Genomic DNA, 115,343 nt, shown 5'->3' on the forward strand with positions numbered 1-115,343 from the left:
TTTTGCGAAACCTTTAAAGACAAAAGAGGAAATATTGTTTTTGACAAGATACAACATACATGGAAAAACGGCAGATGTACCTTTTGCGGAGCAAGCCAAAGTGTTTACGACCGTAGCAAAGAGTCAGAAACCTATGCGTATCAATTTATTCACGCCGAAAATCCTAAGGAGATATTTAATATGAAATTTGATGTAATTATTGGGAATCCACCGTATCAGTTGAGTGATGGCGGAGCACAAGCAAGTGCAATGCCTATTTATAATAAATTTGTAGAACAGGCAAGAAAACTAAACCCACGATACTTAACAATGATTATTCCTTCAAGATGGTTTGCAGGTGGAAAAGGGTTAGATAAATTTAGAAAAGGAATGCTTAATGATGACAAAATTAGAATTCTGCATGATTTTCTTATTGGTGCAGATTGTTTTCCAGGAATAAGAATAGCTGGCGGTGTTTGTTATTTCCTTTGGGATAGGGATAATAAAGGTTTATGTAAAGTTGTATCTCATAAGAATGGAGAGATTGTTTCAGAAATGGAAAGACCTTTACTTGAAAAAGGAGCAGTTACTTTTATTAGAATAAATGAAGCAATACATATTTTACGCAAAGTTATAAATAAGAATGAAGAATCCTTTTCTAAAATAGTGTCTGCCAGAAAACCATTTGGACTTACTACAGATTTTCTAAAGAACCCTGCTAAGTATGGCATGCCAAGTGTTTCAGAACGATCAATCAACGAAAAAATTACAATTTTAGGAACAGTTAATCACAAGTCAGTTAAGAGATATGTACCAAAAGATTATCCTATTTCGGTAGGTAATGAATCCATTGATAAATATAAAGTTTTTGTTTCTCAAGTATTAGATAATGGCTTCGATTGGACAAAAGAAAGACTTAAACCTTTTTTGGGCAAACCAAGTGAAATTTGTACAGAAACATTTCTACAAATAGGTTCATCTGAGAATAAAATGATAGCAGAAAATATAATGTCCTATATGAATACTAAATTTTTTCATCTTTTAATGTTTTTAAAAAAAATTAGTCATCATGTTACTTCAAAAGTTTATCAATTCGTCCCACTACAAGACTTTTCTCAAAGCTGGACAGACGAAAAACTTTACAAAAAATACGGTCTTACTCAGGAAGAGATAGATTTTATAGAATCAATGATTAGACCAATGGAATAAGTTATGAAAAACACCCCTTTAATAATCTATCAAACTGAAGACGGCAAAGTTAAAATAGAAACTCATTTTGAGAATGAAACCGTATGGCTATCTACAGAACAAATAGCCGAGCTTTTTCAACGAGATAGAACTGTAATCACAAAACATATTCGCAATATTTTTAAAGAGAGAGAACTGACCGAAGAAGTGGTATGTGCAAAATTTGCACATACCACTAAACACGGTGCAATTGAAGGGAAAAGACAAACAAAAAGTGTAAAATTCTATAATCTTGATGTAGTTATCTCGATTGGTTACCGGGTAGAATCTCATCGTGGGATTCATTTTAGAAAATGGGCAACAGCACTTATCAAAGAGTATCTGATAAAGGGTTTTGCAATGAATGATGAATTGCTAAAACAAGCCGGCGGAGGAAACTATTTTGATGAGCTTTTGGATCGCATCCGTGATATTCGCTCTTCGGAAAAAGTGTTTTGGAGAAAAGTTCTTGATATTTATGCAACGAGTATTGATTATGACCCAGATATAGAACAATCCAAACTTTTCTTTCAAACAATACAAAATAAAATGCACTGGGCAAGTCACGGTGAAACCGCAGCCGAGACTATTTATAGACGAGTAGATTCTTCAAAAGAACATATCGGACTAACAAATTTTGAAGGTAAAATTCCAACAAAACAAGAAGTTGAAATTGCTAAGAATTATCTTGCAGAAGATGAGTTGAATATTTTAAATAGAATGGTAACGGCATTTTTAGAAATTGCAGAAATCCAAGCATTAGACCGTACGCCAATGTATATGGCAGACTGGATTAAGCAGTTAGATGTTTTCCTGAAAATGACAAACAAAGATATTTTGCAGCATTCAGGAACTATCAGCCATCAAAAAGCAATAGAAAAAGCTCATAGCGAATACGATATTTATAAAGAGAAGATTAAAAACCGAATTACCCAGGTTGAAAAAGATTTTATGAAACAACTTGATACTGATATAAAAAGGCTGAAAAATGAGTAAAAAAGATTTTTTTCCACAACGCCCGGAGGTAAATCCCACTATTTATGCCTATAAATTGCCTAACGATAAATCTCGTGAGGGGCAATTAAAAGTTGGTTTTACTACTCGTATGGCCGAAGAGCGAATAAAAGAACAGATTGGAGCTACAAGAGCAGAGTTTGCTACTGTTCTAATCGAATCGGCAATGCGAAATGATGGCAGCTCGTTTACTGACTGCGATATACATAAATATTTAAGAAAAAAAGGGTTAAAAAATCCTGATGGTGAGTGGTTTAGATGCACAGTTAGTGATATAAAGGCATCTATCCTTGCAATTAAAAAATGTGAATTAAACGAAGAAAATCGCTCGCTCGATTTTAAAATGCGTCCTGAACAGGAAGAAGCGGTAAACAAGACTATTCAATACTTCAATAGTTTTAGAAAGGAAAAAGAAAATAAAAATAAAACACCAAAGTTCCTTTGGAATGCAAAAATGAGATTCGGTAAAACCTTTGCAGCATATCAGTTGGCTAAAAAACAAGGTTGGAAAAAGATTCTTATTCTTACTTTTAAGCCCGCTGTTCAAAACGCTTGGGAAGAAGATTTAATGACACACATCGATTTTAAGGAATGGCAATTTATTTCAAAAAACGGACTAAATTACGACGAAGCTGACAAAACCAAACCATTTATTTGTTTCGGTTCATTTCAGGATTATTTAGGAAAAAATACCGCAACAGGAGGCATTAAAACTAAAAACGAATGGGTTCACGCAACAAATTGGGATTGTGTCATTTTCGATGAATATCATTATGGAGCCTGGCGAGAGAATGCAAAAGACCTTTTTGAGGCGGAAGACGCGACAGAAGTAAAAGCAGCAACAGGGGAAAAAGAGGGCTTGGATTATTTTGATGAAGAGATAATGCCGATAACAACTGATGGTTTCCTATATCTTTCAGGTACACCGTTTAGAGCTATTACATCGGGTGAATTTATAGAAGAGCAGATATTTAACTGGACATATTCTGACGAACAGAAAGCCAAAGAAAAATGGAAAGGAGGAAACAATCCTTACGCTTCTTTGCCTCGAATGGTAATGCTCACTTATCAAATGCCCGATTCGATTAGAAAAATCACTTTGGGTGGTGAGTTTAACGAATTTGATTTGAACGTTTTCTTTACTGCAAAGGGAGAAGGGAAAGATGCAGCGTTTACTTTGAAAAGCGACGTTCAGAAGTGGCTTGATTTAATAAGAGGTAGTTTTATAGAAACAACATTAGATAATCTGAAAATGGGGGCCAAAAAACCACCGATGCCATTTTCCGATTCACGTTTACTCAATATTTTAACTCATACATTTTGGTTTTTACCCAGCGTTGCTTCTTGTCATGCTATGAAAAATTTAATGGAACAGAAGCAAAACACATTTTATCACGATCATGAAATTATCGTAGCAGCCGGAGCAAGTGCCGGCATTGGAGTTGAAGCTTTACCGCCTGTATTAAATGCAATGGATAATCCGTTAGAAACAAAAACAATTACGCTTTCTTGCGGCAAATTAACTACCGGCGTTACCGTAAAACCTTGGACAGGCATTTTTATACTTCGTAATTCATCAAGCCCCGAAACATATTTTCAAGCAGCCTTTAGAGTTCAATCACCCTGGGTAATTAATAACCCCGATAGTAAATCGCCAAATAAAACAGAAATTATAAAAGAAGAGTGTTATGTGTTTGATTTTGCCCCAAACAGAGCACTCAGTCAGATCGCAGATTATGCTTGCCGCCTGAATGTGAACGAATCAAGCCCCGAAAAAAATGTTGCCGAATTTATCCATTTTCTACCTGTATTGGCTTACGATGGAAGTTCTATGAAACAGGTTGATGCAGCAGGTGTTTTAGATATTGCCACAAGTGGAACAACTGCCACCCTACTTGCAAAACGTTGGGAAAGTGCGTTGCTTGTTAATGTCGATAATGCAACACTTGAGCGCTTAATGAATAACAAAGAAGCACTTGATGCTTTAATGGGCATTGAAGGTTTTAGAAATCTAAATCAAGATATTGAAACAATCATAAATAAATCGGAATCGGTAAAGAAAGCCAAGAAAGAAGCCAATGATAAAGAACTATCAAAAAAGGAAAAAGAGGAACTTTCTGACAAAGAAAAAGAGTATAAAGGTTTAAGAAAACAGATACAGGAAAAGCTGATAAAGTTTGCAACAAGAATACCTGTCTTTATGTACCTAACTGATTTTAGAGAACAAAAATTGAAAGACGTCATTACTCAATTAGAGCCGGGGCTTTTTAAAAAGGTAACGGGATTAAATGTTAAAGATTTTGAATTATTGGTTAGTCTGGGAGTATTTAACGGTTCTCTTATGAATGATGCTGTATATAAATTTAAAAGATATGAAGATGCAAGTTTGGGATATATTGGAATTAATAAACACGAAGGCGAAGATGTTGGACTGTACGATACGGTATTGAGTTCCAGTGACTATGTTAAAATTATTGAAGATGAATAATACCAACCCGAAAGCCATCGCTTGACCAAAAATTGCGAAAGAGCATGGCTTGCCCTTCTGCAAAAATAAAATATTGTTCCGCCAATTTGGTTTCTGATTGTAATGCGTCTAATTGAGCTACTATTTGTTTTTGTTCTTTGATTGATTTTGGGAAAGGAACTTTTATTTGATTAAGGGCTTTCTGGGGTAATCGCTGCCTTCCCGTTGCTCCTTCCATTTTACTTTCAAGGTATTTTCTAAAGACTCTCCCCCATAATCATTCTGCATGGATATTGTCCAATGCTGCCCTCGGCTTAAACGCTTTATCATGTTCACTTCCTATAGCCCTCCTGTCTGTTGTTTGAGCGGGTTGCTTTACACCTTAATCCTCCTGTAAATCTGTCTTAAGCTTTGAACTCGGTATATTAGAGAAAACTCTTGACATTCCAGTATACTGGATAGTTTACAATTAAATTATAGATTAATTTATCAATAAAATACTATCTATTAAGGGGGTGATTAAAATGAGTGAAAAACGTAAGGTGGAGGTTTTTACCGCCGGTTGTCCGATTTGCGATGAAACGGTTAAACTCGTAAAGGAACTTTCATGTCCGAACTGTGACGTAACGATTTATGATTTGCATAAGAATGGGATTGAAAAGTCCAACGAGTATGGAATAAATTCCGTTCCTACCGTTGTCGTGAATGGAAAAATTCTTGATTGTTGCGAAAGAGGAAAACCGACGGCGGAAGATTTGAAGGTGGCAGGAATAGGAAAGCCCGTATAATGCGATAAAATGCCGCTAAAATTTTTTAATCCTCTCTGTCGTCAAGGCGGAGAGGAGTTATAATTAAGATATTGAAATTATATAAAATATGTTATATTCGATATATAGTGTAAAATGGGTTGATCATGATACCCTTTACGGGGGCGTGGTTTATGAAAAGATATTTTATAGGGGGCTTATCGAAAAAATTTAATATTAACCCCAAGACAATAAGATTTTATGAATCTATAGGAATTTTGCCTGAGCCGGCAAGAGAGGAGAATGGATATAGGATATACGGGGATAAAACCTTCGAAAGAATTAATTTTATTGTAAAAGCTAAAAGTCAGGGTTTTAGACTAAATGAAATTAAAGAGATTATTAATCTTTACGATGAAGGTAAAAAACCTTGTACTTGTACGAAAAAATTAATTAAAAATAAAATAAACGAAATAGAGTTGAAGATAAGCGGTCTTAAGGAATTGAATACAAAGCTTAAAAAATGTTTAAAGGAAAAAGTAGTAGATTCGGGTTCTTCGATTTGCCCTATGATCGAAAAAAATAATAGAGATTAAAAGGCTTAAACAATAATATTCATTTAGTATAATTTTAAAATTATAATGCCGGAATTTATATATTAAAAGCGGCTCCACATAGAAGACTATGGCGATGATGTTTCATAAGATAAATAGAATAAATCGGGTATATTTTTATTTTATTTTATTTTCGATATTATTTACGTCCGTCATGTTTGTGCCGGCATATGCACGGACGACTACTTATTTTTCTCCGAAAACCAACCTTCAAAATATTGATATTCACTGGCTCAATAAATCGTTAAAAGTTAAAAGGCTTTATATCGCAATGTACTCTTTTACCGATTATAAAATTGCAAAAGACCTTCTTTATTTGGCTCATAAGGGCGTTAAAATTTATCTGTATAGAGACGATAAACAGATGAAAGACAGAACCGACAAGACTTATATACTCGAAAACGTACGGAATATCCATATAGAAGTCAAAAGAGACGAGGGTTTCTGGAATATCATGCATAATAAGATGTTTATAATCCCCGGTATTGTATTCAGAGAGGGTTCGGCGAACTGGTCGCCGTCCGCCGAAGGGGCATCTTGCTATCGCGGGAATTGCGGTCCGTCGGAAAATCAGGACAACAATGCAACATATATAACCGATAAAAGAGAAATAAATATCGCCTTGCATGATTTCTATCGTATCTGGGGCAGAAAATCAAATATAGTTATTAATTAAAGATTTGTTGATGTTTTTAGAATCGGACTGGGTTGAAAAAATAAATTTTTATACAAGAAACGGTATTAAATTTATTTTCATTATTGATTACGAGATGGAGCGTCCCATAGTTTTAAGGCTATCCGAGGTATCGGAGACAAATATTTTTTGTATTAAATATTTTATAGACGGGGCAAAAAATTATGATGTAAGCCATGATAATTCTTTAGATAATATTTTCGGAGAAAAAGAACCAAGGATTGAAAAGCATCCTGTTCCCTTTGAAATTTATAAAAAAGCATTTGATAACGTCATTAGAAACCAAAAAGACGGCAACTCATACCTCTTGAATTTGACCTTTAAAAATCCCGTTAAAATAAATTTTAATTTAGAAAAGATATTTTTCAAAAGCCCGTCGCAGTATAAACTTTATTTTAAGGACGAAGAAAGCGAATTTGTGCTCTTTTCTCCGGAGACGTTTATTAATATAACAGAAGATAAAATTTTTACTTATCCAATCAAAGGAACGATAGACGCAGATGTTTCTGATGCGCGGAAAATTCTTTTAAATGATAAGAAAGAGATAGCGGAACACTTGACGGTCGTGGATCTCTTGAGAAATGATTTAAATATCGTATGTTCCGGTGTAAATGTTAAGAGATTTTGTTTTATTGAAAATATAAAGACAAATTTCGGAGGATTGTTACAAATGACTTCCGAAATAGAAGGCAAGGTCAAACCTAATTTAGCGCGGCGTTTTGGTGATATTCTTTTTAGTATGCTTCCTGCAGGTTCTATCTGCGGGGCTCCTAAGAGGAAGACTTTAGATATTATTAAGGAAACCGAATCGGGTAAAAGGGGGTATTATACCGGCGTTTTCGGTATATACGACGGAAAAAATCTTAGAAGTTCCATTATGATAAGGTTTATCGAAAAAAAAGAAGGGGGAGATTGTTTTTATAGAAGCGGCGGCGGCATAACGGTATACAGTAATGTAAAAAAAGAATATGATGAAATGGTTAAAAAGATATATATTCCGATTTAATTTTATTGAATAAAAAACATTGACAATTTAAACGTAAAAATTGTATCATAAATACATGAATTATAATTCATGTATTTATGATTTTTCATAATCTTTTAATTTTTATAAATTTATATGAACAAAAGCGACCTGCGACTTATAACGTTTTTTAAATTGCTCGGCGACGAAAGTAAGTTTAAAATTGTTTCCGCATTAAAAAACGGAGAAAAATGTGTATGTGTTATATATAAAGAGCTTGAGCTTGATCAGACTTTGGTATCGCATCATTTATCCGCATTAAAAAAAATAGGATTAATTAATGGAAGGAAGGCGGGAAGATGGGTTTATTATTCTCTTAATAGGGATGCTTTTAAAGAAATTGAAGATATTTACGGCGACGCACTCGGCGTGAAAAGTATGAAAGAAGTTCAAAGTATTAATTGCGACGATAAAGATTGAGCGTATGTACCGCCCCAACGGATACGTGTGAATTATTTGCCGTTTCTGTGGATAGGGGGCAGAGGAATCTTATAAAAAAGTTGTTTTTTAAGGAGGACGTTAAATATGAAGAAGATTGTTTTTGAAATTTTTGATCCGGCTCTTTGCTGTTCTACCGGGGTTTGCGGTCCTAATTCAGATGAAAATCTTATAAAAATGAGGGATTTGATAGACAAGTTAAAATCTGATTTCGGCGAACGTGTTGAAATTAAGCGGCAATCCATATCTCAGGAACCCAAAAAATTCCTTGAAAACTTTTCCGTGCAGATTCTGATAAAAAATGAAGGTAAAGCGGCATTACCCGTATGCATTTTGGACGGCAAGGTTATAACATACGGAAGATATCCGGAGGCAAAAGAGATTTACGACTATATTTCTAAAGAAATGAAATTGCAATAAGAGGGGTCTAAAAATGCATTATTATTTTTTTCACGGGAAAGGCGGGGTCGGCAAGACAACCATCTCTTCTGCTTTTGCTGTCAAACTTTCGCTTAACGGAGAAAAGACGCTGATTGTTTCTACCGATCCGGCATCTAATATCGGCGATGTTTTTGAGCAAAATATCGGTGGAGTGGAAAAAAAAATAGAAGGATTGAACAATCTTTATGCGGTAGAGATGGATTCGGACACCGAGATTTTAAAATACAAAAAAAGGATTTTGGGGGACAGCGAAGATGTTTTGCCGCAGGAAGTAATAGGCATGATAGAAGAGGAGTTCAGATCCCCGTGCACCTCTGAAATTGCTTTTTTTAATGGTTTTACAGAGTTTTTTTTAAAAAATGATTATGACAATATAATATTCGACACCGCCCCATCCGCCCATACGCTTAGACTGCTGGAGCTTCCTCTCGAATGGACCGTGTACATAGACGAGGTTAAAAAGGGAGCAGGTATGACTTGTATGGGACCGGTCGTGAATTTAGGCGAATATTACGACAGGTATAAGACCGCTTTGAATGTTTTAAAAAATCCCAAATTAACGACATTTATTTTTGTAATGCATCCGCAAGAGTTAGATCTAAGTGAGATTAAATCCTCTGCAAACGAGATTAAAAAACTCGGTATAACTAATATAGAAATCATGGTTAACGCCGTTTTTCCATATACATTATTCGATAATAGTGATTTTAAAGAGCTTATCTTATCGCAGCAAGAAATTTTAAGGCAGGTTAATTTATTGAGATATAAAACATCTAAGATATATTTAAAAGATGGTGAGGTTAAGGGCATGACTTCTTTGATCAATTTTTTCTCCGATAATATCGAGAGAGATAGACCGGACGAAAAATCTTCCCATTTCAATGATAACTTAGAAAATATCAAAGAGGAAAATAATAAACTTATTGAAGATATAACCCCGCTGGAAACGCCGTTTTATTTCTTTTTTACCGGTAAGGGCGGAACGGGAAAAACTACGTCCTCTCTTTTATTCGGAAAATATTTTGCCTCTACAGGTAAAAAAACCTTGATCGTATCCACCGATTCTTCAAATCATATTGCCGAGATAATGGGACTTACCGGTTTAAGCGAGGTTCCCAAAAAATTAGACGGAAACTATGAACTTTATGCTGCAAGAATCTCGCCGGCTCAGGCGATAGATGAATACAAGGTAAAGACGGTCGAATATTTCAAATTACATTCAAGCAATAAAGATTCCTTAAAAGTCTTAGAGGAGGAGCTAAATTCTCCATGTACGGAAGAGGTTGCCGTTTTTAAAAAATTCAGCAGCTATTTTTTCGAATATAAAGACTTTGACGTGATAATATTCGATGCCGCCCCTACCGGTCATGCTTTAAGGCTTTTATATATAAGCATGGAATATGCTAAAGCGGATAAGAAGGATTCAAAATTAGAGAGGTTTATAAATATCCTCAAAAATGAGAAGAAGACAATTTTTTCACTCTGTCTTTATCCTGAATTTAGCCCCATTGAGGAAGCCAAGAGGGCTTACGACGATTTGAAATTAGCCGGAGTAAACGTATCCTTTATAGTCGTCAATTATATACTTAATGATATTTTTAGCGACGGTCTTTTTAAAAATAGGAGAAAATTACAGGAGTCTTATCTTCTTTCCATAAAACGGAAATTTGACGTTCCCGCTTTTTTGATGCCGCAATGTATGGGGGAAATAAATAGCCCTAATGCCTTAGACTTATTGTACTCAACCGTAATTTAAACGGGTTGCGGGTAGTAGTTGTGAGAGGTCGTTCCATTTTAACTCCCCTGAAATCATAGGCATAGCCTTCTGATTGTAATATCCGGAAGGTTTAATGTACTTGTTTTAGTAAAACTAAATCCATTTCATATATGACACCAAAGGAGAGTAGCACGCAAAATTATCATCTTCATCAATGCATAAAATCCCTTAATACACTGCACAGCATCTCTACAGATTCATCCCAAGTTAAGACATCGGAAGATAATTCTCTCTGTTTGCAGTCGGTGCCATTCTCAAGTGTTTTTATGGCATTAAACAAAGAATTTTTATCGTTCGATTTAAAATAAATGGGATAATTTCCACCTACCTCTCTAAATATATCTATATCACTTATTATAACCTGTAATCCTTTATTAATAGCTTCCACTAAAGGCAAACCGAAGCCCTCTCTCTCGGACGCGAAGATCAAAGCATGTGCGTGTTCGTATAAAAAATCAAATTCGCTATCGTTTAAGTCGTTAAACATAAACAGTTTATCGTTCAGATATGATGAATTTTCAATGCGATTAATCAATTTTCTCATTTTACAGCCTATCTTGCCGCAGATCACAAGGCTTTTGTCGAAGTTATTGTTCCACGCATATTGTTCAAATACATCCAGGACAAATCCGAAATTTTTTCTCGGCTCTATCGTTCCTATAGTAAGAAAATATTTTTTGTCCCGGAACTTTTTCAGGCTATCCCTTATCGGCATATCATTGCTGTTATTTATATTTGATCCCAGGTAAAAATACTCTATATTTTTTTTGATATTTAAAGATTTCAAATGATTCTCTATGATTTTTTTCTCACTTTTTGAAACGGTTATAATATGATCTGCATATTTTGCAACATTATCGAAAGATCTATTAAATCTTTTCACGGTTGCCAGTGCACAAAACCTCGCATTATCGATTGGTATTATATCGTATATCAAAGGAATAAAGAACGAATTTTCGGCATGAAGCTGTTTTATAAATGCCCAAAGATAACGGGTAGTACGGACAGACATCCAAGATGCATCTAAAACTAATAGCGCATCGCCGTTTTGATGCCGTATCTTTGTTTGTTCTTTTCTGAAACGGGACAGAAGAAAATCTAAAAAATAATATATCCTGGACGATTCATACCAAAGCAGTTTTATCATACTTTCCAAAACATCGTTTTTAACTTTTGAATCAAGAAATCTCTGAGCTTTTTTCTTTAAACTTTCACCATTGCCGTTGTTGTTTTTTAAAAATTCATCTAAACCGATATAGCCATATTTCGTAAAGATAACAGGAATGACCGGGATGCCCAATATGCCTTCCATTAAATTTCTTCTTTCGACAATATTTCGCACTACTCTCTGGATCCCTGTGCTTAAATCACGGCTGCATGTGTATGTATCCGAGCAATCTATTAAAATTCTCTTATATTTTTGCATTTTATTCTAAGAAATTATCCGACTTAATCTTCGGTTTCTGTTCCGGTCTCTAAAATTATAAAGCTTGTTGAAAAACATCATAATAAAGGTTGACAACCAAGAATACAAATCCATAAGATTTGCCAACGGCATTTCTTTATTGTACTTAGTTCTTTAGCATTCTGCATTGTAATGTTATCGTATTTTACCAAGGTTTTTCATCCTTGGAGGAAATGAAATAGAAAAGTCCGAATCTAACAATGTTAAATTAGGATTGCATTATGATCCCGTTTTATAATGCTTTTCTACTTGTTTAAGGATGCTCACGCTCTTTTCTTGTTTTTGATTAGTAATGATGAAATTTCACAAAAGGGAGTATAAATTATTTATAGCCTTTTGTCAATGCTTTGAGGCATGAGCCTATGCCCTTCAAAGCTGCTGCCAAATTTTCATCCAAGTCGCCGACTTATTCAAAAAGTTATCTGCCGGGTTTTTAATATTATCCAATTACCTTTTTGGATACGTGAGTATAAAACTCCGTTGTTTTTAAACTGTTACCCCCGACAATTTTTAAATATACTTTAAATCAGTCTTTTGTTCAAGTTTCATTATACTTCATTTCCCTCAAGTAAGGACGACCGCTCAAAAGCAGCCGTCCAATCGATATTTGTTTGCTATCCTGAAATATCCCCGCAAGTTCCATTACTATTTTGTTCTCAAGTGCCGGAATGGCTTTTTTAACTCCAAACTTATAACTCTAGCCTGAAGTGGTATGAGCGGGAAAGATACTCTGCAAGACAGAATGCCGGGAATGAAGATGAGGGGCTTCTTGCAGGGTGCAACCGTTTATGGATTTAATCAGAGCCGGAAAAGGAAAACGGGTTTTGTGCTCGGAAAGCGTAAGATAGTGTAGAAATATTATTTCTTATATGTTTATTGACAAACAGTGTATTTTCTGATATGAACAACCTACAGGCTGTTTTTTATAGCAGTATAGCGTATAGACGAATGAATTAACCGGCGAAAGCATTAGACGGTAAATCTTGTCGTATTGCTGAATGCCGTTAGATTCCAATTTGTCGGGTATATGAGGATATAATGTTTGAACATTTAATTTTATTAGTAGGAATGAATCCATTGCTTCATTTTGTAGTTGCTGAATATTTTTGACCTTAAAGATATTTATCTGGTTTATTCTGAAGAAAAGGGCAATCAAAAAGGAATATTAACTGAAGTTAAAAACTTGTAAAATCTTTTATTTAAAAGACACAAATCAGGTAAACTATGTTGATTGCAGGTTTATTGGGTTTAGCTGTGCCGGTAATAACTTAGACGGGAGGGGATGAAATGGACAAAGCGAAACTGAGTGTATCCGAGGGCAAGCATGGAAAGCTTACAGTCAGAGCTATTTTTATAGATACCGAGAAGGGGATGCCTATTCAGAATTTTAACCATAAAGACGCCATGTCATTAGACGGTAAAGAAGTGGATATTGAGAGGGACAAAGGACAGATTATTAAAATATTGCTGGACGGAGAGGTTATATATTCACCCTCAATGGCTGCCACTTATAGAAAACAGGTAGGCCGGCAGACAGGTAAACAACAAGCGTGTACAGCACGGGCACCATACAATTTCATTCCATTAAATGACATTGTAGCAGAAGCAGAAAAACCGAGTAGCTTTGATACATATCGCAAAGACAGGTTGACCGGCAGTATAGAACTGCGTATTGAGGCAAAGACCCCGTTTTATATCAGGGATACCATGGATTATGCGCAATTAAAAGAAGGGAAAGAGGTAAGGGATATTTCCGACTTCTGCTCTACCGCCGGCAGGCCCCGCATCCCCGGCAGTTCTCTCAGGGGTATGACACGGACAATGGTTGAGATTGTGAGCTTTGGAAAGTTTGGTTTTTTCGATGATAAGAGGCTTTATTTCAGGGCAGTCGCGGACAAATCGAAACTTGGTGAATATTACGAAAAAACAATGGTTGATAAAAAAAATCATTATTTTCCAAAAATTAAGGCCGGCATCTTAAAAAAGAGTGGCAGGAAGTACAGAATATATCCATCAAAAACAATTAGTAAAACTCAGATATTTCGTATAAACTTTGATAAACTTACAAAAGTGATTGACGGGACTACTGGCTTTATAGTGCCAAGCTTTGATTTTAGAGATGTATATTACAAACCTGTTGCCCCTGCTGACCACCTGCATACTATAAATAAGAAGACGCATAAACTCCTGTATGCAAAGCTTGCATCAATAAGTACGATTAAGAATGTTGAACACACGTGTAAAGGATTCATCATAGCGTCTGGAGAATTCGGTAATAAAAAACACATGCATTGGGTAATAAATGAACCTGACACTCAGTTCGTAGAAATAGATGAAACAGTTATTGATAAGTATAAGAACGATGTAAACAGGAAGGAAGAAACAGACCTTCTGAATAAGCTAACGAATCACCACGATGGAGTTCCCTGTTTTTATATCACTGATGATAAGGACAAGATAATTTTTTTTGGTCATACCGGCATGTTCCGCCTTGCGTATAAAAAGACCATTGGTGAGCATGTTCCTGAAAAATTAAAAAACGACTCAAAGATTGATCTTGCAGAGGCGATATTTGGTAATGATAAAACGTTTGCAGGAAGGGTATTTTTTGAAGATGCCTTTTGCAATCAAAAAGAGGTGGCTTATGAGGGTGAAAAAAATATCACACTGCTCGGACCAAAGCCCACTGCATTTCAACATTATCTAGAACAGAAGAGAATTGATCTTACTGATCATCCTAAAAATCTCGCTCACTACAACTTAGACAACAATATAAGAGGAAACAAACTATATTGGCATAAATCTGGAAAAAACTCGGCAAATAATGACCATGCAATCTTTAATGAAAAAACTGATAGCAAAATCAACCCTGTAAAGGCAGGTACGACATTCACAGGTAAAATTCGTTTCGAAAACCTCTCAAGGGTTGAGCTTGGAGCCTTCCTCTTTGTCATTGATTTGCCTGAAGGATGCTATCACAAGCTTGGCATGGGAAAACCTCTTGGCTTAGGGTCTGTAAAAATTTCTCCAAAGCTCTTTATCTCAGACAGAACAAATCGCTATAAAAATCTTTTTGCTGAATGGGAGACGCCGATTGCAGAAGCAGATAAATCCGAATACAAGAAGGAGTTTGAATCGTATGTTTTAGAGACACAAAAAGATACACAACAAACTCTCTGGGATAATGTAAGAATGAAAGAATTGAAAGCGATGCTTGATTTTGCGCATAAACCGAATGCCGATAATATTGGATATATGAATTTAAAGCAATTTAGAGAAAGAGATGTTTTGCCGTCTCCGACGGATGTTAAATAAATGTCTAAAATTCTTATTACATCCATAGGCACGGGCAAAAAAGAAGATGGCGGATATAAAACCGCCAAATATAAGATTGACGATAAATTATACGAAGAAAGTATCATTGCTAAAGCCCTTTATAATCATGTTCATTTTGACAAAATTTTTATGCTTGGAACATCCAGATCAATGTGGGATGCGGTTTATTTGGCATTTGGCGGCAAAGACGAGAATGCGTGGCTCGAATTGGAAGGCAAGCAAGACGCGGGTGGGATAACGGAAGGAGATTTATCTCCGATCACTGCACTATGGGAAGAAGATTTTAAGATGGCCGGCTCTAAAACATTTGTTGTGCATTACGGGATAGACGACAGTCAGCTGTGGGATAATTTTGAGACCTATATAAAAATAGCAGAATATATCGAAGATGGTGATAAAGTATATCTGGACATAACCCATTCATTCCGATCTCTTTCGTTAATGTCTTATATTATGCTCGACCTTGTCAAATCTATGAGGCAGAAAGAATTTACCGTTGAGGCAATATTTTATGGAATGTTTGAATATATCTATGAGCCTTCGAATGTTGAAAATATTACGCCCGTGGTAAACCTAAAGATTTTATTTGAGATAAACGAGTGGATAAAGGCAATTTCAGCGTTTAAGAATTATGGCAGAGCCGAGTTGATAGCCGAAAATTTCAATAAACAGTTCGGCAAAAAGGATGAAAAAACAAAATATTTTAGCAGGTTTTCCGAAAATATTTCTATTGCAAATCTTGCCGCAATCAAAGCTTATGTGGATAGAGTAAAAGATAAATTGTCCCTCTTTGACGGAACGGGCTTTCCGATTATAAAACTGGTTTCAAAAGATTTAATCGACTTTACAAAAAGAATGGACAAAAGATGTTTATCTGATTTTCAGCTTGAAGTGGCTACATGGTTTTACGAAAATAAAAATTATGCTATAAGCTATATAGCTTTGACGGAATCGGTTGTTTCCAAAATATGTGAGATGGAAGGTATCGGTATAGAATCGGAATCAGACAGAAAAAAAGCAAAAAATTGCCTTCATAGTAAGGCGGAATACGAATCTCTTGAAAAAAAATATATAACGCCGAATAAAGTGAGAAACAACGTTGCTCATCAGCTGTCCGATAGACGCGACAATATAATAAGTGATATTAATAATTTGAAGAACAGTATAGATGACATTAAGAAAGAGTTTATGATGCTCGATAATAAAAATTAATGTAAACTGTTAATATTAGGTGTTAACTAAGCTGCATAAAGCTTATGATATTCTAATGGTATAAAAGTTGAGATACCTGCGGCAAAGTATGAATAATGTTAACTCTGCTTATAAGAAATTGAAACATTGCAATCATCAGCGAGAACTTTTGCCTCACTAATGGTTGCAATGTTAATGGAACAATATGCATTGGTTAAGCAGAAATGCCTAAAGCACCGGCCACGCCTTTTCCATAATCCGGGTCGGCTTTCATACAGTTGCCGATATGACGCCGCTTGATCTCCTCCGGGGCATCACCCAATGCGCGCGCGGTATTTGCAAAGAGTACTTCCTGCTGTTTCATTGTCATCAGCTTGAAAAGTAAGCCGGGCTGAGTATAATAATCACTGTCATCACGATGGTTCCAATGATCGGCAGTGCCGTTAAGATTGAGAGGCGGTTCCGAGTATTTCTCCTGTTGTTCCCATTCGCTATAGCTGTTAGGTTCATAGGCAATAGTGCTGCCATAGTTGCCGTCGACCCGCATGGCGCCGTCCCGGTGATAACTGTGAGCAGGGCAACGTGGTGCATTGACCGGAATCAGATGGTGGTTTACGCCAAGCCGATAGCGCTGAGCATCACCGTATGAGAACAGACGGCCTTGTAGCATTTTGTCCGGTGAAAAGCCGATACCGGGTACAACGTCGGCAGGGTTGAAAGCAGACTGTTCGACCTCGGCAAAATAATTTTCCGGGTTACGGTTCAGTTCCATAAAACCCACTTCAATCAGTGGATAGTCCTTATGAAGCCATACCTTTGTCAGGTCGAAGGGATTGTACGGACAATCGGCGGCCTCTTTTTCCGGCATTACCTGTATAAACAATTTCCATTGCGGAAAGTCTTTTTTTTCAATGCTTTCATAGAGATCGCGCTGTTGGCTTTCCCTGGACTTTCCGATAACAGCCTCAGCCTCGGCATCCGTAAGATTCCTAATGCCTTGTTGAGTAACAAAATGGAACTTGACCCAAGATCGTTCGTTTTGTGCATTAATCAGGCTAAAGGTATGGCTGCCGAAGCCGTGCATATGACGATATGAGTATGGAATACCCCGGTCGCTCATGGTTATTGTAATTTGATGCAGCGCTTCCGGCAATGATGTCCAGAAATCCCAATTATTGACGGCGCTGCGCATATTTGTTCTGGGATCCCGTTTTACCGCATGATTGAGGTCCGGAAATTTAAGCGGATCACGCAGAAAAAATACTGGAGTGTTATTTCCCACCAGGTCCCAGTTACCCTCTTCGGTGTAAAACTTAACGGCAAATCCTCGAATATCCCGTTCCGCATCTGCCGCACCTCGTTCACCCGCCACATTTGAAAAACGCGTAAAAAGTTCTGTTTTTTTGCCTATCTCGGAAAAAATATTTGCCTTAGTGTAGCGTGTGATGTCATGGGTAACAGTAAAGGTTCCGTATGCTCCGGATCCTTTGGCATGCATGCGCCTTTCCGGAATGACCTCGCGGTCAAAATGAGCGAGTTTTTCCATAAACCATATATCTTGCAACAACTGCGGTCCGCGAGGTCCGGCAGTCAGTACATTTTGATTGTCGGGCACCGGGGCACCGACATTGGTAGTCAGCTTTTTCTTTTCGTCTTTCATGGTCACTCCTTCTTTTAAGGTTTTAATTCATGTGGCTGATTCTAATTTGATTATTATACGCAAAACCCTTGCCTGCTACATACTTAATTATATCATGAAATTTGTGCATCAAATTGACATAGCCCGGGTCGTTAACAGCGAGTGTGCATTTATGTATAAAAACGATAATGCCTGCGTATATGTTGTTTGATATTTGTTACGCGTATGAGTATTTAACCTTTTACCATCGGCTATGCTTGAAAAGAATAAAAAAACGAACAAGTCTCTTAATCTCAAAATAATTTCAAGAATAATAATACTTCTTGCGGCCATGTTTGTTGCCATAGGCATGATTTTTGCTTTTTTAAGTTTCAGGTAAGAATCCATAAATGAGGCTAAAATTCGTTCCAAAACTGTTCAATTTAAAAGGAATATAGACATCGGATGACATGGAAAAGAGGTCATCCAACATGGTATTATGGGTCGATTAATAAAATTTAATCATAATATGTTAAAATGTCACTTAAATGAAAAAGTTTAACAAGATGAATATATTATATGCCTCATTTTATAGATACGATTAAACTATCGGATGGAAATTATAAGCTTATCGATTATCATAACCGCAGGGTTAACGACACGATAAGGCATTTTTTCGGTGCAGGGTTTGAAATAAATATCGAGACCATTATACCGTCACCTGACGAATATAAAATCGGAATTTACAAGTGCAGGTTGGTTTATGCTAAATGCGTAGATAATATTCAAATTATCCCTTATGTGAAAAGGACGATAACGAAATTAAAGATCATAGATTCGGATGACATACATCTTCCTTCGGGATGCAAACCGTTAAATTATGAATTTAAATATAAAGACAGAACCTGCATCAACTATTTTTTGTCTGGATTAGATGATACAACCGATGTGCTTATTACGAGAAATGGCTTGATAACCGATACCTCGTTTTCCAATGTGATTTTATTTGACGGACAAAAATGGATTACACCGGATACTTGCCTTCTGAATGGAATAAAGAGGCGCTATCTTTTAGATAAGGGTGATATAGAAGAAAAGAAAATTTCAACCGTCGACCTGCCATATTTTCAAAAGATATCGCTTATCAATGCCATGCTTGAGCCGAAAGATATTGAGATAAATACTTCCGATATAATTTAGATCACGCGGGCGCGAAACATTTCAGCTGTTGCGGAGATTTAAGCATGAAAGGGCGCCTTGCCTATCCGGCGTCCTTTCATGATATGTCGGGCAAGCCGATTTAAATTTATTTTATACATGTGGATAGGTAAACCTGAAGCCCCATCTGTTCTATTTGTCCCAGATATTCATCTATCTTATCTAAGTGCTCTTCTTCATCTTTTAATATTGATTGTAATAAGGTCTTCGTTCCGTTATCTTTAATTTCAGCGGCAAATTTGATATCGTCATTATAGGATTCAACCGCGCCCTCTTCAGACTTGCTGTCATTTTTATGCATTAGTTCAACCGTAGAACCGATATACATTTTGTTATAATTTGAAACAACGGGTATACCTTCAAGGAACAATATTCTGCCGATTAGTTCTTCGGCATGTTTCATCTCATCTATTGCGCGTTCTTCAATTTCTTTATGGAGATCACCGTAGCCCCAATTATCATACATCTTCGAGTGAACCATATATTGATTAATGGCGGTTAACTCATTCGTATTGTTTATCTTATTGTATAATCATGATATAATTTTTAAAACTAAAGAATAATAAATAAATTTTATTTCCTGATTTATGATGAAAATTTTATTGGGCACACACGTTTCTATTGCAGGAGGGTTGGCGAATGCCTGCCTGCATGCACAAAATACCGCATCTAATGCCATTCAAATATTTACGAAGAATCAGTTGCAGTGGTCTGCCAAGGAACTTGACTTTAATGAGATTGATTCTTTTAAAAGATGCGTATTAAAGGATGGATTAACGGTGGTTGCCCACCTTTCATATTTAGTCAACCTTGGAAGCACGGATGAATTTGTAAGAGAAAAATCTGTGGCAGCCGCTGTAAATGAAATTAAAAGATGCAGGCTACTTGACATAAAATCGTTAATATTTCATCCCGGTTCAAACAAGCATTTAACCGAGGACGAGACAATACGGCAAATAGCTTTAAATTTAAACGAAATTATAAAGCAAACAGAAGAATCTGAGGATGTGAATTTAGTCTTAGAGACGACTGCCGGACAGGGTAATCAAATAGGATATAAATCAGAACATATTGTCAGGATTATCGAACTGCTTGAGGGCAATATGAGGCTTGGCGTTTGCATCGATACGTGCCATATTTTTGCGGCGGGTTACGATATAAGGACATTACAGGCATATAATAAATATATGGATGATTTTGATAATATTATTGGGCTTGATAGGCTGAGAGCGGTTCACATTAATGATTCTCTAAAACCCTTGGGTTCTAATGTAGACAGACATGCTTCGATAGGGAAGGGCTATATCGGTCAGGATGCTTTCGGGTTTATAATGAACGACAAAAGGCTTAAAGGCATTCCGTTAATAGTCGAGACACCCGGAAGCGATAATGAACATAAAATAGATTTGGATATTTTGAAAGGTATGATAAGAGAATAACTTTCTGCCTATAGGTTATTCTATGTCGTTATTCGCAGTATATTTACAATCTTATGCCTTCATGTTTCATGTGAAACATGAAGGCATAAGATTGTAATGTTTTTAACACGGCAATCAGTCTTTATCTCCGTTATTCAGCCGGTCTAAGTATTTTTTAACCCCCTCTTCAACGGAAAGAAAGGGTTTTTCGTATCCTGCATTGCGTAAAGCGGTTATATTTGCTTCGGTAAAACTTTGGTATGCGCCTTTAAGGTTATCGGGAAAGTGAATATACTCGATATTCCCAGAACCATGCCATTTAACGACGGCATTTGCAACGTCGTTAAAGGATCGTCCCTTTCCGGTTCCTATATTAAATATGCCGGATTTTTCGGGATGTTCCAAAAACCACAAATTAACTCTGACACAGTCTTCGACATATACGAAATCGCGTTCTTGCTCTCCGTTTTTATACCCGTCGGTTCCTTCGAAAAGTCTTGCCTTTCCGTTTGTAAGTATCTGATTGTTAAAGTGAAACGCAACACTTGACATGGTTCCCTTATGGGTCTCTCTTTGCCCGTAAACATTAAAATATCTGAAGCCGACAATCTGGCATTTTACCCCACCTTTTTTCATGACGCTTCGGATATACTGATCAAATTGAAACTTAGAATAAGCATACATGTTGATCGGATGCTCGCATGACCTGTTTTCTATGAATCCTTTTTTGCCGGTACCGTATACGGAAGCGGAGGAAGCATATATATATTGTGCTCCCGTTTTCAGACACCACTTTAGCAGTTCTTTAGAATATTCAAAGTTGTTTTTCATTATGAACCGCCCGTCCCATTCCGTAGTGGAAGAACATGCGCCTTCATGAAAAATCGCCTCAATATTTCCAAAGTTGTATCCGGATTTAATATTTGTTATAAAATCATCCTTATCCATATAATCCAAAATATCCAAATCTGTCAGATTATGCATTTTTTTGCCGTCGGTAAGATCGTCTATGACCAAAATATCCGTTTTGCCTTTTTTATTAAGAGCTTCTACGATATTGGAACCTATAAATCCGGCACCGCCGGTAACTATAATCATAAGGATACCCTCCATGAAATCGATTGTTATTAATTTTTGAATGAATTATTATAACATACGCGCTCGTGAAAATATATGTAATGCAGCCCCTTTTTCCGACATGCGGCATGTAATTTGACATAAGGCATTCGATGTTTTACTATTAATAAATAAAACGTTTATGAAGTAATGGATGTAAATTTTAGATATTTAAGAACAATTTAAAAATGGGGGTGTTGTTATGCCGAGAATCGTCAAACACGAAAAGAGATTACCGATCGTGATAGAAGAAAAGGATGCGAAATTTCCGATGTATATTTGCGCATGTGGTCTTTCCCGCAGTCTTCCGTATTGCGACGGCTCGCATGATCGTACTAAAGATGAAGCCGATACGGCCGTTTATCTGTATGATGGGGACAAGAGGGTAAAATTATAAGTTTAATAAGCAGCCGTTCCCATGAATGGGAACGGCTGCTTATTTTGTCGTAAGCCTAAAAATCGCCATTTTTATCGGCGGTATAATCCATTTTATAGAATTAAAATCCTATCCGGAACAAACTTGTTTAGATAGATTCATATTCTTACTTTGAATAGTTATAATAAATTCAGGACCAAAATAAAAATATAAAAAGGCTAAATTATAATGAAAGAAGATTTGATTAATCGGACGCGAGTCAGGTTTGCACCGAGTCCGACAGGTAATCTCCATATAGGCGGAGTAAGAACGGCATTGTTTAATTATCTGTTCTCTCTACAAAATAAAGGGGATTTCATTTTAAGGATAGACGATACGGATAAGCTTAGAAATAAAAAGGAATATGAATATTCTATTATAAGTGATTTGGAATGGTTTGATATCAAATGGGATGAATTTTATAGGCAGTCGGAAAGAACGGCGGTTTATGAAAATTACCTCGATATTTTGAAAACGAAAGGTTTGGTTTACGAGTGTTTTTGTACCGGAGAAGATATTTTAAAGTCTAAAGAACTTGCCATTAAGTCAAAGAAACCGTATGTTTATAATGGAAAGTGCTATAAACTTTCATCCGAAGAAAGAAAAATCTTGCGTTCCGAATTAAAAGAAAACAATTTGTTCCCGTCAATTCGTTTAAGCGTAGCCGATGTTTTAAAACATGGCGGTCAGGAATTTAATTCCGTTGAATTCCATGATTTGGTTCACGGTCGCCTCGTTTTTGATCCGAGACTTATAGGGGACTTTATCCTAAGAACCGAAAGCAGCAGGTTCACTTACAATTTTGTCTCCATTGTCGACGATAGCGATATGAATATTTCTCATGTAATAAGGGGCGAAGACCACATAAGCAATACGCCTAAGCAGATTCTTATACTTAAAGCCCTCGGCAAAGATGTGCCTGTTTTTGCCCATATTTCTTTATTACACGGCAAAGACGGAAAAATAATGTCGAAACGAGATTTAATTTCTAATATCGAATATTATAAGAAAGAAGGTTATCTTCCCGGGTCGCTGCTGAATTATCTTGCCATAACCGGTAATACATTTGCCGGTTCCGGATATAAAGAGATATTTGCCGATGTTTCGGAAATGGCGGCTTTTTTCGATATTACGAGAGCAAAGAGTTCGGGTGCAATTTTTAACGAAGATAAATTGAGATTTATCAATGAGAAATGGCTCAATGCAATATCCGTCGATGCCTTGATCGACATTATAGCTGAAAAATTTGCAGGAAAGTCTTTGACGGCAAGGGTTAAAAACGAGTATCCGCAAGAGGTATTTTTAGAAATAATCAATTTCTTAAAAAATGAATTTAGGACTGTATATGAAATAACGGAGGAATTAAAATTATTTCTTGATGATTATAGAGTTAAATTAAACGATGCCGAATACAATACCGAATTAAAATCAATTTTTGCCGACAGCTTTAAAAATGTCGATGATTTTAGCGAGAATTCAATCAGAAATATGATAAACAATACCGTCTCCATATACAATGTGCCTGCTAAAGAATGCTACGAAACGCTGAGATTATTAATAACCGGGAAGTTAAGCGGTCCTTCTATATTGAAAATAATCAAATTTCTCGGTAGAAAAAGAGTTATAGAAAGGCTGTCCGTTTAGTATCCGAATTATTTAAAGCAATGCAACTATTCTTCATGTAAAAGAACCCGGCGCACATTAGAGCCTATCTATTTTTTGAACTTTTGCCGTGTTTGTCCCGTACCATAAAATCAACAATATTCGTAAGATGATAGACCTCACTATTTTTGTAAGCCTGCCTATATTTCTCATATGCCTATTTTATATCATAATCGAATTAAACCTGCGTCATTGCACTATGCGATATCTCAAACTGTGCAATGTAAATATTGTAACAAAAATTTAACATTAACGTAATAAAAATGCAATACTGTAATGTTAAAATATAATAAATTTTAAATAGTTGATTGAGAAAGAATAAAGATTAATCTAATTTAAGGAGGTATCTTTATGGAAACAGCAGGCAATTTAAGAAATCACCTGCTAGATAAAGTCGACGGGATCGGTCTTGTTCATCATCATTTTAGAACTATGTTTACGGCAGGGATGGGTTTTTTTACCGATGCCTACGACCTTTTTATTATAGGCGTGGTTATAGCGCTTTTGGCGCCGATATGGCATTTAAGCACCTCCGAAATAGCTATCTTAGGCAGTTCGTCTTTACTTGCCGCCGCATTTGGGGCATATCTTTTCGGCAGGATTGCCGATATTTTTGGGAGAAGGGCGATTTATGGAATTGAAGTTCTCATTTTAACCATAGGAGCGATAGGTTCCGCTTTTTCCCAAGACATCACGCAGTTGATAATCTGGAGAATAATTTTAGGTATCGGTATCGGAGGAGACTACCCGATAAGCGCGATTATAATGAGCGAATATGCAAATAGAAAAGATAGGGGCAAACTTGTTTCAATGGTATTTTCTCTTCAAGGATTAGGATTGATAGCCGGACCCATAGCGGCTATTCTTGTTTTGACGGTCGGGATTCCTCATGACGTGGCATGGAGAATACTTTTGGGGCTCGGCGCAATTCCGGCGGCAAGCGTTATATACTTAAGAAGAAAAATTAAAGAAACCCCTTATTATAGCATAAACGTAAGAGGCGACGTCAATCAGACCGTCGCGGCCATTAATGATATCGTAGGAACAAAAATAAAAGTAGACGAGAATAAATATGGCAAGGAGAATGTGGCAAAGTTAAAAACAAGATGGTATGATTTATTTAAATATCCCAATAATTTGAGACTTATCGGAACGGCGGGGAGCTGGTTCTTAATGGATTGGGCTTTTTACGGAAATTCCATAAGTTGGCCTTTAGTGATGAAATCCGTCATGCCCAATGCGAACCTTATACATAGACTTGCGTTGTCTACTATTGTTTTTATAGTGTTTGCAGCGCCGTTTTACTGGATTGCCGCTTTTGCCATGGACAAATTAGGCAGAAAATTCATTCAAATACTGGGCTTTTTTGGAATGGCATTGGCATATCTAATAATTTCTTTGACGAGTTTCGGCGGATACGTACTCGTTCCGGCCATGTTTGTGCTGATATTCGGTATGAGTTACGTTTTTACCGAATTTGGTCCGAATACTACGACTTTCATATATCCGTCAGAGGTCTTTCCAACGCCCATAAGGGGATTAGGCGACGGCATATCTGCCGGCACCGGCAAAATAGGAGCATTTATCGGAACCTTACTTTTTCCTTTTTTGATAGTATCGATTAAGTTGGGTGGAACGTTCATGATCCTTACGATAATATCTTTTGCAGGGGCTATTTTAACGATATTTGCCTTGCCGGAGACTAAAGGACAATCCTTAAGAGTCGTAGGCGAGGAGGAAAAATATACAGAAGAGGGCAATTCAGCCGCCCGACATAATACTTAATTAAATTAAAACAGAGGGCAAAATGTTATATTCAAAAGCTGATACTCATGTTCATACAAGTTATAGTGATGACGGGATAAGTTCACCCGAAGACATTGTCGAGTTTATTGCCGGAAAATTTCAGGTAATAGCTATAACCGATCATGATCGTCTTGACGGGGCATATAAGGCAAAAGAATACGCTTTGAAAAATGATTTCCTTGAAGTCGACGTTATAATCGGTGAGGAAATTTCAACAAAGAACGGACACGTAATAGGCCTATTTTTGGATAAAAGGATTGCTCAAGGGATGACGGCAATAGATACGATTGACGAGATACATGCTCAGGGCGGGTTGGCGATTGCACCGCATCCCTATTATCTTCTTTCTTACGCCAAAAAGGGATATGAGCCGATAAGGAGACATCTTAAAAACTTAGATTTTGATGCGATAGAGGTTATTAATAACTCAAGTACGTTTGCCGTATTTTCTAATGCCGTTACGTCGTTGGTAAATGTTTCAATCGGTTTTCCTCAGGTAGGCGCAAGTGATGCCCATACTAAAGAATTTGTCGGCAAGGGCTATACGCAGTTTCAAGGCAAGTCTGCGATTGATTTAAAAAATCAGATAATAGAGAAGAAGGCGACGGCTCACTTTGGTCATTATTCTTTGTTGGAGTTTAATCTTAACCTGTTGCAAAGCGTAAAATCATTTTATCAATATTTTTCAAACAGGGATAATTAAATTAATGTTCCACGTGAAACATTAATTGGTAAATCATTTAAATTTAAAAGTTATTTTTATAATCTCGTCGCAATTAATGCATTTTTTCACAAATCTTTCATAAATCTTTCCGACATCCGATTCGGTCACTAAAACATTCATGTCATATTCGTTGCATTTGCATTTCAAATTCATTATGGCATTTTTCGAATGCGATGATGAGATCCTGTTCTTTATCAGATTCATATATTTGGATCTGACGGCAATGGCATTTAGGGAAGCTTTTCTAAGGACTTCTTCGAAAAAAGAATTTGATTTTATATCGTTCATTTTAACCTCCGATATGCTATGAGTTAGTAGTATAAACTTATTTCATTATACGTCTTGACTGTTACAATATTATTAAGGTTTTGTTAAATTTTCGTTACATACAGTAAAAGGTGAATAAATATCTGTACTTTCTAAAAATTTTGATTTATTAATTTAATTAATGTTATAATTATTTTCGTTAAATCTTATTTTTTAATAAATAATTTTAAAAATTCCCGTGAGTTTAGACTAATGGCAAGAGTTATATGCGTTTCCAATCAAAAGGGTGGGGTAGGAAAGACTACTACCGCTATTAATATTGCGGCGTGTCTTTCAGCGTATGAGAAGAAGGTTCTCTTGATAGATGCAGACCCGCAAGCCAATGCTACGAGCGGGTTGAATGTTATAGTAGAAAAATCTAATCCTACAATTTATGAGTGTCTTATTAAAGATTATGATGTTTCTAATGCGGTATATTCCACACAAATGGAAAATCTTTATGTTATTCCTGCTACATCCGACCTTGCCGGTATAGAAATCGAACTTGTAAATATGGAGGCAAGAGAATACTATATTAAGAGAAAAATAATAGACAAGGTAAGGGAAGATTACGATTATATTTTCTTAGATACGCCGCCATCGCTTGGATTGCTGACTATTAACGCCTTGACTGCATCCGACAGTGTTTTAATCCCTATGCAGTGCGAGTATTATTCATTAGAAGGGGTATCCAGGCTGATGCAAACTATTAAACTTGTAAATCAGAGACTTAATAAAACGTTATATATAGAGGGAGTTTTGTTTACAATGTTCGATGGAAGGACGAACCTCACAAATCAGGTCGTAAGTGAAGTTAAAAAGTATTTCGGGCAAAAGATTTATGAAAACGTTATACCGAGAAACATTAAACTTCCGGAAAGCTCAAGTTTCGGAAAACCTATAATATTGTACGATATAAATTCTAAGGGAGCAATTTATTATCTTGAACTGACCAAGGAGTTTTTGGCCAGGGTTGCTTAATCAATTGATTATGAAAGAAAAAGAAAAATCTATCAAGAAAAGAAGTGTGTTGGGAAGAGGGTTGGGCGCCCTTTTAACGGATGCTCTTAATCAGGATGCGGATAGGACGGCAGGCGAAGATAATCAATTTTCGGTTTTTGAAATAGATGTAGATAGAATAAATACCGGCGTTTATCAGCCCAGGCGGTATTTTGACAAGGCTAAGCTTGCCGAACTGAAAAAATCTATAGAAGAGAATGGTATCATTCAGCCATTGATAGTGGCTAAGTCTAAAAATGGAGATGTTTTTGATTTAATTGCGGGTGAAAGAAGATACAGAGCCGCAAGGGAATTGGATTTTAAAAAAGTTCCCGTAATAATTAAGGATATTTCCGGGGTTTTAGCGCTTGAGATTGCCCTGATAGAAAATATTCAGCGCCAGGATTTGAATGTTATTGAAGAAGCGGGTTGTTATTTGAGGCTGATAGAGGAGTATAAAATAACACATGAGGAATTATCGGCTAAGGTCGGCAAAGACAGGGCAACTATTACCAATATGATTAGGCTTCTTTCGTTGCCGGACGGAATTAAGACGGACCTCATATATGGAAAAATTACTCCATCCCATGCAAGAAATCTCATAGGTCTTTCGGATGATGAAGCGAGTGTTCTTTTGGATAAAATTTCTAGTGAAAAGCTGACCGTAAGAGAGACCGAGCGCGCCGTTAAGTCGATTAAGACAAAGAAACGGGGAGGTAAACGAAAACCGGAAAAAGATTTGGCGGTATCTTCTCAGATTAGAAGCTATGAAGATAAATTGCTTGAGGAACTTCAAACGCGAGTTACAATAGATTACAAAGACAAAAACGGAGAATTGAAAGGTAAAATAGCGATAGAGTTTTATGCCGCCGAGGAATTGGAAAGAATAATGAAACTGATTACTCGAAATTAGACCGGATGTTTTTTCTTTCTATCCCAAGCATAAAATTTATCAATAGGTCTCTATCGTTATCAGATATTTTCGTAATAGAGCATCCGGTTTGATATTTACCGCCCGCATAAGTTGAATGAATAACTCTTAAGTCCATCCTAATAGTTTTATCAACAAATTTTACCATAGCGTTTTTTAGCGGATAATAGGTTTCGATGGGTATTTCCGAAGCAAACGATATACTGTTCCACGATAAATCGCGTATTATGTAAAAAAGGTTGTTATTTTTATAAAAGATATAGACATAAGCCATATCCGAGTCATTCGTAGAGACCCTTAGAACGCTTCTTTTTTCGATCAGGACTATCTCTTCGGGTTTATAAATCAAGAAGTTATGTTCTTCACCCAAAACTATCTCGTCTTTATATTTTGTTAAAAAATGTCTATCAATCTCGTGTTTGTTGGATTCGGCATTTATCTTTATATATTCTGTTTTTGGTAATATTTTATTTCCGTAAAACGGAATAAGGCTATCTATAACTAAGTATTTATGTTTTATTTCTATCAGATATGATTTAAAAAATTGGTCATAGGGAAATAATGTGACGCCGAGTTCCCTTTTTGACATAAGGATATTATCCATTATTTGTTCGATTATTTTGTTTTCTTTAATCAGGATAGTATTTACGGTAGAATTGCTTGTATTATCCGTTTTCTGTTTGTTTTCATTCATAATAAAAATCTTAGTCAAATATTTATATTTAAATATTATCATAAAATATTCGTATAAAGTAAATTAAAATTGATATTTTTTGTGTTTTTGATATATAATTTAACTAAAGTCAAACTAAAATATGAAAATGCGATAAATGACATGAAAGAGCTGATCATAACATGGCAGGGACTCCTGTTTGAAGCCGTAACGTTTTTGATATTTACCTACTTTTTAAATCTGTTTTTATTTAAACCCGTAAGGGCTATCTTAAAAAAAAGGCGGGAAAATATAGATTCGCACAATGAAAAACAAAAATATTTCGAAGAATCTGCGGCAAAATTGATTGAAGACGTTAGAAAAGAGAAATTAGACTTAAAAATAGAAATAAATAGGATAAAAAAAACCTATCGTAAAGAGGCTATGATTAAAACCGCAAAAATTATTTCATCCGCAAAAAAAGATGCTTCTTATAAATTCAGCCGTATAGTGGAAGATTTTGACAAAGAAAAAACTTCTATAATTAATCATTATAAATCTAAATCCGAAGAATTGGCAAATTTAATTTACAAAAAAATATTAGAGTAATTGGCTTATTTATGGAAATCTTTTGGCGGATATTTGATACTCTCATATTAGCAGGTGGATTTGTTTATATATTTATTAGATACGGAATCCCTTTTTTCGATAATCGAAAAAAGGGCATAGAATTATCGTTAAAAAAGGCCGCCGAATATGAGAAAGAGGCGGAAAAGCTTTACGAACAAGCCATGGATGTACTCAAAGAGGTTAAGTCAGAGGTAGAGAATATTAAAAAAGAAGCATTAAAAGAGACGGAAACGGAAAGGAACAATATTATAAAAGATGCCGAAACGGCGGCGGAGAAAATTTCAGGGAATTATATTAATCAGGCTAAATCCGAAATTGATAAACAAAAAAAACAGCTGTTTGATGAGGCTTTAAATATGTCTTTTAAATTCATGCAGGATATTATGCAAAGAGAAATGACTTCTGAGGTTTACGGCAAGATAAACGATAGTTTTCTTAAATTGCAGGAGGAAGCGTTTGATAGACGATCAAATAAGTAAAAGATATGCCGGAGCACTCTTTGAATTTGCGCGGCATTCGGATAAAATAGAGGAGGTCTATAAAGATATTGATGGGTTTATTGATATCTGTTACGATAATTTATGCCTGAAAGAATTTTTGTCGCAAACTTATATAGATAAGAAGGAAAGATTTGAGATCGTGAATTTATTAGCTGCAGAATTGTCGTTAAGTGCCGAATTTATAAATTTTCTGCATCTCCTGATAGAAAACGAACGAATGGAATATTTGCCGAAAATTTTTATACGATTCTCCGATTTTAGGGATGATTTTATGAATATTTTAAGGGTAGATGTCGTTTCCGCAAAAGAATTGGACGATAATGAGACCAATAAAATAAAGCGTATTATAGAAAAAGTGTCAGATAAAACGGTAGTTATAACAAATAGAGCCGATAAATCGATAATAGCCGGCTATATTATAAATGTAGAAAATATATCGTACGACGGCAGTATAAAAGCTCAAATAAGCAGTTTTTATAATTACTTAAAACAAGGGGCATTTATTTATGGGAATTAAGGCTTCTGAGATTACGGATATAATAAAAAGCAAGATAGAGTCTTATACTAAAAATATTGATATAAGCGAGAGAGGAGTAGTCCTATCCGTCGGGGATAGCGTTGCAAAAATATACGGGCTTAAAAATGCCATGATAGGTGAAATGCTGGAATTTTCTCCCGATGTTTACGGTTACGTTTTGAATTTGGAAGAGGATAATGTAGGTGTTGCAATTTTAGGCGAAGAGTTTTTAGTTAAAGAAGGCGATACGGTAAAAAGGACCGGCAATATTGCCGAGGTTCCGATAGGTATGGGGGTTTTAGGCAGGGTTCTCGACGGACTTGGACGACCCATAGACGGCAAAAATCCTATCAAAGCGACTGAATATTCGGCAATAGAGAAAAAAGCGGTAGGCATAGTGCAAAGAAAAAAGGTCAATGAACCGCTATATACCGGAATTAAGGTAATAGATGCTTTAATGCCGATAGGCAGGGGTCAAAGAGAGCTTATCATAGGCGACAGGCAGACCGGAAAGACGGCAATAGCCATAGATGCAATATTGAACCAAAAGAATTCTGATGTTTACTGTATTTATGTGGCGATAGGGCAAAAGCAATCAAGCGTCTCTTTTATTTATGACCGCCTGATGCAGGAAGGGGCGATGGAATATACCGCTATAATCGCCGCTAATGCGAGCGATCCCGCTACTCTTCAATATTTTGCACCTTATACGGGGGCTACTATCGGCGAATATTTTAGAGACAACGGCATGCACTGCCTTATCGTTTACGATGATTTATCAAAGCATGCCGTAGCTTACAGGGAATTATCCCTGCTTCTCAGGAGACCGCCGGGTAGAGAGGCATATCCCGGAGACGTGTTTTATTTACACTCAAGGCTTTTAGAAAGGGCGGCAAAACTGAACGATGCACACGGCGGAGGGTCGCTCACGGCATTGCCCATAATTGAAACTCAGGCCGGAGACGTTTCGGCATATATTCCTACGAACGTTATATCTATCACGGATGGACAAATATTCTTGGAGACGGACCTTTTTTATGCCGGCGTCAGGCCGGCGGTAAACGCGGGGCTTTCCGTATCAAGAGTGGGAGGGGATGCTCAGATTAAGGCAATGAAACAGGTTTCCGGCGGTTTGAGGCTTTCTTTGGCGCAATATAGAGAATTGGCGGCGTTTTCTCAGTTTGGGGCCGACCTCGATAAGATGACGCAGGAAATGCTTGCCAGAGGCAGAATGATGTCGGAACTCCTTAAGCAGGGTCAGTATAAGCCGATGCCGGTTGAAAAAGAAGTGGTGATGTTGTTTGCCGCCAACAGCGGTTATTTGCAGGATTATAAACTTTCCGCTATAAAAAAATACGAAAAAGAACTTTTATTATACATAGAAAACAATAATCCCGGAATATATAAGGATATCAGAGAAAAAAAAATGATAGACGATATCGTCAAAACGAGCCTTATAGCCGTTTTGGATAAATTTAAAAATATCTTCTTAGAAGATTGATAATATCATGCCTAACTTAAAATCGATAAAAAGAAAAATTTCGAGTGTTAAAAATACGAGACAAATAACCAAGGCTATGAAAATGGTTGCGGGAGCCAAGCTGAAAAGGAATCAGGCAGCCATGAACGAATTTAAGACTTATTCAAGCAGTTTTGACGGCATTATAAATAATATTTCCAAAAATACGGTATTATATTCTCATCCGTTTTATAAGAAAAATTTACGTGATAACGATAATGACGGCGATAAAATCAGTAGGGGAATATTGATAATTTCGACGGATAGAGGGCTCTGCGGTTCTTTTAATATGAATTTGTTTAAGCTTTTTTTCGAAGAATTAGAAACGATGGTTCCGGATGCCGATCCGGCTAAGCTGTATATCCTCGGCAAAAAGGGTTTCGATTTTTTTAAAAGAAATGATTATGAGATTGCCTTCAAGGGATTTTATTCGGAAAGCGAATCTATATCTAATCTTTCCGTTCAATTATCTAATGTAATGTTAAATGATTTTACCGAGGGAAAAATAGGGGAGATTTACGTGATATCCAATAACTATATTTCCGCGCTGCACCAGATGCCCATAGCGGAAAGGCTTTTACCGTTTGATTCTTACGATAGCGGCGAGAATAAAAACAGCGGCGGTTATTTAACGGAGCCCGTCAGTTACGAAGATGATATAATCGATAAGATTTTCAAAGATTATATACGTACTAAGATTTATTTTAAAATTTTAGAATCTTTTGCCGGCGAACAGGCATCAAGAATGTATGCTATGGATAACGCTACAAGGAATGCCGGAAAACTCATAAATAAGTTGACGATAATTTACAATAAAGCGAGACAGGCAGCCGTTACCCTTGAAATTCTCGACATTATAAACGGCGTAAACGCCGTAAAATAAAATTTTAGGAGGCTATCGATGAATGAAGGTTTTGTTGCGCAGGTAATAGGTCCGGTGGTTGACGTTAAATTTGAAAACAAAAAACTTCCGTCTATTTTTAATGCATTGATGTTGACAAATCCGGCTATAAGCGATAAAAAAAATAATTTGGTGCTCGAGGTAATTCAGCATCTCGGTGAAAATGTCGTCAGGTGCATTTCTTTAGATTCTACCGACGGGTTATCAAGGGGAATAACGGTAATAGATACCGGCAACAAAATAACGGTTCCCGTGGGAAGAGACGTATTGGGAAGAATATTCAACGTTATAGGCGAACCGGTAGACGAGTTACCCCCCGTAGAATTTAAATTGAGGCTTCCTATCCATAGACCTGCCCCGGCATTTGAGGAGCAGTCTACGACCGTTGAGATATTAGAGACCGGTATTAAGGTTATAGATTTGTTGGAACCCTATTTAAAGGGTGGAAAAGCGGGGTTATTTGGGGGCGCAGGTGTAGGAAAAACAGTGTTGGTTATGGAACTTATTCATAATATAGCAATAGAGCATGGCGGATATTCCGTTTTTGCCGGCGTTGGCGAAAGAACAAGGGAAGGAACGGATCTATGGACGGAAATGAAGGAATCTAAAGTTTTAGATAAAACGGTTTTGGTTTACGGGCAGATGAATGAGCCTCCCGGAGCAAGAGCAAGGGTCGCCCTTTCCGCCCTTACTATGGCAGAGTATTTTAGGGACGAAGAAAGACAGGACGTATTGGTTTTCATAGATAATATTTTCAGGTTTGCGCAGGCAAATTCGGAGGTCAGTGCGCTTATGGGCAGAATACCGTCCGCCGTGGGCTATCAGCCGACCCTCGCGACCGATATGGGCGAGCTTCAAGAAAGAATTACCAGTACGAAGAAGGGTTCGATTACGTCCGTTCAAGCGGTCTATGTTCCGGCAGACGATTTGACCGACCCGGCCCCGGCAACCACGTTTTCTCATTTGGATGCCACGACGGTTCTTTCAAGACAGATTGTCGATCTTGGGATTTATCCGGCGGTCGATCCGCTTGATTCTACTTCGAGGGCGTTAGACGTAAATATCATTGGGGACGAGCATTACGAAGTTGCAAGGAACGTTCAGGCGGTTCTTCAAAAATATAAGGAATTGCAGGATATAATTGCTATTTTGGGTATGGACGAACTTTCGGAAGACGATAAGCTAACGGTAAATCGCGCAAGAAGGATACAAAGATTTTTATCTCAGCCTTTTTTTGTGGCGGAAGTGTTTACCGGTTTTCCCGGCAGATATGTTCCGTTAAAAGAGACCGTAAGGGGCTTTAAAGAAATATTGGAAGGCAGGCACGACAATTTACCGGAACAGGCTTTTTACATGGTCGGAACGATAGAGGAAGCTGTCGAAAAGGCAAAAGGATTGAAATAAATGTCTCTTAATATTAGAATAAGGGTAGTCGATAAAAAAGGATCGGTCTTTGAAGGGTTTGCGGATTTTTGCGAAATTCCGACCGAAGCGGGCATAGAGGGCGTATTGCCGGGACATATAAATTTTATATCAAATTTGATAGAGGGTAAAATAAAATATAAAACGGGTGAAACGGTAAATGAAATAAATATTGTCGGAGGGGGATTTGTGGAAATAAGCGGTGATTGCGTTAACGTCATGATAAATTTCTGAAACGGAATAAAATATAAATTATATATTGAATATACAGGGTATAAAATAATTAAATTATGATAGACATTAAACTTATCAGGGAACAGAGAGAGTACGTCAAAAAGGAGATGGAGAAGCTTTTTGTTTCGGTTCCCATTGATGAAATTTTTGAGCTTGACGAGTCTAAAAGAAGGCTCTTATACGACATTGAATGCCTTAGAAATGCGAGGAAGACGCTTTCTAAGGAAATAGCATCCGAAAAAGACGAAGAAACGATTTCAATGAAAAAGGCGAAGGTAAAAAGGATAAACGAATCGATTAAGTTTCAGGAAGATGAACTAAATATCGTAGGCGGAAGGTTTAATGCATTGATGTTGAGCGTTCCTAACCTGCCGGGACGCGATGTGCCGGTAGGTAAGAACGAGACTGAAAATTCGGTGGTTTCGTATTTCAACGAAAAGAAAAAATTCGGTTTCACACCTGAAACTCATTATAAAATAGGGCAGAAAAGGGATTTAATAGATTTCGAAAGGGGAGCCAAGATTTCCGGAACGCGTTTTTATATATTAAAAAAAGGGTTCGCCCGGCTTCAGAGGGCGCTTATTAATTTTATGTTAGACGTGCACGTAACATACCACGATTACGAAGAGGTATATCCGCCTTATATGATTAATGAGGAATGCTTAATAGGAACAGGGCAGTTACCCAAATTTGCGGATAATTTATATAAAGACGAAGATTCAGGGTTATGGTTCGTTCCGACGGCGGAGGTTCCGGTTACAAACATGTATAGAAGCGAAACGTTTAATGCCGAAGATCTTCCGATAAAGCATGTCGCCTATACTGCCTGTTTTAGAAAGGAAAAGATGTCTGCAGGTAAGGATACCAAGGGTATAAAAAGGGGTCATCAATTCGACAAGATCGAGCTTGTAAAGATTACGACTCCGGAAGCCGCAAAAGAGGAGTTGTTGAGTCTTATTGCCGATGCGCAGGACATATTGAATAGGCTTGATATTCCGCATAGGCTTATACGCATATGCACAGGAGATTTGAGCTTTACCGCCAGCGAAAAATTTGATATAGAGGTTTATGCCCCGGGTATAAACGAATGGCTTGAAGTAAGTTCGTGTTCCGATTTCGGTTCTTTTCAAGCAAGAAGGGCTAATATAAAATTTAAAAGGAATAAAAGCTCTAAAGCAGAATATGTGAATACGCTGAATGGTTCCGGACTTGCACTTCCGAGGGTGATGATTGCTATAATCGAAAATTACCAGATGAAAGACGGTCGCATAAGGATTCCTAATGCTTTAAAATCATATTTTGGAACGGAAGAGTTTATTTAAATTATGTCGAGCGGCAAAAGAATAATATTTGGAGTATTGATAGTATTTTTTTCCGTATATTCCTTTTTATCTCTCTATTCTTACAATATACTTCAGGAAACCTATAATTCATATTCTATTTCTACTGTACGAGAGATCAATTTAGGCGGGTTTTTCGGCGGTATTCTGTCGAACTATTTTCTAATCGCATTTGGAATATCTTCTTTTTTAATAGTTTTTTTTATTTTATCGGCAGGCATATTCTTGATATTGAATAGAACATTCAGCTTACGGTTTCATGCCGGAATTTTTACCGCATTCCTTACCGCTTTGATTTTTTTAAGCCTGTTATTTCCCGAAATTTCATATCATGGATTCATAACATCCGGCGGCGGTTTGATAGGTGGGGGGATTTACAGCTATCTTCTTAAATTTTTTGGAGAAGCCGGAAGTGTAATAATAGGTTTTGTACTTTTTTTAATTTCGATCTATTTTATTTTTAAAAGAATCGGCCTTAAAAGCCTTTTCGGGTATTATTATCGTGCCTACAATAGGCTTAAGGCATATATAAAAGAAATAAGATTATTCAAATTAAATGTTTTACCGGGAGAATTAGCCGCATTTTTTTCTTCATTAAAATTAAAAATCGAAAAAAGAAAAGGGTTTAAGAAGAGAGAAAAAAGTTTTATCCTAAACAAAGAATTATTCGGCGGTCCGAGGGAAGACCTGATAGATAACTTGGACGGAAGAGACGATGCTACCGAAGCGAACGAGGAATCTATTAAGGAGAAGGCCGGAACATTCGATTTTATAGATGATAGAAAATCTAAAATTCCACCTATTTCCCTAATTAATATCGAAAAAATAACGAAAGACGTTCAAAGACCGGATAAATTATCTCTCTTGGGGAATGCGGCACTAATCGAAAAAAAATTAATGGATTTCGGAGTTAAAGGGAAGGTCACCGGAATAAATCCCGGACCCATTATAACTATGTATGAGTTTGAACCGGTAAGCGGTGTTAAGGTGGGAAAAATATTATCCCTATCGGAAGACCTTACTATGGCTTTAAAATCTAAGCCCGTGAGAATGGCCGGGGTTATTGAGGGCAAATCCGCTATAGGCATTGAAGTTCCTAATAATAAAAGGGAGATGGTTTTCTTTTCGGAAATTTTAAATTCCAAGGATTTCATAGATTCGAAATCTTTGCTTACGATAATTCTAGGTAAAAATACGACCGGAGGCGATATTTCATTCGACATCGCAAAAGCACCTCATTTATTAATAGCCGGGGCAACGGGGGCGGGAAAAAGCGTATTTATCAATACCCTGATAGTAAGCCTTCTTTTTAAGGCGAGTTATGAAGAACTTAATTTTTTAATGATTGATCCCAAAAGATTGGAATTGACCCCGTTTGAAAATTTGCCTCATCTGATAAGCGACGTGATTTATGATGCGAAAAAAGCGGACATCGCTCTTAAGTGGGCAGTTTCTGAAATGGAAGCAAGATATATAAAGCTACAGGCTGCAGGCGTTAAGAATATAGAGCAGTTTAACGAAATGTCCAGGAAACAGGATTCAAAATGCATGCCTTATTTGGTAATCGTAATAGATGAGTTGAGCGACTTAATGCTTGCAAGCCCAAAGGATATAGAGACTTCAATAATAAGGCTTTCCCAGATGGCGAGGGCATGTGGAATCCATCTTATAATTGCTACGCAGAGACCTTCGGTTAACGTCGTTACCGGTGTTATTAAGGCGAACATGTCCTCCCGTATTGCATTTTTAGTCTCTTCTAAAATAGATTCAAGGACGATATTGGACGCTAACGGAGCGGAAGACCTTCTTGGGAACGGAGACATGCTTTTTATGCCCCCGGGTCAAAATAGGCTTTTCAGGATTCACGGCTCTTATATCTCCGAAGACGAGATTAAAAAGGTGTTGGAATTTATAAAGGAAAAGAATTTTCCATCGCAGAAAGACGAAACATTAATAAATGAATTTGACAATGTCGGTAATTTTGATAGAATAATTATGGACGACCCCGACGATGAGATATATAACGAGGTTATAGATATGGCTCAAGCCTCCGACGGCGGGAACGGTATTTCCATATCGTATATCCAAAGGAGGTTTCGCATAGGCTTTAACAGGGCGGCGAGGATTATGGAGAGGCTTCAAAACGACGGAATATTGGCAAAAAAAAGGAGAACGTTAAGGTGAATAGCAATAATATAATTATGAGGCTTTTTATTTATTTCTTAATTCTGCCTTTTTTGTTTTTGTTAGGTTTTGCGCAAACATCTTATGCCGCTCCGGCGTCTAATCCCATAATTAAAAAAATAGAAAACAGATATAAAAACGTGCATTCAATGAGCGCATATTTTTATCAAAAGGAAATAATACCTGGTTATTCGCAAAATATGGTTTTTAAGGGGTATTTCTATTACAAACACGGGAAGGGTATGACGTGGTTTTATGAATACCCGTTTCATAAAAAGCAGATTTTTAAAAATAATGAGCTTTATATCGTTAATAATCAAATAAAAAAAGTTACGATTATAAATATGGGAAAGAAAAAGGGCGGGTTTCCGCCCAATGTCGTTGAAGTTTTGGGTAATTTAACGAAATATTTTAAAGTTGAGGCCGTATCGGCAAATTCGGGTTCCGGAACTGTAACGATAGAATTAAAGCCGTTAGCGATACAAAGGGCAAAAAGGATTTATATGGGTTTTAACGAAAAGGATTTTAAGGTAGAATCATTGAAAATTATTACGTATCAGGGGCAGATAATAATGTTCCTCTATAAAGACGTAAAACTTAACGAGTATATTAAAGATTCTGTTTTTAGCATTCATTTTCCCTTGGATTATGAAATCATGAAATAGAACCGATAAAAAAACTAATTTTAAATTTAAGACGGAGATTAAAATGCCATCCTTTGATATAGTTTCCAAAGCCGACCTTCAGGAAGTAGATAATGCCATCAATCAGGCTATAAAAGAAATGACGGGCCGGTATGATTTTAAGGGGACGAAAAGCGAAATAAAGAGACAAGACAATGTCATTATATTACTGGGAGACGACGATTATAAATTAGATGCCGTCATAGATATACTAAAAGGAAAGCTCATAAAGCGCGGAGTTTCTGTGAAGTTCTTAGAGTTCAAAAAGAAAGAAAAGGCATCGAAGGGAATGATGCGTCAAGAGATAGAGATTAAAGAGGGTGTAAATAAAGATTCATCGAAAAAAATAATAGTTGAGATAAAAAAGGTCGATCCTAAGGCGGCGATAGAGAATCTTAATGACCACCTCAGGGTCAGTTCTAAATCCAAAAACGGGCTTCAAAGTATCATTACCGATTTAAAATCCTTTCCGTTGGACGTAGAACTCTCTTATATAAATTTTAGAAATTAAATATATGCGTAATTTTTATGCATTTTTTTTGTCGTTGCGTAATTTTTATGCATTTTTATAATTGATTTTACATTCTTGTCGGGTTTTCTTTTACAATAATATGGCATGTTTATTGCTAAAAATTTAGACGGGGAGGAACGATGAAAAAGGTTGAGGCTATATTTAAACCGTTTAAACTTGACGATGTGAAAGAGTCGTTAAGCAAAATCGGCATTCAGGGTCTTACCGTTACGGAGGTTAAGGGGTACGGTAGGCAGAAGGGGCACACCGAACTGTATAGGGGTGCAGAATATGTGGTGGATTTTATACCTAAGGTTAAAATCGAAGTTATCGTTTCGGATGATAGGCTCGTTGCCGTGGTAGAAGCAATAACGTCAAGCGCAAAGACGGGAAGGATAGGGGACGGAAAAATTTTTATTTTACCGGTAGATGATGCTGTTAGAATAAGGACGGGCGAAAGGGGAGATGAATCTCTTTGATTTTTATTATCTAAATAAATTTTAATTGTTTAATTTTTTTTGGAGGGAAAATGACGGAAAACGAAGTAATGCAATTTATCGAAGAGCAGGGGGTTCAGTTTATCGATGTAAAGTTCTGCGACCTTCTCGGAACATGGCAACATTTTACCGTACCCGTTAGTGAAGTCTCGAGAGAGTCGTTCGAAGAGGGTTTCGGGTTCGACGGTTCGAGTATAAGGGGCTGGAAGGCAATTGACACTTCGGATATGCTTATTATGCCGGATGCTTCTACTGCTGTAATAGATAATTTTATAGAGGCTAAAACGTTATCTTTGACTTGTAATATTAAGGACCCTATTACGGAAAAGTATTATGACAGGGATCCGCGTTACATTGCCAAGAAGGCGGAAGAATATTTGAGATCGACGGGTATTGCGGATACCATATACTTTGGTCCGGAAGCGGAATTTTTTATTTTTGACGACATAAGATACGATCAGACCGTAAACAGCGGTTATTATTATATCGATTCCGAAGAAGGTATATGGAACAGCGGTAGAGACGAGATGCCTAATTTGGGTCATAAGCCGAGACACAAAGAGGGGTATTTCCCTGTTTCTCCGCTTGATACTCAGACGGATATCAGAAATGAAATAGTTTTAGAGCTGCAAAATGTGGGTATTAGGGTGGAAGCAGCTCATCATGAAGTTGCGACCGGTGGTCAAGCCGAAATAGATATGCGATTTGATTCTTTAATGTCCATGGGTGACAGCTTCATGTGGTATAAATATATAGTTAAGAATGTGGCTAGAAGATACGACAAGACTGCTACTTTTATGCCGAAACCTCTTTTTAGCGATAACGGCTCCGGTATGCATGTTCACCAATCTCTATGGAAAAATGGACAACCGCTTTTTGCCGGTAAAGAATATGCCGGATTGTCGGAGATGGCAGTTTATTATATAGGCGGTATATTAAAGCATGCAAAGGCTTTATGTGCCCTTACCAATCCGACTACAAATTCGTATAAGAGATTAATACCCGGTTTTGAAGCACCTGTCAATTTTGTTTATTCCTCACGAAACAGAAGCGCTGCCGTCAGAATTCCGATGTATTCTAAATCTCCTGGGACGAAGAGGATAGAATATAGGACGCCCGACCCGACTTCAAATTGTTACCTTGCCTTTTCCGCAATGCTTTTAGCGGGTATTGACGGCATAGTCAATAAGATTAATCCGGGCAAGCCTACTGATAGTGATTTATTCACCCTGTCCAATGAGGAACTTAAGAATATCCCGGTTGCCCCCGGTTCTTTAGAAGAAGCGTTAAAAGAGCTTGAAAAGGACCATGAGTTTATGCTTCAGGGAGATGTATTTACCGAGGACATTGTTCGGGCATGGATTGACCGCAAGATGGAAAATGACGTCATCCCCGTTCGTACGAGGCCGGTTCCATATGAATTTGCATTGTATTACGATATTTAACAACATCTGCATATAAAAAGGCGTCATACCTCTTTATTAAAGGTATAACGCCTTTTTATATTATAATACGATAAGTCTTTATGTTGCATTCTCCTCAACCGGATTCACTTGCCGCGAGTACCCTCTCGATCGCCCGGTTTAAGCTCAGCCTTTTTGCGTAAGTACTTCAAAATTATTTACGCTTTATTATCGAGCATATCTTAAAACGGAATATCGTCGTCCTCTTGTTTGCCCGCTGGATTATAATCGTTTTCGGTGTTTTTTCTCTGAGCGGCATAGCCATTGTTGTCGCCGCCGCTGCCCTTGGCGCCCAGCAAGACGATATTGCTTGCAACTATATCTGTTTTGTATCTTTTAATCCCCTCTTTATCGTCATAAGAAGAGTTTCTTATCTTGCCCTCAATAAAAACCTGTTTTCCTTTTGTTAAGTAATTTGCGATACTCTGCCCTATCTTCCCGAAAACGGTAATATTATGCCAAGTGGTTCTTTCGGTTTTAGAGCCGGATTTGTCATTAAAATATTCAGTAGTGGCAATAGAGAAACTTAAAATCGCCAGACCGTCCGGCGTGTAGCGGAGCTCCGGGTCTTTCCCCAAATTGCCTATCAAAAGTGCTTTGTTAAGACTCCCCATGTAATACCTCCAGAATTTAATTATAAAATTTAAAAAGCCATTTGTAGCTTATATGATAATTTAAGTCGATTGTTTTGGCAAGTTAAAATTGTTTTAAATTTTTATTACGTTTATGTCACAATTTTGTTAAATTAATAATTATATTTATTTGCTTATTTCACTTTAAAAGATATTTAAGTATAACTTAAAATAGCTTTTTGTATTAAAAGTAAATCGGATTCGTTAAATTGATTTATTATGAATTCAGTCGGTTTAAAAAATAACGATAACGATGCGTCTCTTCCGGAGGTTATGATTGTGCGATGGTGATTCTTGCTATAGTCAACGGTTCCAATCCGCGCACATTAACCCCCGTGTCTAATGCAAACGCAAGTGCGTCATCGTCGGAGTTTGATTTGGGCAGTTCTTGCAATATAAATAATTTTCATGTCGGTCAAATATTGAACATTATGAATTCTATTCCGCTCAATGACAGCCTGCTTTCGGCGCTATCCGCGAACTTTTGTTTGCCTGCGTAAAATGGATGACATTTAGAACAGATATCCGCATGGATCTCTTCAATCGTATCCACCAACAAACTCTTCTCCGCAAGCGCACTTTACCTTAAAATTTTCATTTATAATTTAGCGTAATAACCTTATCAACTTTGACAGCCTTATGCCTTATTTTGGATTTTTTTTACTCTATCAAATCTCTAATATTATTAAGAAAAGAATTTTCAGAATCCATAATATTTAAAACTATTTTTTTATTTTCTTCTTCTTCAGTTACTCCTTCTTCTATAAGTGATAAATCTATTCCATCAACTATAAAGATAGTATCACCTTTACCAAATACATTATTACTATATGTTTTATCTTTATCAAACTCACCTTCCATGGGGTACAACAGTCCGTCAATTATAACATCTAATCCTTGATTTTGATAATAGCTCATATAAGTACGGAAATGTCCGGATCAAGTATTGTATATGATGATTTTGGGAAATTTTTGTGCAGTGCCATAATTATTTTTTAAACAAATTTAAGTAATCCCCGAAAACAAAAAATCTGTTTTGGGAAAATCCGGTTATTTCTTCTAATATCCTTAAATCAGCCAGTGTTTTTAACAGACGACTTGCGCTATTAAAACTAATTTTTAATTCCTTTTCTACATTTTTAGTATTTACAACCGGACGAGAAAACATAAATAAAAGCAAATTTTGCACATTTTTAGCACGTCCCCCCATGGTCATTATTTTTTGATCATATTTTTGACGCAAAGAAATAATCTGTTTAAAAGTTTCAATACCATCTTGTGCAGTTTCAATGATACCGTTCAAAAAGAATTTTACCCATTGTTCTATATTATTGGATTTACGTACCATAGTGAGAGAATTGCAATAGAAAGCTCTATTTTTTTCAAAAAAAACGGATAAATAGAGCGTTGGTTTTGTAAGAATTTGAGAATCAACCAATTGCAAAATAATAAGGAGTCGTCCAATTCTTCCGTTACCGTCTATAAATGGATGAATTGTTTCAAATTGGTAATGCGTAACAGCTATTTTAATTAAAACAGGAACATTATTTTTTAGATTATGCCAAAATTTTTCCAAGTCGCTTAGCAGATTAGAAACTTCATCAGCGCCTGGTGGAATAAAAAAGCATCCGCTAACGATGAGCCGCCGATCCAATTTTGGCTTTGACGCAATTCTCCCGGTGTTTTATATTTTCCTCGCACTCCGAAAGAAGTGTTTTATGGGAATCTTTAAGCAAGCGAATTGATAATGGAAGTTCTTTTAATTTTTCAATCGCAAAATTCATTACTTTGATATAATTTTGCACTTCGCTCCAATCATCCCTTTTCTCTGGGTCAATTTCTTTTTTCGGCAGAACAATTTCATCCATTCCAGTTTGTGTTCCTTCAATCATATTTGATTTTGTTGCCTCTCTCGCCACATTCATCTGAATAAAAAAATCAACATCAGGAATCAAGACAGAATAGGCATTTAGTTCACCTAAAAAATACATTGCTTGACCATTTAAGGCATCAATTTTTTCATCATCCCAATTAAAATCACGATTTATAAAAGAAGGAGTAAAACTTTTGTATTCTAATTGCTGTTTAAAATTTCCTGCTTTAAATTTTTTCATAGTTTTGACAATATGGCTATTTATATCTCCATTTTATACATTAACATCAATTACCTTCATTGTATCGTTACCGAAAATATCAACAACCTTAACGGCAATTTTGCGTCTGCCTGTTTTGTATTCATACGGAACGCTCCTTAACTCTATTGAACGATTTTTCTTAGTACGGAAACTTTGGTTTCGTTATGCTCTTGTGTCTCTTTGAGTACTGTTTCTAAGCTCTTTATCTGTTCATCTAAAGAAAATGCCCATTTGTTCTTCTCTTGGACCTCTTCTTGTAGTTCAAGAATCCTATTTTTTATTTTAGACAATTGATTATTATTAACTGAAATAGAACTTAATAGCATTTCTTCTGTTTTGAAATCACTGAATAATTCTGTTTCTTGTGTTTTTAGCTCATAAATAAACTGATAAACTTCACCTCATGGAAGTTCTGAAATAAAACTTCCTATTTCTTGCGGAAAATCACTATAACTATAATTAAACTCTGTATTTTCAGGTTTTTCATAAGTCCCTGTTTCATATGCAATGAAATAATTATTATTAGAAATAATCTTATCAAAAGTTTTTTTAGTAAAAAATCTTATGTGCGTATCATCAAGCAAACCGATTGGCGAATAATTAAACTCATTTTTCATAAGTCCCAATAATATAGAATTATGAGCTATATTAGGAATAGATATTAATACACTTCCATCATCTTTTAAGAATGATTTTACACCTTGTATTACTTTTTCCGGATAATAAAGGTGTTCTAATACATCAGCAAAAATTATATAGTCAAACTTTAAATCTTTAAATTTATTTTGCCAACTATAATCTTCGATATTTCCTACAACTATACCTTCTGTGTATCGTTGAGCATCTTTTGCAGAATTTTCATCTATTTCTACGGCATAAACTTTACATTTTAGATTTTCTTTCATATATTTTGTCATACGACCATTGGCTGGACCAAATTCTAAAATAGTACTATTTGGCCTGATTCTATCTATAAGTAAAGAAAGACTATTTCTGCTTTCTAAGTCTAACCCAAAATTATATTTGCTCATATGTAAACTCCACTTCATCTGAATATAAAGTCACAATACATCCATCAATGTTATCTGATGACATTACATTAATAGTTGTTGCCTCATATATTCAATATTGTTGTATGTGATTTAACTATGTGCTTTCTGACAATGCAACCGTAACGACATATTCTTTCGGAAATATTTTTGATACTTTAAAACTAATTTTAGAGCCTTTTTGAACTTCAGCAATGGACATTCATGCATATAAAAATTAATATTTCATTCCAGTTATTGATCTAAGATTGTGTGATATGAGGGTACTTTTTACCCTAAATATCATGAAATTATGTAAATGCCAGTTGTGCATCTTCTTCTATTGGTATTAGTAAAATGACTTACACAAAATAGGAAGCGGTCTCCTATAAAGTAGATCGAACCATTTTTTCTGCTGTAAAAAGCTTTTAAAATCTTTCTCGTGAGTTTTTTGCCATAGTGTTGTATAGTGCTTCATCGCTTGTCAGTTTCTTAAAAGCATCAGCCAACTGTTTTGGAGATTCTACATCTACTTGAATACCTGTCTCTCCATCTTTGTTTACCCAGCTTATTCCTGAATCATACATGTAATAGGTTTAGAGAAAGGCATAGCCTCTATGATGACAACTCCAAAGGCTTCTGCTTTTGTTATTGACGGTAAACAAAATATATCACAAGCCTCCAAATAGTCATATTTTTCTTGTTCACTAAGATAGCCAAGTAGTTTTACTTTATCATGAAGATTATATTGGTTTAGAATACTCTCAAGTCGTCCCTCCTCATACCCTTTTCCACTGATTAAGATGACACAATCATCATCTAAATATTTAGCAGATTCTACCAAATACATAAACCCTTTATAACTTACTAAACGACCAATGGCAAAGATTATTTTTTCGTCGTGATATCTTTGTTTGATTTTTGCAACATTAGCCGTGTCAGGAATAAACTTACCATTTTACTCCTAAAGGCATAACCTCCACTTTATCCATAAAGTTTTTTAAACAAGGAGAATATTTAGCATAATTTTTAGAAGTTGCTATAACTTTATCTGCGAACCTTAACACCCAGTTTTGCAATGGAAGAAAAAGTTTCCTTGTTTTATGTTGTCTTACGATGTCTGATTACCAATGTATGATAACCTTTAACTTTGGTCGCACCAAGAACAGTGCTAAGAACGACATAGGGTCAGGTGCTTGAATATGGATGATGTTATACTTAGGAGCCAACTTCCATAGTTTATATATAATTTGCGGAGTAATCGATGTAGATAAAAATATACCATAAGAAACTGTTCTAAAAACTGCATAGTTTTCATACCTGTCCTCTACATACTTTGCCTCAGTGTTTGAACATAACACATCACATACATAACCTTTTTTGCCAACACCTTCTGGTATCTCAAACATTACCTGTTATGTACCACCCATACTAGGTGGATAAAATCTTCCAAACTGTAAAATTTTCATATTTTCAAGACCTTTTCAAATACTTTTTTATGGGCTTGTGCAGATTTTTCCCAAGTAAATTGTTTTACCCTCTCTAGTCCTTTTTCAGTTAAATCTTTTTGCAAGTTCTCATCGTTTAAAAGCATTTTAATTTTCGCTGCAATATCTTCAATATCATTAGGGTTGATATATAAAGTAGCATCTCCACAAGCTTCGGACAAGGAAGCTACATTTGAAACTATTGTAGTAGTTCCACATGCCATAGCTTCTAATGGTGGGATTCCAAATCCTTCATATAGAGATGGACAGACAAAGAGAGTTGCTAAATTGTAAACATGAGCCAACTCTTCATCACTCAAGTAACCCAAGTAGCGAACATATTTTTTTTCTTTTTCTATCTCTTGCATAATTTCAGTGTTTTTTTTCCACCCTTTAAATCCAACTAAAACAAAAGGATAATTTTCTTTGACATCATCATTAAGCAGGCGGTAGGCTTTGAGTGTATTTAAAAGGTTTTTTCTTGGTTCTATGCTTCCTACAAAAAGAAGAAAATTATCTGCTAAATTAAACTTTTCCTTCGTAACACTTAACACATTTTTATCATAGCGTTTAAAGAGTCCATTATCAACACCGTGATATATAACAGTAATCTTCTCTGCATCAAATTTTAAGTACTCTATAATTTCATTTTTAAAAAACTCAGAACCTGTAATAATCCAGTCAGATTTTTTAATATTTTTATAAAAATTAGTATTAAAATAATCAAGTCGTTCTTGAGGGTGCCACTCAGGATGAACATAAAAAGAAAAATCATGCACGGTACTCACAATTTTATCTGCTTTAATTCCATCAAGGGGAATAAAATTCGGCACCCAATACAGGCTAAACCTATGTACAAATATCTTGCTAAATAAAATTAGATACTTTCGTGCAAGCTTTTTAACAACTGAGTTTCGTACTAAAAAAGACTTTAGAGATTTTAGCTCAGACATATTATCTGGTTTTACTAAGTTTTTTGAATAGTAGCCATAAAAATAGGAGATATCAAAAGCATCATCAGTCTCTAAAACTTTAGCAATCTCATAGATATATCTACCAATTCCTGTAAGTTGTGACAGCAAAGGAATAACATCTATCAGTAAACTATTTTTAGACACTATATATCACCTTTATACATCTCTTTAAGCGTTTCACTAAAATCTTTTTGAGTAACATACCCAATAAGCCCAAACAGCTTCTCATTAGAACCTACCAACTTCTCTATCTCATTTTTACGTACAAACTGAGAATTTACCTTTACTTCTATGGTATAGTTTGTAATTATCTGCATCATCTCTATAACATCAAGAAGTTTTATACCTCGACTTGAACAAATATTGACAACTTCAAAGTCAATATCAGACTCTAATAATCGCTTATAAACTTCACCCACAAAACCTACATCATTAAACTCACGATAAACATTGAGATTACTAAATTCTATGACTTCTTTTTTTCTCTAAAATGTTCTACAATTTTAGGTATCAAAAAGTGATCTGCTTGTCCTACGCCAGTATAGTTAAAAGGTCTGATGATGATTATAGGCAGTTTGTTAAAATAACCACTAACCAAAGACTCCATGGCATATTTACTAGCACCATAATGATTTGCTGGTTTTGGACAAAGAGATTCATCTAAAACTTCGTTTGTTGCAAGTACATAAGTATCTGGCTTATCTGTTTGTAACATAAGGTACATACCTTCTATGTAGTCTTAAAACCCCAGTCTCTTTTGGCATCCATGTTACTAAGTTCCATGTAGTCAAGTTTACCAAGTTTTATCTTGGCAACACTGTCAGTAATCTTTCTCGTAACAAACTCTATTCCACGCAGTGGTGACTCATGGTTAAACAAGATTCCAGAAGAGGCAAACATATTTAAGACTCTCGATAATTTACTACCATCCAGTGTGCATACATTTTAGCTGCTCCATAGGGACTTCTAGTCCAAAATGATGTCTTTTCAGTTTGTGGTGTATCTCTTGAACATCACCAAACATCTCTAAAGTTGAAGCTTGGTAAAGCTTTATCTTTGTATTATACTATGCGGGGATAGCTTCAAGTAGATGAGCACACCCTAATCCTGTGATGTGCGCAGTAGCAAGTGGTTGTTCAAAAGATACCCCTACGAAACTACTCTGTGCTACAAGATTGTAGATTTCATCTGGTTTAATGTCAGCTACCATTCGTATGCTGTTCGCAGGATCTGTCAAGTCATATTCTATCAGCTCTAAGTTCTCATGGTTTTCTATACCCAACTCTTCTATACGCCAAAAGTTCACAGAAGATGTTCTTCTGTATGTTCCATAAACCTTATAACCTTTGTCCAAAAGTAGTTCTGCTAAGTAAGCAGCATCTTGTCCTGTTATACCTGTTATTATTGCTTTTTTCATTTAATTTTCTCCTTTTTATTTAAATGAATATCTATATTTAAGCAGCTTAGTAGTTGCTGTGTACTCTCTTCCCAAGTAAGCCATGGCATAGTGTCAGATTTAGGGTGTTTATCTGCTTTATATAACTCTATCCATTTTTCTATAGTCTTTGCCAAAACCTTTGGGTCTTTGCTGTTTTCAAAATAGTAAGCATACTCTCCTGCTGCTTCTCTAAATACGGGTATATCTCTGGCAATAATTGGCTTCTTCTTTTGTGCTGCTTCTATGAGTGAGAGTCCAAACCCTTCTCCTTCACTCGCTGCGATGAGACAAGAACTTGTACTATAGACTTTTTCAAGATATTCATCGCTAATGCCTTCTAGCCAAAAAAATCTTTTGTTTAGTTTGGGATGAGTTCTTAGTTTTTTTACTAACTCATCAACCAACCAGCCTTTTTTTCCTACGATAACGAGATTGACATCTTGATTAGCTTCCCAAAGTATTTCAAACGCTTTTAAGGTTTGCATATGCCCTTTTCTTGGCTCAATAGTACCTACTATCAGGAAGCTATCTTTAGATTGGATTGTATCTAACACACTTTTAGCATTATCAGGTAAACCTTTTGATGACATAGAATTACCTATATCTACGCCACTGTGAGAGACTTGAATATTTATTTTTTTATATTCTGCTTGGTTTGATAGCCATTGTTTGTATTTAATTGCTGTTTGATTTGAGACACATACTGAAAAATCTAAAAGAGACATAACTCTTAGCCAATTTTCAAATCCCTCTTTAGTCCCTTTAGGAAAAAACTCTGGCAAATCAACAGGCAACAAATCATGTAGCATAAAACCTACTTTTACACCTTTGTGCATCATTTTATTATAAAATGAACTTTGTTGTATTTGAACTCCTGGTTGTAAATCTAGCAAAAAGAAAATATCACCACTTTTATATTCTATGTAATTGTCTTCTATCTCTATATCTCCATGGTTTAAACATTTATAGGTAAATCGTCCTGCAAATCTATAAGAATCATCAACTGTTGCATACACAGGAATAACATCATACTCATAAGGTGGATTCTTAAGCAGTTGAAAAAGTAAATTTTTCACTACTCTTTGTATGCCAGTTCCTGCATCTTTTGTAATAAGTTCAGATATATCTAAAAACAGCGTATTTTTTGGTTTATTTTGTGTCAATACGAATAATAGTTGCTGAGTGCTCTCCTTCCATGTGTTATATTTTAAATTATCTGACTTTGGATGCTTGTTATCATTATATAAATCAATCCATTTTTTTAAGCTCTTTGATAAATCTACAGCTTCAAAACCACTAAAATAATATGCATTATTACCTGCTATTTCTTTAAATACAGGAATGTCTCTCGCAATAATTGGTATTTTATATTGTGCTGCTTCTACTAAAGGTAAACCAAAACCTTCATTTATACTTGCCGCAATCAAAGCAGACGAATTTTTATATATCAAATCCAAGTATTCATCGCTTATCCCATTTAACCAAAACAGCCTTTGATTATATTCTTCATGTTCTACTATTTTCTTTATGAATGATTCAGTTTTCCATCCCCCTTTTCCAACAAAAATAATATTAACATGAATACCATCTTTCCATAACACCTCGATAGCTTCTAAAATTTGATCCTGTTTTTTTCTTGGCTCTATGGTTGAAACGGCTAAAAATGTTATTTTATTATGCATTATCTCTATTAAACCCTGATAGTCATTGGGTAGTCCAGTTGACGGGTTAGAGGCTTTCATACCAGATCCATTATGTACCCACTCATTAGTAAAATGAGGTAATGGCACTATTTTTTTCTCAGAGAGCCATTTAGTATAAGAGTCGCTGGTTCCTTTAGATATACATATCACTCCATCTAATCTGGAAAACATTTTCATTAACTCTTCGTGTAAATGCTTGAGTTCATCATTATTAAACATATCATTCAACTCTATAGGAAGTAAATCATGTACAAGAAATAAGACTTTTACTCCTCTATTTTTTAAATCATAAAAATATTGTTTATGCGATAACTGAACATGGTGTTGCATGTCAAGACCAAAAAAAAGATCACCTTTTTGTGGTTTGATTGGTTCATCTTCTATATTTTTTCCTTTTTCACCCAAAAACTTTGCTTTAAATTTATTTGCAGATTTATACTCCGTTTCTACAGTAGCATAAACTGGAATAATATCAAAATCTTTTGGTGGTTCTATCAGCAGCTCTTTTAGATATGCTTTAACTACCCTTTGAATTCCAGTCGCCGAATCTCTTTGGCATAACTCTGACACATCTAAAAATAATTGTTTTTTTTGAGTTTTTTTATGAGTATAAAATATTGAATTTGCTATAGCTTTTATATCTTCATCTGTATGATCTAAAACATATGGAGTAATCTTTTCTATTAATAGCTCATAGGGCTTGTAATTGGGATAGTTGTCTGTTTTAGAAGATTGAAAATCATGACTTTCTAAAATTTTTAAAATAGATTTAGCAGATGTGTCCCAAGAAAAACTCTTTTTATGTTCTTGTTGCTTATCTAACAATCTACTTCTTAAATTTTTATCGCTTAAAACCTCTTCAATTTTTGAAGCTATTGATTCTGCACTATGAGGGTCAAAAAGAGCCTCTTCGCATCCTATAACTTCTGGTATGCTCGTAGTATTTGAGCCAATAACTACTGCACCACAATTTATAGCTTCTAATACAGGCAAACCAAACCCCTCGTGTATGGAAGGGAATACAAAAAGGTTTGCTAGGTTGTAAAACATTATTAGCTCTTCATCAGACACATACCCTGTTAGTATCAACTCATCTTTTTTTAACCCATATTGCTTTGCAATTTCTAAAAGGTTAACCCTATCTCCCTCTTGTATTTTACTTACAATTACAAGTTGATGTGAATCTTTGATATTTTGTGAAAGATTGCTATATGCTTCTATCAGTTTTTCAAAGTTTTTTCTAATATCAAAGTCAGCGGGCACGTAAGCTATCATTTTTCGTGAAATATTGTACTTTTTGTAAAGATCTTTTATTTCACTATCATTTAATTCTAATTTTTTAAAATCATTATCAACTGCAGCAGAAATATTTACTATTTTATTTTCAGAAATATTTAAATAATCAATTCCTTCTTGTTTTGATGATTTTGAAATAGAAAATAATAAATCAGCTTTTTTTAAAGATTCTATTTTTCTCATGTAATACTCATGCTGAATTTTATTGTTTAAATAAATATCTTGATTCATATAAGGAATTAAATCATATAAAATAACAGCAGTTTTATACTTTTTTGAAAATAAACCAACCGAAGTAACAGCATTATCCACAAATCCTTCAAAGAGACTTGTTAATAAAACTATGTCTGGATTAAGTTGTTCTAAAAAATATTCTCTTACAAGTTCTGCTACTCTTGCTCGATTTTGATTGTTCTGATCTTGTTCAAAAACAGGTAACACAACATCAAAAACAACAATATGCTCTTGAGGAGTATAGTCTTTAATAGCATCTCTTATATCAGAGATGCTATCCGTAAATGCTGAATTTAAAACAAGCCATATTTCATGCTCTCCTGCATTTTTTGCTAAAGCTAAAGCAGTAGAAAAAGTATAACGCCCTATACCTCGAAATTTACTCTCAGATTGAGCACCTTGTATATCAATTACTATTTTCATTTTATTTTTCTACGCACATTTCACTTAAAGGATAACTTCGATATAGCCAAGTAGGTTTACATTGTTTCGCAATTCTAACATTTTTAGCTTTGATAAATATATATTGTCCTAAGTCGTGCTCTCTAAATTTTAAGTTATCATATAATATATCAGTATTAAAAAAATTATTACTTCTATTCTCATGTACATCTGATGAAAACATTATTTCAATTTCAAAACCTAAATGAGATAATAATAAATGTAACTCATGTTTATTATACTCTCTATTGTGACGACCATGGGGACCGTACCCAGAATAAGGATCATATATATTACTACCTGCTAACATTTTTGCAACATTTTCAAGTCTGTTAACATTAGGTGTAGTTAGAATTAATGTACCATATTGCATTAAAGACTTTTTAATTCTCAATAGAACATCCATTGGATTATTTGTAAAATGTTCAAATACCTCACAAAGTACTATTATGTCAAATTTATCACTAAAAGGTATATCTTTAGTTTCAATGTTATGATTTTTAAATGTAAAATCATATACTTCGTTAAACTTAGAACTCTTCATTGTTTGTATATAAGGACCAGTATACTCATCTCCAAAAAAATTTGTATGATATGTTTTATATTTTCTAAATTTTTTTAACAAAATAGAATTAAAATAAGGGTTACTTCCAATCTCAAGTAGCTTACCTTCTTCATTTTGTATTAAATCAAGTGTGTATATGAAGCGATTAAAATCTTCACTTAAATATCCTTCTAACTCATTGGTAGTATTATTATCTAATATAAAAGATTTTAAATAATCAAGTAATTCATTGTGAACATATCCTATTGGTAAATTTAACGGATAAACTAGTTTATCGTACTTTTGATTCATCATTATTCCTCATCATATTTAAATTTAATTATTTTTTATATCCTATGACAGCAAAATCTTGCCCTACATTAAATTGATGATTAATAAAAGAATCTTCAAAATGTAAGTTCTCAGGTGAATGCAGTTTTTTTATACTAACATTTTTAAATTTTTGATTTGTAATTATAAACTCAATACTAATTGGTACCAACGGATTAATATGCGTAGGATCCATATAAAAATTACAAGCACCCACAGTCAAATTTTCTGGATTAGGTGTTTCAAAAATTACCATTCCTCCTTTTTTAAGCACCCTGTAACTCTCTTCAAAAAGCTTCATTAAAACCTCAAAAGGAAGATGCTCTATGATGTGAAAGCCGGTAATAATAGATAAAGATTCACTCTCTAATGAACATAGATACTCTATGACATCCAACCCAAGGGCTTTAGATTTCGAAACCATAACACGGTTTAAATCCAAGCCTTTTGCACTATAGCTCTCTTCTTTAAGTAACTCCAGCCATTCACCTCTACCACAACCTACATCAAGAGCTAAAATCTCCTCTTTTCTAAAGGGTAGTTTTTCAAGATAAGGTAAGTACACTTCAACTCTCTCTTTTATATCTTCTCTGCTTCCTCGAAACTTATCTTCAAACTCTACATAAAAAGTATCAAACTTATGCTTTTCTTCATCTGTTATTTTTTGAAGTTGCTGAGTACTTATGACCTCGTCTGGCAAGCGTTTTTTTGCTTCATCTATGAGGTTTTGCATGTTTTGTTGTGATAGTTTAATATACTCTTTTGCATAGTTAACTGTTTGTAAGTAGAGTTCAAAATCTTTATGTTCTGCCTTTAGTTTTAAGCTTTCATGGATGTTATGATTAAAACTAAGAAGTTCTTCTCGTTCTGCCTTGTCATCTAAAGCAGTTGTGAGTTCATTATATATCTCTTGGAGTTGTGCAGTTTCTGCTTTTGTTTCAAATTGTTTTTGAAGTTCATCTTGCAGTGTTTCAAAGCTTGTTTGTTCTGCCTTTAAAGCATCTAATGCATATAAGTCATGCTTCACTTGAGATGTTATATTAACTAGTTTTGAATTTACTTCATCTACTGTTGCCTTATCATTTAGGCTCTTTTGTAAATTTAAACTATTTCTTTGGGAAATATCATGCAAAGAAGCCATATGGTTTTCTATACTGATTGAATCGTTTTAAAAAATTTGGTAATGTAAACAGTATATGTATTGATTTGACAACATAACCAACAAAAGGAAGTTTATATAAGCTTGCTCGAACATAGCGTTTTTTAATACATAGTATGTTTGCGCCCTTTCTTTTTCCCTCTTTTGAAAAACGTAAGGCGATTAAAATCTCTACCTTTGAATATTCGCCACTTCGTAGTAGTTTAAGATAATGCTCTTTTCCATAAATATCAGCTTGCCGTCCCAAAATACCAATATAGGCATTGTTTATAAAAGACTCATCTGCAAATTTTGTAAAATCACCTATTTCGTACACTTCTTTTATCTCAAAAGTTTCTTCAGTTTTGTAAACAACTTGTTCATTATGTAGTGATAACTCTTGATAAGTTATAGTGGCTTGAAATGTTACTGCATCAGGTATAGAACTCTCTTGCTTTTGAATCACTGAAGTTTCAGGTTTTACAGGAGGTTCTTTTCTCTTTGCAATTTCCTGCTTTATCCTGTTCATAATCTCTTTTACAGATAAATCTTTTATATTCGTTTTTAGCATTATATAATCTCTTTTAAAATAATCTTAGGTTGAAGTCGACAAAGTCCAGCAAATATTTTGCCTTGTATACCTGCCACTTCAAATTTTTCTGCATGATCTAACCAATATGCACAATTGTCCAAATGAGTATCTTCAGAATGAACAGCTGCTGTAATAGAGTACTGACCAGGACATATATTTAAAGGCATGCTAAAAGTACAAGTATATGTTTTGTCTTTTTCAAAACTTAGCACCTGCTCATGATGAAAAGTATTTGTACCAAAAATATCTTGCCCAAACTTTTCTCTCATTATAAATCCCAACCGTCATATTATCAAGCTCTTTTTTTGATTTTATACTAACCTCAATGGTAACATTTTCTCCCGAACTAACAGTACTTGATAAAGATTTTTCACCTTTTAGATTAACTTCAATTATCTCAATGTCAAAAGTTCCACAAGAACTGTTTTGAGTATTTTTTATCTGCATCGTTTGTTCTTCATCATTTAGCTTTAGAGATGAGAAAATTGTAACTATTTATTACATCTTCCGGTTGCCCCTTTTTAGCTACTTCTCCTGCATTTAAGAGTATAACTCTATCGCAAAGAAGTTTTAAAGAGTTTAAATCATGAGACACATATATTATACTCATATTTTCTTTTTTTCTATCTCTTAATGCTTTAGCATTAAGCAATAAAGCGGGCATCCCCCACACTTAAAGCTTCATCTACTATAAGTATCTGATGTTTTGAAAAGATAGCAATGGAAAAAACAAGCCTCATGCTCATTCCTGATGAATAGGTCATAATAGGCTCATCAATTAGTCACATAGTTCGCTAAACTCGATAATTTTACTTTTATTAGATCGTCCGCGCTGGATAGAATAATTATTAAAGCCTTTGCTTTTGCCATAAATTCACCCATTCTAAAATTTAATTAGTTTTTTGCACAATGAGCCATACTTATTATGGCATATTAGTCACTTGCAGATGCTAAATCAGAAAATGGAGTGTAATATCAAGGCAGTTACCGCAAATGATAAAATGATCATTACCAGATAGAAAAATGTTTTTTGGTTTATAGCAAAATGGAACTTATTGCCTAAAAAAAGAATCAGCAAGGACGGTATTAAAATTGCGGACAGTTTTAGCGCCTTAAGGGTTGAAAGACCGAGAAAGATATAAATAAATAGCCTAAAAATGCTGTCTGTGATTGCAACTATTTGAAACGTAGCCCTAAATACGCGCTTACCGTGGTGCTTCATTTGTGAGTTTTTAAGTTATTTATGGCCTTTTCAACATTAGTCCATGCGGTGTTTTGTGTCAATATTGCCCCGATCATAACCTCAAAATCCGATTCCGCAGGCCACCAGTTCATCTGTCCGTACTTATCCCGCAGAATATCATAAATCTTTAACGAGATACCGTCGCTATTTTCTTTATTTTTATCCATCATCACAATTAACACCCTTAATATCCTTTATGTTTCTTACGCCGAGTACATTGCCATAAATACGTTCAATCTTTTTAAATGCCTTTTTATTGAGAAAATAATAAACCCATCTCCCCACTTTTCTTCTGCTGATTAATCCCGCATTTTTTAACGTAGACAAGTGGTGCGATACCAGCGTCTGATCAAGTCCAATCTCTTTATATATAACGCATACGCATTTTTCTCCGTTTTTCAATGCGGAAATGATTTTGAACTTACTCTTGTCTCCGAGTATTTAAGGTATTTCACAAGCTGTAATTCTTCTTTATTCATATAATTTTAGATACTTTTAATTCGGAACATATATCTTGTCGATCATTCCATTATATTTTCTTTCAATGTCGCTATAAACGGTTATTCCGCCTCCACTTCGATAGAAACAATTAGACCCCTTACTTTCGATAAATCGTACCATAACTGAACTTTTAAGATTTTTTCCATCATATATTCCAAAAACCCTGGTATAATAACCCCTATCATCTAATTCGGTCTCCTCGATAATCTCTAATGTTTTTCTTTTTGGGGCTCCGCATATAGAGCCTGCTGGTAGTATATTAAAAAGAATATCGCCTAAACGATGCGCCATGCCCGGCTTAATTTTACCCTCTATCTCGGACACCATCTGCAATAACTCACCTGAATTTGTTTTTATCTTGTCAATAAAGCAAAACTTATTAACCTTCACGTCGGAACAGACGATATTTAAATCATTACTTAAAAGGTCAACAACGGTCAAGTGCTCAGCCCTTTCTTTTTCATCATTTAAAAGCGTTTCTTTCGCATTTGGGGTAGTTGTTGCAAGTGTGCCCTTAATTGGATAAGTAAAAATTCTGTCCCTTATTACATTAATAAATATCTCTGGAGAAAAAAGAGTGAACTCACTCTCTTCATTCCTGAAATAAAGTTTATATAGCGCCGAACTTTTTAGAAATATCTCTTCCAAGCTAAAATTTATTTTAATGGGATTTTTAAAGGTCAAATTTAAAAGGTATGAATCGCCGTTTTCCTGTTTCTTTATAACATTGTTGAACGCTTTTTTATAAATCTCAAATGGAATAGGATATTTTTGAATATTAAACTCTTTTTTGTCGAAGGCGTCGTTGGTATTTTTAAGCTGCCGATAGAATCTTTGTTATAGTTTTTTGCTCCGTCTATGGAATATTTGATATAAAAACCGTTTGATCTGTTTAGTTCGGACAATTTTAAAACTATGGGGCGGTCTATTTTATAATCAATAATAAAGAGAAATTTAATTCTCTTTTCTGCGTAAAGATTCATCTTCTCAACCCAGTCCAGTTTTAAAAACATTGGTAAAATAATTAGGTTAAAACTTCTTATCCTCAGTTAATATCAAGATTCGATTTTCTATTCCATATACGATAAAAGTTTCGTAAAGCGTTATCTATTTCTTTTTTGTTTATTATATTAGGTTGCATTGTTATTCCGGTTTTCCGATGGACCGCAATTTCCATCGTAGCACGATGCCCCTTCGGCCGATGGTGACCAGTTTGCCGAACCCTCTCTAAATACAATGCCGGGAACTATAAACATTTTATTGTGCATGATATTCCAAAAACCATCGTCCTTCTTGGCTTTTATGTAAATATTTTTCACATTTGCAAGAATATATGTCCTATCGGTTCTATCTCGCATCTGCCTATTATCCCTGTATATAAAAATCTTAACCCCCTTATGTGCTAAGTGGATAAGATCCCTTGCGATTTTATAATTGGTAAAAGAAAATACATTACAACATAAAGTTTTTTAACCCTCAGCGATTTGTTAAGCCAACTAATATCTGTGTTTTGAAGGTTAGTTGCAGGTGAAAAATAAGTAATCGTCCCCGTTTATGCGGGTACATACGTGATAGATACTGATAATATCGAAAATAAAATGACGATGACAATAAATTTTTTCATAAACAAAAAACTCCTATATTTGCCTATTCCGAAACCTATATTAAGGCTTGTTTTTTTTGAGCAAGGATGGCATACTCTAAGCTTATAATTTAAGTGATCTCTTTTGTTTTTCTAAATCATATTTTATCATAATTTCAATTAGGTCGTTAAACTTGATTTCTGGATCCCATCCTAATCTTTCATGGGCTTTTTTTGCGTTCCCCATAAGAGCATTCACATCTGCCGGCCTATAAAACTCTTTTGAGACCTCTACTAATACTCTGCCGGTTTTCTTGTCTATGCCTTTAGTGTTTACTCCTGCACCTTGCCATCCTATTGTATAGCCTGCAAATTTAAATGCTTTTTCGACAAATTCTTTTATTGTATGCATCTCGTTAGTTGCCAAGATATAATCGTCAGGTTCATCCTGTTGAAGCATAAGCCACATACCCTTTACGTAATCCGATGCATAACCCCAATCTCTCTTCGAATCCAAATTGCCGAGAATCAGTTTGTCTTGTAAGCCATATTTTATGTTTGCAACGGCCAGTGTAGTTTTTTTTGTCACAAATTCAAGACCACGAAGTTCCGATTCGTGGTTGAACAGTATGCCGCAAGAGGTAAACATATTGTATGATTCTCTATAATTTACCGTGATATGATGCGCATAAACCTTGGCGGCGGCATATGGACTTCTGGGGTGAAACGATGTTGTCTCTGTCTGTGGCATTTCTTTGGCATTACCGAACATCTCAGATGTTGAAGCCTGATAAAATTTAGCTTCAGGGTTGACATCACGCAGGATATCAAGCACCCTCAAAACGCCCATTGCATCGATGTAAGCATTGGTTGTTCAAACGACACACCTACGAAACTCTGAGCTGCCAAATTATATACCTCATCCGGCATTATCTCTGCTATGACGTGCCTTATATTTGTAAGCTCCAACAAGTCCATGTAAACAACTTCTATTTCTTTTCCTATGCCGAGTTCATCTATTCTCCAATTACCCGAATTGCCGCTGCGTCTATCTGCACCGTATACCTTGTAACCTTTTTCTAGGAGTAATTTCGCCAAATATGCTCCGTCTTGACCACGTATGCCTGTAACTAAAGCCTTTTTCATAAATATTGCCATCCAAATATGAATTTATACACTTTTTATATATTCGTTTTTTACCTTACGAGGATCGCCAAACTCTTTTATTTTACCGTTTTCGAGGAACATTGCCTCATCACACACATTTGCTATATCATCTGGAGAGTGGCTTACTATTATGAGCGTTTTACCCTTTTCCTTGAACTCAATAATCTTTTGTCTGCTCTTCTGTTGAAAATGTGCATCGCCGACGCCCATGATTTCGTCTAAAATGACTATGTCGGGATTTATATTTATGGCTATGGAAAATGCAAGCTTTATGTACATGCCGCTGGAAAATGTCCTTATGGGTTCATTTGCAACATTGCCCAATTCTGCAAACTCCAATATCTCATCATATCGCAATTCTATTGTTTCCTTTTGCATCCCAAGCATAAGGCCGTTTATTAGAATATTTTCCATTGCCGTAAGCTCAGGGTTAAAGCCTGCACCAAGCTCCAAAAGAGGTGTTATTTTCCCACTTGTCATTATTTCTCCCTGAGTAGGTGAGATAATGCCGCATATGAGTTTTAGCAGGGTACTTTTCCCCGCTCCATTCTTCCCCATTATGCCGAATGTGCAACCTTCTTTTACATTGAATGAGATATCGTCCAAAACGGTTAATGTAGGTTTTTTTGTTCCCCTGAATCCTTTATTTATCCATCCGACAAACTGAGTTTTTAATGACGAAGGTTTGTATGTTACCCTTTTAAATATCTTGGTGAGATTTTTTACTTCAACGACATTGTTATTCATCTTTTATACAAGCTCCGGAAACTCTTCCCTATGGGCGTGATAATACATATAGCCCAACGTATATACAACCAAGGCTATAACCATTAGAATAACAATTTCATACCATTTTGGAAAAACATTGTAGTAAAATATATCTTGATAGCATTTTATCAAATAAGCTAAGGGATTAATAAAAATAAGCTTTCTCAATTTGCCCGGTATCTGAGTAGAATAGTACATTATGGGTATTCCGAAAAATAATATCTGAAGCAGATTCATTACAATATGCTGCATATCCCTATAGAATACCTCTAAAGCACCGACAAAATACCCTACGCCTACCGTGGCAAAAAATTCTATGACTATCAATAGGGGAAACAAAACGAGAGGAAAACCGACCTTAACGCGGAATATTGCTATAAAGAGAAATAAAATAGGTATGGACAAAATAAAATTTATGAAATTTGACACAACCTTTACTATAATAATAATCTCAGATGGCAATGTTGACTTTGTTATGAAATATCCCGAACTTACAACGGACATCGTTGATTCGTTTATGGCCATTGAGAACCAATTGAACGGTAAAAGGCCGATAAACAGATAAACGGGGTATGCCTTCCCCACTGCTTTAAAAATAACCGTAAATACAAATGTGTATATCAAAAGCAGAAGAAGCGGGTTTAAAAGCGACCAAAAAAAACCTAGGTATGAGCCCCTATATCTGACCTTAAGTTCCTTTATTGCAAGCACCCATATCAGATATCTGTACTCAAAAAGTATCTTAAAGCCATAGCTGATGTTGTCTTTATGGTTACTTTGCACTGTAAACTTATTTGAATTATCCTGCATATTTTGTTCCTATATTATTAAGTATCCTCCCGCTTAGGACAATTGCGCCATTCTTAGCAATCCTAACATATAAAAAAGGATATGTAAACCTTTCCTGATACATATTGGGGCGGTATCGAATACCGTTAAAAAGCTCTGAAAGACGATATTCATAATATAATATGTCTCTTATACACAGTGTTATGTGGCGTTATTCTTTATAATATTCTTTTAATATTTCAATTCAATTTCTAATATGAAATTTTTTTATTTCTGTTGAATTACTTGCATCTTAGATTAAGTTTTTCGTGTATGTTTTTACAAACAATTTATAATCATCAATAAATCTCAATTAATACTTTATAAGTTGTTAAAATGTAATACCTGTTAATATTTGTATTTTCAGTTTTCTTTGTAATATCAAAAATTAACTCTTTCCTGCAATAACATAATTATTTTAATAAGCAGATAACATATATTTTAATGATAAAATGTGTACTTGTAATATTTTTCTTAAATTATAGAAATAATTTAACAGGAAATACCATTTTTGAGCAATATACATTGAAGATGAAGAAGATGGATTGTTAATACTCTTAATATCTTCTTTATTCTTGATGTATTTGTATAACCTCAAAAGATTAATGCCTATTGCTCTGCAAATTATACTGTTTTTCACCCTTAATAAACCACGAAAGACAGTTCGCTTCCATAGGAAAGAAATAATGGGATATTAAGCAGAGATAGATGAAAAGAAAAAATAGGTGCGACCCCTTTTTCCTCTTATTATGATTTTACTCTATATTTTCAAGTAAATTTTACTAAAATATAAAGTAAATTTGTCACAATCCGCCTTATTGACATTATATTTTAAACCCATATTATGGAAAGTAGTTTAAGTAAGATGTTATGTGCCCAAATCGTCAAGCGCCAACCTTTTGTTTTTTCAACATGGCAAGATTAGAGGAGAACGATATGAAAATTAAATTACTAATAATGGCTACAGCGTTATTTCTTTCGCAGCAATCGGCATTTGCTGCATTGTGTCCTGATGGGTTTTATGTTGGCGGCTCAAGATCTACGCTGACACCAAGTGGTTCATATCTAAGTGGGTCTACGTGCAAGTTACAGCCTGACGGTTCGTATACCGGCAGGTTAAATTGGGGGGATAATATCGGGGTAGCGTCTTCTGAGGCTGTTGATAAAGCCTCTTCTCTATAGTTCATTATCTAAAATAAAGGCATATTTTTTGATGATATAGATAAACAATTTTGTAATAGGTTAATAAGGAGAAACGGGATACCGCCCCAAATTTTGTGTAAATGTTAAAATCCGATAACATACAGAATGAAGAAACAGAAAGGAGATTTGACATGAACACAAAAGATTTAAGCAAGGATTTGACAATAGATAATATATACTTCAAAGCATTAAGCAAAAACTGCAGGACACAGGATGGTCTGTCAAACCTAACCAAGCATTTTATGAAAAATATGATTGAAAATATGCTTAAAGCAGAACTCGAAGATCATATTCAAAACCACCAACACAGTTGAAGGATTCAATAGACAGATCAGAAAAATAACTAAAACCAAAAGAGGGTTTAATGATGATACTTCATTATTTAAGTTAGTGTTTTTAGCTTATAGAGATATTGCAAAGAAATAGGAAAAATCCATTCCAAACTGGGCTGAGATTATATCTCAGTTTTCCATTATTTTTAAAAATAGACTTAATGGATATATAAGGTAAAATGGTGTATAATCAGATTAGTAAAAATGACTTACACAAAATAGGAAGCGGTCTTTAGAGTATTGTAAATCTTATTTTTCAGTGGCATATGCAAGAAGTAGAATGGCTCATGTATTTGTTGAATTTGAGGATAAAAAATGATTAATATTATTTTATGTGGTGAGAGTGAAACTCGTCTTTGGCCTATTAGTCGCACATTAATGCCAAAACAATTTGTAAAACTTTTTGGTGATAAGTCACTATTTTCAGCTTACAGTTGAAAGAAATGCTAAAGTTTGTAGTTCTCGAATGATAGTTTCAAATACTGAACAATATTTTTTAGCACTAGATCAGATAGAAGAGCTTCATAAAGACAATAACCGCCACCTTCTTGAGCCCATATAAACACTGCACCTGCCTATTGCACTTGCTTGTATGGCGCGTAATCCTATGGAAATAGTACTTATTACACCCAGTGATCATCTCATAAAAATGAGATGGCTTATGGTGAAATGGTTGAAAAAGCAAAAGTATTGGCAAATGAAGATAAATTGGTAACATTTGGCATAAAACCATTATTCCCTGAGACTGGATTTGGATACATTGAAGTGGATGCATCAGATGGAAATACTGTTAAGACATTTTATGAAAAACCAGACTTAGGTATGGCAACCATTTATTTAGAGGCAGGTAATTACTATTGGAATTCAGGCATGTTCTGTTTTAAAGCGGGTATTTTTCTTGAAGAATTTAAAAAATATAGTTTAGATATTCATAAGGCATGCCAAAAAGCATATGTAAATGCTGCTCTTGGTGAAACAATTCGTATTAAAAAATCTGATATGGTAAGTATCCCTGACAATAGTATTGATTATGCAGTTATGGAACGATCCAAGAAAGTTGCAGTAGTGCCATCCGATATTGAGTGGTCAGATGTAGGGAATTTTGATACTCTTTATGATGAACTACCAAAAGATGAAGATGGCAATACAATCAGCGATAAGCATATTGCAATTAACAGCAAAAATAATTTTATATACGGGGAAGATCGAATAATTGCAACGGTGGATGTAAATGACATTATTGTTGTGGATACAGGTGATGCATTACTTATTAGTAAAAAGAGTTCTTCTCAAAAAGTGAAAAGAGTAGTTGAAGAAGTAAGAAAAAATTCAGAACTATATAATATTCATTTGACAACTCATAGACCATGGGTACATATACTGTTTTAGAGGATATAAACGGCTATAAAATTAAGCACATTATTGTTAAACCGTGTAAGCGTTTGTCTTTGCAAAAGCATTACCATAGAAGTGAATACTGGATTGTTGTCGGTGGAACAGCCACAGTGACAATAGGGGAAAATACAAAGATTGTTAGACCTAATGAATCGACATATATTGAGATGGGCGAAGTTCATCGTTTAGAAAACAACGGAAAAATTCCAGTCGTTTTAATAGAAGTTCAAGTAGGTGAATATACAGGTGAAGATGACATTGTGAGGATTGAAGATGATTTTCAGAGAAGTTAAAAAGAAATACTTTAAAGGAATTTTATGAATAAAAAACGAAATGTTATTGTACATGTGCGTATTTAAAAATGTTGGTGGCTCATTTGACAGTGCACTATCTTCAAACTTTGGTGACAACTTTATTGATCACAAGAAAGATGCTCTTATTCGTACTAATGAATTATTTTTGCAGCAATATTTATCGGAGAACAAAAAAAAAGAACTATGTTAAATAATAAAAATGTAGTATGGCATGACCATCGTGTGTCAAAAGAGGATAGATTAAAATTAAAACATCAAAAGCCATGTATATTATGGTTTACAGGCTTGAGTGGCAGTGGTAAATCAACCATAGCAAATGCTGTTGAAGCCAAACTGTATGAACTAAAAAAACATACATACCTTCTAGATGGTGATAATATCAGAATAGGTTTAAACAAAGGACTTACTTTTTCAGATGAAGATAGAGTTGAAAATATAAGAAGAATAGGTGAAGTCTCAAAATTCTTTATAGATGCAGGGATTATAGTTTTGACTGCATTTATATCTCCGTTTAAAAAAGATAGGGACATGGCGCGAGATTTAGTAGATGGAGATGAGTTTGTAGAAATTTTTGTAGACGCGCCCTTGGAAATTTGCGAACAAAGAGATCCTAAGGGATTATATAAAAAAGCTAGAACCGGTAAGATAAAAAAATTTACCGGAATATCTTCACCTTATGAACGACCGGAAAAGGCAGAACTTCATATAAAAACAGATCAAATGGATATAGAAGAAAGCGTAGATATAATTATGAAATATTTAGAGAGGAAGGGTTATTGAAATTATTAAAAGATGTAGAACTAAACAAGATTGTAGATATTGCTAAAAATGCGGGTGATGCAATTATGGAGATATACAGCAGAGATTTCAAGGTAGAATATAAAGATGATAAATCTCCACTTACCGAGGCTGATTTAAAATCAAATGATATTATCTGCAAAGCCTTAGCAGAGCTTTATCCAAATACCCCGATGCTTTCTGAAGAGAATAAAGAAGTACCTTATAACAAAAGAAAGGATTGGGAATACTATTGGTGCATAGACCCGATAGACGGCACGAAGGAGTTTATAAAGAAAAATGGAGAATTTACTGTAAATATTGCTCTGATATACAAAGATACACCGGTTCTTGGTGCGGTTTATGCTCCGGCATTAAATGAAAGGAAGGTTATTATATCAGATACGGTCGGCTTTATCCAAAACTTACCACCATCCTTGGTTAAATCATTTAAGTCAACCCTTGAAGAGGCGGTGTGTTCGGATGTTCTAATACATGTTGTGGATCCTATTCAAGAAGATGCTTTGTATAAATTAGAAGAAGTTGTGAAGATACTAGATTCTATTGGTGTGAATGAAAAAAAGACGATATTAGTTTTAAATAAGATAGATATGTTAACCCCTGAACACGTGAAATTTTTGCAGAACAAACTGGAACAGCTCACGGGTAATGTCGTGATACCTATTTCTGCAAAAACGGGTGATAACATTGGTGTGCTGAAGGAAAAAATATTTAACGCGATGCCATCTCCGCGCAGGTACGGAAAATCCCGGCTATATTCTAGGTATGAACAAGCTTCAGATACAGAGCGGTAATTAGGAGGGTATACTATGAAAAACGGAGTTTATCGTATTTCCATAATGATATTTTTGATTTTTACCTTATCTGTTTATATTGTAGGTTGCGCTTATAATCCGGCAAGTATTACCATTAATGAACCGCTCACAAGTTTTAAATATAAAAAGGTCGAAATAGACAAACTTATAAAGAATCGTAATCTGAGAATGGCGTCAATTTATCTTAATAAAATGATTAGTAATAATGACCATTTTTTTATGCTTATCTGCATTTGGCGGTAATTGATGCAATGTCCGGTAATAAAAAAAGATGTACTAAATACCTATCGCTGTCTAAAAGCTATATCCATTCAAGGCAGGACAAATTAGAATATTTTTTCTATAGATACACTCTCATAAACCACAAATGGTTCTGGGAGATGCAAAACACAACACTTTACTTTATGGCAGTATCGTTTACCTTTTTTGTTTTGGGTGCCATTGTGTTTAAGAGACTAAGACCTCACTTTGGAGATGTGCTTTAATGATAAATAAAACTATAGCTATAGATGATCAAGTAGTCCAAAATAAAATATACACTATTCGTAATATGCAAGTCATGCTTGATAGAGATTTAGCTGAGCTTTATGGAGTTGAAACAAAAAGAATAAATGAGCAAGTTAAAAGGAATATTGAAAGATTTGATAGTGATTTTATGTTTCAGTTGACTGAAGTTGAGTTTGAAATCTTGAAGTCGCAAAATGTGATATCAAGTTCTAACTGGGGAGGGGTGAGAAGCTACCTTATGTTTTTACAGAGCAAGGTGTGTATATGCTTGCAACAGTCTTAAAAAGCAAAACAGCAGTAGAAGTAACTAAGCAGATTATGAGAACTTTTAGTAAAATGAAAAGTTTTTTGCAAAATAATTCTCATATTTTTCAAAGATTTGAGAGAATAGAATATCACATAGGTGCAAGCCTAAAAGATCTTGGAAAAAAAGTATTTGGTTTTAATAAGATAGATGCAAAGCTTATAATGGAGAGTATAGATGAATAAAACTCTAGCTATAAAAGTACAAAACCTTACAAAAACATATAAGCTATACAAAGATCCAAAGGATAGACTCAAAGAAGCACTTAACCCTTTTATAAAGTCATATCACGATGATTTTCATGCCTTAAAAGATGTAAGCTTTGAGATAAAAAAAGGTGAAACTGTTGGCATCATAGGACGAAACGGAAGTGGAAAATCGACACTGCTTAAAATCATCACAGGTGTTTTGACTCCTTCAAATGGTAGAGCAAACATACACGGAAAAATATCTGCCATTTTAGAACTTGGAGCTGGTTTTAACCCAGAGATGAGCGGACTAGAAAATATCTACTTAAACACATCCATAAATGGAATGAGTAGAGATGAAACAGACAAGAAGATACAGGAGATAACCAACTTCGCAGAACTTGGAGAGTTGATACACCAACCTCTAAAAACTTACAGTAGCGGTATGAAAGCAAGACTTGGTTTTGCAGTAGCCATAAACATAGACCCAGATATACTCATAGTAGATGAGGCTCTAAGTGTTGGTGATGCCGCATTTCAAAGAAAATGTTTCGCAAAGATGGAGCAGATACGAGAAGCAGGAGCAACCATACTCTTTGTAAGTCATAGTGAGGGAAGCATAGTAAGTCTTTGTAGTCGTGCCATCTGGTTAAGCAACGGAGAAAAAATCATAGAGGGTGAACCAAAGTTAGTAACTGGACTTTACATGAAAAACTCTCAAAAAAAACAAATAGACAAAAATACAATCACAAAAGAGTTTGAAGAGCTAAAAAAACAAGCAGACAAACCAGAGAAAAAAGAAGAAAAAAAACAAAAAGAGATAGTAAAAACAAAAAATAGTATAGAAGAGTACTACGACCCATCTCTTAAACCAAAGTCAACAATATATTATGAAGAAAAAGGTGCAAAGATAAGTGATGTGAAGGTTACGACATTGGATGGAAAGATGGTTAATGTTTTAATATATGGTAAACAATATCTTTTGTCTTATAGAGCTACTCCGATAATTAACACTAACAAAGTACATTTTGGCTCTCATTGTAAAAATACAAAAGGGGATATATTGGGAGGTTTTGTATGCCCTAGTAAGTTGGACTTTGTTGAGTTTTATAATGAAAAAGAAATTAAATTAAATTCATAAGTAATTTTTTAAACGATACTATATTTTCTTTTCTGCTGGAATAAAAGATGTAAATGGAAAATTTCTTCACCGTATTATAGATGGATATATGTGTAAAATAGTTGATATTCCCAACACTCACACAGGACTATCTGGTTTATTTTTAAAAGGTGATATAAAATGATTGTGTCTGTACATATTCATAAAAATGGTGGCATGCAATTTAAAAACTTTTTAATAAAGTCATATGGAAAAAAACTTTTTTTAGAATATGGTAAAGATAATGAAGTTTTGAAACGGTTTTTTCTGGGAGGGGGAGATAATAAAAAACCAGATCCAAAAGATTATAAAAATTTTGATATTATTCACGGACATTTTTTAGCTAATAGATTTGACCATTTTTCAAATATTGAATTAATTACCTTTTTGAGAGATCCTGCTCAAAGACTAATTTCTAATTATTATTTTTTTAAAAACAATTTTTATGATCATAGTCCAATATGCCATATGATAAAAGATGGTTTATCTCTTGAGGACTATATTAATATAGAAAGTTCTAAAAATGTTCAATCATTTTTTTTAGCTAACAAATCGATTAAAGACTTTAAATTTATTGGTATTCTGGAAGAGTATGCAATAAGTGTATTTTTACTAAAAAAAGAGTTGAATATAAAATTTTCATTTCAAAATACAATGTGTTATTATAATAAATATTTAAATTATTTAAGAGATGAAAATAAATCAAGTGTAATGACTTTCAATAAAATGTCAGCAAATAAAAATAAGAATAAAATAGGCCACTGTTACGATATAAGTCCTAAATTTATTAGAACTATAAAAAATAATAATAAGATTGATTATGAATTATACAATGAAGCAAAACTACACTTTAAGATATTGAAGGAAAAACATAATGTTTGATAGATTCAAAAAACAAAAAAAAGTATTTTACAGCTGTGTTATAGACAATAGCCCTAAATTTTATTGGCAAGGTTATATTTTTATAAATACACTTATAGACATAGCAAAAGTTCAAGGTAGTAGGATTTTTGTGCATATGACAGGTAAAAATGAAAAGTTTGAGAGCTTTTTAAAACAAAATAATGTAAATATAATTCCAATTAAACCTTGGGGAGACAAAAAATATTTAAATAAGCTATAGCAACTTGAAACTAAAGAGTTACAAAATGCTGATTTTGTATATTTTTGTGATGCTGATATTGTCATAACTGAAGATTTAGATTTTATGGTAGATGATAAGATGCTTGGTAAAGTAGTTGATTTTAACAATCCTAACATGGAAATACTTAAAAAAATATTTGATTCTTTTGATGTAGAGTATCCTAAAATTACTCATGACACACTCAATAATCAAGAAACATTTGAAACAAACTTTAATGGTGGACTTTATGGGATACCCACAAAGCATTTAAACTTTTTTGTTGCAAAACAGAAAGAGTATGCCATGGAGATGTTAAACTCTAAAAATATAACTGAACTGCTAAAAGAGAAAGTAAACCATATTGACCAAATCTCTTTTGCTTTAACACTACAATCTTTAGAAATTAACTATAATTTATTGACTTATGAGTATAACTGCCCAACACATGTGGTCAATAATTTTGATGTTTTAAAACAAAGACTCACTTTTGATGTAAAAGTTCTCCATTTTCACAGTAATCTATCTACTATTGGATTACTTAATCTAGTAAACATAGCAGCAATAGATAAGCAGATAAATAAGATTAATACAATGCTTAAAAAGAAGTTTGACAATAAGCTTTTTTGGAATTATAGATATAGCACAAACCCTCAATTGGGTTCAGGTGTTGGTTCTCGTGGTGAAACAGCAAAGTATAAACTTCATTTACTAAAACTATTAGGCTTAGAAAATACTGCCACTATCTTAGATGTAGGATGTGGTGATTTAGAGATTGTAAGCAAACTCAATTTAAAATCATACACAGGAATTGATGTTTCAGATGAAGCATTGAAAATTGCAAGAAACAAGTTTCCTCAGCATAATTTTTTTCATGCTTTATCACAAGTAAATGAGATACAAAAAGCAGATACTGTAGTATGTTTAGATGTATTGATTCACCAGTCATCCAAAAAAGAGTATGACAAATTGATTGATTTCATAAGTATAAAAGCAGAAAATACCCTTATCGTTTCTGGCTATGAAAATAGTGTAGATAGTTCACACATGTGCTATTTTTATGAAAATTTGCGTGAGAGCTTAGAAAAAACAAAACAGTTTAAATATATTTTTAAAATTGGAGAATATCGAGGTTTGAGTGTCTATATGGCAGACAAGGGAAACTTGTCAGCGACAAACAATAAAAACGATATGAAAAATAAAACTATAGATGATTTTTTAAGTATTGACAATAATGTCAACTATGATTTACTTTTAGAAAACATAGTAGTATCAAGAAATATTTTCAAATGGTACACAAAACATTTTCCAAGACTCTATGAATACCCTTGGTTATTAGAAAAAGTAGATAATAATTTACAAGAAATAAATATAGCAGAACTTGGCTCTGGTGTAACTCCTCTACCTTTACTTCTTTCTAAAAGAGGAGCAAATGTACATACGATAGATAGTCATGCTATAAAAAGAGAATTAAACACTATGGGCAATGCAAACGAATGGGGATTTTTTGATTATAGTGTAGTAGATAAAAAGATGAAAAGCTATAATACTCTTTTAGATGAGAAACTATTTCAAAACAATGTTTTTGATGTATGGTATAGCATATCTGTTGTAGAACATATGCCTGCACAAGTAAGAAGAAATATTTTTAAGATAATGAGAGATACTCTTAAAGCTGATGGAAAACTATTTTTGACAATTGACCTCATGAAAGATTCTGAAAATCTTTGGAACATGTCAGAAGGTAAAGAAGTTGAAGATACTGAGATTCATGGCACACTAAATAGTTTCGTAATGGAACTTGAAGGCTTGGACTTTACAATAGATGAAAAACAAATTATTAGAATGCCAAAAAATGAAAGAGTTGATATTGCATTGATAAATGGGGTACTGAAGAAATGAAATCTATATACATAGATATGAATGTGTTTTCTGAATATATTCAGAATGATAGAGTATTACATGATTTTACAGTGAAGCTAATAGATGATTTAAAAACTAGTAATCGATTGTTGTATAGTCCTGCTCATATGGAAGAAGTTGCTCTGATTTTAAGTCAAAATTAAGATATAAAAGATTCTAAAAAATATATTGAAAATATTATTTGTAATATCTCAACTGTGACTAATAATTGTGAGTGCTTACCAACGGAAAAAGAGATAGTGATTGAGTCAGAACATCCAGAAATTTGCTACAAAAGGGTAATAGATGCTTATGAATTAACTACAATAGCTGAACTAAATGAAAGTATTGGAGTAAAAAACAAACATCAAAATATAGACAGTATATTGAAAAAACACAATGCAAACAGAAGCTTAATAGGGGAGTATTGACCCAGAAAATTTATTTGCTCATGAAGCTATACAAAATATATTAGATGATTTTATACAAGAAAATAATATAGAAATAAAAAAATGGAATGAAATTAAAAACTCTCATAAAAATATAGAAGAAAATATAAGTGCAATGTTTGATTTCATAGAGAGTATAGGTTATAAAACTGATGGAATTAAAAAATATAGGTCTATGATGCATGATGTTACTCATGCTATTTATGGGACTAAGTCTGATATTTTTATTACAAACGACAAGAAGTTTAAATTACGGCTAGAAGCAATCTATATTTATATAGAAGTTCCTACGAAAGTTTTTTTGCTAAGAGATTTATTTGACAATGAAAAACAAAAAATAGCAGTAGGATGATAATTTGACGCCAAATAATCCTAAAATATATCATATACTCCATGTAGATAAACTATCATCAGTTGTCAATTCTGGTGGATTGTTGAGTGATGCTAAGGTTATTACTCAAGGATTAGGTGGAACAGTTATAGGGATGAATAGTATAAAAAAAAGACGTTTAGAAGAGTTGACTTTTACCACATATCCTAACTTGTATGTTGGGGAGTGTGTTCCTTTTTACTTTTGTCCTATATCTGTTATGCTTTACATGATGCACAAAGGAAATAGTCTTGATTTAGATTATCATGATGGGCAAGATGATATAATTCATTTAGAATATAGCCTTGATGATGTTGTTAAATGGGCAGATGCAAATAATTTTAGATGGGTATTTACATCTTCAAATGCTGGTTCACGATATTTTGAAGATTCTAATGATTTGAATAATCTTAAAAATATGAACTGAGAAGCAATAAATACAATTTATTGGATGAATTGTAGAGAAGCAAAACAAGCTGAGTTCTTATGTGAATCATTAAAGACTATGCAAAAAGTTCAAAGTATATTGATAAACAGTCTCCATAAGCCAACTGTAGAGATTAAAAATGAGTGGTATTATTAGATATGGAGGGGATCGTGATAGAGTATAAAAATGGAGATATCTTTGCTGAAGATGTTGATGCTATTGTTAATACGGTAAATTGTGTGGAAGTTATGGGGAGAGGTTTGGCACTTCAATATAAAAATAAATTTCCACAAAATTTCAAAGAGTATGCAAAGGCTTGTAGAAAAGGCGAGGTAGCTCCTGGTAAAATGTTTATTTTTCAGACAGGGCAATTAACAAATCCAAAATATATCATTAATTTTCCAACAAAAAGACACTGGAAAGGTAAAAGTAAAATCGAAGATATAGAAAAAGGGCTAGATGACTTGATACGGACAATAGAAAAGTACAGTATCAACTCTATCGCAATTCCACCGCTTGGTAGCGGACTTGGTGGTCTGGAATGGCAAAAAGTTAAAAATATAATTACACATAAGTTATCAGGTACTAAATGCAAAATAGTATAGTTTGAGCCATTGGAACAGAAGATAGAAAAAAATATAAGTAAAGATATGCCAAAGATGACAGCGGGGCGTGCGGCTCTTGTAGAGCTTATAGATAGGTATTTAAAAGGGATGATGACCCTATGGTAAGTTTATTGGAGGTGCATAAGTTGATGTACTTTATGCAAGAGAGTGGTGAAAGATTAAGACTGAAGTACAGCAAAGCTCCCTATGGTCCATACGCAGACAATCTAAGACATGTTCTCAATGCTATAGAAGGTCATCTTATTAGCGGATATGAAGATGGTGGTGATGCACCAGATAAACAAATAGAACTACTACCTGGTGCGATTGAAGACGCAAAAGAGTTTTTGCAGCAACAGCATACAACTCAAGAACATTTTAAAAAGGTGATCAGTTTAGTAGATGGGTTTGAGACACCATTTGGACTTGAATTACTAGTAACGGTGCATTGGGTCAGTAAATATGAACATGCAAATAATATTGAGAGTGCTGTAGAAAAAATACATAATTGGAACCATAGAAAAAAACAGTTTTCAAAACGACAAATAGCTGTAGCTTATAATCATCTTGTTGAAGGTGAATGGATAGAAGGAAATGAATAGTATGAAACAAACATGTATATTAGTATTGGGTATGCATAGAAGCGGGACGTCTGCATTGGCAGGTACGCTTAATTTGCTGGATGTGTATCTTGGCAGTGAACTCATGGAAGCTGATCCTGCTAATGAAAAAGGTTATTTTGAAAATAATATTTTATTCAAGATAAATGAGCAACTACTATCTCAAATAGGAAGCTCATGGGATGATACATTTTACAATGAATCAAAAGTAAGAAATATAAAAGAAACTGATGAGCTAAAAGAAACCATACAAAAAGAGTTTGAGTTTGCTAATGTATTTGCCATAAAAGATCCACGGCTTATATTTCTTTTTCCTGTTTACAAAAAAGTTCTTGAAGAATTAAATATAGAAGTCAAAATTATTTTGCCATATAGAAATCCTGTAGAGGTTGCAAATTCACTTAACAAAAGAGATGGGATGCCACTAGAAAAAGGGATGCTTCTGTGGGCATATCACTTTTTGCTGGCAGAAAAATATAGCAGAGAACACCAAAGAGTTTTTGTGGGTTTTGATGAGTTACTTGACAATACAGACAATGTGATAAACAATATATCTAATACATTAGATTTAAAACTTATGACAAAATATAAAAAACAAAAAAAGCAGATAGCTGAATTTTTAGAACTAAGCCTAAAGCATCATAGTATATCTGTAGATAATTTATCTCACAAAACACCAAGTATAGTAAGAAATGTTTTAGCACTCAAAGATAAGTTTAATACTGAAAACTTAAGTGTACAGTTTGATATTTCAAGAGAAGATTTGTTTAGTTATCAAAAACTATTTTACAATCGTGAGATTGTAAGCTCTTTGGACGAAGGAGAAAGAGCAAAAGAGAACCTCACGCAAAAAGAGCAAGCCTTACATGTAAAGAGTGAAGAGCTAAGTAAGACAAAAGAGAACCTCACGCAAAAAGAGCAAGCCTTACATGTAAAGAGTGAAGAGCTAAGTAAGACAAAAGAGAACCTCACGCAAAAAGAGCAAGCCTTACATGTAAAGAGTGAAGAGCTAAGTAAGACAAAAGAGAACCTCACGCAAAAAGAGCAACTGATAAATAAACAACAAGAAGAGATAGAAGCTTTAAAAGATGAGTTGGTGCTCTTTTACGAAGACAGCCAGTGCATGCTTTCAAAAGCGGTTAAAAAGATAAAAGGATTGGTAAAATGAAAAAATATTTAAGGTACAAAAAATACTATAAGGCTATTAAAGAGAGTGGTTTATTTGATGTTAAGTATTATTTGTTTACTTATCCTGATGTGAGAAAGATGGGCGTAGACCCTATAAAACATTATTTGAAATTTGGTGCAGATGAAGGACGAAACCCTAGTGATGAGTTTGATACTAATTTTTATTTAAATACCTATAGTGATGTAAGAGAATCGGGAGTGAATCCATTGGCACATTATATTTTATATGGAAAAGATGAAGGGAGAAATACGATAAAAAAACTAGTGCAGGAAATTCATAAGAATGGTGTTAAAAAAACTAATCAAAAAATTGCTAAAAAAGTACAAAAAAAGATCATGAATGAGGAATTACAACAACAGGAGGAATTACAACAACTGAAAGAATTACTGAAACTGAAAGAATCACTGAAACTGAAATTAGTTCCCAAAAAGATAAGAAATAGTCTGATTAGGAAAACTGTTCTGCCGGAAATTGTAGACATACAAAATACCGTTTTAAAAGACGGCTCGTTATTTTCTGCAAATGAGGATACAAATATTACTATAAAATTACCATCTCCATCAAAATATTTTAAAATAGTCTCCAGTATAGTATCTGATAATCAAGGCGCCACCCAAATCTATTACAGTGAAAATAAAAATTTTAGCGAAGAAAGATCTGTCAAATTTAAATCAAATGAGCCTCATATTGGTTATATAACATTTGAAAGCCCTATAGCCTATCTAAGAATTGATGCTATAAATCGAGATGGAAAATTCGACATACTTTGTTTTGATATTATAAAAGTGTCTTCAGTGCGATATGAGATTGCAAAAGATATCAGTATCCTAAAAAGGATAAAATCACAAATAGATCAGAACCCTTATTTGGTGAATAAATTATTTCTAAGTCTTAAGCGGTACGGTTTAAAGCGGACGATCAATAAAGTAAAAACAAAAATTAGGAAAACTAAGATTAGGAAAACTAAGATTTATAGCTATATACAGCCGAAATTAACGGGGAAAATAATAAAAGAGATAAAAAGGTTTAGATACAAACCATTGATCTCTATTATTATGCCGGTATACAACGTAGATCCAAAATGGCTTGATTTGGCTATAAAATCCATAGGAAATCAATGGTATGATAATTGGGAGTTATGCATAGCAGACGATAAAAGCACAAATAAAAATACTGTAAACTATTTAAAAAATATCAATAGTCCAAAAATTAAGATTAAATTTTTAGAAAAGAACCTAAATATTTCAGGGGCTTCAAACGAGGCGTTAAAACTTGCAAATGGTGAATATATGGCATTGGTGGACAATGATGATGAGATAACCCCGAATGCTTTATATGAGGTTGTAAAAGCTATCAACAACACTGGCGCTGATTTTATCTATAGCGATGAAGATAAGATAACAATAGATGGATCTTTTTGCGATCCGCACTTCAAACCCGATTTTTCCCCAGATTGGCTTCTATCTTGCAATTATATAACACATTTTAGCTGCTTCAGTAAAATATTGATAGATAAGAGTGGGTATTTCAATTCAAACTATGATGGAGCTCAAGATTATGAACTTTTTTTAAGGCTCACCGAGCAAACTAATAAAATATATCATATAACTAAAGTTCTTTATCATTGGAGAAGGATTGAGACATCGGAGGCAAGTGGCAATAGTGAAGTAAAACCAGAATCCGTCAATAATGGCAAAAAAGCGCTGGAAAGTGCCATGTTGCGCAGAAATATCAAAGCAACCGTAAAAAATGCCAATGCAAGGCATTTTTTTAAGATTGAATATGATATCGTTGATAATCCGTTAGTCAGTATCATTATCGCATTTAAGGATAAACCTGAGTTAATAAAAATGTGCATAGAGTCTATTTTAAATAAATCTACATATGCAAACTATGAAATACTTGCAATTAGTAACGATAGCAGGCAAAAAGAAACTTTTGACGAAATGGATAGATTAAAGGTTCTTGATGATAGAATAAATATTTATGAGTATAATAAACCATTTAACTATTCTGAAATCAATAATTTCGCGGTTCGTAGTCATGCGTGCGGGGGGCATATCGTATTGTTAAATAATGATGTAGAAATCATTTCATCAAAGTGGATCGAAGAAATGTTAATGCATTCACAAAGAAAAGAAATAGGTTGCGTCGGCGGGAAATTATATTATCCGAATGATACGATTCAACATGCCGGTGTCGTTATAGGGATCGGCGGCGTCGCCGATCATTCGCATAAGTTTTATGATAAGAATGATTTTGGTTACATTAACAGGTTAAATACCATACAGAATGTCTCGGCGGTAACCGGTGCATGTTTAATGGTCAAAACAAGCATATATAAAGAGCTAGGCGGGTTGAACGAAACAGATTTTAAGGTAGCTTTCAATGATATTGATTTTTGTTTAAGAGTGCTAAAATTGGGTTATCTAAATATTTATACCCCATATGCGGAGGCTTATCATTATGAATCAACATCCAGAGGGTATGAGGACACGCCGGATAAAATCGCAAGATTTCAACAAGAGATGGAGTCATTCCAAAAATTACATAAAGATATTTTAATGAATGGCGACCCATATTATAATCCGAATTTAACATTGGATAGAGGGGATTTTAGTCTGAGATAAAGGATATAATTGCGCTTTTAAGTCCGCGCTGCAACCGTATCCTTTTTATGGTATCATTATGAATAGATTGTAAGATGTTGTATAATATTTAGGGAGAAGAATGCAATGGTATCGTACTTTTTCTGGGGAGGCTTGATGTGGATATTTCCTATTATTGGGATAATGGTGATATTAATCATTATCTGAGACCGCTTCCTATTTTGTGTAAGTCATTTTTACTAATGTAATCATACATCATTTTACCTTATATATACATTAAGTCTATCTTTAAAAATAATGGAAAACTGAGATATAATCTCAGCCCAGTTTGAGGTAGATTTTTCCCATTTCTTTGCAATATCTCTATAAGTTAGGAATACAAGTTTAAATAGTGATTCATCATTTAAAAATCCTCCTTTGGTTTTAGTTATTTTTCTGATCTGTCTATTGAATCCTTCAACTGTGTTGGTGGTTTTGAATATGATCTTCGAGTTCTGCTTTAAGCATATTTTCAATCATATTTTTCATAAAATGCTTGGTTAGGTTTGACAGACCATCCTGTGTCCTGCAGTTTTTGCTTAATGCTTTGAAGTATATATTATCTATTGTCAAATCCTTGCTTAAATCTTTTGTGTTCATGTCAAATCTCCTTTCTGTTTCTTCATTCTGTATGTTATCGGATTTTAACATTTACACAAAATTTGGGGCGGCATCCCGTTTCGCATTTGTAGACTCATTATCTTTATAGAACTTGTGATATAAAGAAATCCGGTGATTGTAGCAAGATATTTTGTTGTCGCTTATACCTTGCTCTAATGATAAAAAATGGTTAAAATCCAAAATAACCCCCGATATATAATTGTACGTTCACCATATAGCAATAATGTATGAGATAAAATAACTTTGTCAAGCGATTTTCGGCAATATTTTATTTGACAATAAGGGGATTCTGTTTTAAATTAGCGTATGATTAGGAACAGCAGTAGTAAGATAATAAATAATGTTAGCTTCCGGGAGAAATTATGGCTGAAACAATAAATCCTCAAGCATTTCAGTTCTTTGTTTACATTATTGAATCACCGTCTGCACCTGATATCTGTCACAGTAGATCGGAAGGTGCGCTTGTTGCAAAAGTAGTTGAGTTGGACGGGATCCCATCAGTTACACGAACCGTCATAAACCTATGAGCCTTCAATGTAGTACTAAAATCGGCCTTCCGGAAGTTATGAAAGCATATCCGAATCATCTGTCCCGTTCTCCATATTAGTGTGCATGGTGCAACTATCGGCATCCAATTCTCAAGCGGAGAGGTGCTTAGTTGGACTAATTTACGTCCGATGTTGGTACCAATCAAAATGAGAACCTTGGAGGGTATCTCCTTTTCTGCATGTCTGCTTGTGGAGGGTACAAGCGCCTGTCAAATGGCAATGCAAGCCGGAGATGGCCCGCATCCTTATTTCTCAATGGTTGGCAATTTCGAAAAACCAACTTGGTCAGACACGGCCATCTCCTACTCAGCCTTCTATTATCTTCTTTCAAAGGGATACAATATCTTCAGCCTGTAGTTCCAGCAGAGACCCAGCGGGAGTTACAGACAGTAGGAGACAAAGCTCATGTTCATCCGGAGGCAAAAGTATTAAAAGCTAATAAAACAAATCAGCGGACAGCAAAATGCCCCGCCGCTGATTTGAGACGTTATAGACGATAAATGAAAAACTCATGTTTGACGTTAAAGTGTTTTGGTGTTATGGTGACTTAAGGAGGATGAAACATGAAAACTAAAACTAAACGCGCAACAATTTATCTTGATCCTGACATTCACAAAGCTTTACGTATTAAATCGGCAGAGACAGACCATTCTATATCGGAAATAGTGAATGATGCAATTAAATATTCCCTGGCAGAAGATTCAATTGATCTTGCAGCATTTGAGAATCGCAAGGATGAACCATTAATGGCATTCGAGGATGTCCTGAAAGAGCTGAAAAAGAATGGTAAAATATGAGATATCCGTAAAAAAGTCTGCTTTAAAAGAACTTAATGGGATACCCAAAAAAGAACTACAAAAAATATTAAAAAAGATAAGGGCTTTGTCTTTAAATCCGAGGCCACAGGGATTACAAAAGTTATCATATAGAGAACAGTACAGATTTCGACAAGGGGATTACAGAATAATTTATTCCATTCAGGACGACGATTTAACGGTTCATATAATTAAAGTGGGACATAGAAAAGAAATTTATCGTTTATAACGAGGCGTTGGACATTGAATGCGAGTCAGAGGAAACTTTTTTTGCTTTCAATGTATTTTGTTCCCCAATATCATATTTAAATGGAAAGCCAACGCATAAATAGCACATTCGCAATTCGCACAAGCCGACACGCAAACCTAAAATTACAAAAGAGCATTATAATCCCCCCGCAAATTAAGAAAGATTTAAGAATATTTATTTCAAATCTTCTTTCTTGAAGTTTGTTTGAATTTAACGGGAGGTTGACAGTGAGTAAAAAACTCAAGGCAGTTTTCACCGGAATTTAAGTCAAGGGATATATACCTCCTATGGATTTATATGAACAACAAATGAATAGAGCTACTTAATAATAAATGTATGAGGAAAATAATTTAAAAAAAAGGAGGAAATACTGCAAGAATCCCTGCTGATTTTTAGATTAGATTGTTTTGCGAGCAACATAAGGTATTTACAAAAGAAAGAAAAATTATGTATATATAGTATGAATAATAACAAACCGTTAATAATAAATAGGCATAGTTTTGTAACTCATTTATTAGAACAAGGAACAGATTTGCGATATATTCAAGAATCATTGGGACACAACAGCTCTAAAACAACGGAGATTTATACTCATGTGTCTAAAAGAGCAATAGATAATATTAAAAATCCTATGATGATTTTTTTAGTAGAGGAGCATTAAATGATAAAAGAGAAATATACACAATTGTTCTTATACGCCCAAATTGTCGGGATAAGAACAATAACTATACATATACGTTATAGCCAATTTGAATTAGCGACAAAAAGGTATAAGATATGATAAAAAAACTGACCCTAAAAAACTTCAATTCGGTTCAAAAATAGACCAAAATGGTTCCGTAAAAAGAGAAAAATACTATTCAATAAAAGAAATAATCAGTCCTGAATTATTAAAATTAAATAATGATTTGATTGTAAGGCTCATTGGAGTTAAAGAAAAAAAGGAAGCAAATGGAAGAGCTATTGAGTTTTTACAACTTAAAACAAAAGGACAGAAGATTTTTCTAAAATATGACGAAACTAAACACGATGAAAAAAATCATTTAATGGTTTATTTATATCTTAAAAATAAAACATTTTTGAATGCTCACTTAATAAAAAAAGGCTTGGCAGAAGTTGATATGTCGTATCATTTTAAAAACAAAGACCGATTTTTAAATTATCTAAATGAAAAATAAATTATGGCAAAATAATGGATATTAAATAGTGCAATGAATAGGTTTCAACTGAATTTTAAACGTAATGTTGGGCCAACTTCTGAATCAATAAGGAATTGTGCACCTAAAACACTTGAAGAATGGAAAAAATATTACTTTGAAAATGTAAGAACAAAGGAACACATTGAAGAACTTGGGAAAAACTTTATATTAAAATAACAGAAGTTATTCAAGCAGAAGTAGAAGAAATCACGGAAGAAGATTGCATAAATTATATGTTTTAAATGGTTATTAACAGAACCTTTGACGGATACATAACTGAAATAAAAACTATTTATGGTCAATTACAAGTGGATTTACAAAGAGTTTACCCTAATATTAAAATTGAACCAGCACCGGATGAATGGGATAGATTATACAATGTAGATTTTTTTATATTAATAAATGAAAATTATATTGGGATACAAATTAAACCAGCCGGGGATATTTCAGGATAGCAAACAAATATCGATTGGACGGCTGCTTTTGGGCGGTCGTCCTTACTTGAGGGAAATGAAGTATAATGAAACTTGAACAAAAGACTGATTTAAAGTATATTTAAAAGTTGTCGGGGCATAACAGTTTAAAAACAGCGGAGTTTTATACTCACGTATCCAAAAAGGTAATTGGATAATATTAAAAATCCGGCAGATAACTTTTTGAATAGGAGGGGATGGTAAGATGATGGTGAAAGAAATATATAAACAATTGTGCTTGCACCACCGATTTGGCGGTATATGTGCAATTGAACATGTATAACCGTTGTAGGTAATTAGAATTATATAAAAGGATATAAAATGGAAAAATTTGAGATAATACCTAAAGTTGACGAAACTCAAGAATTCATAGAAATTGCAAATGACTTTTCAAATCCATTAGAATTGGTCAGAGAAGCTATAAGCAATGCGTATGATGCAAAAACTACTGAAATTAAAATAAAATTTCTAGTTGAAAATAATTATGGAGAAGCAATCTTAAAAATAGAAATTGAAGACAATGGTAGTGGCATGGATAATAAAGGTTTACAATCTTTTTTTGATTTAGGCAATTCATTAAGGAGAGGAGATAAAAACACTATTGGCGAAAAAGGACACGGAACCAAGGTGTATTTTAACAGCAAAAAGATTGAGATTCTAACTTGGAGGAATGGTATAAAATACAATGCTACTATGATTGAACCTTTTAGAAAACTATTTGACAGAAAAATTCCTAAAGTTGAAGTTGTTCAAACAAGAAGTGAAACAGATAGCTCTGGGACAAGAATTATTATCTGGGGATATAATAATAACCGGCGAGATAAATTCACCCATGAAATATTAAAGGATTATATCTTATGGTTTACTAAATATGGATCAATCGAAAAAATATTTGAACCTGAAAAATATAAAACTCTTCTATATTTACAAGGATTAGGACGGGATAATTATGAGCAAATAAGTTGGGGACATTATTTCCCGGAGGACAGCAAAAATATCACACAACTATTTGAGACTCATTTAACAAAAGCACCTAATTATTATTCTAAAAGGATTATTAAGAAAGGGACTTTAAAAAAATATCCAGAAATAAAGTATGAAACAATATTCAGCATAGAAGGAACAAATGTTAAATATGATTATAACCCAATGATTAGAAGAAAAGGGTATAGTGCCCCAAGAGGTGCTTACACAATACAAGAGAGATATGGTTTATGGCTTTGCAAGGATTTTATTCCAATTCAAAGAAAAAATGAGTGGATAACATACAGAGGTTCAGAATATACTAAATTTCATACATTTTTTAATTGTCAATCTCTTAACCTAACAGCTAATAGGGGCTCTGTAGAAAATACGCCTTCAGAAATACTTCAAGACGTACAAGATGAGATAAAAAAAATTTATAATGAAATAATTAAAAGTGATGACTGGGCTGCAATGGAATGGTTAGAAGATGAAGCGATTTCATATCAAACAACAGAAAGGGAAAAAAAGAATTTCGAATGGCGCTTGAAAAAAGTAAATAGAACTAATATTGCGACATATAAAAATGTTACGTTAGTTGAGCCAGGACGAGAAAGTGGTGTTTTTTCTATCTATCTTTTATTATCAACACTTGAGCCTGATTTATTTCCTTTTCAAATAATTGATTATGATACTCATGATGGAATTGATGTAATAGCTAAAGGAGACAAAAAAACACCTATAGCAAGTTCTAAACTTTATTATGTAGAGTTTAAAAGGACATTAGAAAAAGAGTTTAACCATTCTTTTGAAAATTTACACAGTATTGTATGTTGGGAAACACCAATTAAACATGATGATATTTTATCTGATATAAATAAAGAGGAACGAAAAATGCGGATACTATCACCTGCAGATGAAAAAGATTACACTCATTTTTATCTTGATAATCCAAGAAAAGCACATAAGATAGAGGTTTTTGTTTTGAAACACTATCTAAAAGAAAAATTAAATATTGAATTTAAACATCGAACAGAGTATGCTGTGATATAATTACCCGCAGCAACACCCATGTTGCATACCGCAATTAGTTGTAAACATGGATATTATGTTCCATAATTTAATATATTTGTAAGCAGGAAAATTAGTAATAAAAATGCGGTACGCAGTATAGGTAAACCGTTGGCGTGCATTTAAAAAAGGAAAAACATGAACGAAATTATTTGTCCAAATTGTAAAAAGGCTTTTAAAGTTGATGAGGCAGGATTTGCCGAAATTCTAAAGCAAGTTCGAGATCATCAATTCCAAGAAGAATTGCAAGAACGATTAAATCTTGCTGAAAAAGATAAAGAAAACGCTATAAAACTAGCTGAAGCGAACATTAAAAATTCATTACAAGAAGATCTTGCAAAAAAAGATAAAGAACTAACTGAATTGAAAGCAAAAAGTGAAAGTGAACTTGCCAAAAAATTAGCCGAGAAAGAATCCGAAATTTCTGAAATGAAATCAAAAATTCAGAATGCAGAGATTGATAAAAAACTTAAAGTAACAGAAGCAATAAAAGAAATCGAAAAAGAACGAGACAATCTTGCAAATAATTTAAAAAATAAAGAAACAGAAAAACAACTACTCGAAAAATCTTTAATAGAAAAATTTTCCGCCGAACTTAAAACTAAAGATGATGAGATTGCTCTTCGTAAAGACATGAAGCTAAAGCTCTCAACCAAAATGGTTGGCGAAACACTTGAACAACATTGTGAAACTGAATTTAATAAGCTTCGTGCAACAGCCTTTCAAAAAGCCTACTTTGAAAAAGACAATGATGCCAGATCGGGAAGTAAGGGTGACTATATCTACAGAGAAACTGATGAATCAGGCAATGAAATTATTTCGATAATGTTTGAGATGAAGAATGAGGGTGACGAAACTGCAACAAAAAAGAAAAATATGGACTTTTTTAAAGAATTAGATAAAGATCGAACAGAAAAAAAATGTGAGTATGCAGTTCTTGTTTCTCTTTTAGAAGCAGAACATGAATTCTACAATCAGGGAATTGTTGATGTTTCTCATAAGTTTAGCAAAATGTACGTTGTTCGCCCACAATTTTTTATTCCCATCATCACACTTCTTCGAAATGCTGCAATGAATTCAATGGAATACAAAGCAGAATTAAATTTGATGAGAAATCAAAACGTTGACATTACCAATTTTGAAGAAAAAATAAACACGTTTAAAGATGGTTTTGCGAGAAATTATGGATTAGCTAGTCGTAAATTTAAAACGGTTATTGACGAAATTGATAACACCATTAATCACCTTCAAAAAACAAAGGACGCATTATTATCATCGGAAAACAACTTACGATTAGCCAATAATAAGGCGGATGATTTATCTATTAAAAAATTAACTCATGGAAATCCTACAATGAAAGCAAAGTTTGAAGGACTTAAAGATAATTCCGAATAATTAATTGACTAAAAAACGACACCGCAACAATACATATAAGTCATTGGGTAAGCGGCAGTTAAATTAAAAGTTTGCGAGTAAAAATAAACGACATAGTAAATTGAAAGTCAGGTATTTCAAAACGCCCAACGCCTCATATATTCAACTTTCTGTACAAGCTAAAAAACAGAGGAAAACAGAATGATTAATCTGCTGCAAAAAAATATTTAAATGGAAAGCCAACGCACAAGCATACACATTCGCAATTCGCACAAGCCGACACACAAACCTAAAATTACAAAAGAGCTATTTTTTGCCCACGTTTGAATAAATACGAATTAGAAAAGGAAATAATATGAAGTTTTCAGACCCTTTCAAAATAATGGAACCCAATGAAAGATGGGCGCCATCGCAGGAACAGATAGATTCGTCTCAGAATGATTACGAAAAACTATTACCGCCATTAGTTTATAAAATAAGATTAGCCGTAACAGAGTGGCGAAATAACAATTACAATGGTATTTCTGAAACTTCAAAATCTTTGATGAATTTTTGGTTTGACCAAGAGCATTTTGTCGGACAAAATAAGTTTAGTTTCTTTTTTTCGCAAAAAGAAGCAATTGAATCAATCATCTATCTTTACGAAGTTGTAAAAGCAAAAGACAAATACGAGTTAATGCGATTTGATTCTTCAGAGCGTGTCAGTGCAGGTATGTTTGATGAAAATTGGACAAGATATGTTATCAAAATGGCTACCGGCGTCGGAAAAACAAAGGTAATGGCTTTAACTCTCGCATGGAGTTACTTTCACAAACTTTATGAGAATGATAGTCCTTTATCAAAAAACTTTTTGGTGATTGCACCAAACATTATTGTTTTAAATCGTTTACGAAAAGACTTTGACGGTTTTAAAATGTTCTTTGAAGAGCCTTTTATACCTGACAATGGATTTGATGACAGAGACTGGCGAAATGATTTTCAACTTACTCTGCACATTCAGGATGAATTGAAACCGATTGCCGAATCCGGAAATATATTTCTAACAAATATTCACAGAGTATTTTTAAACGAAAATCCCGAACAAACATTTGAAGATATATTTCTCGGTGCCAAACCCAAAGCAAATGCAGATACATCAAAAGGGTTGGATTTGGGTAAAATTTTAAGAAGCGATAAAATTAAAGATCTCGTTGTTCTAAACGATGAGGCCCACCATATTCACGACAGTTCTTTAGCCTGGTTTAAAAGCATCGAAGATATCAGCAATAAATTGAAACTGAAAAACGGAACGGGAGTATCCTTACAAACAGATTTTTCCGCAACCCCAAAGCATAACAACGGAGCTATTTTTGTCCAAACAATTTGCGATTATCCGCTTGTCGAGGCCATAAAACAGAATGTTGTAAAATCTCCTGTTTTACCTGATGAAGTTTCACGACAGAAAATTCAAGAAAAAAAATCAAATGATTTTATTGAAAGATATAGGGATTATATACATCTTGGATACTTGGAATGGGAAAAACAATATGATGAACTGAGAAATTATAAAGTGCCCATTCTCTTTATTATGACGGTGAGCACAAAAGAAGCCGACCAGGCGGCCGCATTTTTAGAAAGTGATTACCCAAAACTAAAAAATGCCGTTCTGACCATTCATACAAATAATTCAGGTGAAATAAAAGAAAATGCAACAAATAAAAGAGATAAAGAAGAATTGGAAAAACTACGCAAAGCCGCAGATACTATCGATAGGGATGATTCGCCATATAAAGCCGTAGTTTCTGTTTTAATGCTTCGTGAAGGGTGGGATGTACGAAATGTTACAACCATCGTTGGGCTTCGTCCTTTTGGGGCAGATTCAAAAATTTTGCCGGAGCAAACCATTGGAAGAGGTTTGAGGAAAATGTTCGGTTTCGACACGCACGAAAAACTCGTTGTTGTCGGCACGCCTGCCTTTTTAGACTTTGTTGAAAGTCTAAAAACCGAAGGAGTTGAATTCCAATATAGTCCAATGGGTAAGGGTGCAAAAGGGGAAACACCAATTATTATAGAAGTCGATAAAGAAAACACAAACAAAAATCTTGATGAGTTAGACATCGCTATTCCAATAATGAGTCCGAGGATTTATCGGGAATATAAAGACATCAAATTAATTGATGTAAATTCATTAAAACACAAAATTGCCACATTTAGACAATTCGAAGAAAACGAATTAAAAGACATTATATTTACTGATATAGAAGGTGGTTTTTCGCATAAAACAGTATTCAAAGATACAATACCCGATTATCGTAATGTTATTGGCTTTTTTACTTCTGTCATCTTACAAAAAAGCCGTTTGATTAGCGGTTTTAACATTCTTTATCCAAAAGTAGAAAGTTTTATTAAATACAAGCTATTCGGCAAAGAAGTTGGATTAAGCAACCCGCAAACATTACGCAATTTATCCGAGATTGAAGCAAAAGAAGTGTTAAAATCTACGTTCAAAAAAGCCATTGACAAACTTACTGTCAGCGATAAGGGTACGGCAAAGATTAAAAATTATATCTCTTTAAAGACGGCAAAACCCAAAGTTGCATCCAATCAGGCATTTCTTGTTCCCGAGAAATCTGTATTTAATAAAATTATTGGAGACAATCCTTTTGAATTGGAATTTGCATCTTTTATGGAGAACCGTTTTAATGATGTTATTTCTTATGCAAAAAACACAATGGGCGAGGGAGGTATAAATTTTAAAATAGAGTATCAAGCAAAAGATGGCAATATAAGGGAGTATTATCCTGATTTTTTTGTAAAAACAGAGAATAACACTTTTTTTATCGTAGAAACCAAGGGTCGTGAAGATTTGGACGATATTAAAAAAATTGAACGCCTTGCAATATGGTGTGACGATGTAAATAATTCACAAAGCAATTATACATACAACCCCATTTACGCAAAGCAAGAAAAGTGGGATGAAATAAAAGACGAATTGAAATCTTTTGACGATGTGATTAAAATTTTTAAGGTAAAAAATAATGAATAATTTACCCAAAAACAAATCTCAATTTTTAATATACCAAACCGAAAACGGCGAAACAAAAATTGATGTGCGTTTTCAAAACGAAACAGTTTGGCTTACGCAAAAAACTATAGCCGAATTATTTCAGACGACAAAACAAAATGTCAGTTTGCACCTTAAAAATATCCTTGCTGAATGCGAACTTAACGAAAGTTCAGTTGTAAAGGAATTCTTGACAACTGCATCAGACGGTAAAAAATATAAAACCAAATTTTACAATCTCGATTCTATTATTTCAGTTGGATACCGCATAAAATCGCATATCGCCACTAAATTTCGTCAATGGGCAACAAAACATATTGAAAATATATCATTATCTTATTTTCGCAGAAGGGCAAGCCATGCGCCGTATTCCGATTTATATGAAAGATTGGATTGTCAAATTGAATGCTTTTTTGCAACTAAACGACCGCGATATTTTAAAAAATACAGGCTCTGTTTCGCACGAACTGGTTAAACAAAGCGCCGAATTGGAATACGATAAATATAAAAAACAACAGCAAAAAGCATCAAGCAAATTTATTTCATGCATATGGAGAGATAAACCTGAAGCCCCATTTTTAGCATAGCTTATCCGTGTGCTCTTCTTCATCTTTTAATATTGTTTGCAATAAATCCTTTGTTCCGTTGTCTTTAATTTCGGTAGCAAATTTAATATCTTCATTATAGGATTCAACCGCACCTTCCTTGAATTTACTATCATTTTTGTGCATTAGTTCAGCCGTGGAACCGATATACATCTTGTTATAATTTGAAACGATCGGCATGCTTCATTTCGTCTATTGCGCGTTTTTCAATCTCTTTATGGAGATCGCTATAGCCTCAATTATCGCACATCTTCGCATGAACCATGTATTGATTAAATGCGGTTAGCTCATCAGCCAATCTTAGATTAAGTCTTTTAATAATTTTCATTTCCTTTTATAGGCTATCCTCCTTATTTTATTTAACCATGTTATATGATATACACTTTTGTTATAAATCATTACTGCTGATATCGCAGTTGTTTTGAGTTATTTGCCGCAAGAAGATTGTTGTTTGTCTTATTGCTTATTCGTGGTACAATTTTCCGAGTCGAAGGATAATAAATAAATTTTACGTCTTAATCAATTATGTTATTTGCGGATATTTTGTTGGGCGCTCATGTTTCCATTGCCGAAGGATCGGCTAATGCCTGCTTGCATGCAAAAAACACCGGGTCTAATGTTGTTCAGATATTTACAAAAATCAGGTGCAATGGTCGGCAAAACCGCTTGACCTTGATGATATCCATTCTTTTAAATGCCTGGTAAGAGACAATCTAATGGTCGTTGCCCATCTTTCATATTTAGTCAACCTTGGAAGCACGGATGAAACGATAAGAGAAAAATCTGTAAGCGCCGTTATAAATGAGATTAAATGGTGCAGGTTACTCGGTATAAAATCGTTAATATTTCACCATGGTTCGAATAAATCTTGTAACCCCAGATGAGATGATAAAGCAAATAGCTTTAAATTTAAGTGAAATTATAAGGCAAACGGATGATTTTGATAAGATTGTCGGACTCGATAGGTTGCGCGCGCTTCATATCAATGATTCCTTGAAGTCCTTAGGTTTTAGGTTTTTGGTACCAAAACCGCTACTATTATTTCGAATATCTTTCAAAGGAGTTATTCTACAATGATGGGGGAAAAGACAAAACAATCTTCTCTGTTTTACTATATAGATATAGGAGATATGATACCGGAGAATCATATTTTAAGATTAATAAACAAGTATATCGAACTCTTTTTTATACGCAAAAGGACAAAACACATATACAGTCACGCAGGCAGACCATCTGTAGATCCTGAGGTTCTGCTGAGAATGCTTCTTGTAGGTTATCTCTATGGTATTACATCGGAAAGAAGACCATAGGAGAGAGGGTAATTAATGTATTGCTACTCTCCGTATATGACTTGCTAAACGAGCCTGTTCTGTATCTTTCAAAATACATCTCTGAACATAAAAATGATTATTACCGGTTATTGGATGTAACCAAATGTAGAAAGTGGGAGGAATGGATACTTTTCATGTTTAAAGCTACGGATAAATTTTACTCCGGTTTTTAATTGTTATCCCTTCCGTAGCAATTTGCGAGAGAGTTTTAAAAAATATGGAATTCTTCATCCTTAGCTTTACTATACCATTTATCAAATGGTATAGTCATTTTTATATCGTCTATGTTCAATAATTTATCCCCTATAGTTACACATAGGATCGGGTACTTAAGGGCGTCTTTAACTACATAAATAAAATATTCGTTACGTTTTTCTCTAAGGGTTTTTAATTCATTTGCAGTTATAGATATATCCGGCTTTGGCGTACTGCTACTTTTTACTTCAATATATCTCTCTTCAGACTCTATATCATACCCAGGTTTTTCAGACTCATTCAACTCTCTTGCTTCTCTTCTATTGACCTTCTCAAACTGCATTGCTACTTTTGTCCCTATTCGCTGGACGATACTATTTCTTTCTTGTTCTACTTTTTTATCAACTCCTAATTCTTCAAAAAATTTGCGCCATTTATTGATTTTATCATCATCATCATCATCTTTGATAAATTCGGTACTAACTAATTCTATCGGTAAATCGTACAATTCCTTATCTATTAATTGTTCAATATTATGTTCAGGGTTGTATTCTTTAGAGAAAATAATTTCTTCGGGGTTAAGCCATTTGCCGGATTTTGTTCTTAAAGTTAGAAATTTCAAGTCTCCAATAAGAATTTGCCTATTTTCCCATGATGTCTTAAATGATTTAATGTATTCAACTTTTTTATTATCCAAAAACTGTGGCCAATTTTTACGAATAGCAGGCATCTCTCTTTTCTTTAAAATATCTTGAATATGTTCTGTGGTTACTTCTTCAACTCCTAACGCCTTTAAGAATCCTAATATTGTTTTATCTGCTGATAACTCCGGGTGAATAAATTTTAGACTATCTCTTGCTTCCATGGGAATTGAAATAGTACCTGTATTTATGAAAGCATCTTTATCTTTAGGGCATGCTAACCCATAGTCATCCGTAAGTAATATATTCTGATATCTTAAATCATTCTGTCGTGAAATAGATTCTGCATATTTTGATAATTTACTGTAAAATTTCTTGAAAAAAGATAAATTCTTTTGCTCTGCCTCAAGTTTTATTAATCTTGCCATCTCATAATCTATTCCACTGTCTTCACTAAAAGTTGAGCCTTTTTCAACTATTTGTTTAATACTCCGCGGAATTTTACAGTCGGCAGCAAGAATTTTTTTATCAGGGTATAACTGCTTTAGACTGGATTCTGATGTAAGCTCTTTAGCGTAAGACACTATGATCACAGCTCCATCGGGTCTTATTGCCGAACCATCAGTCGCTATTAAAACCGCATTGTTGTTTATAAAGTTTCTTAATGGTTTTTTAATATGGGATTCGAAGAGTTCATGCCCTCCTTCGTAAGAATCTAATGTTGTTGTAAAGTTCATTTTCCATCTTTCGTTCTTTAAAAAAGAAGGTATTGCTTCTTCAATAATTAATTTATATATTTCATCAACGAGCCAATCATTCCATAAACATTCACGAGCAAGCTCTCCCCTTCCCGGTGTTGTTAAGAAATCTGCTTGAATTAAAAAATTTAAGCCGCTTAGGATTTCTTTTAGTGGCAAGAAGCTAAAGACACCCATATGCGCAGTACCTTTTTCCTCCTGCATTAAATTGTTTTCCTCATCTATCTTAAAGGCAACTACGATCTCCCTTGTACATACATGTTCTCGTTCCCATTCTCTTGTTACGTAATCATCTTTTACTTCTTGCGGTGTTATGCAAGAAGAACGAAATATGACCCATCTATGTTTTTCCAAAATATCATTTTTGTATTCTTTAATTTGATAAATCTCATAGCCTGATGTTTTAGAATCCTTGGATTTTATAATTCTTCTCTTGAAATTCTGCTTGGGATCCTGTTTGGAATATATTATTATCTCCGTTTCTTCAATATTGTTTAAAAAAAGTAATATTCTATTGTTTAAATGATCAGGTTTCACCTCTGAATGTATCTTTTCCAGTAATTTTTCTTCTTTAAGAGGCAAATTGAATATCGTTTTGTACTTTTCAGAAATATTTACTTGTGGGTTATCTATCCATAGAGGCATCACTTGCCAAGGTTTTTGATCGGAATCCTTCCAATGATTCTTGTCAAACTTAAAGTGAAAGTCGCCGGAATATATTTCCGGACGTTCAGATATTAGAAATACCGATTTAAATCCTACTCCCAAATAACCGATGTAATTCTCAGGCGTCTTTGAAGAGCGTCCGGCTTTGCATATACTTTTCACATCTTTTTCTAAAAATGAATTCCCATTATTAGATATTCTCACGGTATCTTCTATAATCTCTATTTTTAAAGACGAACTTTTGGCATCATCGGCATTCTGCACAAATTCCATTAAAAAACTCCCGTATCGTGGAAATGCTTTTTGTAGCCTATCTATTGCTCCTGCGAGAGAATCAAGTACATCTTCATCCGATTTAAGTTGCCTATTTTTTATATCTTCTATGTATTGTTGTGGCGTACTCATTTAACCCCCTCATGATTAAGTATCAATTTATAGAAGCATCTTGCCTTGTCAAAATTGATTTAGGAGTTGATCGGAATAAAAATTCAGAAAAAGTTATCTTGACAAATAGAGCATCATGCTCAGATTATGCCACAAATAGCCTCGGTTTGCAAGCAAACCTGCGGTAACACATTTCTTCCATCCACCCCCCGTCTAATAGAGAGTGGGGTTTTCTTGAAAGAATGAGGTAAAAATCTAATCTGATTTCCTTGTTTTAATTCCCAACGCCAAATCATCTACAAAATAATCCTTTTGCCATAGAGATCTGTCTTGCGTATAATTACCCTTGCCCTTTTCACACTGTTGCATAAATCTTATTAATCCGGTAGCGCCAAGACCCTCTCTCAAATATTCATACCCTGCACTTTGAATTTCCCTGTCAGTCTTGTAATCAATTATTTTCATAAATCGCCTCCTCCAACCATTTCAATGGATTATAGACATTTATCTTTAGTTGCGCTATATTTACCGTTTTCTTTAAAAACTAATCATCAACCGTTAATAAAACATCGGCATTGTTCTCTGCACTTGCCAAACGTAAGGCATCAAAAGAAGCAATTCCTTTGCTTTTAAAGAATTTCGCTTTCTCAATCATCTTATCGGTAAGCGATATTTTTAGCAGCATCGGCGGATATTCAAACCCGCGAACATACGTGAAGGAAAAACCCGGTGTATCTCCTTTAATGCCGACTAATTTTCTTTTGGAAAATACTATATTTATGAAATTGTCCGATGTGACAACCGAATTACCTCCATATAGGGAGGATGTTGTTCAGGTTCAAATAGACGCAATGCGGCAGAAACAGTATGAGAATTTTGAAAAATAGCATTTTTGGCAAAAGGCGATAAATCGTTGTTATGCGTAATGCTGCAATCCCTGCTGGCTTTACCTGATGCTGCAAGAAAAGGTGAAACAAGCGCACATCCGCACTCACCCGATCCGTTACATCCTATTGTTTTGGCTGTTAAAGTACGTCCTTTATATTTACATCGACCATTCTCTCCCATTCGTCAATATGCAAGTTTTTTATAAATGATAAAGGCATCAGCCCTGCGTCATTTACAAGAATATCAATATGTCCACCACATGCCAATGAGTCTGTTTGCAGCTTTATTCAGATCATCCATTTTTATAACATCACCCGGCAGAACAACAGCATTCGCCGGTTCTATCTCTTTCTTCAGGGCAGTTAATCTATCAATGCGTCTTGCAAGTAAGCCTACTTTTATTTTTGCAAGCAATATGGCAGTAACCATTCCTATTTCAGAACTTGCCTCCGTGATTAATGCAACCTTATTGTTTATAATTACCTCCTACAGGTTGTTTGATACATGGCATCCATCCTCATTATAGCTCATATTTTGTAATTTACGATTGAAACATAAAGAAAATTGTGTTACGCTCAATGAGATTACTGCATAATATCCAGATTATTTGCACTATCCGCTGATAAATAATTTTTTTATACCAGCAATTTTATACCAAAAATGCACTAAAAGGTTCGTTTAGAGGAGTAGTAATGTGAGAATTGCCCAGATTGCACCATTATATGAGAGTATTCCTCCCAAACAGTATGGCGGAACTGAAAGAATCGTTTCTTATCTTACCGAAGAATTGGTAAATATGGGATTGGATGTTACGCTTTTTGCAAGCGGTGATTCGGTTACGAAAGCAGAACTCGTTGGCATTGTTCCCGAGGCTACAAGGATGAATGAAAGGGACCCCATAATTTATCATTTGCTTTTGATTGAACAGCTTATGGAGAGAATTGAATCGTTCGATATAGTTCATTTCAGCATAGACTGCATTCATTTTCCCATTGCAAGGAGGCTTGACGTCCCTCATATAACAACGCTGCATGGCAGGCTGGATCTTCCTGATCTCATACCATTTTACGAGGAATTTAACGATATACCGGTTGTTTCCATTTCAAACGCCCAGCGAATCCCGCTTCCTTTTGCCAACTGGCAGGGTACGGTCTATCATGGATTACCTAAAGATTTATACAAATTAAACGAAAAGCCGGATAAATACCTTGTTTTTCTCGGACGCATCTCAATTGAGAAAAGACCCGACAGAGCAATAGAAATCGCAAAAAAAAGCGGAATGAAACTTAAAATAGCGGCAAAGATTGATAAAGTAGACAGGGAATATTTTGAAAATGTAATCAAGCCTTTGTTGGACGACCCTATGATAGAGTTTATAGGTGAAATATGCGAAAAAGATAAACAAGACTTTTTGGGAAACGCATTGGCACTACTATTTCCCATCGATTGGCCTGAACCGTTTGGATTAGTCATGATAGAATCGCTGGCATGCGGTACGCCTGTAATTGCGTATGGAAATGGTTCTGTTCCTGAGATTATAGATAACGGCATAGATGGTTTTATAGTCAACAGTATTAATAGCGCTGTTAAGGCCGTTTCAAACATTGATTTAATAGATAGAAAACGATGCAGACAAATTTTTGACCAACGTTTCACATCAAGGCTAACGGCTGAAAACTATTTGAATATTTACGAAAAGATCATTCAAAACAATCAAAATAGAAGGGCAATTTATGGAATATAAAGATGTAATAACGGTTGATGATAAATTTTATATTCTCGCAGCTTCTCCCTTTATAAACGACAATATACATAATTTGAAATATGGTGATATGTTTGCAATATTTAATAGATATGGTGATATTCATCATTATGGACTGAGACAAAATGGAGTTTATTACAAAGATACCCGGTTTTTGTGTAGATACGAACTGAGATTTGATACTTTTATACCGCTTTTTTTAAGCGCCATAGAAAGATCGGATAATACGCTGCTGAGAACAAATCTCACAAACAATGATATAAAAACGGAGAAGCTTGTGATACCAAGAGATATTATACAACTATCTCGTTCCAAATTTCTATTTAAAAATGGGTTATACGAGCATATAAAATTGTTCAATTATGGACAAGTTGATGTAAAAATACCATACCATCTTCATTTTGATGCTGATTTTGCCGATATTTTTGAGATACGAGGTTCGAAAAGGGAAAATCATGGTAAACACCTCAAAACTGTAACTAATGATTCTTTTGTTGAGCTTGCTTATGAAGGACTGGATAAAATTGTTCGCAAAACAAAGATAGAATTTTCACCATATCCTACCATTCTTTCCGAATCTACTGCATTTTTTGATCTGTTTCTTGCTTCTAAGGAAGAATTTGATATTTATATTACCACGAGCTTTATTATAGAAGATGAACAACCTGATATTGCAAACCTATCTTATGCCGCACCGTTTAGAGCATATAAGCCTATGGAGAGTGAGGATAGGCAATCTCATAATACCTTAAAAGAAGAAAAGCATAGAGATGTTAAGTCTATGTATTATACCTCTTTGAATAGTGTGGAAGAAGAGCTGAAAAAATCGGAAGATCAAGATTGCAAAATCTATACATCAAATGAACAGTTCAATGATTGGATAAATAGATCGTCGGTTGATATTCACATGATGATTACACATACAAAGTATGGTGAATATCCATATGCAGGCGTTCCGTGGTACAGCGCTATTTTTGGAAGGGATGCTCTTGTTACAGCGTTTGAATATTTATGGGTTAATCCTGATATTGCAGAAGGAGTCTTGAGAACATTATCATATTTTCAGGCAAAGACAATTTCAGATAAACAGGATGCAGAACCAGGAAAGATACTTCACGAAGCTAGAAACGGAGAGATGGCAAGCCTTAATGAAGTACCTTTTGGAAGATATTATGGGAGCATTGACAGTACGCCTCTTTTTGTAATGCTTGCCGGAGCTTATCATAGAAGAACCGGAAATACTCCTTTTATTAGGTCTATATGGCCTAATATTACCATGGCTATTGAATGGATGAATAAATACGGCGATAAAGATCAGGATGAGTTTATTGAATATGAATCACGCAGCCTCGATGGTCTAAAACAGCAGGGATGGAAAGATTCATCAAATTCTGTATTTTATAAAAACGGTATGATAGCTATGCCGTCTATAGCGCTCTCTGAAGTCCAGGCTTACGCCTATTCTGCCAAGAAAGAAGCTTCAAGATTGGCAGAACTGCTCGGCTGCAGCGATTTATCATCGCAGATGAAAAATGAATCTGCAAGGCTTAAACAAAAGTTTGAGGATGCTTTCTGGTGTGAGGAGATTTCTTCGTATGCACTTGCTTTGGACGGAGATAAAAAACAGTGTAAAGTTAAGACATCCAATGCAGGGCAATGTCTTTTTTCGGGTATTGTAGCAGAAGAGCATGTTGATAAACTTGCAAAACTGTTATTGAGCAAGGAATTTTTTTCAGGATGGGGCATCCGTACATTATCAACAAAAGAGGTTCGTTATAATCCAATGTCATATCACAACGGAAGCATATGGCCGCATGATAACGCATTGATAGCATATGGATTAGCTAAATACGGTTATAAAAAAGAGGTGTTGAAGATTTTGACAGGATTTTTCGATGCAAGCATCTATTTTAATTTGCATAGGATGCCGGAGCTGTTCTGCGGCTTTGACAGGCATTTATCTGAAGCTCCAACACTTTATTCGGTGGCATGTCCTGTGCAATCATGGTCGGCAGCATCTTCATTTATGATGCTGCAGGCAGCTCTGGGAATGTCTATTGATGTTTTATCGTCAACAATAACCTTTAATAATCCTGTCTTGCCTGAGTCATTAAAATGGGTTAATCTTAAAAACCTTCGTATTAATGATCAATTTGTCAGCCTTCATATTCAACGTACAAACATGGATGTAACAATCAGTGTAGTTCGTAGAAGTTCCGATATTAAGATTGTCGTGATAAAATAGAGCGGTTAAGAGTTCAATAAGAAAGCAAAGAGAATCGTAAAAATTATCGGTTTAATGATTAGAAATTTTAAAGATATAAGACCGATTAACTCCCTTGCATAAGTAGCGGGCAATGTAATTTGAAATACCTCTTACCTGACTTTCTATCTTTGGAAGTCTTTATTGAATATTTTTGACACTTTCATCCGAAAGATACAGCTTGCAGCTATTCCGATTATCGTTCACCATGTTTCACCTCATATTTAATTATTATCACTACGCTTAAATTGACCACTGTGTTTTATTTAGGTTGCGCATGGAAAGCAACTTCGCTTGATTGAACAAATATCATGTCTTCGCAAAGTTAGATAAAATATTTGAGTCTATTTACAAAACGAAATAAAAATGTAACAGCAATTATTACTCAAAAACAATCCATAAAATAATGAAACAAGACATTGAAAAGCACAACAAGCAATACCAGAAAATTTAATTTAAAACATTAACAACCGCACACGACAGATTTTTGATAATCGACCATAAAACTGTCTATCTCTTTGGGGCAAGCCTGAAAGATGCCGGTAAAAAATGGTTTGCCTTCTCTAAACTTGATATAAATGCCAATGATATTCTTAATAAATTATGAATGAAAAGAAAAATTCATAAATCAAAATTTATTTCTATGGAAGACAGAACTATGAAATACTCGAACAAAAATATTTTCCCATTGAAAAAAAGGCGATATCACTATTGTGATGAATGATATTCTAAAAGGGAAAGCATTAGTCAAATACAAAATGTTAAAAACAGGCATGATGCAGGAAGTATTAACAGGAAAAAAGAGATTGATATGAGTGAAGAGATAAAAAATACTGAACTGCAAGAATTTTCAAATTTTGTCATTTTCCAAACCGAAAACGGTAAAGATGAAATCCTTGCGTATAAAACAGCTTTATTCATATTATCCCTGCTTTAATTCTTCATTTTCGCCTCTTTTGCTCTTGGCTTTAAAAGGGATAATCTTTGCTAATTCACCTTCTATTTTTCTGCTTTGTTCCAGTATTTCAAGACTACATTGCAATCTTAAAAAATACCCTTTTGTTAATCCAAAATACTTTGTTAGTCTTAAATCTGTATCCGCTGTTATGTTTCTTTGTCCTCTGACAATCGCATTAATTCTATTTGAAGGTACTCCAATTGCAACCGCAAGAGCGTTTTGTGATAGCTTTAATGGCTCTAAAAATTCTTCAAACAGAACTTCTCCGATATGAGGCACCGATATATATTTTTCATTCATAATGATTTCTCCTTAATTATAAGTTGTATTTATAATATACACTACGTACAACATATAATCAACCCTAAAGGGTTGATTATATGAAGAAATAATAAGATAAAAAATAAAATCTTATATTTCAACATTATAGGCTTCATTTTCTTTCCACTCAAAACAAATTCTGTATTGCTGATTTATTCTTATTGAGTGTTGACCTTTTCTATCACCTTGTAATTGTTCTAAAAAGTTTGCTGGCGGTGTTGTCAAATCAAATAGCTCTTCGGCAATATCAAGACTACGCAGTTTGATCAATGCTCTACGCTGAATTTCGTATGGTATTTTCTTTGAAAACAAGCCATTGTATATTTTGTCTGTCTCTTTGCATTTAAACGATTTAATCAATTTCAAACCCCTTAATAAATCCTTATTACAATTATTTTACAACAAAAATGCTTTGACATTTTTATTTTAGGTAATCAAGCATTTCGTTAAAAATTGTTCTACCTAATTGCTTTGCCGTTTCAGAGTCTGTGGACTCTTCTATAATTTCAAGATTATCCTTATACACATAATCTTTTAGATACTCAACTTGAGCAGGAATAGAATAGCCTTCCTTCTCTTGCTCCTTGCTTGTTTTAAAATCATTTTTCATTCATCCCCATTAGTTAGTAAATTGTATATTTATAAATTAGGTCAATTTTAACTCAGTTTTGACAAGGTTGCTGCATTCTTAATATAAATTAATTATTCACGATATTTATATTTACATTAAGCGGCATTATTCATTAGCCAAGTTCTAAATTTGACTATTACAGGTGATTATATTAGTCCTTTCTGTATCACCTTTCATACATACTTGTTCAGTACAGTTTATGCAATCTCTATGAAGTTGACATGGCGTCATTGTATAATCGTGAATACATACACCAAATTATACAAGATGGGCTGTCCTTATTTTCAATCCGGCAAATCTATAGCTAAACCTCTTTTTGCATTTATTGGAGAAGTAGTACTATGCTTTGGTATTCCAGCTGTTAAGCCGGATTCAACTAACTTTATAGGGTTATTAAGAGTGAGTGTTTTTAAGCCGAAGTTAGGTGTTTGAGATAAAAATGTTCTTGAAAGCCATACTAAATAATATTTTATAGCTCTAATTCTATGAGCCGTTGTATTTGAAAGGATTTGTGCTTCTAAAGATCTCAAAGAGCATTCTTGTGTTAAATCCTTAAATGGTAACTCACAAGTATCACAGAGACTTTCAATCTCATGCAATTCTAAGAGCATTCCTTCTTCTAAACGTTTATCAAGATTAACCTCTTCATTATATGGAGTCTTTCTCCTGTTGAATGTAAAACGGTTTGAATGTTATATATAGTTATACTTGTTTCCATTTATTTTGTTGCATATTATAATGTAAAATGTAAATAGGCTGTGATATCCTGACTATAAGAGTCTAAGATAAAATTTTCCATGTTAAGTGTTTACATTATTAAATCAGTGAATACTAGAACGGAACGTCGTCCTCTTCTTGATGCCCTGTGTCGGCATTACCCCCCTTATTAGCATCATAGTTACTGCCTTCAGCGCTATTGTTGCTATATTCGGAAGCATCCGCACCACCGCTTGAGGCGCCTCTGGCGCCAAGCATTACGATATTAGTTGCAACTATCTCTGTGATATACTTTTTGACGCCGTCCTTATCATCATACGAACGGTTGTTAATTCTTCCCTCGACGAAGACCTGCTTACCTTTACTTAAATAATTAGCGATGCTCTGTCCCAGCTTGCCGAATACAACGATATTGTGCCATGTCGTTCGTTCATTTTTGGAACCCGATTTATCGTTAAAATATTCCGTCGTCGCTATGGAAAATTTTAGGATTGCCAGCCCGTCCGGCGTGTAACGAAGCTCCGGGTCCTTACCAAGATTTCCTATTAATAATGCCCTATTCAGACTGCCCATAATGCCTCCAAATTTATGATTTTTTGTTTAATAGTGCGAATGGATAACTCGCTTGTAAGGTATATGATAAGTTAAGCCAATCCATTTGGCAAGTTAAAATTACTTTAAGTTTTTATGATAATTATATTGCAGTATTATTAAATTTTTATTACGGGAAAGTATCGTCATCTCATTCATATTAATCAACTATTTGCATATTTAGTAATGCTTTACTTTTTTATATATTATGATACAATTCAGTGTGTTAGTATTGTATTGACAAAAAGTGAGCCATTAATGTGATTAACTATGAGTAAGATCGGTTTTAAAAATAACGATAACGGTGCATCGCTGTTAGAGGTCATGATTGCCATGATCATCCTTACCGTGGGTTTTTTGGGTGTAATAGCGCTAGCGGTTGCGCTCACAAATAATAATGTCTCGGCAGGCAAGATTAACACGGCAACAATGATCGCGCAGGCGGAGGTCAGCCAGATTAACTGTCTCGGGATAACCGGAGTACAAAAATATTTTCCGCAGATAAGCCCGTGGACGTACAGCTATATTGTAGGGCCTACGGTTTCTAATCCTGATAACAGAAATAGCGTGACGTCTTGTATTAATCCGGCTTTAGCGGTGGGAGGGCAGGCGCCGGATTCCCCTGCGCCTGCCGGCTTAGGTATAACACTTCCCTACACCGTCACAATAAATTTTGCAAATAATCTTAATTCTACTTCTTCGACAACCGTTATTAACGCTCGGGTTGAGGTTAGCTGGCGAGATACGAACCGGCATGTCATAGTGATGAACGATATAATTTCATAGTAATTTATACGGATATTGTAAAATGAAACAGATATATAAAAAGCACTGTGCGGCAAGAAGGTCGTTAATTTTCAAGACAGAAGGGTTCACGGCAGTAGAACTCATTATAGCCCTGTCTATTTCTGTGATAGTCGTCGCGGCGGCAGGTTTTATTTTGCTTACGCAATCCGGAATGATACGGTTTAACAGGTCTGTTTCAACAGAGCAGCAAAGGCTTAATGTAGCCTTCAGTTCAGTCAGGTACTCATTAAGGATGGCGGGGTTCGATTATGGGCAGGGATATTTCATCCAAGCGGGGTCTGTCCCCGCCGTGCAGGTAGTGAAAGCGTCGTACCCGTCCAATCCATATGAGGTTATGGTAACTTATGACACCTTAGTTGACAATTCTAATCCATGCACATTGACTCCTGTACTTGGCACTAATGCAAGCTCAGCATCGGCAGAATTTAGTTTAAGCGGCGCTTGTAATGCAAACAGTTTTCATGTAGGCCAGATGTTAGATGTTAAAAATCCTGTTCCGCTCGGCAATAATCCGTTACCAGCAGCGCCTATAATTTTTTGCATAACATCGGTTCAAAAAAATTCGGATAAGATACAGGTGAGCCCGAGCAAGAGGGGCATATGCCCGGGCAATCCCATTCCGCCTAAAAGTATCGGCGGTGGTAACGTGTCCTTTATAGATCAGATATTGTTTTATTGGGGCAATACCAAGTATGATTTTAATTCTCCATATAATGTTCCGGGAAATTTGTATAGATGTAAGGTTAACCCTATTGTTATCTCTCCTACGATCCCTACTTGTGTTGCAAACACTACCGTTATGCTTAGCGGCTACGTTAATAACTTTACGGTTTCGTCACTACCTGGCCAGCTAAATCAGTACGGTCAATCCTACGCATACGATATTTCCATAACGAGCGAGTCTAGCGTCGCATTATCCGACTCACCATCCTACAGCGTACATGTTCCCTTTAATCCTAATTCAAACGGGGTTAACGCGAAGGGCGGCGCAGGACAGGTTGTTGGAGACAATGTAATGAAGGTCATTAATTCCAACGTCTTTCTGAGAAATGTTTATTACGGAAGGTAATTATGATGAATAAATATATAAAAATAGGCGGATTGAAACAAGCAAGAACGATCTCAGACAATAATAGGGGCATTGCTTTGGTTACAGTGCTATTGGTCATTGCAATACTCGGCATATTGGCCGCCGTTGCGATTCAATCAACCGGCTCGGATATTATAAACGCCGGAGATTATATGTCTTCCGAGCAGACACTGAATATATCGAATTCGGCTATGAATATTGTTTCGTCTCAGTTGAATACCGATCGGCAAACCAATGCAGGGATAGGATTGCCTGTAGCGAATATCTATTATTATACGCCTGCCGTAAACGGTACGCTTCAACAAAGCGATAACTATATTGAATTGACTGAGGCAAATATAGATCCCGGGTTTTCTAATATTCTCGGTTTTACGGTGGATAGCGGGAATTTCGGCTTTGAGTACAAGGGAGCCTATGGGAGTTTCCCCGGTTATAGCTTAACATATTACTTTTATAGCGGAAAAAATGACACTATAGCGCAGAATCAGAGTGCTTCGAAGACGGTTAGAACCGGAATGACGTTTAGTTACGGACCTGTCAATGAGGGCTACTAAGGGGGTTCCTGCGAGGACTTAGAAAATGGGAGGGGAGAATGAACAGAAAAATTATTAAAATCGGCGAATACGATGGATCCGATAAAAGAATAAGGCAATCACGATTTTTTAAAATAATAATCCTTGCGGTTATTTTTATAATATTTTTAGGTTTTAATTTATTCGTCGGGCAGTCTTATGCATCGGACACATCTTTGCTTACAAACCTTAATAATCCCAATGTATTAATATTTTTGGATACCTCCGGTTCAATGATGTGGAATGAGGGGGTTACATGGAGCAATAATTCCAGTGTAAGCGGCTATGACAAGCCTGAATCGTGGAGCAGTTCTTTAGCTTGGGCGCCGGGTTCTAACAGCGTGTTTTCTAAGATATATAATGCCAAGATGGCTATATCCAAAATAGTAACCGATCCGTCTTTTTCTAATCTTAACTATGCATTTGCGACGTTTGACCAGGTGCCGTCGGCAAAAAGTGGTCATTCTAGTACAAATCAGTGTATATACAGCAACGACCCGAGTTTTACAAACCCTTCCTCCGCATTATACTATCCCGGAACAAACGGCGGGACGGGAATCCCTGATGAAACCGGTGCATATACAAGTGCCGACTATCCGTTTACACATTATGCTTATAGTGAGAATTATGCCTGCAACAGCAGTGCTAACCAAGATGCATACTTCTACAATAATGCAACTAGTTTTTTATACAAGTCTTTAGGGTATTTTGTTTCATATGATTATTCCGATTATATAGTTGATAAAGATTATCCAAAGCAAATTTCTCCATGGTCGCTGTATGTCCCCCTGACTATAAACGGAACGCTGTCTCTTACGGTTGCTTCTAATCCAAACAACTCGACTGACCCTTATTTCGACCCTGCTAATATTGCCGGGCCCGCAATAAATTATGTTTTATGGCATGCCCCCGATTACGGCGGTCTTACTGATCCCGCAGGGAAAACAGTATCCGGATTAAAAGGCGGCGGCGAAACGCCCATGTATTCAATGGTTGAAAATATGTTCAAATATTTTACGAATTCGTTAAAATTGGATAACGCTGCCTCATGTAGGCGCAATTTTTCTATTATCATCACCGACGGCGAGGCTAACGGTTATAATCCAAGCAAGACACCACAGGCACTTTATGACTTATATGACTTATACACAACCGTTGATACCACTTATCCCATAGAGACCTTCATAGTTGGTTTTGGATACAGCGGAGGTTTGAGCGGGCCGACTTATATCCAGGAAATGGCAAACGCCGGAGCAGGGATAGACCCGAATAATAATCCCAACGGCATTAGTTTTAACGCTACTGTAGGCAGTTCGTCCACTACGCTCATACTGCCCTCTTCCGCATTTACGACGACTAACGGTATTCTGGTAGGCGATACCGTTTCCGATAATGGAGATGAAAGCAGTTCCTGCGAGTTCGCCAACGATAACAGCGGGATTTATGCGGATGGCAACGACTGCGCCGTTGTTACGGGAATTTATTCAAATACGGATGAAGTCCTGTTGTCCAATTCCTTAAAAACATTGAATACAAGTGGAAATTCAGGCACCGTAACGGTTTCAGGCACCGTTTATCTGACTTTTAATTATAAACAGCTCTTAATTTCATTAACGACGATATTTGATCAGATAGAAGCCCAGTCGGTTTCTTTTACCTCACTCGTAGTCCATCAGGTTTACGGTTCAAACGGCAACGTCTATTATTCAAATTTTAAGGCGTTAAATCAGCCCCTTTGGGGAGAAGGCAATGTTTTTCTCTTTAAATTAAATGCACAGGGGCAGTTAATAGGCCCCGACGGTCTTGCCGTTGCCGCCGACGGTCAAATAATTACGAGCGATTCGTACTGGGATGATGGCAACGGCGCAGGCGGTGCCCTTCAAAAGAAGTCTGCCTCATCGAGGTATATAATCACATCTGAACTTAATTCAACTACCGGTTCAAATACTGCCGTCGAATTTAATACGTCCAACACGGCGAATCTAGAATCATTGTTAGGAGTGACAAGCGCAAATTATAGATCTGTTTGTCCAGGCGCGTCCTCAGAGAGTGCCTGCACTGATGATATTATAAATTTTGTTTTAAATCCCGACAGTGCGACGGATAACTGGAAATTGGGAGCGATATTCCATTCCGACCCCGTCTTAGTCGGTCCGCCGCCGTATCCATATCCAAGCACGTCGTATCAGGCGTTTAAAAAACTGTATGCTGCAAGGCAACAGGTTTTGGTAGTCGGAGCTAACGACGGAATGCTTCACGGTTTTGATGCGGGGACGTGGGATAGTAGTACAAGTTCTTATACCGATGGAACCGGAGCAGAGCTTTTCGGTTATATCCCGCCTAATTTTTTAGATATAAACGGCTCTTCAACATTGCCCAAAATCACTAAGTGGTATGAAACATCGGTCACGGAACCGTCTATTTTTGAATTTGTCGATTCGACTCCGCATGTAAGCGACGTGTTCTTCGGCAATGTTTTTAACGGAACGATTAACGGTACGGATACGTCCGACTATCCGATAACGACGACCGGTACGCCTGTAAGCAGCTGGCATACGGTATTGGTCGACGGTGAAAGAAACGGGGGGCAGGCTTATTATGCTTTGGGACTGACTGATCCCTCTAAGTTAACAAACGGTTACCCCAACCCTTTATGGGATTTTTCGGATGCTTCGGCCTCAACCGACCCAATGGGCAATACATGGTCGGAACCCTTAATGACTTACATATGCCTTCCGAACCCTAATTATACTGAAGTAACGGGCGGAACCGGCGTATGCGGAAATAATCCTGTTCCACCGAGCCCTGAGGCTGCTCCGCAGTTCGTTAAGACCTATACCGCTTTTATGGGAGGAGGTTATTCATCAAATAACTCGGCGGGACAGGCAGTTTATTCGTTATATGTTGAACCTAACCCGGTAAGTAGCGGAAATGCTTATATTAACAAGCAAAAGTTGTGGAAGTTCGACGGTTTAAATAACGTTAATATGAAATATTCCATACCGTCTGCCGTATCGCCTGTTCTAAGCTCTAATTTTCGGCTTCAAGCCTTTTATGTTGGAGATTTAGGGGGTCAGATGTGGGCGTTTAATATACCATACGGAAAAGCGCCATATACCGCCGATAGCAGTAAATCTAACTGGACGGGGTGTAGGATTTTTGATTCGGATGCATCTGCGAGTGCCCCGTTAAATATTTTTTTTCCGCCGGCAATTTCTTATGATACCGCCGGCAATTTATGGCTGTATTTTGGTACGGGTAACAGAGAAAACTTAACGGAAGTAAACACGACGAGGGATAATGAATTAATAGGATTAAATACGGCAAAGACTCGAGGAATCGGTGAATGTGCTACTGCAGGTGCCTATAATGAAACCGATTTAATTAATGAAACCGGTACAAGCGGCACCGGAACCGCAGCAAGCAATGGTTGGTATATAAAATTAAGTTCCGGCGAAAAGGTAGTGGGTTCACCCCTCGTATATGACACTATAGTATATTTTGTAACTTATACACCGTCTGCGGCGGTGAATGCCTGCGGCTCCGGAACGGCAAAATTGTACGCGGTTTATTATTTAAACGGTGGTGGAACGATTACCACGTCAAGCAACGGAACGGTTACGATTTCAAATACGGCGGCGTCAAGCAGCGGAGCGGTTCAGTCTTTGACTATAGGCTCCGGAGCACCGTCGACCCCGGTTATATCGCATAAAAAAATCTTGATAACGACATCGAGCGGAGTGGTTTTGACTCAAAATATACCGTCGATGCCGTCTAAATTAATACATACTTCCTGGTTTCAATTGCCATAAATATTGATTTGAAATACAGCAAATTTATAATTAATGAGGAAAAATTAAAATGATATCGATAAGAAAAATATTTCCTATAAGATTACTTGTTATAGTACTTATGATACTCGGCGTTTCTTCCGTTGTTTTCGCAGCCGGCGGTCCGCCGTTGGTTAAGCCCAGGTCTACACCCGGGATGCATTTTTATGCCGGTACCATTACAAAAATAAGCGGTTCGTCCATAACCTTATATCATGGCGCAACTTGTATTATCACGGCTTCAACCGCATGCAAGGCACCTGCGTCGCCTATGTCCGCTAGAAGCATGATGAGTATGCAAACCGTCCCCTGTTCGTCTTTCGTCAAGGGTGAAACCGTGCTTATCGCCGCCGTCAGGAATGTGAGCGGACAATTAGTTGCCGTCAAGATCAAAGAGGCCTTCTTTTAAAAGATTTATCCTACACATAAAACCCTTAAAAGTCGGGAAGGGTTTTATGTAGAAAAGATTTTGTTTTTAAAAATGAGTGAAATAAGGTATAGTATAAAGCAAGACAGGCGGGGTAATTTTTATTGGATAGTAAAGATGTGTTTAAAAAAATGACTCTTAAAAATCTTGCATTGCCCGCTTAATTATATAATGGGCGAGTTTATAAAAGAGATTGGGAATATAGTCGTCAGCCTTAAGTCTTGGGCTATAATTGCAGTTTGCGTAATCCTTTTCGGCGTCGCCGCAATCTTCATCTCATTTTTTGGCAACGATGGAAATACTCAAAAGGTTGCAAGGTTGTGGGGAAAGACAATAATAAAACTCTTAGGCATTAAGGTTTCGGTTGACGGTATAGAGAATTTAGATCCTTCTAAATCTTATCTTATTATCTCCAATCATCAAAGTTATTTTGATATATTCGTTTTGCTTGCCTATGTAAATTTAAATTTTAAATTTATCGCGAAAGCGTCTCTTTTCAAAATTCCGTTTTTGGGCTGGAGCATGAAAAGGCTCGGTTATATTCCAATAGATAGAAAAAATCTTAAAAATGCCATTAAAACCGTTAGAAATGCAAAATCAATGTTAGAAACCGATAAATGTCGGTCTATTTTAATATTCCCGGAGGGTACTCGTTCGGCCGACGGAAAACTTGCAAGTTTTAAAAGGGGTGGGCTTAACAAAATGGCAGCAAACAGCGATAATATACTTCCGGTTGCGATAAGCGGGACATATAATATCTTGAAAAAGGGGTCTGTTATGATTTATCCGAAAAATCCCGTAAGGCTTACGATATTAAATCAAATAAGCATACCGGACGATAAAGAGATAAACCCTGCCGGAGATTTTATCCTAAATATCGAGAAGAAAATAGAAGATGCATTAAAATCATAATTTTGCAATATAAATCACGAATATATTCTAAAAAAATTATCAAATTATGGTATAATTAAACGGTTTTTAATAAGACCGTGTATTTGTTAGTCAAATTACGGTAATTTAACAATAAAATCGTTTAAGAAAGATATAATTTTAAAGGAGGAGACTCAGGTTCTAAATCTATATATGAAAGGGTTAAAAGTGATACCGCTAGGCGGTTTAGGAGAAATCGGACTCAACATGATGGTTTATGAGACCGAAAAAGATATTATAATAATAGATTCCGGGATCATGTTTCCCGAAGACTATATGCTGGGGATAGATATGGTTATTCCGGATATAAGATATTTATACGACCCAGAAAAAAAAGAAAAAATTAGAGGAATTGTTTTAACGCATGGACATGAGGACCACATCGGTGCCATACCTTACGTGTTAAGGGAGCTTAATCTTCCGATATTCGGAACTCCTTTTACTCTCGGTATATTGAAAGAAAAACTAAAGGAACACGATTTACCTTTTAAGGTATCGCTTTTTACCGTTAAAGTAGGAAATACGATTACTCTGGGAGATTTTGAAATTGAGTTTATCAGGGTAGCCCACTCAATAATCGACGGGGCGAGCCTTGCGATAAAGACCCCCGTAGGAACTATAATACATACCGGCGATTTTAAATTGGATCAGACTTTAGATAAAAACTCCGTAACCGATATTAACAGAATTGCCCATTATGGAGACGAAGGCGTTCTGGCGTTGTTTTCCGATTCGACCAATATCGAAAAAGAGGGGTTTACGATGTCGGAAAATGATATAAAAAAAACATTCAGGAGTATTTTTGGCGACCATAGCGGAAGAATTATCGTAGCCCTTTTCGCATCAAACATTCATAGAATTTCCGAACTTCTTTCCCTTGCCGTAGAATTTAAAAAGAAGGTCATATTTAGCGGAAGAAGCCTTATCACTTATACCAAGGTTGCAAGAAAACTGGGCTATTTGAATATCCCCGAGGACGTTTTAATAGACGAAGAGACGATCGATTACTATAAGCCGGAGGAGCTTTTGGTACTTACGACCGGAACTCAGGGCGAGGCAATGTCCGCCCTTTCGAGGATATCCGTCGGCGACCACAAATATATAAAAATTAAGCCCGATGATCTTGTTCTTTTATCGTCAAAATTTATCCCTGGAAATGAAAAAGCCATATCAAAAATTATCAATAATCTCTATAGAAGAGGGGCGGAGGTTTATTACGAAAATATATCGGAAATTCATGTTTCCGGTCATGCGGGCAAGGAAGAGCTCAAGCTCATGATGAATATCGTCAAACCGAAATATTTTATTCCGGTTCATGGAGAGTTGAAGCATTTATATCAGCATAAAAAGCTTGCGATAAGTTCCGGCATCCCGCCGAGCAATATTTTTATCTTAGAAAACGGCAACGGTCTTATATTTACCGATGACGAGGGGTGTCATGCGAGCGAGCATATTTATACCGGCAGGATTTTTGTCGACGGTAAGGGCATAGGCGATGTCGGCACTCACACGTTAAAAGAAAGGGCACATCTTTCGGAAAATGGAATGATTATAGTTTTGCTTGTAGTAGATGCTAAAACATCAAGCATAATCTCCGGACCGGAAATAGTTTCTAAGGGATTTGTTTTTGAGGATTACTTTAAAGAGCTGAATGAAACGCTTCATAAATTGGTTGTACACGTGATAGAGGAAAATCAAAAATACGATAGCGTGGATTGGATTAAAGTCAAAGAAGACGTCAGAAGGGCTTTAAAGAAATATCTGAACAAAACCATAGACAGACACCCCTTTATTTTTCCTATGATAACGGAAGTTTAAAATATTAGACGTAATTTTTTTATTTTAATATATGGTATACTTTTAATAATTAAAGACATTTCTATAATCTGCCCGTTTAATTCTTAAGAGGTCAGAGGAGGTGATTAAAGATGGCTTGTTCTTCAAAAAAATCAACGTCTAAAAGTAAAGCAAAGGAAAAAAGCAAATAAATATGAATCGTAACTTTTAGGCTGTTTGCAGGCTAAAACGCTTTTATCTTTAAGGTTTTATCTACCTTAAATTAAGAGCGTTTTGCTTTTTGATTAGTCCTTTTCTTTCCCCTCTTCATTGTCGTCGTTGTCGGGGTTTTCTCCTCTATCTATTATTGAATGGCGCTCCTCTGTTTTTGTAATTCTGTCGTCAATTCTTTTAACAAGGTCGTTAAAGACTCCTTCTATTGCAAAAATCAGCTCTTTGTTGGCATTGCCTAAATGTTTTACCATATCTGCCGGAATTCTGTCGTATATGGCGTCGACGATCTTGTGTCTAAATTCGGATCTCTCTTCTCTAAATGATTTTCCGTTCCTTGATAACATTTTGAAACCTCCGTATATTTAATAGGTTAACATACTTTATCAGTATAAAACAATTTTTATTAAAATTCAAATTATTCGGTGTATTTTTTACTTCTTTTTTACAAAAGGCATATGCCTGATAATATAATTTTACATGAATAAAAAATAAAATACAATTTAAGAAAAAGTTAAAGAATTAAGATATAATACGTAAGTTATATATTATTATTAGTGTATTATATTGTTTTAACGGGGGAGGGGGCGCAAAAAAACAAAATATGTTAAAAATGAGAATAAACACGAACTCCATAAAATTTAAGGTATTTTTCATTTTTATCGCGTCGAGCCTTATCATTATTTCAATAGGTGTCTTCTTAGTCGTCCTTAATCTTACATTTTATAACGGCAAATATTTGAGGGAACGGCTAAAATCGCAGTTGATGACGGAGAGGATGGAGTTTATCAGCGATAGGGAATATATGCTTAAAATGGCGAACGATATCGCTATGCACGACTTTAAAAGCGATTTTATACGAAAGATATTTTATCCGCGAGCCCCCCGCAACCTTCACAGTTTATATTCGTTTACAGGGACGGAAAAAATATCGAGCGTGATATTGATAAGGTTAAGGAACGGCATACCTGATTATGTTGAAAAGTTTAATTATAAACATGACAGAGGGAAAATATTAAGCGATTATAGTAAATTATTGGGAATTATTTCGGCAAAGAATAAGCACATATTTACCGGTTTCGGAAGGAATAAGTCACATAAACTTATTGAACTCAGGGTAATTTACCGGTTTTTGCATAATAAAACAGGGTTTATAATCATCTTAAACAAGCATATAACGAGCGATTATCTAAGGGCTATACGCTTGAAAAATCATATGACGGCGAATTTGGGGGTTTATTACGGGACAAAGAGGTCGGCAATTTCGGTTGTGAGAAATAATAAGTATATAGGTTTAGGTCAAAGCGCCACGGAAAAACAGCTTTTGGTTTTGAAAAACGGTAAAAGTATTTATACATCTCTAATCGTGAAGGGCATATCCTTTTATATATACAATAAACCTATAAGAAACTATAACGGCAAGATAATAGGGATTTTAGGCTGCGGCATAGAAAGGGATAGATGGTTTCAGTATCTTAAGAAAATTTATTATATCCCGGCGCTTTTTTTTCTCGGCTTAGCTTTTTTTATTATTCTGATTTTTATATGGGCAAATAAAAAATTTGTGTCACCCTTTTACGATCTTTTAAGCAGTATAGAAAGAATAGACCCTAATAATCCGCAAAAGTTGAGATTAGTCGATAAATATAAAAACAGAGAAATTGAATATTACGGGCTTGCAAAGGTTATTACTGCTCTAAATGATGCGATAATAGAAAAGCAGGAAGAAAATAGTCTTATCGTATCCGGTATAAACTATTTTTCCAAAATCATTTCGGGACAGGATGATTTAAATTCGATAATCTCTAAGCTTATAAATTTAATCGTAGAGAAGATGGGCTATGACTATGCATGGTACGGCGTTTTAGACGAAGGCAATAGAGAGGTCAAAATAACCGCTGTTTATAATAACGATTTAAATTATACGAAAAATCTTATCCTTAAATATGACGGCTCAAAATATTCGCAGAATTTAGCGGCAAGGGCAATAACATCTAAAAATTACGTGGTAATAAATGATATAGAAAATGACGAGACGATCCCTCTATACAAGGGCAGGCTTTTAGAACATGGATTTTTATCGGTCGGAGTATTTCCGCTAATCTTGCATGGTTCGGCAGGCAGCTCGGTCGCAGGCTTGCTTGAGATATATTCGGGTAAAAAAGACGCTTTCGACGTTATTAAAGCCGTAGCGATTTTTAATTTGACTAATTATGTTTCGTATTTGATAATCTATTTGAAAAATCTTAAAAGGTCGTTAATTTTATCGGAAATGGCCGATCAGATATTATTTTCAATATCGGCAAGGCACGGAGATAGCCGGATTAAGCCTGACAATCAAGAATTCTTAAATAATTTAGAAGATAATCTGCAAACCGATTTTACGGAGTTTATAGTTTACGACGAGATTAAGAATGAAATCGTCGACGGCATGTTTTCGAAGGGGTGGGATTATAATTTAGGCAAGAGTAGTACCGCGCCTACCCCGACCCCATTTATCCAGGAAAGAATAATGAAAAACAGGTTATACACCGGTAATTATCAGGAAGATGAATTTACAACGGGGTTTTTTAAACATATAGGCGTACAAAATATAATTGTTTATGCATTCAAAGGTACTGAGAATAGAAGATATTTGGCGGTAACCGGTGTAATAAAAAGAAAAGCCACTTTTTACGACGAGGATTTAGAGTTTTTCAGGGATGGCATAAATCTTTTCGCTACATACTTTGAAATTAATCTACTTTTTGAAAAATTGGATCTATCTTTGGGATTATTGGAAAATAGAGAAGATTTAATAAATAAGATGGTTGAGTTCGGGGTCGTTTCCATAAATTTGACCGATAACTCCGTAAACCTTTATAACGATTATTTTGCAGAGATTTTTAACATAAACAAATTTTTAAATCCCGTAAATTTAGACGATTTTTATGAAAGTATAAAACCGGCCTTTAAAGACGAAAATTCCGTTCACAACATCTTTGAAACATACATAAAAAACAAATACGTAACTAAAATAAAAGGCGTGGAAATAGACCTTAAAAGCGGCATTGTGTTAATCATAAAGTCGAACCTGTTTTTAACCAAGAATAACGACGTAATAAGGCTTCTCGTATTTGTAAATATTACCGATTCTAAGAATTATACGAAAAACATAGAAAATTTAAATAAGAGACTTAATATAATAAACGAACTGTCGCATAAATTATCAACGGTATTTACGCTTGAGTATGCACTAAAAACATTCTCGCAGGGATTATACTCAATAAAGAACGAAAAAGGCGGGGAAGTAAATTTCCTGCATATAAATATATTCGATACTGTAAGTAAAAAAACCGTAACATCTTTGATTTATATAAAAAATAGGGACAAAACCAACGGTATTAGCGGAAGCAAATCGCCCGGAGAAGTTATCATAACCACGAATAATATTAATTATGAGGATTATATATCAAACTGTGAACTCTTAAGAAACGGCGAAAAAAAATGTGATACGCTTGACGACTGTGAATTTCATAATACTGAAGGCAGCTATAAATGTTTTTCTTTAAAGATAGGGGAAGAAAAAACGGGAATGGTTTCCGTGGATTCGGCGAATAAGGACTTTTTCGCTAAAGAAATAACATCATTGATAAAGGAGATGATAAATATAACGTCGCCTGTTTTGGCAAAGCTTATATTAATTGAAGCGAATAAAGAAATGGCGGTTACGGATGCGCTAACCGGAATTTACAATAGGAGGTATATATACGAGTTTGCCAAAAGGGAGATTATAAGGGCATATAGGAATTCGACGCATCTCTCTACGGCTATGTTGGATATCGATAATTTTAAAGATATAAACGACAATTACGGTCATCAAGCCGGCGATGCCGTATTAAAGGAATTTGTAACGGATTTAAAGAACGTTGTAATGAGAAATCAAGATATAGTTACAAGATACGGCGGAGACGAGTTTTTTATGATTTTACCGGATACGGATAAACTGAATACGATTAAATTAATGGAAAAATTGAGAATTTTCATTAAAAAGAAGGTGTATTCATTAGGAAATGATATCAATTTAAGTATTACCGTGTCCATAGGTATTTCCGGTATAGAATATCTTTCGGATAAAAAGATTATAAGGAACAACGACGATGCCGAAGATATCTTGAATCGCCTCCTAAAGATTACCGATGAAAATTTGTATAAGGCAAAGAACATGGGAAGGGACAGGGTCGTAAGTTAAGCTAAATATGCGGGAGGGGAAAAAATGATTGCAATCAGGCTTTTTAGAAAAGAAAGCGAGTTTACGCAATGCCTTATATGCGCCCATAAATGCAGGATTAAAAAAGGGAAAGTCGGAGTTTGCCGAACTATTCTAAATAGAGAGGGAGTTTTATACAGTATAAATTACGGAATATTAGTGGCGCAGGGTGCAGACCCGATTGAAAAAAAGCCGCTTTTCCATTTTTTACCCGGTTCTTCTTCCTATTCTATTGCCTCGCAGGGTTGCAATTTTAGGTGCTTGGGGTGTCAAAACGC

The 115,343-nt window shown here is 35.0% G+C and carries 115 protein-coding genes and 13 pseudogenes (1 of these 128 running past the window's edge); 82 read left to right on the plus strand and 46 right to left on the minus strand.

Annotated elements, in window-relative coordinates; genetic code table 11:
- The 3 genes from ACMCNP_RS04410 to ACMCNP_RS04420 all read left to right on the plus strand — a co-directional run.
- Positions 1–1,188, plus strand: a 1,188-nt coding sequence (locus ACMCNP_RS04410; protein ID WP_419314405.1) for an Eco57I restriction-modification methylase domain-containing protein, incomplete at its 5' end; no start/stop codon positions are given.
- 3 nt (positions 1,189–1,191) lie between these two features.
- Complete coding sequence (locus tag ACMCNP_RS04415) at positions 1,192–2,202, plus strand: virulence RhuM family protein (RefSeq protein ID WP_419314408.1); 1,011 nt, start codon at positions 1,192–1,194, stop codon at positions 2,200–2,202.
- Positions 2,195–4,708 carry a DEAD/DEAH box helicase family protein gene (locus ACMCNP_RS04420; RefSeq protein WP_419314410.1) on the plus strand — a complete coding sequence of 838 codons (2,514 nt, stop codon included), beginning with the start codon at positions 2,195–2,197 and terminating at the stop codon, positions 4,706–4,708. Before ACMCNP_RS04415 ends, ACMCNP_RS04420 begins: the two co-directional genes overlap by 8 nt.
- Here ACMCNP_RS04420 and ACMCNP_RS04425 read toward each other — a convergent pair.
- On the minus strand, positions 4,692–4,925 hold the full coding sequence (locus ACMCNP_RS04425; protein WP_419314413.1) for a restriction endonuclease subunit S: 234 nt from the start codon (positions 4,923–4,925) through the stop codon (positions 4,692–4,694). The genes ACMCNP_RS04420 and ACMCNP_RS04425 overlap by 17 nt on opposite strands.
- 286 nt (positions 4,926–5,211) lie before the next feature.
- Here ACMCNP_RS04425 and ACMCNP_RS04430 point away from each other — a divergent pair, with 286 nt between their 5' ends.
- The 7 genes from ACMCNP_RS04430 to ACMCNP_RS04460 all read left to right on the plus strand — a co-directional run bounded on the left by ACMCNP_RS04430 (position 5,212) and on the right by ACMCNP_RS04460 (position 10,400).
- A complete protein-coding gene (locus ACMCNP_RS04430) occupies positions 5,212–5,475 on the plus strand; it encodes a glutaredoxin family protein (protein WP_419314416.1) in 264 nt (87 codons plus the stop codon).
- 152 nt (positions 5,476–5,627) lie between these two features.
- On the plus strand, positions 5,628–6,029 hold the full coding sequence (locus ACMCNP_RS04435) for a MerR family transcriptional regulator (RefSeq protein WP_419314419.1): 402 nt from the start codon (positions 5,628–5,630) through the stop codon (positions 6,027–6,029).
- 94 nt (positions 6,030–6,123) lie between these two features.
- The gene (locus ACMCNP_RS04440; RefSeq protein ID WP_419314422.1) at positions 6,124–6,723 is read left to right on the plus strand and encodes a phospholipase D-like domain-containing protein; all 600 of its coding nucleotides are present in this window, start codon (positions 6,124–6,126) and stop codon (positions 6,721–6,723) included.
- Positions 6,724–6,733: 10 nt separating this feature from the next.
- Positions 6,734–7,747 (plus strand): aminodeoxychorismate synthase component I, encoded by a 1,014-nt coding sequence (locus tag ACMCNP_RS04445; RefSeq protein WP_419314425.1) that lies wholly within the window; start codon positions 6,734–6,736, stop codon positions 7,745–7,747.
- A gap of 114 nt (positions 7,748–7,861) precedes the next feature.
- Entirely contained in the window at positions 7,862–8,185 is a 324-nt protein-coding gene (locus tag ACMCNP_RS04450) for an ArsR/SmtB family transcription factor (RefSeq protein WP_419314427.1), read from the plus strand.
- 105 nt (positions 8,186–8,290) lie between these two features.
- Positions 8,291–8,623: an arsenite efflux transporter metallochaperone ArsD gene (gene arsD / locus ACMCNP_RS04455; RefSeq protein ID WP_419314430.1), complete on the plus strand. Its 333-nt coding sequence runs from the start codon at positions 8,291–8,293 to the stop codon at positions 8,621–8,623.
- A gap of 13 nt (positions 8,624–8,636) precedes the next feature.
- A complete protein-coding gene (locus ACMCNP_RS04460) occupies positions 8,637–10,400 on the plus strand; it encodes a TRC40/GET3/ArsA family transport-energizing ATPase (RefSeq protein WP_419314432.1) in 1,764 nt (587 codons plus the stop codon).
- Positions 10,401–10,572: 172 nt separating this feature from the next.
- Here ACMCNP_RS04460 and ACMCNP_RS04465 read toward each other — a convergent pair whose 3' ends face one another.
- Positions 10,573–11,847, minus strand: coding sequence for a glycosyltransferase family 4 protein (locus tag ACMCNP_RS04465; RefSeq protein ID WP_419314435.1), 1,275 nt, complete (start codon positions 11,845–11,847; stop codon positions 10,573–10,575).
- A 751-nt stretch (positions 11,848–12,598) separates the two neighbouring features.
- Here ACMCNP_RS04465 and ACMCNP_RS04470 point away from each other — a divergent pair.
- From ACMCNP_RS04470 to csx2, 3 genes are all read left to right on the plus strand, one after another.
- Positions 12,599–12,739: a hypothetical protein gene (locus tag ACMCNP_RS04470; RefSeq protein WP_419314438.1), complete on the plus strand. Its 141-nt coding sequence runs from the start codon at positions 12,599–12,601 to the stop codon at positions 12,737–12,739.
- 434 nt (positions 12,740–13,173) lie between these two features.
- A complete protein-coding gene (locus ACMCNP_RS04475; protein ID WP_419314441.1) occupies positions 13,174–15,201 on the plus strand; it encodes a TIGR03986 family type III CRISPR-associated RAMP protein in 2,028 nt (675 codons plus the stop codon).
- Positions 15,202–16,434 carry a TIGR02221 family CRISPR-associated protein gene (gene csx2, locus ACMCNP_RS04480; protein WP_419314444.1) on the plus strand — a complete coding sequence of 411 codons (1,233 nt, stop codon included), beginning with the start codon at positions 15,202–15,204 and terminating at the stop codon, positions 16,432–16,434.
- Between the two features lie 193 nt (positions 16,435–16,627).
- Here csx2 and ACMCNP_RS04485 read toward each other — a convergent pair whose 3' ends face one another.
- The gene (locus ACMCNP_RS04485) at positions 16,628–18,073 is read right to left on the minus strand and encodes a catalase (protein WP_419314446.1); all 1,446 of its coding nucleotides are present in this window, start codon (positions 18,071–18,073) and stop codon (positions 16,628–16,630) included.
- A 537-nt stretch (positions 18,074–18,610) separates the two neighbouring features.
- Between ACMCNP_RS04485 and ACMCNP_RS04490 the strand changes: the two genes are divergently transcribed.
- A complete protein-coding gene (locus ACMCNP_RS04490; protein WP_419314448.1) occupies positions 18,611–19,231 on the plus strand; it encodes an aminotransferase class IV in 621 nt (206 codons plus the stop codon).
- 106 nt (positions 19,232–19,337) lie between these two features.
- Here ACMCNP_RS04490 and bfr read toward each other — a convergent pair whose 3' ends face one another.
- Positions 19,338–19,769, minus strand: a complete 432-nt coding sequence (gene bfr, locus ACMCNP_RS04495; RefSeq protein WP_419315880.1) for a bacterioferritin — start codon at positions 19,767–19,769, stop codon at positions 19,338–19,340.
- Between the two features lie 67 nt (positions 19,770–19,836).
- Between bfr and ACMCNP_RS04500 the strand changes: the two genes are divergently transcribed.
- Positions 19,837–20,688 carry a deoxyribonuclease IV gene (locus ACMCNP_RS04500; RefSeq protein WP_419314451.1) on the plus strand — a complete coding sequence of 284 codons (852 nt, stop codon included), beginning with the start codon at positions 19,837–19,839 and terminating at the stop codon, positions 20,686–20,688.
- Between the two features lie 114 nt (positions 20,689–20,802).
- On the opposite strand, the gene rfaD is transcribed toward ACMCNP_RS04500, so the two are convergent.
- Complete coding sequence (gene rfaD, locus ACMCNP_RS04505) at positions 20,803–21,765, minus strand: ADP-glyceromanno-heptose 6-epimerase (protein ID WP_419314454.1); 963 nt, start codon at positions 21,763–21,765, stop codon at positions 20,803–20,805.
- A 220-nt stretch (positions 21,766–21,985) separates the two neighbouring features.
- Here rfaD and ACMCNP_RS04510 point away from each other — a divergent pair, with 220 nt between their 5' ends.
- From ACMCNP_RS04510 to ACMCNP_RS04525, 4 genes are all read left to right on the plus strand, one after another.
- Positions 21,986–22,180, plus strand: coding sequence for a CDGSH iron-sulfur domain-containing protein (locus ACMCNP_RS04510; RefSeq protein WP_419314457.1), 195 nt, complete (start codon positions 21,986–21,988; stop codon positions 22,178–22,180).
- A gap of 207 nt (positions 22,181–22,387) precedes the next feature.
- On the plus strand, positions 22,388–23,842 hold the full coding sequence (gltX, locus tag ACMCNP_RS04515) for a glutamate--tRNA ligase (RefSeq protein ID WP_419314461.1): 1,455 nt from the start codon (positions 22,388–22,390) through the stop codon (positions 23,840–23,842).
- Between the two features lie 369 nt (positions 23,843–24,211).
- The gene (locus tag ACMCNP_RS04520; protein WP_419314463.1) at positions 24,212–25,645 is read left to right on the plus strand and encodes an MFS transporter; all 1,434 of its coding nucleotides are present in this window, start codon (positions 24,212–24,214) and stop codon (positions 25,643–25,645) included.
- Positions 25,646–25,667: 22 nt separating this feature from the next.
- Positions 25,668–26,369 carry a PHP domain-containing protein gene (locus ACMCNP_RS04525; protein ID WP_419314466.1) on the plus strand — a complete coding sequence of 234 codons (702 nt, stop codon included), beginning with the start codon at positions 25,668–25,670 and terminating at the stop codon, positions 26,367–26,369.
- Positions 26,370–26,402: 33 nt separating this feature from the next.
- On the opposite strand, the gene ACMCNP_RS04530 is transcribed toward ACMCNP_RS04525, so the two are convergent.
- Positions 26,403–26,678 (minus strand): hypothetical protein, encoded by a 276-nt coding sequence (locus ACMCNP_RS04530; protein WP_419314469.1) that lies wholly within the window; start codon positions 26,676–26,678, stop codon positions 26,403–26,405.
- Between the two features lie 231 nt (positions 26,679–26,909).
- Here ACMCNP_RS04530 and ACMCNP_RS04535 point away from each other — a divergent pair, with 231 nt between their 5' ends.
- Positions 26,910–27,677, plus strand: coding sequence for a ParA family protein (locus ACMCNP_RS04535; protein ID WP_419314472.1), 768 nt, complete (start codon positions 26,910–26,912; stop codon positions 27,675–27,677).
- Positions 27,670–28,608 carry a ParB/RepB/Spo0J family partition protein gene (locus ACMCNP_RS04540; protein ID WP_419314475.1) on the plus strand — a complete coding sequence of 313 codons (939 nt, stop codon included), beginning with the start codon at positions 27,670–27,672 and terminating at the stop codon, positions 28,606–28,608. Before ACMCNP_RS04535 ends, ACMCNP_RS04540 begins: the two co-directional genes overlap by 8 nt.
- Here ACMCNP_RS04540 and ACMCNP_RS04545 read toward each other — a convergent pair.
- The gene (locus ACMCNP_RS04545; protein WP_419314478.1) at positions 28,595–29,320 is read right to left on the minus strand and encodes a PilZ domain-containing protein; all 726 of its coding nucleotides are present in this window, start codon (positions 29,318–29,320) and stop codon (positions 28,595–28,597) included. The two genes, ACMCNP_RS04540 and ACMCNP_RS04545, sit on opposite strands and share 14 nt — an antisense overlap.
- Positions 29,321–29,461: 141 nt before the next feature.
- On the opposite strand from ACMCNP_RS04545, the gene ACMCNP_RS04550 reads away from it, so the two are divergent.
- The 14 genes and pseudogenes from ACMCNP_RS04550 to glnA all read left to right on the plus strand — a co-directional run bounded on the left by ACMCNP_RS04550 (position 29,462) and on the right by glnA (position 41,661).
- Entirely contained in the window at positions 29,462–29,887 is a 426-nt protein-coding gene (locus tag ACMCNP_RS04550; RefSeq protein ID WP_419314481.1) for an ATP synthase F0 subunit B, read from the plus strand.
- 11 nt (positions 29,888–29,898) lie between these two features.
- A complete protein-coding gene (locus tag ACMCNP_RS04555; protein WP_419314483.1) occupies positions 29,899–30,387 on the plus strand; it encodes a F0F1 ATP synthase subunit B family protein in 489 nt (162 codons plus the stop codon).
- Positions 30,365–30,925 (plus strand): ATP synthase F1 subunit delta, encoded by a 561-nt coding sequence (gene atpH / locus ACMCNP_RS04560; RefSeq protein ID WP_419314486.1) that lies wholly within the window; start codon positions 30,365–30,367, stop codon positions 30,923–30,925. Before ACMCNP_RS04555 ends, atpH begins: the two co-directional genes overlap by 23 nt.
- Entirely contained in the window at positions 30,915–32,426 is a 1,512-nt protein-coding gene (atpA, locus tag ACMCNP_RS04565; RefSeq protein WP_419314488.1) for a F0F1 ATP synthase subunit alpha, read from the plus strand. The genes atpH and atpA overlap by 11 nt, the downstream gene beginning before the upstream one ends.
- Before the next feature lie 7 nt (positions 32,427–32,433).
- Positions 32,434–33,327 (plus strand): ATP synthase F1 subunit gamma, encoded by an 894-nt coding sequence (atpG, locus tag ACMCNP_RS04570; protein WP_419314490.1) that lies wholly within the window; start codon positions 32,434–32,436, stop codon positions 33,325–33,327.
- An 18-nt stretch (positions 33,328–33,345) separates the two neighbouring features.
- Positions 33,346–34,749, plus strand: a complete 1,404-nt coding sequence (atpD, locus tag ACMCNP_RS04575) for a F0F1 ATP synthase subunit beta (RefSeq protein WP_419314493.1) — start codon at positions 33,346–33,348, stop codon at positions 34,747–34,749.
- Complete coding sequence (locus tag ACMCNP_RS04580) at positions 34,750–35,001, plus strand: F0F1 ATP synthase subunit delta/epsilon (RefSeq protein WP_419314496.1); 252 nt, start codon at positions 34,750–34,752, stop codon at positions 34,999–35,001. It abuts the gene before it with no gap.
- 56 nt (positions 35,002–35,057) lie between these two features.
- Positions 35,058–36,323, plus strand: a complete 1,266-nt coding sequence (gene serS / locus ACMCNP_RS04585; RefSeq protein WP_419314498.1) for a serine--tRNA ligase — start codon at positions 35,058–35,060, stop codon at positions 36,321–36,323.
- Between the two features lie 3 nt (positions 36,324–36,326).
- A pseudogene (locus tag ACMCNP_RS04590) lies at positions 36,327–38,024 on the plus strand (DNA translocase FtsK 4TM domain-containing protein); the annotation flags it as partial.
- Between the two features lie 312 nt (positions 38,025–38,336).
- Positions 38,337–38,525 carry a DNA translocase FtsK gene (locus tag ACMCNP_RS08545; protein ID WP_475393020.1) on the plus strand — a complete coding sequence of 63 codons (189 nt, stop codon included), beginning with the start codon at positions 38,337–38,339 and terminating at the stop codon, positions 38,523–38,525.
- Complete coding sequence (locus tag ACMCNP_RS04595) at positions 38,522–39,190, plus strand: LolA family protein (protein WP_419314503.1); 669 nt, start codon at positions 38,522–38,524, stop codon at positions 39,188–39,190. Before ACMCNP_RS08545 ends, ACMCNP_RS04595 begins: the two co-directional genes overlap by 4 nt.
- 43 nt (positions 39,191–39,233) lie before the next feature.
- Positions 39,234–39,719 (plus strand): YajQ family cyclic di-GMP-binding protein, encoded by a 486-nt coding sequence (locus ACMCNP_RS04600; protein WP_419314506.1) that lies wholly within the window; start codon positions 39,234–39,236, stop codon positions 39,717–39,719.
- 140 nt (positions 39,720–39,859) lie between these two features.
- The gene (locus ACMCNP_RS04605; protein ID WP_419314508.1) at positions 39,860–40,198 is read left to right on the plus strand and encodes a P-II family nitrogen regulator; all 339 of its coding nucleotides are present in this window, start codon (positions 39,860–39,862) and stop codon (positions 40,196–40,198) included.
- A 50-nt stretch (positions 40,199–40,248) separates the two neighbouring features.
- Entirely contained in the window at positions 40,249–41,661 is a 1,413-nt protein-coding gene (glnA, locus tag ACMCNP_RS04610) for a type I glutamate--ammonia ligase (protein WP_419314510.1), read from the plus strand.
- A 200-nt stretch (positions 41,662–41,861) separates the two neighbouring features.
- Here glnA and ACMCNP_RS04615 read toward each other — a convergent pair whose 3' ends face one another.
- Positions 41,862–42,293 (minus strand): single-stranded DNA-binding protein, encoded by a 432-nt coding sequence (locus tag ACMCNP_RS04615; protein ID WP_419314513.1) that lies wholly within the window; start codon positions 42,291–42,293, stop codon positions 41,862–41,864.
- 302 nt (positions 42,294–42,595) lie between these two features.
- On the opposite strand from ACMCNP_RS04615, the gene ACMCNP_RS04620 reads away from it, so the two are divergent.
- Positions 42,596–42,811 carry a hypothetical protein gene (locus ACMCNP_RS04620; RefSeq protein WP_419315930.1) on the plus strand — a complete coding sequence of 72 codons (216 nt, stop codon included), beginning with the start codon at positions 42,596–42,598 and terminating at the stop codon, positions 42,809–42,811.
- A 2-nt stretch (positions 42,812–42,813) separates the two neighbouring features.
- Here the strand turns inward: ACMCNP_RS04620 and ACMCNP_RS04625 are convergent.
- The 25 genes and pseudogenes from ACMCNP_RS04625 to ACMCNP_RS04750 all read right to left on the minus strand — a co-directional run.
- Positions 42,814–42,864: pseudogene (locus tag ACMCNP_RS04625) on the minus strand (50S ribosomal protein L31); the annotation flags it as partial.
- A gap of 107 nt (positions 42,865–42,971) precedes the next feature.
- Positions 42,972–43,229, minus strand: coding sequence for a hypothetical protein (locus ACMCNP_RS04630; protein ID WP_419314516.1), 258 nt, complete (start codon positions 43,227–43,229; stop codon positions 42,972–42,974).
- A gap of 70 nt (positions 43,230–43,299) precedes the next feature.
- Positions 43,300–44,425 (minus strand): annotated as a pseudogene (locus ACMCNP_RS04635) (Fic family protein).
- Positions 44,426–44,847: 422 nt separating this feature from the next.
- Positions 44,848–45,477: a class I SAM-dependent methyltransferase gene (locus ACMCNP_RS04640; protein WP_419314519.1), complete on the minus strand. Its 630-nt coding sequence runs from the start codon at positions 45,475–45,477 to the stop codon at positions 44,848–44,850.
- A gap of 425 nt (positions 45,478–45,902) precedes the next feature.
- Positions 45,903–46,061, minus strand: coding sequence for a glycosyltransferase (locus ACMCNP_RS04645; RefSeq protein WP_419314522.1), 159 nt, complete (start codon positions 46,059–46,061; stop codon positions 45,903–45,905).
- Positions 46,043–46,420: a glycosyltransferase gene (locus tag ACMCNP_RS04650; RefSeq protein WP_419315882.1), complete on the minus strand. Its 378-nt coding sequence runs from the start codon at positions 46,418–46,420 to the stop codon at positions 46,043–46,045. Before ACMCNP_RS04650 ends, ACMCNP_RS04645 begins: the two co-directional genes overlap by 19 nt.
- Positions 46,421–46,939: 519 nt before the next feature.
- Positions 46,940–48,079 (minus strand): glycosyltransferase family 4 protein, encoded by a 1,140-nt coding sequence (locus tag ACMCNP_RS04655; protein ID WP_419314524.1) that lies wholly within the window; start codon positions 48,077–48,079, stop codon positions 46,940–46,942.
- Positions 48,079–48,255 carry a hypothetical protein gene (locus tag ACMCNP_RS04660; RefSeq protein ID WP_419314527.1) on the minus strand — a complete coding sequence of 59 codons (177 nt, stop codon included), beginning with the start codon at positions 48,253–48,255 and terminating at the stop codon, positions 48,079–48,081. The genes ACMCNP_RS04655 and ACMCNP_RS04660 overlap by 1 nt, the downstream gene beginning before the upstream one ends.
- A gap of 146 nt (positions 48,256–48,401) precedes the next feature.
- Positions 48,402–48,542, minus strand: coding sequence for a hypothetical protein (locus ACMCNP_RS04665; protein WP_419315884.1), 141 nt, complete (start codon positions 48,540–48,542; stop codon positions 48,402–48,404).
- A 63-nt stretch (positions 48,543–48,605) separates the two neighbouring features.
- A pseudogene (locus tag ACMCNP_RS04670) lies at positions 48,606–49,352 on the minus strand (GDP-mannose 4,6-dehydratase); the annotation flags it as partial.
- Entirely contained in the window at positions 49,349–53,029 is a 3,681-nt protein-coding gene (locus ACMCNP_RS04680) for a glycosyltransferase family 4 protein (protein ID WP_475393017.1), read from the minus strand. The pseudogene ACMCNP_RS04670 and the gene ACMCNP_RS04680, both read right to left, overlap by 4 nt.
- Position 53,030: 1 nt before the next feature.
- On the minus strand, positions 53,031–53,906 hold the full coding sequence (locus ACMCNP_RS04685) for a class I SAM-dependent methyltransferase (protein ID WP_419314530.1): 876 nt from the start codon (positions 53,904–53,906) through the stop codon (positions 53,031–53,033).
- Positions 53,907–53,931: 25 nt separating this feature from the next.
- Positions 53,932–55,062, minus strand: coding sequence for a class I SAM-dependent methyltransferase (locus ACMCNP_RS04690; protein ID WP_419314533.1), 1,131 nt, complete (start codon positions 55,060–55,062; stop codon positions 53,932–53,934).
- The gene (locus tag ACMCNP_RS04695; RefSeq protein ID WP_419314536.1) at positions 55,046–55,630 is read right to left on the minus strand and encodes a DUF4214 domain-containing protein; all 585 of its coding nucleotides are present in this window, start codon (positions 55,628–55,630) and stop codon (positions 55,046–55,048) included. Before ACMCNP_RS04695 ends, ACMCNP_RS04690 begins: the two co-directional genes overlap by 17 nt.
- A complete protein-coding gene (locus tag ACMCNP_RS04700; RefSeq protein WP_419314539.1) occupies positions 55,630–55,920 on the minus strand; it encodes a Wzt carbohydrate-binding domain-containing protein in 291 nt (96 codons plus the stop codon). Before ACMCNP_RS04700 ends, ACMCNP_RS04695 begins: the two co-directional genes overlap by 1 nt.
- Positions 55,868–56,098: a hypothetical protein gene (locus ACMCNP_RS04705; RefSeq protein WP_419314542.1), complete on the minus strand. Its 231-nt coding sequence runs from the start codon at positions 56,096–56,098 to the stop codon at positions 55,868–55,870. The genes ACMCNP_RS04700 and ACMCNP_RS04705 overlap by 53 nt, the downstream gene beginning before the upstream one ends.
- Positions 56,099–56,111: 13 nt before the next feature.
- Positions 56,112–56,303, minus strand: coding sequence for a hypothetical protein (locus tag ACMCNP_RS04710; protein WP_419314545.1), 192 nt, complete (start codon positions 56,301–56,303; stop codon positions 56,112–56,114).
- A 578-nt stretch (positions 56,304–56,881) separates the two neighbouring features.
- Positions 56,882–56,986: pseudogene (locus ACMCNP_RS04715) on the minus strand (endonuclease III domain-containing protein); the annotation flags it as partial.
- 67 nt (positions 56,987–57,053) lie between these two features.
- Positions 57,054–57,335, minus strand: a complete 282-nt coding sequence (locus tag ACMCNP_RS04720) for an ArsR/SmtB family transcription factor (protein WP_419315886.1) — start codon at positions 57,333–57,335, stop codon at positions 57,054–57,056.
- Between the two features lie 54 nt (positions 57,336–57,389).
- Positions 57,390–58,172 carry an aminodeoxychorismate synthase component I gene (locus tag ACMCNP_RS04725; RefSeq protein ID WP_419315889.1) on the minus strand — a complete coding sequence of 261 codons (783 nt, stop codon included), beginning with the start codon at positions 58,170–58,172 and terminating at the stop codon, positions 57,390–57,392.
- Positions 58,115–58,378, minus strand: a complete 264-nt coding sequence (locus ACMCNP_RS04730) for a hypothetical protein (RefSeq protein ID WP_419314547.1) — start codon at positions 58,376–58,378, stop codon at positions 58,115–58,117. The genes ACMCNP_RS04725 and ACMCNP_RS04730 overlap by 58 nt, the downstream gene beginning before the upstream one ends.
- A gap of 147 nt (positions 58,379–58,525) precedes the next feature.
- Positions 58,526–58,834 (minus strand): annotated as a pseudogene (locus ACMCNP_RS04735) (phospholipase D-like domain-containing protein); the annotation flags it as partial.
- Positions 58,835–59,101: 267 nt separating this feature from the next.
- Positions 59,102–60,123: pseudogene (gene gmd / locus ACMCNP_RS04740) on the minus strand (GDP-mannose 4,6-dehydratase).
- A gap of 24 nt (positions 60,124–60,147) precedes the next feature.
- On the minus strand, positions 60,148–60,891 hold the full coding sequence (locus tag ACMCNP_RS04745) for an ABC transporter ATP-binding protein (protein WP_419314549.1): 744 nt from the start codon (positions 60,889–60,891) through the stop codon (positions 60,148–60,150).
- Positions 60,892–60,894: 3 nt separating this feature from the next.
- Positions 60,895–61,722: an ABC transporter permease gene (locus ACMCNP_RS04750; protein ID WP_419314551.1), complete on the minus strand. Its 828-nt coding sequence runs from the start codon at positions 61,720–61,722 to the stop codon at positions 60,895–60,897.
- 930 nt (positions 61,723–62,652) lie between these two features.
- On the opposite strand from ACMCNP_RS04750, the gene ACMCNP_RS04755 reads away from it, so the two are divergent.
- The 20 genes and pseudogenes from ACMCNP_RS04755 to ACMCNP_RS04850 all read left to right on the plus strand — a co-directional run bounded on the left by ACMCNP_RS04755 (position 62,653) and on the right by ACMCNP_RS04850 (position 78,067).
- Positions 62,653–62,922 (plus strand): hypothetical protein, encoded by a 270-nt coding sequence (locus tag ACMCNP_RS04755; RefSeq protein WP_419314554.1) that lies wholly within the window; start codon positions 62,653–62,655, stop codon positions 62,920–62,922.
- A 152-nt stretch (positions 62,923–63,074) separates the two neighbouring features.
- Complete coding sequence (locus ACMCNP_RS04760; RefSeq protein WP_419315933.1) at positions 63,075–63,257, plus strand: hypothetical protein; 183 nt, start codon at positions 63,075–63,077, stop codon at positions 63,255–63,257.
- Positions 63,232–63,453, plus strand: a pseudogene (locus ACMCNP_RS04765) (IS256 family transposase); the annotation flags it as partial. The gene ACMCNP_RS04760 and the pseudogene ACMCNP_RS04765, both read left to right, overlap by 26 nt.
- A 137-nt stretch (positions 63,454–63,590) precedes the next feature.
- A pseudogene (locus tag ACMCNP_RS04770) lies at positions 63,591–64,963 on the plus strand (mannose-1-phosphate guanylyltransferase/mannose-6-phosphate isomerase).
- A gap of 204 nt (positions 64,964–65,167) precedes the next feature.
- Positions 65,168–65,764: an adenylyl-sulfate kinase gene (cysC, locus tag ACMCNP_RS04775; RefSeq protein WP_419314557.1), complete on the plus strand. Its 597-nt coding sequence runs from the start codon at positions 65,168–65,170 to the stop codon at positions 65,762–65,764.
- Complete coding sequence (locus tag ACMCNP_RS04780) at positions 65,761–66,576, plus strand: inositol monophosphatase family protein (protein ID WP_419314560.1); 816 nt, start codon at positions 65,761–65,763, stop codon at positions 66,574–66,576. Before cysC ends, ACMCNP_RS04780 begins: the two co-directional genes overlap by 4 nt.
- A 15-nt stretch (positions 66,577–66,591) precedes the next feature.
- Positions 66,592–66,840: a hypothetical protein gene (locus tag ACMCNP_RS04785; protein WP_419314561.1), complete on the plus strand. Its 249-nt coding sequence runs from the start codon at positions 66,592–66,594 to the stop codon at positions 66,838–66,840.
- Between the two features lie 8 nt (positions 66,841–66,848).
- The gene (locus ACMCNP_RS04790) at positions 66,849–67,082 is read left to right on the plus strand and encodes a hypothetical protein (RefSeq protein WP_419314564.1); all 234 of its coding nucleotides are present in this window, start codon (positions 66,849–66,851) and stop codon (positions 67,080–67,082) included.
- Positions 67,082–67,387 (plus strand): ORF6N domain-containing protein, encoded by a 306-nt coding sequence (locus ACMCNP_RS04795; RefSeq protein WP_419314566.1) that lies wholly within the window; start codon positions 67,082–67,084, stop codon positions 67,385–67,387. The genes ACMCNP_RS04790 and ACMCNP_RS04795 overlap by 1 nt, the downstream gene beginning before the upstream one ends.
- Entirely contained in the window at positions 67,369–67,593 is a 225-nt protein-coding gene (locus ACMCNP_RS04800) for a hypothetical protein (RefSeq protein WP_419314568.1), read from the plus strand. The genes ACMCNP_RS04795 and ACMCNP_RS04800 overlap by 19 nt, the downstream gene beginning before the upstream one ends.
- The gene (locus ACMCNP_RS04805; RefSeq protein ID WP_419314570.1) at positions 67,586–68,737 is read left to right on the plus strand and encodes an ABC transporter ATP-binding protein; all 1,152 of its coding nucleotides are present in this window, start codon (positions 67,586–67,588) and stop codon (positions 68,735–68,737) included. The genes ACMCNP_RS04800 and ACMCNP_RS04805 overlap by 8 nt, the downstream gene beginning before the upstream one ends.
- A gap of 159 nt (positions 68,738–68,896) precedes the next feature.
- Complete coding sequence (locus tag ACMCNP_RS04810; RefSeq protein ID WP_419314573.1) at positions 68,897–69,637, plus strand: sulfotransferase family 2 domain-containing protein; 741 nt, start codon at positions 68,897–68,899, stop codon at positions 69,635–69,637.
- On the plus strand, positions 69,630–69,878 hold the full coding sequence (locus ACMCNP_RS04815) for a hypothetical protein (protein ID WP_419314576.1): 249 nt from the start codon (positions 69,630–69,632) through the stop codon (positions 69,876–69,878). Before ACMCNP_RS04810 ends, ACMCNP_RS04815 begins: the two co-directional genes overlap by 8 nt.
- A gap of 84 nt (positions 69,879–69,962) precedes the next feature.
- Positions 69,963–71,777: a methyltransferase gene (locus ACMCNP_RS04820; protein WP_419314578.1), complete on the plus strand. Its 1,815-nt coding sequence runs from the start codon at positions 69,963–69,965 to the stop codon at positions 71,775–71,777.
- 260 nt (positions 71,778–72,037) lie between these two features.
- A complete protein-coding gene (locus ACMCNP_RS04825; RefSeq protein ID WP_419314581.1) occupies positions 72,038–72,208 on the plus strand; it encodes a hypothetical protein in 171 nt (56 codons plus the stop codon).
- A gap of 133 nt (positions 72,209–72,341) precedes the next feature.
- Positions 72,342–72,578: a hypothetical protein gene (locus tag ACMCNP_RS04830; protein WP_419314583.1), complete on the plus strand. Its 237-nt coding sequence runs from the start codon at positions 72,342–72,344 to the stop codon at positions 72,576–72,578.
- A gap of 4 nt (positions 72,579–72,582) precedes the next feature.
- Positions 72,583–73,023, plus strand: coding sequence for a DUF4433 domain-containing protein (locus tag ACMCNP_RS04835; RefSeq protein WP_419314586.1), 441 nt, complete (start codon positions 72,583–72,585; stop codon positions 73,021–73,023).
- 170 nt (positions 73,024–73,193) lie between these two features.
- Positions 73,194–74,230: pseudogene (gene darG / locus ACMCNP_RS04840) on the plus strand (type II toxin-antitoxin system antitoxin DNA ADP-ribosyl glycohydrolase DarG).
- The gene (locus ACMCNP_RS04845; protein ID WP_419314589.1) at positions 74,223–75,416 is read left to right on the plus strand and encodes a sulfotransferase family protein; all 1,194 of its coding nucleotides are present in this window, start codon (positions 74,223–74,225) and stop codon (positions 75,414–75,416) included. Before darG ends, ACMCNP_RS04845 begins: the two are co-directional and overlap by 8 nt.
- The gene (locus ACMCNP_RS04850) at positions 75,413–78,067 is read left to right on the plus strand and encodes a glycosyltransferase family 2 protein (RefSeq protein ID WP_419314591.1); all 2,655 of its coding nucleotides are present in this window, start codon (positions 75,413–75,415) and stop codon (positions 78,065–78,067) included. Before ACMCNP_RS04845 ends, ACMCNP_RS04850 begins: the two co-directional genes overlap by 4 nt.
- Before the next feature lie 239 nt (positions 78,068–78,306).
- Here ACMCNP_RS04850 and ACMCNP_RS04855 read toward each other — a convergent pair.
- A pseudogene (locus tag ACMCNP_RS04855) lies at positions 78,307–78,528 on the minus strand (transposase); the annotation flags it as partial.
- Positions 78,503–78,685: a hypothetical protein gene (locus ACMCNP_RS04860; protein WP_419315933.1), complete on the minus strand. Its 183-nt coding sequence runs from the start codon at positions 78,683–78,685 to the stop codon at positions 78,503–78,505. The gene ACMCNP_RS04860 and the pseudogene ACMCNP_RS04855, both read right to left, overlap by 26 nt.
- Positions 78,686–79,068: 383 nt before the next feature.
- On the opposite strand from ACMCNP_RS04860, the gene ACMCNP_RS04865 reads away from it, so the two are divergent.
- From ACMCNP_RS04865 to rhuM, 11 genes and pseudogenes are all read left to right on the plus strand, one after another.
- Positions 79,069–79,233 (plus strand): hypothetical protein, encoded by a 165-nt coding sequence (locus tag ACMCNP_RS04865; RefSeq protein WP_419314594.1) that lies wholly within the window; start codon positions 79,069–79,071, stop codon positions 79,231–79,233.
- 584 nt (positions 79,234–79,817) lie between these two features.
- Positions 79,818–80,051, plus strand: a complete 234-nt coding sequence (locus ACMCNP_RS04870) for a ribbon-helix-helix domain-containing protein (protein ID WP_419314597.1) — start codon at positions 79,818–79,820, stop codon at positions 80,049–80,051.
- Complete coding sequence (locus ACMCNP_RS04875) at positions 80,038–80,298, plus strand: type II toxin-antitoxin system RelE family toxin (RefSeq protein WP_419314600.1); 261 nt, start codon at positions 80,038–80,040, stop codon at positions 80,296–80,298. Before ACMCNP_RS04870 ends, ACMCNP_RS04875 begins: the two co-directional genes overlap by 14 nt.
- A 481-nt stretch (positions 80,299–80,779) precedes the next feature.
- On the plus strand, positions 80,780–80,980 hold the full coding sequence (locus ACMCNP_RS04880; protein WP_419314603.1) for a tyrosine-type recombinase/integrase: 201 nt from the start codon (positions 80,780–80,782) through the stop codon (positions 80,978–80,980).
- A gap of 247 nt (positions 80,981–81,227) precedes the next feature.
- The gene (locus tag ACMCNP_RS04885; protein ID WP_419314607.1) at positions 81,228–81,497 is read left to right on the plus strand and encodes a thermonuclease family protein; all 270 of its coding nucleotides are present in this window, start codon (positions 81,228–81,230) and stop codon (positions 81,495–81,497) included.
- Positions 81,498–81,530: 33 nt separating this feature from the next.
- Positions 81,531–81,952 (plus strand): annotated as a pseudogene (locus ACMCNP_RS04890) (MjaI family restriction endonuclease); the annotation flags it as partial.
- Between the two features lie 360 nt (positions 81,953–82,312).
- Positions 82,313–84,007, plus strand: a complete 1,695-nt coding sequence (locus tag ACMCNP_RS04895; protein ID WP_419314609.1) for an ATP-binding protein — start codon at positions 82,313–82,315, stop codon at positions 84,005–84,007.
- A gap of 156 nt (positions 84,008–84,163) precedes the next feature.
- Complete coding sequence (locus tag ACMCNP_RS04900) at positions 84,164–85,420, plus strand: DUF2130 domain-containing protein (RefSeq protein WP_419314611.1); 1,257 nt, start codon at positions 84,164–84,166, stop codon at positions 85,418–85,420.
- 334 nt (positions 85,421–85,754) lie between these two features.
- Positions 85,755–88,424, plus strand: coding sequence for a DEAD/DEAH box helicase family protein (locus ACMCNP_RS04905; RefSeq protein ID WP_419314614.1), 2,670 nt, complete (start codon positions 85,755–85,757; stop codon positions 88,422–88,424).
- Positions 88,417–88,917 (plus strand): virulence RhuM family protein, encoded by a 501-nt coding sequence (locus ACMCNP_RS04910; protein WP_419314617.1) that lies wholly within the window; start codon positions 88,417–88,419, stop codon positions 88,915–88,917. The genes ACMCNP_RS04905 and ACMCNP_RS04910 overlap by 8 nt, the downstream gene beginning before the upstream one ends.
- Entirely contained in the window at positions 88,823–89,029 is a 207-nt protein-coding gene (rhuM, locus tag ACMCNP_RS04915; RefSeq protein WP_419314619.1) for a RhuM family protein, read from the plus strand. The genes ACMCNP_RS04910 and rhuM overlap by 95 nt, the downstream gene beginning before the upstream one ends.
- Here rhuM and ACMCNP_RS04920 read toward each other — a convergent pair.
- Positions 89,021–89,173, minus strand: a complete 153-nt coding sequence (locus ACMCNP_RS04920; protein ID WP_419314621.1) for a ferritin-like domain-containing protein — start codon at positions 89,171–89,173, stop codon at positions 89,021–89,023. The two genes, rhuM and ACMCNP_RS04920, sit on opposite strands and share 9 nt — an antisense overlap.
- A gap of 518 nt (positions 89,174–89,691) precedes the next feature.
- On the opposite strand from ACMCNP_RS04920, the gene ACMCNP_RS04925 reads away from it, so the two are divergent.
- Both ACMCNP_RS04925 and ACMCNP_RS04930 read left to right on the plus strand, forming a co-directional pair.
- Positions 89,692–89,931, plus strand: a complete 240-nt coding sequence (locus tag ACMCNP_RS04925) for a TIM barrel protein (protein ID WP_419314624.1) — start codon at positions 89,692–89,694, stop codon at positions 89,929–89,931.
- A 189-nt stretch (positions 89,932–90,120) separates the two neighbouring features.
- Positions 90,121–90,351, plus strand: a pseudogene (locus ACMCNP_RS04930) (transposase); the annotation flags it as partial.
- Positions 90,352–90,586: 235 nt separating this feature from the next.
- Here ACMCNP_RS04930 and ACMCNP_RS04935 read toward each other — a convergent pair.
- Both ACMCNP_RS04935 and ACMCNP_RS04940 read right to left on the minus strand, forming a co-directional pair.
- Complete coding sequence (locus tag ACMCNP_RS04935) at positions 90,587–93,043, minus strand: sacsin N-terminal ATP-binding-like domain-containing protein (RefSeq protein WP_419314627.1); 2,457 nt, start codon at positions 93,041–93,043, stop codon at positions 90,587–90,589.
- Between the two features lie 234 nt (positions 93,044–93,277).
- On the minus strand, positions 93,278–93,487 hold the full coding sequence (locus ACMCNP_RS04940; RefSeq protein WP_419314630.1) for a hypothetical protein: 210 nt from the start codon (positions 93,485–93,487) through the stop codon (positions 93,278–93,280).
- Positions 93,488–93,645: 158 nt separating this feature from the next.
- On the opposite strand from ACMCNP_RS04940, the gene ACMCNP_RS04945 reads away from it, so the two are divergent.
- Positions 93,646–93,909 carry a hypothetical protein gene (locus tag ACMCNP_RS04945; protein WP_419314632.1) on the plus strand — a complete coding sequence of 88 codons (264 nt, stop codon included), beginning with the start codon at positions 93,646–93,648 and terminating at the stop codon, positions 93,907–93,909.
- A 138-nt stretch (positions 93,910–94,047) separates the two neighbouring features.
- On the opposite strand, the gene ACMCNP_RS04950 is transcribed toward ACMCNP_RS04945, so the two are convergent.
- Together ACMCNP_RS04950 and ACMCNP_RS04955 are read right to left on the minus strand one after the other, a co-directional pair.
- A complete protein-coding gene (locus tag ACMCNP_RS04950; RefSeq protein WP_419315892.1) occupies positions 94,048–94,128 on the minus strand; it encodes a hypothetical protein in 81 nt (26 codons plus the stop codon).
- 25 nt (positions 94,129–94,153) lie between these two features.
- Positions 94,154–94,339 (minus strand): SDR family oxidoreductase, encoded by a 186-nt coding sequence (locus ACMCNP_RS04955; protein WP_419314634.1) that lies wholly within the window; start codon positions 94,337–94,339, stop codon positions 94,154–94,156.
- Positions 94,340–94,604: 265 nt separating this feature from the next.
- On the opposite strand from ACMCNP_RS04955, the gene ACMCNP_RS04960 reads away from it, so the two are divergent.
- The 3 genes from ACMCNP_RS04960 to ACMCNP_RS04970 all read left to right on the plus strand — a co-directional run bounded on the left by ACMCNP_RS04960 (position 94,605) and on the right by ACMCNP_RS04970 (position 98,872).
- Positions 94,605–95,654, plus strand: coding sequence for a glycosyltransferase family 4 protein (locus ACMCNP_RS04960; protein ID WP_419314637.1), 1,050 nt, complete (start codon positions 94,605–94,607; stop codon positions 95,652–95,654).
- Positions 95,644–97,917 carry an amylo-alpha-1,6-glucosidase gene (locus tag ACMCNP_RS04965; protein WP_419314639.1) on the plus strand — a complete coding sequence of 758 codons (2,274 nt, stop codon included), beginning with the start codon at positions 95,644–95,646 and terminating at the stop codon, positions 97,915–97,917. The genes ACMCNP_RS04960 and ACMCNP_RS04965 overlap by 11 nt, the downstream gene beginning before the upstream one ends.
- Before the next feature lie 829 nt (positions 97,918–98,746).
- On the plus strand, positions 98,747–98,872 hold the full coding sequence (locus ACMCNP_RS04970; RefSeq protein ID WP_419314642.1) for a hypothetical protein: 126 nt from the start codon (positions 98,747–98,749) through the stop codon (positions 98,870–98,872).
- Here ACMCNP_RS04970 and ACMCNP_RS04975 read toward each other — a convergent pair.
- The 5 genes from ACMCNP_RS04975 to ACMCNP_RS04995 form a co-directional block, all read right to left on the minus strand.
- The gene (locus tag ACMCNP_RS04975; RefSeq protein WP_419314645.1) at positions 98,858–99,193 is read right to left on the minus strand and encodes a HigA family addiction module antitoxin; all 336 of its coding nucleotides are present in this window, start codon (positions 99,191–99,193) and stop codon (positions 98,858–98,860) included. The genes ACMCNP_RS04970 and ACMCNP_RS04975 overlap by 15 nt on opposite strands.
- 111 nt (positions 99,194–99,304) lie before the next feature.
- Complete coding sequence (locus ACMCNP_RS04980; protein ID WP_419315896.1) at positions 99,305–99,574, minus strand: type II toxin-antitoxin system RelE/ParE family toxin; 270 nt, start codon at positions 99,572–99,574, stop codon at positions 99,305–99,307.
- 61 nt (positions 99,575–99,635) lie between these two features.
- Entirely contained in the window at positions 99,636–99,824 is a 189-nt protein-coding gene (locus ACMCNP_RS04985; RefSeq protein ID WP_419314647.1) for a hypothetical protein, read from the minus strand.
- Between the two features lie 305 nt (positions 99,825–100,129).
- The gene (locus ACMCNP_RS04990; protein WP_419314650.1) at positions 100,130–100,456 is read right to left on the minus strand and encodes a hypothetical protein; all 327 of its coding nucleotides are present in this window, start codon (positions 100,454–100,456) and stop codon (positions 100,130–100,132) included.
- Between the two features lie 220 nt (positions 100,457–100,676).
- On the minus strand, positions 100,677–101,135 hold the full coding sequence (locus ACMCNP_RS04995; protein ID WP_419314653.1) for a single-stranded DNA-binding protein: 459 nt from the start codon (positions 101,133–101,135) through the stop codon (positions 100,677–100,679).
- A gap of 288 nt (positions 101,136–101,423) precedes the next feature.
- On the opposite strand from ACMCNP_RS04995, the gene ACMCNP_RS05000 reads away from it, so the two are divergent.
- The 7 genes from ACMCNP_RS05000 to ACMCNP_RS05030 all read left to right on the plus strand — a co-directional run bounded on the left by ACMCNP_RS05000 (position 101,424) and on the right by ACMCNP_RS05030 (position 110,627).
- Positions 101,424–101,939: a type IV pilus modification PilV family protein gene (locus ACMCNP_RS05000; RefSeq protein ID WP_419314656.1), complete on the plus strand. Its 516-nt coding sequence runs from the start codon at positions 101,424–101,426 to the stop codon at positions 101,937–101,939.
- Positions 101,940–101,961: 22 nt separating this feature from the next.
- On the plus strand, positions 101,962–103,029 hold the full coding sequence (locus ACMCNP_RS05005) for a PilW family protein (protein ID WP_419314660.1): 1,068 nt from the start codon (positions 101,962–101,964) through the stop codon (positions 103,027–103,029).
- 2 nt (positions 103,030–103,031) lie between these two features.
- Entirely contained in the window at positions 103,032–103,604 is a 573-nt protein-coding gene (locus ACMCNP_RS05010) for a hypothetical protein (protein WP_419314663.1), read from the plus strand.
- Positions 103,605–103,642: 38 nt separating this feature from the next.
- Positions 103,643–107,434 carry a pilus assembly protein gene (locus ACMCNP_RS05015; RefSeq protein WP_419314666.1) on the plus strand — a complete coding sequence of 1,264 codons (3,792 nt, stop codon included), beginning with the start codon at positions 103,643–103,645 and terminating at the stop codon, positions 107,432–107,434.
- A gap of 49 nt (positions 107,435–107,483) precedes the next feature.
- On the plus strand, positions 107,484–107,861 hold the full coding sequence (locus ACMCNP_RS05020) for a hypothetical protein (protein WP_419314669.1): 378 nt from the start codon (positions 107,484–107,486) through the stop codon (positions 107,859–107,861).
- 189 nt (positions 107,862–108,050) lie between these two features.
- Positions 108,051–108,791 (plus strand): lysophospholipid acyltransferase family protein, encoded by a 741-nt coding sequence (locus ACMCNP_RS05025; protein ID WP_419314672.1) that lies wholly within the window; start codon positions 108,051–108,053, stop codon positions 108,789–108,791.
- 171 nt (positions 108,792–108,962) lie between these two features.
- Positions 108,963–110,627, plus strand: coding sequence for a ribonuclease J (locus ACMCNP_RS05030; protein WP_419314674.1), 1,665 nt, complete (start codon positions 108,963–108,965; stop codon positions 110,625–110,627).
- Positions 110,628–110,890: 263 nt separating this feature from the next.
- On the opposite strand, the gene ACMCNP_RS05035 is transcribed toward ACMCNP_RS05030, so the two are convergent.
- On the minus strand, positions 110,891–111,163 hold the full coding sequence (locus tag ACMCNP_RS05035; protein WP_419314677.1) for a hypothetical protein: 273 nt from the start codon (positions 111,161–111,163) through the stop codon (positions 110,891–110,893).
- 257 nt (positions 111,164–111,420) lie between these two features.
- Between ACMCNP_RS05035 and ACMCNP_RS05040 the strand changes: the two genes are divergently transcribed.
- Both ACMCNP_RS05040 and amrS read left to right on the plus strand, forming a co-directional pair.
- On the plus strand, positions 111,421–115,047 hold the full coding sequence (locus ACMCNP_RS05040) for a diguanylate cyclase (protein ID WP_419314680.1): 3,627 nt from the start codon (positions 111,421–111,423) through the stop codon (positions 115,045–115,047).
- 24 nt (positions 115,048–115,071) lie between these two features.
- A protein-coding gene (amrS, locus tag ACMCNP_RS05045; RefSeq protein WP_419314682.1) for an AmmeMemoRadiSam system radical SAM enzyme crosses the window boundary here: on the plus strand, positions 115,072–115,343 show its 5' portion. It continues 754 nt past the right edge of the window; 272 of the gene's 1,026 nt are visible here — the first part of the coding sequence; the start codon lies at positions 115,072–115,074; its stop codon lies off the right edge, out of view.

The sequence above is a fragment of the Candidatus Acidulodesulfobacterium sp. H_13 genome (assembly GCF_048541835.1).
Taxonomy (GTDB): Bacteria; SZUA-79; SZUA-79; order Acidulodesulfobacterales; family Acidulodesulfobacteraceae; genus QIJE01.

Excerpts from the sequence above, each read along its gene's own strand:
- ACMCNP_RS04695 (WP_419314536.1), bottom strand. The coding sequence starts at position 55,630 with ATGCTAAAAACGAATATAAAAGATTTATCTGTAAAAGAGATTATGAAC.
- ACMCNP_RS04800 (WP_419314568.1), top strand. The coding sequence starts at position 67,369 with ATGCTTGCAACAGTCTTAAAAAGCAAAACAGCAGTAGAAGTAACTAAG.
- ACMCNP_RS04805 (WP_419314570.1), top strand. The coding sequence starts at position 67,586 with ATGAATAAAACTCTAGCTATAAAAGTACAAAACCTTACAAAAACATAT.
- ACMCNP_RS04510 (WP_419314457.1), top strand. The coding sequence starts at position 21,986 with ATGCCGAGAATCGTCAAACACGAAAAGAGATTACCGATCGTGATAGAA.
- ACMCNP_RS04615 (WP_419314513.1), bottom strand. The coding sequence starts at position 42,293 with ATGGGGAGTCTTAACAAAGCACTTTTGATAGGCAATTTGGGGAAAGAC.
- ACMCNP_RS04415 (WP_419314408.1), top strand. The coding sequence starts at position 1,192 with ATGAAAAACACCCCTTTAATAATCTATCAAACTGAAGACGGCAAAGTT.
- ACMCNP_RS04445 (WP_419314425.1), top strand. The coding sequence starts at position 6,734 with ATGTTTTTAGAATCGGACTGGGTTGAAAAAATAAATTTTTATACAAGA.
- ACMCNP_RS04955 (WP_419314634.1), bottom strand. The coding sequence starts at position 94,339 with ATGGTTACTGCCATATTGCTTGCAAAAATAAAAGTAGGCTTACTTGCA.
- ACMCNP_RS05040 (WP_419314680.1), top strand. The coding sequence starts at position 111,421 with ATGTTAAAAATGAGAATAAACACGAACTCCATAAAATTTAAGGTATTT.
- ACMCNP_RS04905 (WP_419314614.1), top strand. The coding sequence starts at position 85,755 with ATGAAGTTTTCAGACCCTTTCAAAATAATGGAACCCAATGAAAGATGG.
- ACMCNP_RS04860 (WP_419315933.1), bottom strand. The coding sequence starts at position 78,685 with ATGAACACAAAAGATTTAAGCAAGGATTTGACAATAGATAATATATAC.
- ACMCNP_RS04470 (WP_419314438.1), top strand. The coding sequence starts at position 12,599 with ATGAGCGGGAAAGATACTCTGCAAGACAGAATGCCGGGAATGAAGATG.
- gltX (WP_419314461.1), top strand. The coding sequence starts at position 22,388 with ATGAAAGAAGATTTGATTAATCGGACGCGAGTCAGGTTTGCACCGAGT.
- ACMCNP_RS04865 (WP_419314594.1), top strand. The coding sequence starts at position 79,069 with ATGGCTGAAACAATAAATCCTCAAGCATTTCAGTTCTTTGTTTACATT.
- ACMCNP_RS04460 (WP_419314432.1), top strand. The coding sequence starts at position 8,637 with ATGCATTATTATTTTTTTCACGGGAAAGGCGGGGTCGGCAAGACAACC.
- ACMCNP_RS04820 (WP_419314578.1), top strand. The coding sequence starts at position 69,963 with ATGGTAGATGATAAGATGCTTGGTAAAGTAGTTGATTTTAACAATCCT.
- ACMCNP_RS05000 (WP_419314656.1), top strand. The coding sequence starts at position 101,424 with ATGAGTAAGATCGGTTTTAAAAATAACGATAACGGTGCATCGCTGTTA.
- atpD (WP_419314493.1), top strand. The coding sequence starts at position 33,346 with ATGAATGAAGGTTTTGTTGCGCAGGTAATAGGTCCGGTGGTTGACGTT.
- ACMCNP_RS04555 (WP_419314483.1), top strand. The coding sequence starts at position 29,899 with ATGGAAATCTTTTGGCGGATATTTGATACTCTCATATTAGCAGGTGGA.
- ACMCNP_RS04600 (WP_419314506.1), top strand. The coding sequence starts at position 39,234 with ATGCCATCCTTTGATATAGTTTCCAAAGCCGACCTTCAGGAAGTAGAT.
- ACMCNP_RS04990 (WP_419314650.1), bottom strand. The coding sequence starts at position 100,456 with ATGCTCTTAGAATTGCATGAGATTGAAAGTCTCTGTGATACTTGTGAG.
- ACMCNP_RS04660 (WP_419314527.1), bottom strand. The coding sequence starts at position 48,255 with ATGATGCAGATAATTACAAACTATACCATAGAAGTAAAGGTAAATTCT.
- ACMCNP_RS05030 (WP_419314674.1), top strand. The coding sequence starts at position 108,963 with ATGAAAGGGTTAAAAGTGATACCGCTAGGCGGTTTAGGAGAAATCGGA.
- ACMCNP_RS04880 (WP_419314603.1), top strand. The coding sequence starts at position 80,780 with ATGAATAATAACAAACCGTTAATAATAAATAGGCATAGTTTTGTAACT.
- ACMCNP_RS04830 (WP_419314583.1), top strand. The coding sequence starts at position 72,342 with ATGTTTGATTTCATAGAGAGTATAGGTTATAAAACTGATGGAATTAAA.
- arsD (WP_419314430.1), top strand. The coding sequence starts at position 8,291 with ATGAAGAAGATTGTTTTTGAAATTTTTGATCCGGCTCTTTGCTGTTCT.
- ACMCNP_RS04435 (WP_419314419.1), top strand. The coding sequence starts at position 5,628 with ATGAAAAGATATTTTATAGGGGGCTTATCGAAAAAATTTAATATTAAC.
- ACMCNP_RS04490 (WP_419314448.1), top strand. The coding sequence starts at position 18,611 with ATGCCTCATTTTATAGATACGATTAAACTATCGGATGGAAATTATAAG.
- ACMCNP_RS04430 (WP_419314416.1), top strand. The coding sequence starts at position 5,212 with ATGAGTGAAAAACGTAAGGTGGAGGTTTTTACCGCCGGTTGTCCGATT.
- ACMCNP_RS04875 (WP_419314600.1), top strand. The coding sequence starts at position 80,038 with ATGGTAAAATATGAGATATCCGTAAAAAAGTCTGCTTTAAAAGAACTT.
- ACMCNP_RS04605 (WP_419314508.1), top strand. The coding sequence starts at position 39,860 with ATGAAAAAGGTTGAGGCTATATTTAAACCGTTTAAACTTGACGATGTG.
- ACMCNP_RS04935 (WP_419314627.1), bottom strand. The coding sequence starts at position 93,043 with ATGAGTACGCCACAACAATACATAGAAGATATAAAAAATAGGCAACTT.
- ACMCNP_RS04545 (WP_419314478.1), bottom strand. The coding sequence starts at position 29,320 with ATGAATGAAAACAAACAGAAAACGGATAATACAAGCAATTCTACCGTA.
- ACMCNP_RS04760 (WP_419315933.1), top strand. The coding sequence starts at position 63,075 with ATGAACACAAAAGATTTAAGCAAGGATTTGACAATAGATAATATATAC.
- serS (WP_419314498.1), top strand. The coding sequence starts at position 35,058 with ATGATAGACATTAAACTTATCAGGGAACAGAGAGAGTACGTCAAAAAG.
- ACMCNP_RS05015 (WP_419314666.1), top strand. The coding sequence starts at position 103,643 with ATGAACAGAAAAATTATTAAAATCGGCGAATACGATGGATCCGATAAA.
- ACMCNP_RS04705 (WP_419314542.1), bottom strand. The coding sequence starts at position 56,098 with ATGCAGATAAAAAATACTCAAAACAGTTCTTGTGGAACTTTTGACATT.
- ACMCNP_RS04630 (WP_419314516.1), bottom strand. The coding sequence starts at position 43,229 with ATGAGCTATTATCAAAATCAAGGATTAGATGTTATAATTGACGGACTG.
- ACMCNP_RS04965 (WP_419314639.1), top strand. The coding sequence starts at position 95,644 with ATGGAATATAAAGATGTAATAACGGTTGATGATAAATTTTATATTCTC.
- ACMCNP_RS04535 (WP_419314472.1), top strand. The coding sequence starts at position 26,910 with ATGGCAAGAGTTATATGCGTTTCCAATCAAAAGGGTGGGGTAGGAAAG.
- ACMCNP_RS04475 (WP_419314441.1), top strand. The coding sequence starts at position 13,174 with ATGGACAAAGCGAAACTGAGTGTATCCGAGGGCAAGCATGGAAAGCTT.
- ACMCNP_RS04920 (WP_419314621.1), bottom strand. The coding sequence starts at position 89,173 with ATGCACAAAAATGATAGTAAATTCAAGGAAGGTGCGGTTGAATCCTAT.
- ACMCNP_RS05010 (WP_419314663.1), top strand. The coding sequence starts at position 103,032 with ATGATGAATAAATATATAAAAATAGGCGGATTGAAACAAGCAAGAACG.
- ACMCNP_RS04465 (WP_419314435.1), bottom strand. The coding sequence starts at position 11,847 with ATGCAAAAATATAAGAGAATTTTAATAGATTGCTCGGATACATACACA.
- ACMCNP_RS04550 (WP_419314481.1), top strand. The coding sequence starts at position 29,462 with ATGAAAGAGCTGATCATAACATGGCAGGGACTCCTGTTTGAAGCCGTA.
- ACMCNP_RS04975 (WP_419314645.1), bottom strand. The coding sequence starts at position 99,193 with ATGAATGAAAAATATATATCGGTGCCTCATATCGGAGAAGTTCTGTTT.
- ACMCNP_RS04530 (WP_419314469.1), bottom strand. The coding sequence starts at position 26,678 with ATGAACGATATAAAATCAAATTCTTTTTTCGAAGAAGTCCTTAGAAAA.
- ACMCNP_RS04665 (WP_419315884.1), bottom strand. The coding sequence starts at position 48,542 with ATGGAGTCTTTGGTTAGTGGTTATTTTAACAAACTGCCTATAATCATC.
- ACMCNP_RS05005 (WP_419314660.1), top strand. The coding sequence starts at position 101,962 with ATGAAACAGATATATAAAAAGCACTGTGCGGCAAGAAGGTCGTTAATT.
- ACMCNP_RS04845 (WP_419314589.1), top strand. The coding sequence starts at position 74,223 with ATGAATAGTATGAAACAAACATGTATATTAGTATTGGGTATGCATAGA.
- ACMCNP_RS05025 (WP_419314672.1), top strand. The coding sequence starts at position 108,051 with ATGGGCGAGTTTATAAAAGAGATTGGGAATATAGTCGTCAGCCTTAAG.
- ACMCNP_RS04755 (WP_419314554.1), top strand. The coding sequence starts at position 62,653 with ATGGCAAGATTAGAGGAGAACGATATGAAAATTAAATTACTAATAATG.
- ACMCNP_RS04500 (WP_419314451.1), top strand. The coding sequence starts at position 19,837 with ATGATGAAAATTTTATTGGGCACACACGTTTCTATTGCAGGAGGGTTG.
- ACMCNP_RS04485 (WP_419314446.1), bottom strand. The coding sequence starts at position 18,073 with ATGAAAGACGAAAAGAAAAAGCTGACTACCAATGTCGGTGCCCCGGTG.
- ACMCNP_RS04910 (WP_419314617.1), top strand. The coding sequence starts at position 88,417 with ATGAATAATTTACCCAAAAACAAATCTCAATTTTTAATATACCAAACC.
- cysC (WP_419314557.1), top strand. The coding sequence starts at position 65,168 with ATGTTAAATAATAAAAATGTAGTATGGCATGACCATCGTGTGTCAAAA.
- ACMCNP_RS04730 (WP_419314547.1), bottom strand. The coding sequence starts at position 58,378 with ATGAATCTTTACGCAGAAAAGAGAATTAAATTTCTCTTTATTATTGAT.
- ACMCNP_RS04685 (WP_419314530.1), bottom strand. The coding sequence starts at position 53,906 with ATGATGAATCAAAAGTACGATAAACTAGTTTATCCGTTAAATTTACCA.
- ACMCNP_RS04810 (WP_419314573.1), top strand. The coding sequence starts at position 68,897 with ATGATTGTGTCTGTACATATTCATAAAAATGGTGGCATGCAATTTAAA.
- rfaD (WP_419314454.1), bottom strand. The coding sequence starts at position 21,765 with ATGATTATAGTTACCGGCGGTGCCGGATTTATAGGTTCCAATATCGTA.
- ACMCNP_RS04580 (WP_419314496.1), top strand. The coding sequence starts at position 34,750 with ATGTCTCTTAATATTAGAATAAGGGTAGTCGATAAAAAAGGATCGGTC.
- ACMCNP_RS04745 (WP_419314549.1), bottom strand. The coding sequence starts at position 60,891 with ATGAATAACAATGTCGTTGAAGTAAAAAATCTCACCAAGATATTTAAA.
- ACMCNP_RS04520 (WP_419314463.1), top strand. The coding sequence starts at position 24,212 with ATGGAAACAGCAGGCAATTTAAGAAATCACCTGCTAGATAAAGTCGAC.
- ACMCNP_RS04750 (WP_419314551.1), bottom strand. The coding sequence starts at position 61,722 with ATGCAGGATAATTCAAATAAGTTTACAGTGCAAAGTAACCATAAAGAC.
- ACMCNP_RS04870 (WP_419314597.1), top strand. The coding sequence starts at position 79,818 with ATGAAAACTAAAACTAAACGCGCAACAATTTATCTTGATCCTGACATT.
- ACMCNP_RS04425 (WP_419314413.1), bottom strand. The coding sequence starts at position 4,925 with ATGGAAGGAGCAACGGGAAGGCAGCGATTACCCCAGAAAGCCCTTAAT.
- ACMCNP_RS08545 (WP_475393020.1), top strand. The coding sequence starts at position 38,337 with ATGGACGACCCCGACGATGAGATATATAACGAGGTTATAGATATGGCT.
- ACMCNP_RS04985 (WP_419314647.1), bottom strand. The coding sequence starts at position 99,824 with ATGAAAAATGATTTTAAAACAAGCAAGGAGCAAGAGAAGGAAGGCTAT.
- ACMCNP_RS04640 (WP_419314519.1), bottom strand. The coding sequence starts at position 45,477 with ATGAGCAAATATAATTTTGGGTTAGACTTAGAAAGCAGAAATAGTCTT.
- ACMCNP_RS05035 (WP_419314677.1), bottom strand. The coding sequence starts at position 111,163 with ATGTTATCAAGGAACGGAAAATCATTTAGAGAAGAGAGATCCGAATTT.
- atpG (WP_419314490.1), top strand. The coding sequence starts at position 32,434 with ATGCCTAACTTAAAATCGATAAAAAGAAAAATTTCGAGTGTTAAAAAT.
- ACMCNP_RS04700 (WP_419314539.1), bottom strand. The coding sequence starts at position 55,920 with ATGAGAGAAAAGTTTGGGCAAGATATTTTTGGTACAAATACTTTTCAT.
- ACMCNP_RS04900 (WP_419314611.1), top strand. The coding sequence starts at position 84,164 with ATGAACGAAATTATTTGTCCAAATTGTAAAAAGGCTTTTAAAGTTGAT.
- ACMCNP_RS04680 (WP_475393017.1), bottom strand. The coding sequence starts at position 53,029 with ATGAAAATAGTAATTGATATACAAGGTGCTCAATCTGAGAGTAAATTT.
- ACMCNP_RS04620 (WP_419315930.1), top strand. The coding sequence starts at position 42,596 with ATGGTGATTCTTGCTATAGTCAACGGTTCCAATCCGCGCACATTAACC.
- ACMCNP_RS04525 (WP_419314466.1), top strand. The coding sequence starts at position 25,668 with ATGTTATATTCAAAAGCTGATACTCATGTTCATACAAGTTATAGTGAT.
- ACMCNP_RS04970 (WP_419314642.1), top strand. The coding sequence starts at position 98,747 with ATGAGTGAAGAGATAAAAAATACTGAACTGCAAGAATTTTCAAATTTT.
- glnA (WP_419314510.1), top strand. The coding sequence starts at position 40,249 with ATGACGGAAAACGAAGTAATGCAATTTATCGAAGAGCAGGGGGTTCAG.
- ACMCNP_RS04795 (WP_419314566.1), top strand. The coding sequence starts at position 67,082 with ATGATAAATAAAACTATAGCTATAGATGATCAAGTAGTCCAAAATAAA.
- ACMCNP_RS04645 (WP_419314522.1), bottom strand. The coding sequence starts at position 46,061 with ATGTATGATTCAGGAATAAGCTGGGTAAACAAAGATGGAGAGACAGGT.
- ACMCNP_RS04785 (WP_419314561.1), top strand. The coding sequence starts at position 66,592 with ATGAAAAACGGAGTTTATCGTATTTCCATAATGATATTTTTGATTTTT.
- ACMCNP_RS04995 (WP_419314653.1), bottom strand. The coding sequence starts at position 101,135 with ATGGGCAGTCTGAATAGGGCATTATTAATAGGAAATCTTGGTAAGGAC.
- atpA (WP_419314488.1), top strand. The coding sequence starts at position 30,915 with ATGGGAATTAAGGCTTCTGAGATTACGGATATAATAAAAAGCAAGATA.
- ACMCNP_RS04420 (WP_419314410.1), top strand. The coding sequence starts at position 2,195 with ATGAGTAAAAAAGATTTTTTTCCACAACGCCCGGAGGTAAATCCCACT.
- ACMCNP_RS04450 (WP_419314427.1), top strand. The coding sequence starts at position 7,862 with ATGAACAAAAGCGACCTGCGACTTATAACGTTTTTTAAATTGCTCGGC.
- ACMCNP_RS04850 (WP_419314591.1), top strand. The coding sequence starts at position 75,413 with ATGAAAAAATATTTAAGGTACAAAAAATACTATAAGGCTATTAAAGAG.
- ACMCNP_RS04440 (WP_419314422.1), top strand. The coding sequence starts at position 6,124 with ATGATGTTTCATAAGATAAATAGAATAAATCGGGTATATTTTTATTTT.
- ACMCNP_RS04940 (WP_419314630.1), bottom strand. The coding sequence starts at position 93,487 with ATGAAAATAATTGATTACAAGACTGACAGGGAAATTCAAAGTGCAGGG.
- rhuM (WP_419314619.1), top strand. The coding sequence starts at position 88,823 with ATGAAAGATTGGATTGTCAAATTGAATGCTTTTTTGCAACTAAACGAC.
- ACMCNP_RS04690 (WP_419314533.1), bottom strand. The coding sequence starts at position 55,062 with ATGGCTTCTTTGCATGATATTTCCCAAAGAAATAGTTTAAATTTACAA.
- ACMCNP_RS04950 (WP_419315892.1), bottom strand. The coding sequence starts at position 94,128 with ATGCCTTTATCATTTATAAAAAACTTGCATATTGACGAATGGGAGAGA.
- ACMCNP_RS04815 (WP_419314576.1), top strand. The coding sequence starts at position 69,630 with ATGTTTGATAGATTCAAAAAACAAAAAAAAGTATTTTACAGCTGTGTT.
- ACMCNP_RS04790 (WP_419314564.1), top strand. The coding sequence starts at position 66,849 with ATGTCCGGTAATAAAAAAAGATGTACTAAATACCTATCGCTGTCTAAA.
- csx2 (WP_419314444.1), top strand. The coding sequence starts at position 15,202 with ATGTCTAAAATTCTTATTACATCCATAGGCACGGGCAAAAAAGAAGAT.
- ACMCNP_RS05020 (WP_419314669.1), top strand. The coding sequence starts at position 107,484 with ATGATATCGATAAGAAAAATATTTCCTATAAGATTACTTGTTATAGTA.
- ACMCNP_RS04895 (WP_419314609.1), top strand. The coding sequence starts at position 82,313 with ATGGAAAAATTTGAGATAATACCTAAAGTTGACGAAACTCAAGAATTC.